Origin of the sequence: Neotabrizicola shimadae, from assembly GCF_019623905.1 — a bacterium.
Taxonomy (GTDB): domain Bacteria; phylum Pseudomonadota; class Alphaproteobacteria; order Rhodobacterales; family Rhodobacteraceae; genus Neotabrizicola; species Neotabrizicola shimadae.
The window spans coordinates 2,125,860-2,238,743 of record NZ_CP069370.1 but is presented as its reverse complement, the minus strand read 5'-3'; the positions used below and the strand labels follow the sequence as shown (position 1 = coordinate 2,238,743).

At 67.4% G+C, this 112,884-nt stretch carries 104 protein-coding genes, 1 tRNA gene and 1 pseudogene (1 of these 106 cut by a window edge); 53 read left to right on the top strand and 53 right to left on the bottom strand.

Annotation, left to right across the window (positions count from 1 at the left end; translation table 11 throughout):
- The 4 genes in view from JO391_RS10790 to JO391_RS10775 are tightly spaced (at most 6 nt apart) and all read left to right on the top strand, a layout consistent with a single transcriptional unit that may run on beyond the window.
- Positions 1-877: the 3' portion of an L-fucose/L-arabinose isomerase family protein gene (locus JO391_RS10790; protein WP_220660499.1), read on the top strand. Its footprint begins 590 nt before the window's first position; the window shows 877 of its 1,467 coding nt (coding positions 591-1,467); its start codon lies beyond the left edge, outside the window; it ends in the stop codon at positions 875-877.
- 6 nt (positions 878-883) lie between these two features.
- A complete protein-coding gene (locus tag JO391_RS10785; protein ID WP_220660498.1) occupies positions 884-1,711 on the top strand; it encodes a transketolase in 828 nt (275 codons plus the stop codon).
- Positions 1,711-2,670, top strand: coding sequence for a transketolase family protein (locus JO391_RS10780; RefSeq protein ID WP_220660497.1), 960 nt, complete (start codon positions 1,711-1,713; stop codon positions 2,668-2,670). The genes JO391_RS10785 and JO391_RS10780 overlap by 1 nt, the downstream gene beginning before the upstream one ends.
- 3 nt (positions 2,671-2,673) lie before the next feature.
- The gene (locus tag JO391_RS10775; protein WP_220660496.1) at positions 2,674-4,110 is read left to right on the top strand and encodes an FGGY-family carbohydrate kinase; all 1,437 of its coding nucleotides are present in this window, start codon (positions 2,674-2,676) and stop codon (positions 4,108-4,110) included.
- A 16-nt stretch (positions 4,111-4,126) separates the two neighbouring features.
- Here JO391_RS10775 and JO391_RS10770 read toward each other — a convergent pair whose 3' ends face one another.
- From JO391_RS10770 to JO391_RS10750, 5 genes are all read right to left on the bottom strand, one after another.
- Positions 4,127-5,107 (bottom strand): ABC transporter ATP-binding protein, encoded by a 981-nt coding sequence (locus tag JO391_RS10770; protein WP_220660495.1) that lies wholly within the window; start codon positions 5,105-5,107, stop codon positions 4,127-4,129.
- A gap of 4 nt (positions 5,108-5,111) precedes the next feature.
- Positions 5,112-5,948, bottom strand: coding sequence for a carbohydrate ABC transporter permease (locus JO391_RS10765; protein WP_259444671.1), 837 nt, complete (start codon positions 5,946-5,948; stop codon positions 5,112-5,114).
- Complete coding sequence (locus JO391_RS10760; RefSeq protein WP_220660494.1) at positions 5,945-6,811, bottom strand: carbohydrate ABC transporter permease; 867 nt, start codon at positions 6,809-6,811, stop codon at positions 5,945-5,947. The genes JO391_RS10765 and JO391_RS10760 overlap by 4 nt, the downstream gene beginning before the upstream one ends.
- Positions 6,812-6,878: 67 nt before the next feature.
- Positions 6,879-8,156, bottom strand: a complete 1,278-nt coding sequence (locus JO391_RS10755) for an ABC transporter substrate-binding protein (protein ID WP_220660493.1) — start codon at positions 8,154-8,156, stop codon at positions 6,879-6,881.
- A 42-nt stretch (positions 8,157-8,198) separates the two neighbouring features.
- Positions 8,199-10,433, bottom strand: a complete 2,235-nt coding sequence (locus JO391_RS10750) for an alpha-L-rhamnosidase (protein WP_259444670.1) — start codon at positions 10,431-10,433, stop codon at positions 8,199-8,201.
- A 200-nt stretch (positions 10,434-10,633) separates the two neighbouring features.
- Here JO391_RS10750 and JO391_RS10745 point away from each other — a divergent pair, with 200 nt between their 5' ends.
- Positions 10,634-11,677, top strand: coding sequence for a LacI family DNA-binding transcriptional regulator (locus tag JO391_RS10745; protein ID WP_220660491.1), 1,044 nt, complete (start codon positions 10,634-10,636; stop codon positions 11,675-11,677).
- A 149-nt stretch (positions 11,678-11,826) separates the two neighbouring features.
- On the opposite strand, the gene JO391_RS10740 is transcribed toward JO391_RS10745, so the two are convergent.
- The 5 genes from JO391_RS10740 to JO391_RS10720 all read right to left on the bottom strand — a co-directional run bounded on the left by JO391_RS10740 (position 11,827) and on the right by JO391_RS10720 (position 16,783).
- Entirely contained in the window at positions 11,827-12,702 is an 876-nt protein-coding gene (locus JO391_RS10740) for a reverse transcriptase family protein (RefSeq protein ID WP_220660490.1), read from the bottom strand.
- 269 nt (positions 12,703-12,971) lie between these two features.
- Positions 12,972-13,700 (bottom strand): hypothetical protein, encoded by a 729-nt coding sequence (locus JO391_RS10735; protein WP_220660489.1) that lies wholly within the window; start codon positions 13,698-13,700, stop codon positions 12,972-12,974.
- On the bottom strand, positions 13,693-14,052 hold the full coding sequence (locus tag JO391_RS10730; protein WP_220660488.1) for a hypothetical protein: 360 nt from the start codon (positions 14,050-14,052) through the stop codon (positions 13,693-13,695). Before JO391_RS10730 ends, JO391_RS10735 begins: the two co-directional genes overlap by 8 nt.
- Positions 14,053-14,504: 452 nt before the next feature.
- Positions 14,505-14,581 (bottom strand) — tRNA-Met (locus JO391_RS10725).
- Positions 14,582-14,770: 189 nt separating this feature from the next.
- Positions 14,771-16,783 (bottom strand): hydantoinase/oxoprolinase N-terminal domain-containing protein, encoded by a 2,013-nt coding sequence (locus tag JO391_RS10720; RefSeq protein WP_220660487.1) that lies wholly within the window; start codon positions 16,781-16,783, stop codon positions 14,771-14,773.
- A gap of 116 nt (positions 16,784-16,899) precedes the next feature.
- Between JO391_RS10720 and JO391_RS21840 the strand changes: the two are divergent.
- Positions 16,900-18,012 (top strand): annotated as a pseudogene (locus tag JO391_RS21840) (slr1591 family oxidoreductase); the annotation flags it as partial.
- 48 nt (positions 18,013-18,060) lie between these two features.
- Complete coding sequence (gene selD / locus JO391_RS21835) at positions 18,061-19,152, top strand: selenide, water dikinase SelD (RefSeq protein WP_445738809.1); 1,092 nt, start codon at positions 18,061-18,063, stop codon at positions 19,150-19,152.
- Positions 19,153-19,427: 275 nt separating this feature from the next.
- On the opposite strand, the gene JO391_RS10710 is transcribed toward selD, so the two are convergent.
- Positions 19,428-20,246, bottom strand: a complete 819-nt coding sequence (locus JO391_RS10710) for a sulfotransferase family protein (protein WP_220660485.1) — start codon at positions 20,244-20,246, stop codon at positions 19,428-19,430.
- A gap of 169 nt (positions 20,247-20,415) precedes the next feature.
- Here JO391_RS10710 and JO391_RS10705 point away from each other — a divergent pair, with 169 nt between their 5' ends.
- From JO391_RS10705 to JO391_RS10695, 3 genes are all read left to right on the top strand, one after another.
- Entirely contained in the window at positions 20,416-21,993 is a 1,578-nt protein-coding gene (locus JO391_RS10705) for a DUF5928 domain-containing protein (RefSeq protein ID WP_220660484.1), read from the top strand.
- Between the two features lie 3 nt (positions 21,994-21,996).
- Positions 21,997-22,383, top strand: a complete 387-nt coding sequence (locus tag JO391_RS10700) for an HIT domain-containing protein (protein ID WP_220660483.1) — start codon at positions 21,997-21,999, stop codon at positions 22,381-22,383.
- Positions 22,384-22,449: 66 nt separating this feature from the next.
- Entirely contained in the window at positions 22,450-22,908 is a 459-nt protein-coding gene (locus JO391_RS10695) for a DUF1203 domain-containing protein (protein WP_220660482.1), read from the top strand.
- 6 nt (positions 22,909-22,914) lie between these two features.
- On the opposite strand, the gene JO391_RS10690 is transcribed toward JO391_RS10695, so the two are convergent.
- Entirely contained in the window at positions 22,915-23,148 is a 234-nt protein-coding gene (locus JO391_RS10690) for a DUF8831 family protein (RefSeq protein ID WP_220660481.1), read from the bottom strand.
- A 170-nt stretch (positions 23,149-23,318) separates the two neighbouring features.
- On the opposite strand from JO391_RS10690, the gene JO391_RS10685 reads away from it, so the two are divergent.
- The 3 genes from JO391_RS10685 to JO391_RS10675 all read left to right on the top strand — a co-directional run bounded on the left by JO391_RS10685 (position 23,319) and on the right by JO391_RS10675 (position 26,134).
- Positions 23,319-24,026 carry a M48 family metallopeptidase gene (locus JO391_RS10685; protein ID WP_220660480.1) on the top strand — a complete coding sequence of 236 codons (708 nt, stop codon included), beginning with the start codon at positions 23,319-23,321 and terminating at the stop codon, positions 24,024-24,026.
- 76 nt (positions 24,027-24,102) lie between these two features.
- Positions 24,103-24,360, top strand: coding sequence for a DUF6455 family protein (locus JO391_RS10680; protein WP_220660479.1), 258 nt, complete (start codon positions 24,103-24,105; stop codon positions 24,358-24,360).
- Positions 24,361-24,499: 139 nt separating this feature from the next.
- On the top strand, positions 24,500-26,134 hold the full coding sequence (locus JO391_RS10675; RefSeq protein ID WP_220660478.1) for an MFS transporter: 1,635 nt from the start codon (positions 24,500-24,502) through the stop codon (positions 26,132-26,134).
- A 44-nt stretch (positions 26,135-26,178) separates the two neighbouring features.
- On the opposite strand, the gene JO391_RS10670 is transcribed toward JO391_RS10675, so the two are convergent.
- The 8 genes from JO391_RS10670 to JO391_RS10635 all read right to left on the bottom strand — a co-directional run bounded on the left by JO391_RS10670 (position 26,179) and on the right by JO391_RS10635 (position 35,517).
- A complete protein-coding gene (locus JO391_RS10670; RefSeq protein WP_220660477.1) occupies positions 26,179-27,612 on the bottom strand; it encodes an FAD/NAD(P)-binding protein in 1,434 nt (477 codons plus the stop codon).
- Between the two features lie 11 nt (positions 27,613-27,623).
- The gene (locus JO391_RS10665) at positions 27,624-27,770 is read right to left on the bottom strand and encodes a hypothetical protein (protein ID WP_220660476.1); all 147 of its coding nucleotides are present in this window, start codon (positions 27,768-27,770) and stop codon (positions 27,624-27,626) included.
- A 133-nt stretch (positions 27,771-27,903) separates the two neighbouring features.
- Positions 27,904-28,974 (bottom strand): ABC transporter ATP-binding protein, encoded by a 1,071-nt coding sequence (locus JO391_RS10660; protein ID WP_220660475.1) that lies wholly within the window; start codon positions 28,972-28,974, stop codon positions 27,904-27,906.
- A gap of 82 nt (positions 28,975-29,056) precedes the next feature.
- Positions 29,057-31,264 (bottom strand): glycoside hydrolase family 2 protein, encoded by a 2,208-nt coding sequence (locus JO391_RS10655; RefSeq protein ID WP_220660474.1) that lies wholly within the window; start codon positions 31,262-31,264, stop codon positions 29,057-29,059.
- 8 nt (positions 31,265-31,272) lie between these two features.
- Positions 31,273-32,088, bottom strand: coding sequence for a carbohydrate ABC transporter permease (locus JO391_RS10650; RefSeq protein WP_220660473.1), 816 nt, complete (start codon positions 32,086-32,088; stop codon positions 31,273-31,275).
- A complete protein-coding gene (locus JO391_RS10645; RefSeq protein WP_220660472.1) occupies positions 32,085-32,984 on the bottom strand; it encodes a carbohydrate ABC transporter permease in 900 nt (299 codons plus the stop codon). Before JO391_RS10645 ends, JO391_RS10650 begins: the two co-directional genes overlap by 4 nt.
- An 86-nt stretch (positions 32,985-33,070) precedes the next feature.
- Positions 33,071-34,345, bottom strand: coding sequence for an ABC transporter substrate-binding protein (locus JO391_RS10640; RefSeq protein WP_220660471.1), 1,275 nt, complete (start codon positions 34,343-34,345; stop codon positions 33,071-33,073).
- Positions 34,346-34,494: 149 nt separating this feature from the next.
- Entirely contained in the window at positions 34,495-35,517 is a 1,023-nt protein-coding gene (locus JO391_RS10635; RefSeq protein WP_220660470.1) for a LacI family DNA-binding transcriptional regulator, read from the bottom strand.
- Positions 35,518-35,628: 111 nt separating this feature from the next.
- Here JO391_RS10635 and JO391_RS10630 point away from each other — a divergent pair, with 111 nt between their 5' ends.
- From JO391_RS10630 to JO391_RS10615, 4 genes are all read left to right on the top strand, one after another.
- Positions 35,629-36,510, top strand: coding sequence for a LysR family transcriptional regulator (locus JO391_RS10630; protein WP_220660469.1), 882 nt, complete (start codon positions 35,629-35,631; stop codon positions 36,508-36,510).
- Between the two features lie 116 nt (positions 36,511-36,626).
- Complete coding sequence (locus tag JO391_RS10625; RefSeq protein WP_220660468.1) at positions 36,627-37,049, top strand: DoxX family protein; 423 nt, start codon at positions 36,627-36,629, stop codon at positions 37,047-37,049.
- 67 nt (positions 37,050-37,116) lie between these two features.
- On the top strand, positions 37,117-37,929 hold the full coding sequence (locus JO391_RS10620; RefSeq protein WP_220660467.1) for a VOC family protein: 813 nt from the start codon (positions 37,117-37,119) through the stop codon (positions 37,927-37,929).
- Between the two features lies 1 nt (position 37,930).
- Entirely contained in the window at positions 37,931-38,893 is a 963-nt protein-coding gene (locus JO391_RS10615) for a glutathione S-transferase family protein (protein ID WP_220660466.1), read from the top strand.
- Positions 38,894-38,902: 9 nt separating this feature from the next.
- Here JO391_RS10615 and JO391_RS10610 read toward each other — a convergent pair whose 3' ends face one another.
- On the bottom strand, positions 38,903-40,501 hold the full coding sequence (locus tag JO391_RS10610) for an AfsR/SARP family transcriptional regulator (protein ID WP_220660465.1): 1,599 nt from the start codon (positions 40,499-40,501) through the stop codon (positions 38,903-38,905).
- A gap of 176 nt (positions 40,502-40,677) precedes the next feature.
- Between JO391_RS10610 and JO391_RS10605 the strand changes: the two genes are divergently transcribed.
- Complete coding sequence (locus JO391_RS10605) at positions 40,678-41,952, top strand: phosphatase PAP2 family protein (protein ID WP_220660464.1); 1,275 nt, start codon at positions 40,678-40,680, stop codon at positions 41,950-41,952.
- A 6-nt stretch (positions 41,953-41,958) separates the two neighbouring features.
- Here JO391_RS10605 and JO391_RS10600 read toward each other — a convergent pair whose 3' ends face one another.
- Entirely contained in the window at positions 41,959-43,953 is a 1,995-nt protein-coding gene (locus JO391_RS10600) for a S8/S53 family peptidase (protein WP_220660463.1), read from the bottom strand.
- A 164-nt stretch (positions 43,954-44,117) separates the two neighbouring features.
- On the opposite strand from JO391_RS10600, the gene JO391_RS10595 reads away from it, so the two are divergent.
- Together JO391_RS10595 and JO391_RS10590 are read left to right on the top strand one after the other, a co-directional pair.
- On the top strand, positions 44,118-45,017 hold the full coding sequence (locus tag JO391_RS10595; RefSeq protein WP_220660462.1) for a sugar kinase: 900 nt from the start codon (positions 44,118-44,120) through the stop codon (positions 45,015-45,017).
- A gap of 9 nt (positions 45,018-45,026) precedes the next feature.
- The gene (locus JO391_RS10590; RefSeq protein ID WP_220660461.1) at positions 45,027-46,169 is read left to right on the top strand and encodes a fumarylacetoacetate hydrolase family protein; all 1,143 of its coding nucleotides are present in this window, start codon (positions 45,027-45,029) and stop codon (positions 46,167-46,169) included.
- Between the two features lie 123 nt (positions 46,170-46,292).
- Here JO391_RS10590 and JO391_RS10585 read toward each other — a convergent pair whose 3' ends face one another.
- The 4 genes from JO391_RS10585 to polA are packed head-to-tail and all read right to left on the bottom strand — an operon-like array spanning position 46,293 to position 50,538.
- The gene (locus JO391_RS10585) at positions 46,293-46,871 is read right to left on the bottom strand and encodes a YdeI/OmpD-associated family protein (protein ID WP_220660460.1); all 579 of its coding nucleotides are present in this window, start codon (positions 46,869-46,871) and stop codon (positions 46,293-46,295) included.
- Positions 46,871-47,359: a GNAT family N-acetyltransferase gene (locus tag JO391_RS10580; RefSeq protein ID WP_220660459.1), complete on the bottom strand. Its 489-nt coding sequence runs from the start codon at positions 47,357-47,359 to the stop codon at positions 46,871-46,873. The genes JO391_RS10585 and JO391_RS10580 overlap by 1 nt, the downstream gene beginning before the upstream one ends.
- The gene (locus JO391_RS10575; RefSeq protein WP_220660458.1) at positions 47,359-47,718 is read right to left on the bottom strand and encodes an MmcQ/YjbR family DNA-binding protein; all 360 of its coding nucleotides are present in this window, start codon (positions 47,716-47,718) and stop codon (positions 47,359-47,361) included. Before JO391_RS10575 ends, JO391_RS10580 begins: the two co-directional genes overlap by 1 nt.
- A gap of 9 nt (positions 47,719-47,727) precedes the next feature.
- Positions 47,728-50,538 (bottom strand): DNA polymerase I, encoded by a 2,811-nt coding sequence (polA, locus tag JO391_RS10570; RefSeq protein WP_220660457.1) that lies wholly within the window; start codon positions 50,536-50,538, stop codon positions 47,728-47,730.
- A 65-nt stretch (positions 50,539-50,603) separates the two neighbouring features.
- On the opposite strand from polA, the gene JO391_RS10565 reads away from it, so the two are divergent.
- Complete coding sequence (locus JO391_RS10565; protein ID WP_220660456.1) at positions 50,604-50,819, top strand: hypothetical protein; 216 nt, start codon at positions 50,604-50,606, stop codon at positions 50,817-50,819.
- Here the strand turns inward: JO391_RS10565 and JO391_RS10560 are convergent.
- The 3 genes from JO391_RS10560 to JO391_RS10550 form a co-directional block, all read right to left on the bottom strand.
- Complete coding sequence (locus JO391_RS10560) at positions 50,813-50,998, bottom strand: zinc-finger domain-containing protein (protein WP_220660455.1); 186 nt, start codon at positions 50,996-50,998, stop codon at positions 50,813-50,815. The genes JO391_RS10565 and JO391_RS10560 overlap by 7 nt on opposite strands.
- Before the next feature lie 85 nt (positions 50,999-51,083).
- Positions 51,084-51,857, bottom strand: a complete 774-nt coding sequence (locus JO391_RS10555) for a hydroxypyruvate isomerase family protein (RefSeq protein WP_220660454.1) — start codon at positions 51,855-51,857, stop codon at positions 51,084-51,086.
- Positions 51,857-52,435, bottom strand: a complete 579-nt coding sequence (locus JO391_RS10550) for a DUF1285 domain-containing protein (protein ID WP_220660453.1) — start codon at positions 52,433-52,435, stop codon at positions 51,857-51,859. The genes JO391_RS10555 and JO391_RS10550 overlap by 1 nt, the downstream gene beginning before the upstream one ends.
- Positions 52,436-52,520: 85 nt before the next feature.
- On the opposite strand from JO391_RS10550, the gene JO391_RS10545 reads away from it, so the two are divergent.
- Genes JO391_RS10545 through JO391_RS10530 form a run of 4 tightly spaced genes read left to right on the top strand, consistent with a single transcriptional unit; the run spans position 52,521 to position 59,246 of the window.
- Positions 52,521-53,537, top strand: a complete 1,017-nt coding sequence (locus tag JO391_RS10545; RefSeq protein WP_220660452.1) for an AAA family ATPase — start codon at positions 52,521-52,523, stop codon at positions 53,535-53,537.
- Positions 53,534-54,403: a DUF58 domain-containing protein gene (locus JO391_RS10540; protein WP_220660451.1), complete on the top strand. Its 870-nt coding sequence runs from the start codon at positions 53,534-53,536 to the stop codon at positions 54,401-54,403. The genes JO391_RS10545 and JO391_RS10540 overlap by 4 nt, the downstream gene beginning before the upstream one ends.
- The gene (locus JO391_RS10535; RefSeq protein ID WP_220660450.1) at positions 54,403-57,165 is read left to right on the top strand and encodes a DUF4159 domain-containing protein; all 2,763 of its coding nucleotides are present in this window, start codon (positions 54,403-54,405) and stop codon (positions 57,163-57,165) included. The genes JO391_RS10540 and JO391_RS10535 overlap by 1 nt, the downstream gene beginning before the upstream one ends.
- Before the next feature lie 5 nt (positions 57,166-57,170).
- The gene (locus tag JO391_RS10530; RefSeq protein ID WP_220660449.1) at positions 57,171-59,246 is read left to right on the top strand and encodes a glutamine amidotransferase; all 2,076 of its coding nucleotides are present in this window, start codon (positions 57,171-57,173) and stop codon (positions 59,244-59,246) included.
- Between the two features lie 7 nt (positions 59,247-59,253).
- On the opposite strand, the gene JO391_RS10525 is transcribed toward JO391_RS10530, so the two are convergent.
- The gene (locus JO391_RS10525) at positions 59,254-59,961 is read right to left on the bottom strand and encodes a DUF599 domain-containing protein (RefSeq protein ID WP_220660448.1); all 708 of its coding nucleotides are present in this window, start codon (positions 59,959-59,961) and stop codon (positions 59,254-59,256) included.
- Positions 59,962-60,047: 86 nt separating this feature from the next.
- On the opposite strand from JO391_RS10525, the gene JO391_RS10520 reads away from it, so the two are divergent.
- The 7 genes from JO391_RS10520 (at position 60,048) to JO391_RS10490 (ending at position 67,576) form a co-directional block, all read left to right on the top strand.
- On the top strand, positions 60,048-61,481 hold the full coding sequence (locus JO391_RS10520) for an FAD-linked oxidase C-terminal domain-containing protein (RefSeq protein ID WP_220660447.1): 1,434 nt from the start codon (positions 60,048-60,050) through the stop codon (positions 61,479-61,481).
- A 69-nt stretch (positions 61,482-61,550) separates the two neighbouring features.
- Complete coding sequence (locus JO391_RS10515) at positions 61,551-62,654, top strand: FAD-binding protein (protein WP_220660446.1); 1,104 nt, start codon at positions 61,551-61,553, stop codon at positions 62,652-62,654.
- Entirely contained in the window at positions 62,654-63,958 is a 1,305-nt protein-coding gene (gene glcF, locus JO391_RS10510; RefSeq protein ID WP_220660445.1) for a glycolate oxidase subunit GlcF, read from the top strand. The genes JO391_RS10515 and glcF overlap by 1 nt, the downstream gene beginning before the upstream one ends.
- Positions 63,959-63,992: 34 nt before the next feature.
- The gene (locus tag JO391_RS10505; RefSeq protein WP_220660444.1) at positions 63,993-64,796 is read left to right on the top strand and encodes a trypsin-like serine peptidase; all 804 of its coding nucleotides are present in this window, start codon (positions 63,993-63,995) and stop codon (positions 64,794-64,796) included.
- Positions 64,793-65,623: a trypsin-like serine peptidase gene (locus JO391_RS10500; RefSeq protein WP_259444669.1), complete on the top strand. Its 831-nt coding sequence runs from the start codon at positions 64,793-64,795 to the stop codon at positions 65,621-65,623. Before JO391_RS10505 ends, JO391_RS10500 begins: the two co-directional genes overlap by 4 nt.
- Positions 65,624-65,755: 132 nt before the next feature.
- Positions 65,756-66,235 (top strand): Hsp20 family protein, encoded by a 480-nt coding sequence (locus JO391_RS10495; RefSeq protein ID WP_220660443.1) that lies wholly within the window; start codon positions 65,756-65,758, stop codon positions 66,233-66,235.
- Between the two features lie 129 nt (positions 66,236-66,364).
- The gene (locus JO391_RS10490; RefSeq protein WP_220660442.1) at positions 66,365-67,576 is read left to right on the top strand and encodes a trans-sulfuration enzyme family protein; all 1,212 of its coding nucleotides are present in this window, start codon (positions 66,365-66,367) and stop codon (positions 67,574-67,576) included.
- 513 nt (positions 67,577-68,089) lie between these two features.
- Here the strand turns inward: JO391_RS10490 and JO391_RS10485 are convergent.
- The 5 genes from JO391_RS10485 to JO391_RS10465 all read right to left on the bottom strand — a co-directional run bounded on the left by JO391_RS10485 (position 68,090) and on the right by JO391_RS10465 (position 74,201).
- Positions 68,090-70,072 (bottom strand): vWA domain-containing protein, encoded by a 1,983-nt coding sequence (locus JO391_RS10485; protein WP_220660441.1) that lies wholly within the window; start codon positions 70,070-70,072, stop codon positions 68,090-68,092.
- Positions 70,069-70,608: an RNA polymerase sigma factor gene (locus JO391_RS10480; protein WP_220660440.1), complete on the bottom strand. Its 540-nt coding sequence runs from the start codon at positions 70,606-70,608 to the stop codon at positions 70,069-70,071. The genes JO391_RS10485 and JO391_RS10480 overlap by 4 nt, the downstream gene beginning before the upstream one ends.
- A gap of 66 nt (positions 70,609-70,674) precedes the next feature.
- Positions 70,675-71,148, bottom strand: a complete 474-nt coding sequence (locus JO391_RS10475; protein ID WP_220660439.1) for a peptidoglycan-binding domain-containing protein — start codon at positions 71,146-71,148, stop codon at positions 70,675-70,677.
- 103 nt (positions 71,149-71,251) lie between these two features.
- Entirely contained in the window at positions 71,252-72,520 is a 1,269-nt protein-coding gene (locus JO391_RS10470) for a hemolysin family protein (protein WP_220660438.1), read from the bottom strand.
- Positions 72,521-72,722: 202 nt separating this feature from the next.
- Positions 72,723-74,201: an NAD-dependent succinate-semialdehyde dehydrogenase gene (locus tag JO391_RS10465; RefSeq protein WP_220660437.1), complete on the bottom strand. Its 1,479-nt coding sequence runs from the start codon at positions 74,199-74,201 to the stop codon at positions 72,723-72,725.
- 107 nt (positions 74,202-74,308) lie between these two features.
- Here JO391_RS10465 and JO391_RS10460 point away from each other — a divergent pair, with 107 nt between their 5' ends.
- From JO391_RS10460 to JO391_RS10420, 9 genes are all read left to right on the top strand, one after another.
- Positions 74,309-75,100, top strand: coding sequence for a hormone-sensitive lipase (locus JO391_RS10460; protein ID WP_220664528.1), 792 nt, complete (start codon positions 74,309-74,311; stop codon positions 75,098-75,100).
- Positions 75,101-75,141: 41 nt separating this feature from the next.
- A complete protein-coding gene (locus JO391_RS10455; protein WP_220660436.1) occupies positions 75,142-76,104 on the top strand; it encodes an aspartate carbamoyltransferase catalytic subunit in 963 nt (320 codons plus the stop codon).
- A gap of 108 nt (positions 76,105-76,212) precedes the next feature.
- Positions 76,213-77,082 carry a transporter gene (locus tag JO391_RS10450; RefSeq protein ID WP_220660435.1) on the top strand — a complete coding sequence of 290 codons (870 nt, stop codon included), beginning with the start codon at positions 76,213-76,215 and terminating at the stop codon, positions 77,080-77,082.
- A 306-nt stretch (positions 77,083-77,388) separates the two neighbouring features.
- A complete protein-coding gene (locus JO391_RS10445; protein ID WP_220660434.1) occupies positions 77,389-77,778 on the top strand; it encodes a hypothetical protein in 390 nt (129 codons plus the stop codon).
- A 78-nt stretch (positions 77,779-77,856) separates the two neighbouring features.
- Positions 77,857-78,381, top strand: coding sequence for a hypothetical protein (locus tag JO391_RS10440; protein WP_220660433.1), 525 nt, complete (start codon positions 77,857-77,859; stop codon positions 78,379-78,381).
- Positions 78,378-79,646 carry a dihydroorotase gene (pyrC, locus tag JO391_RS10435; protein WP_220660432.1) on the top strand — a complete coding sequence of 423 codons (1,269 nt, stop codon included), beginning with the start codon at positions 78,378-78,380 and terminating at the stop codon, positions 79,644-79,646. The genes JO391_RS10440 and pyrC overlap by 4 nt, the downstream gene beginning before the upstream one ends.
- A gap of 4 nt (positions 79,647-79,650) precedes the next feature.
- A complete protein-coding gene (gene plsY, locus JO391_RS10430; protein WP_220660431.1) occupies positions 79,651-80,262 on the top strand; it encodes a glycerol-3-phosphate 1-O-acyltransferase PlsY in 612 nt (203 codons plus the stop codon).
- 4 nt (positions 80,263-80,266) lie between these two features.
- Positions 80,267-80,707: a hypothetical protein gene (locus tag JO391_RS10425; RefSeq protein WP_220660430.1), complete on the top strand. Its 441-nt coding sequence runs from the start codon at positions 80,267-80,269 to the stop codon at positions 80,705-80,707.
- A gap of 84 nt (positions 80,708-80,791) precedes the next feature.
- The gene (locus JO391_RS10420; protein WP_220660429.1) at positions 80,792-81,232 is read left to right on the top strand and encodes a DUF805 domain-containing protein; all 441 of its coding nucleotides are present in this window, start codon (positions 80,792-80,794) and stop codon (positions 81,230-81,232) included.
- Positions 81,233-81,265: 33 nt separating this feature from the next.
- Here the strand turns inward: JO391_RS10420 and JO391_RS10415 are convergent, their stop codons facing one another.
- The 4 genes from JO391_RS10415 to JO391_RS10400 are packed head-to-tail and all read right to left on the bottom strand — an operon-like array spanning position 81,266 to position 84,797.
- A complete protein-coding gene (locus tag JO391_RS10415) occupies positions 81,266-82,612 on the bottom strand; it encodes a glutamate--cysteine ligase (RefSeq protein WP_220660428.1) in 1,347 nt (448 codons plus the stop codon).
- A 42-nt stretch (positions 82,613-82,654) separates the two neighbouring features.
- Complete coding sequence (locus tag JO391_RS10410; protein WP_220660427.1) at positions 82,655-83,242, bottom strand: hypothetical protein; 588 nt, start codon at positions 83,240-83,242, stop codon at positions 82,655-82,657.
- Positions 83,233-84,072 carry a GNAT family N-acetyltransferase gene (locus JO391_RS10405; RefSeq protein ID WP_220660426.1) on the bottom strand — a complete coding sequence of 280 codons (840 nt, stop codon included), beginning with the start codon at positions 84,070-84,072 and terminating at the stop codon, positions 83,233-83,235. The genes JO391_RS10410 and JO391_RS10405 overlap by 10 nt, the downstream gene beginning before the upstream one ends.
- Entirely contained in the window at positions 84,069-84,797 is a 729-nt protein-coding gene (locus tag JO391_RS10400; protein WP_220660425.1) for a 16S rRNA (uracil(1498)-N(3))-methyltransferase, read from the bottom strand. Before JO391_RS10400 ends, JO391_RS10405 begins: the two co-directional genes overlap by 4 nt.
- A 30-nt stretch (positions 84,798-84,827) precedes the next feature.
- Between JO391_RS10400 and ubiA the strand changes: the two genes are divergently transcribed.
- The 5 genes from ubiA to moaB all read left to right on the top strand — a co-directional run bounded on the left by ubiA (position 84,828) and on the right by moaB (position 89,678).
- Complete coding sequence (gene ubiA / locus JO391_RS10395) at positions 84,828-85,787, top strand: 4-hydroxybenzoate octaprenyltransferase (protein ID WP_259444668.1); 960 nt, start codon at positions 84,828-84,830, stop codon at positions 85,785-85,787.
- 93 nt (positions 85,788-85,880) lie between these two features.
- Complete coding sequence (locus tag JO391_RS21720) at positions 85,881-87,836, top strand: OmpA family protein (protein WP_220660423.1); 1,956 nt, start codon at positions 85,881-85,883, stop codon at positions 87,834-87,836.
- 25 nt (positions 87,837-87,861) lie between these two features.
- A complete protein-coding gene (locus tag JO391_RS10385) occupies positions 87,862-88,191 on the top strand; it encodes a hypothetical protein (protein ID WP_220660422.1) in 330 nt (109 codons plus the stop codon).
- Positions 88,192-88,253: 62 nt separating this feature from the next.
- On the top strand, positions 88,254-89,087 hold the full coding sequence (locus tag JO391_RS10380) for a uracil-DNA glycosylase (RefSeq protein ID WP_220660421.1): 834 nt from the start codon (positions 88,254-88,256) through the stop codon (positions 89,085-89,087).
- Positions 89,088-89,138: 51 nt separating this feature from the next.
- Positions 89,139-89,678, top strand: coding sequence for a molybdenum cofactor biosynthesis protein B (gene moaB, locus JO391_RS10375; RefSeq protein WP_259444667.1), 540 nt, complete (start codon positions 89,139-89,141; stop codon positions 89,676-89,678).
- A 12-nt stretch (positions 89,679-89,690) separates the two neighbouring features.
- Here the strand turns inward: moaB and JO391_RS10370 are convergent, their stop codons facing one another.
- Positions 89,691-90,500: a protein-disulfide reductase DsbD domain-containing protein gene (locus JO391_RS10370; RefSeq protein WP_220660419.1), complete on the bottom strand. Its 810-nt coding sequence runs from the start codon at positions 90,498-90,500 to the stop codon at positions 89,691-89,693.
- A gap of 131 nt (positions 90,501-90,631) precedes the next feature.
- Between JO391_RS10370 and JO391_RS10365 the strand changes: the two genes are divergently transcribed.
- Entirely contained in the window at positions 90,632-91,186 is a 555-nt protein-coding gene (locus JO391_RS10365; protein WP_220664527.1) for a YqgE/AlgH family protein, read from the top strand.
- Between the two features lie 17 nt (positions 91,187-91,203).
- Here the strand turns inward: JO391_RS10365 and JO391_RS10360 are convergent, their stop codons facing one another.
- The 10 genes from JO391_RS10360 to JO391_RS10315 all read right to left on the bottom strand — a co-directional run bounded on the left by JO391_RS10360 (position 91,204) and on the right by JO391_RS10315 (position 102,331).
- Positions 91,204-93,555, bottom strand: a complete 2,352-nt coding sequence (locus JO391_RS10360; protein ID WP_220660418.1) for an aldehyde dehydrogenase family protein — start codon at positions 93,553-93,555, stop codon at positions 91,204-91,206.
- A gap of 58 nt (positions 93,556-93,613) precedes the next feature.
- Complete coding sequence (gene deoC, locus JO391_RS10355; protein WP_259444666.1) at positions 93,614-94,624, bottom strand: deoxyribose-phosphate aldolase; 1,011 nt, start codon at positions 94,622-94,624, stop codon at positions 93,614-93,616.
- 103 nt (positions 94,625-94,727) lie between these two features.
- Complete coding sequence (locus tag JO391_RS10350; protein ID WP_220660417.1) at positions 94,728-95,102, bottom strand: Na+/H+ antiporter subunit G; 375 nt, start codon at positions 95,100-95,102, stop codon at positions 94,728-94,730.
- On the bottom strand, positions 95,099-95,368 hold the full coding sequence (locus tag JO391_RS10345) for a K+/H+ antiporter subunit F (protein WP_220664525.1): 270 nt from the start codon (positions 95,366-95,368) through the stop codon (positions 95,099-95,101). The genes JO391_RS10350 and JO391_RS10345 overlap by 4 nt, the downstream gene beginning before the upstream one ends.
- Entirely contained in the window at positions 95,368-95,856 is a 489-nt protein-coding gene (locus JO391_RS10340; RefSeq protein WP_220660416.1) for a Na+/H+ antiporter subunit E, read from the bottom strand. The genes JO391_RS10345 and JO391_RS10340 overlap by 1 nt, the downstream gene beginning before the upstream one ends.
- Positions 95,857-95,859: 3 nt before the next feature.
- The gene (locus JO391_RS10335) at positions 95,860-97,359 is read right to left on the bottom strand and encodes a monovalent cation/H+ antiporter subunit D (RefSeq protein ID WP_220664524.1); all 1,500 of its coding nucleotides are present in this window, start codon (positions 97,357-97,359) and stop codon (positions 95,860-95,862) included.
- A complete protein-coding gene (locus JO391_RS10330; RefSeq protein WP_220660415.1) occupies positions 97,359-97,703 on the bottom strand; it encodes a Na+/H+ antiporter subunit C in 345 nt (114 codons plus the stop codon). Before JO391_RS10330 ends, JO391_RS10335 begins: the two co-directional genes overlap by 1 nt.
- A 1-nt stretch (position 97,704) precedes the next feature.
- Positions 97,705-100,545 (bottom strand): monovalent cation/H+ antiporter subunit A, encoded by a 2,841-nt coding sequence (locus tag JO391_RS10325; RefSeq protein WP_220660414.1) that lies wholly within the window; start codon positions 100,543-100,545, stop codon positions 97,705-97,707.
- Positions 100,546-100,660: 115 nt separating this feature from the next.
- Positions 100,661-101,887: an ROK family transcriptional regulator gene (locus tag JO391_RS10320; RefSeq protein WP_220660413.1), complete on the bottom strand. Its 1,227-nt coding sequence runs from the start codon at positions 101,885-101,887 to the stop codon at positions 100,661-100,663.
- 6 nt (positions 101,888-101,893) lie between these two features.
- Positions 101,894-102,331, bottom strand: a complete 438-nt coding sequence (locus tag JO391_RS10315) for an RbsD/FucU family protein (RefSeq protein ID WP_220660412.1) — start codon at positions 102,329-102,331, stop codon at positions 101,894-101,896.
- A gap of 302 nt (positions 102,332-102,633) precedes the next feature.
- Between JO391_RS10315 and JO391_RS10310 the strand changes: the two genes are divergently transcribed.
- From JO391_RS10310 to JO391_RS10290, 5 genes are all read left to right on the top strand, one after another.
- Entirely contained in the window at positions 102,634-103,656 is a 1,023-nt protein-coding gene (locus tag JO391_RS10310; RefSeq protein WP_220660411.1) for a sugar ABC transporter substrate-binding protein, read from the top strand.
- Between the two features lie 118 nt (positions 103,657-103,774).
- Positions 103,775-104,848, top strand: a complete 1,074-nt coding sequence (locus tag JO391_RS10305) for an ABC transporter permease (RefSeq protein WP_220660410.1) — start codon at positions 103,775-103,777, stop codon at positions 104,846-104,848.
- A gap of 14 nt (positions 104,849-104,862) precedes the next feature.
- Entirely contained in the window at positions 104,863-105,636 is a 774-nt protein-coding gene (locus JO391_RS10300) for an ATP-binding cassette domain-containing protein (RefSeq protein ID WP_220664523.1), read from the top strand.
- The gene (locus tag JO391_RS10295; RefSeq protein ID WP_220660409.1) at positions 105,633-106,244 is read left to right on the top strand and encodes a nucleoside triphosphate hydrolase; all 612 of its coding nucleotides are present in this window, start codon (positions 105,633-105,635) and stop codon (positions 106,242-106,244) included. The genes JO391_RS10300 and JO391_RS10295 overlap by 4 nt, the downstream gene beginning before the upstream one ends.
- Before the next feature lie 195 nt (positions 106,245-106,439).
- Complete coding sequence (locus JO391_RS10290) at positions 106,440-106,721, top strand: hypothetical protein (RefSeq protein ID WP_220660408.1); 282 nt, start codon at positions 106,440-106,442, stop codon at positions 106,719-106,721.
- Between the two features lie 121 nt (positions 106,722-106,842).
- Here JO391_RS10290 and JO391_RS10285 read toward each other — a convergent pair whose 3' ends face one another.
- Positions 106,843-107,133, bottom strand: a complete 291-nt coding sequence (locus JO391_RS10285) for a hypothetical protein (RefSeq protein ID WP_220660407.1) — start codon at positions 107,131-107,133, stop codon at positions 106,843-106,845.
- Positions 107,134-107,278: 145 nt separating this feature from the next.
- Between JO391_RS10285 and JO391_RS10280 the strand changes: the two genes are divergently transcribed.
- Positions 107,279-107,593: a hypothetical protein gene (locus JO391_RS10280; RefSeq protein WP_220660406.1), complete on the top strand. Its 315-nt coding sequence runs from the start codon at positions 107,279-107,281 to the stop codon at positions 107,591-107,593.
- A gap of 75 nt (positions 107,594-107,668) precedes the next feature.
- On the opposite strand, the gene JO391_RS10275 is transcribed toward JO391_RS10280, so the two are convergent.
- Together JO391_RS10275 and carB are read right to left on the bottom strand one after the other, a co-directional pair.
- Positions 107,669-109,339: a hypothetical protein gene (locus JO391_RS10275; protein ID WP_220660405.1), complete on the bottom strand. Its 1,671-nt coding sequence runs from the start codon at positions 109,337-109,339 to the stop codon at positions 107,669-107,671.
- Between the two features lie 135 nt (positions 109,340-109,474).
- Positions 109,475-112,804 (bottom strand): carbamoyl-phosphate synthase large subunit, encoded by a 3,330-nt coding sequence (gene carB, locus JO391_RS10270; RefSeq protein WP_220660404.1) that lies wholly within the window; start codon positions 112,802-112,804, stop codon positions 109,475-109,477.
- Positions 112,805-112,884 lie beyond the last annotated feature (80 nt).

Genomic DNA, 112,884 nt, shown 5'->3' with positions numbered 1-112,884 from the left:
GGAAAAGCTGTTGCAGGCGGCGGGGATCACCGTCGTTACCGTGGACTTGTCCGAGATGATGGGCGCGGCGGGGGCGATCAAGGGCGATGACCCGGCGCTGCTGGCGGTGCTGGAGAAGGTGAAGGGCTATGGCCGTATCCCGGCCCATATCAAGCCGGCGCAGATCGAGAAGCAGGCGCGCTGGACGCTGGCCGTGAACCGCTGGATCGAGGAGAACGGCTGCGACGCCAGTGCCATCCAGTGCTGGCGGTCGTTGCAGGACAATTTCGGCTGCGCCACCTGCCTGACCATGTCGATGATGGGCGAGGATCTGATGCCCTCGGCCTGCGAGGTGGACATCATGGGCGCGCTGTCGATGTATGCGCTGGCGCTGGCCAGTGGCGCGCCGCCGGCGATCCTGGACTGGAACAACAACTACGGGCACGAGCCCGACCTGTGCGTCTGCACCCATTGCGGCAACTATCCGAAGAGCTTCATCGGCGACACGCCGGAAGTGGGCGAGCTGGATGTGCTGGGTGAGACCATCGGGCGCGAGAAGTGCTTTGGCGCGGTGAAGGGCAAGGTGAAGCCCGGGCCGATGACGTTCTTCCGGCTGTCCACCGACGACCGGGCCGGCACGGTGAAATGCTATCTGGGCGAGGGCGAGTTCACGGATCACCCCTTCCCGATGGACGGCGGCATTGCCACTACGCGCGTGAAGGACCTGCGCCGGCTGTTGCGGTTCGTCACGCAGAACGGTTTTGAGCATCACGTTGCCATGGTGCGCGGCCATCACGCCGATGTCGTGAACGAGGCGGTGGTCCGCTATCTGGGCTGGCCGATCTATCACCATGGGCAAGAGCCCGAACCGCAGCTTTTCCACCCCAACCGCTTCTGAGGCCCCATGCTGCCCGCCCTTCAGACCAACGACACGATCCAGGCCATCCGCGACCGCGCGCTGTGGATGCGGCGCACCGCCTTTGGCATGGTGCACAAGGCGCAGCTTGGCCATCCGGGCGGCGACTTTTCGGCGATCGACATCATCGCGACGCTGTATGTGGGCGTTCTGCGGTTCGATCCGGCGCGGCCGGACTGGGCGGACCGCGACCGGTTCGTGATGTCGAAAGGCCATGCCACCGGGGCGCTTTACACGGCTCTGTGCGGGGCGGGGTATTTCCCGGAAGGGTGGCTGGAAACCTACATGCAGCCCCGGTCGATGCTGAACGGGCATCCGAACCGGAACTACCTGCCGGGGGTGGAGACGAATACGGGGCCTCTGGGACATGGGTTCCCGGTGGCCGTGGGCATTGCCATTGCCGGGCAACTGGCAGGGGCGGACTGGCGCAGCTTTGTGCTGACCGGCGATGGCGAGCAGCAGGAGGGGTCGAACTGGGAGGCGGCGATGGTGGCGGGGCACCGCAAGCTGGGCCGCCTGACGCTGATCATCGACCGCAACCGGCTGCAGCAGGGCGCGGGGACGGAAGAGACCTCGGGCCTGGACCCGCTGGATGCAAAGTACCGGGCCTTCGGCTGGGAAGTGGTGGAGGTGGATGGCCATGACCCCGAGGCCTTGCTGGCCGTTCTGGGGGCGACGCCGGGGGACCGGCCGCGCTGCGTGATTGCCAATACCGTGAAGGGCAAGGGTGTGTCCTTCATGGAGAACCAGGCGAAGTGGCACCATGGCGTGCCGAATGACGAACAGTTCGCCCAGGCGATGAGGGAGTTGGTCTGATGGGTCACGCAGCGCCGGTTGCCGAGGGGCTGAAGGATTGCCGCGAGGCCTGGGTTGCCACGCTGGAGGCGCTGGCCGAGGCCGATCCGCGCATCGTGGCGGTGGTGAACGATTCGGTCGGCTCGTCCAAGCTGAACGGTTTTCAGAAGAAGTTCCCCGACCGTCTGGTGAATGTGGGAATCGCCGAGCAGGTGATGGTCGGCGTGGGCGCGGGGCTGGCAAATGGCGGTCGCATTCCCTTTGTCTCGGCTGCGTCGTGCTTCATCACCGGGCGTGCGCTGGAACAGGTGAAGGCCGATGTCGCCTATGCCAATTTCAACGTGAAGCTGGTGGGCCAGTCGTCGGGCATAGCCTATGGCGAATTGGGGGCGACGCACCATTCCATCGAGGATTTCGCCTGGCTGCGGCCCTTGACCAACCTGACGGTGATCGTGCCTGCCGATGCCTGGGAAACCGCCGAGGCGGTGAAATGGGCGGCGGCGCATGAGGGTCCGGTCTATCTGCGCCTGTCGCGGATGCCGGTGCCTGATCTGGAGGTTGCGGGCCGTGTCTTCCGGCCCGGCAAGGCCGAGGTGGTGCGGCAGGGGGGCGATGTGACGATCATCGCCAATGGCACCGTGGTGCATCTGGCCGCTGCGGCCGCCGACCTGCTGGCAGGCGAGGGCATTGCGGCGCGCGTGTTGAACATGGCGACGCTGAACCCGTTGGACGAAGAGGCGGTAGCCGCCGCGGCGGCGACGGGGGCCATCGTGACGGCCGAGGAAGCCCATGTCCGCGGCGGCCTGGGTGGGGCGGTGGCGGAATATGTCACCGCGCATGACCCGGTGCCGGTGGAGCGCTTGGGCTTTCCGGGCTTTCTGCCGACCGGATCGGTGGACTGGCTGTTCGCGGAATATGGCCTGAGCGCCGAGGGGATAGCCGCCGCCGCCCGCCGGGCGCTGGCGCGCAAGAGGGGCTGAGCCATGCGCGTGCTGGCCATCGACCAGGGCACGACCAACACCAAGGCGGTGCTGGTGGACGAGAGCGGTGCCATGCTGGCGCGGGCTTCTGCGGCCCTGACCACGGCCTATCCGCAGCCCGGCTGGGCCGAGCAGTCGGCGGGTGACATCTGGGCCAGTGTGCAGGCGGTGATTGCCCGTGTGGCGGAGGCACACGGTGTGCCCGACGCCATTGCCATCGCGAACCAGCGCGAGACGCTGGTGATCTGGGATGCCGCGACCTCGGCCCCCATCTGCCCCGCGCCGATCTGGCAATGCCGCCGCACGGCGGAGGCCTGTGCCCGGCTGATCGCAGCGGGGCATGATGCGCAGGTGGTGGAGGCCACGGGGCTGGGGATCAACCCGCTTTTCCCGGCCTCGAAGCTTGCCTGGGTGCTGGAGCATGTGGCCGGAGCGCGCGAGTTGTTGGCCGCGAGGCGGCTGCGCGCCGGGACGGTGGATGCCTGGGTCCTGTGGAACCTGACCGGGGGCCGAGCCTTTGCCACCGACCATTCCAACGCCAGCCGGACGCAGTTGTTCGATACGCGGGCGCTTTCGTTCAGTGCAGACCTGGCAGAGTTGTTCGGCGCCGATGTGCGCTGCCTTCCCGAGCCACGCCCCTCGGACAGCCGGTTTGGCGAGACGGCGGCGGGGGCGACGGTGCTGCCGGCGGGGGTGCCGATCCTGGCGATGATGGGCGACAGCCATGCCGCCCTTTATGGCCATGGGGTAAGGGCGCCGGGGCCGGTGAAGGCGACCTATGGCACCGGATCCTCGCTGATGACGCTGACGCCGGGGCGGCGGGCTTCGTCCAACGGTCTTTCGGGCACCATCGCCTGGACCGACCGGAAGGGCACGGCCCATGCGCTGGAGGGCAACATCACCGTTTCGGCGCAGGCGGCGGCCTTCATGGCGCGGCTTCTGGGCGTGACCGATGCGGCGGCGCTGACCGAGCTGGCGCTGACCGTGCCCGACAGCGGCGGGGTGAGCTTTGTGCCGGCGCTGGCGGGGCTTGGCGCGCCACATTGGGACGATGCGGCCACCGGGACGATCACCGGAATGACCCATGGCACGCTGCCCGCCCATCTGGCGCGCGCCGCGCTGGACGGGATTGCCCAGCAGATCGCCGATGTGTTCGAGGCGATGGAGCGGGACGTCGGCCATCCGTTGACCGGGCTGCGGGCGGATGGCGGGGCCTCGGGCAACGCGGTTCTAATGCAGATGCAGGCCGACCTTCTGGGCCGCCCGGTCGAGACGGCGGATGTCGAGGAGATCGGCGCGCTTGGCGTGGCGGCGATGGCCATGGCGGGGCAGGGGGTCGCCATGCGCCTGCCCGAGCCGTCGCGCGCCTTCCGGCCGGGGGCTGCCGACCCCGCGGCCCGCGCAAGATGGGCGGCGGCGCTGCGCCGGACGCGCGCCTGAGGAACCGGGCCTTCGCTCAGGCGAAGCGGTGGTCGCGGCCCGGCATGGGGCTGGCGAACAGCCGGTCGCCGGGGACGTGGGTGATGTCGCCCGTGGTGCGGGCGACGAGGGGGCCCAGACCATCGGCCTGCATATGCACGACGGCATCGGCGCCCAGGTGTTCGACATGGCGCACGGTGCAGGACCACAGCCCCGCTTCGGGCGACAGCGTGACATGTTCAGGGCGGATGCCATAGGTGCCGCAGCCCATCTTGCGCGCCACGTCGCCCTCGAAGAGGTTCATCTTCGGGCTGCCGATGAAGCCCGCCACGAAGGGGGTGGCGGGGCGGTTGTAGAGCTCCATCGGGCTGCCCACCTGTTCGATCCGGCCGCCGTTCAGCACCACGATCTTGTCGGCCATCGTCATCGCCTCGACCTGGTCGTGGGTGACATAGATCATCGTCGCCTTCAGTTTGGCATGAAGCTCGGTCAGTTCCAGCCTCATCTGGGCGCGCAGGGCGGCGTCGAGGTTCGACAGCGGCTCGTCGAAGAGGAACACCTTGGGGTTGCGCACGATGGCGCGGCCGATGGCGACGCGCTGGCGCTGGCCGCCGGAAAGCTCTTTCGGCTTGCGGTCCAGCAGGTGCGACAGTTGCAGGCTGGCGGAGGCGGCTTCGACCCTTTCCCTGATCTCGGCCTTGGGGCGTTTGGCCAGCGACAGGCCGAAGCCGATGTTGTCGCGCACGGTGAGATGGGGGTAAAGCGCATAGGACTGGAACACCATGGCGATGCCGCGTTCCGACGGCTCTGCCCCCGACACGTCGCGCCCGCCGATCATCAGCCTGCCGGAGGTCTGTTCTTCCAGCCCCGAAATGATGCGCAGAAGTGTGGATTTGCCACAGCCCGAGGGGCCGACGAAGACGCAGAACTCGCCCTCGGCGATGCTGAGATCGACGCCCTTTATGACATCGACGGCGCCGAAGCTTTTCGTGATGCGGTCCAGAACGACAGAGGACATGGGGTCAGCCTTTCACCGCGCCCGCCGTCATGCCGGCGACGATCTGGCGGTTGAAGAAGATGAAGACGATGAGGGGCGGGATGGTGACCAGCAGGATGTTCATGAACAGGAGGTTGAACTGCGTCGTGAACTGGCTTTGGAAATTGTAGAGCGTCAGTTGGACGGTCACGTTTTCCTTGCCCGGCAGGTAATAGAGCGGGTTGGTGAAATCGTTGAAGATCGCGATGGACTGCACCACAATCAGCGTCACCGTCACCGGCTTCAGAAGTGGCAGGATGACCTTGAAAAACACCTGCAGCGGCTTGGCGCCGTCGATGATGGCGGCTTCGTCAAGGTCGCGCGGGATGGTGGCGATGAAGCTGCGGTACAGAAGCACCGAGAAGGCCAGGCCATAGGCGATCTGGATCAGGATCATGCCGTGGATCGTCTTGAAGAGGCCAAGGCCCTGCAGCACCCAGATCGTGGGCACCACGGCCGGGGGCACCATGAGGCCCACCAGCACCATGGCGTAGATGACCTTGTTCCAGCCGGTACGGCGGCGCTGAAGCACATAGCCCACCATCGCGCCGAATACGACCAGGGCCGCGACCGCGCCTACCGTGATGACGGTCGAGTTGAAATAGGCGAGCAGGAGCATGTAGTTGCGCGCCTTCAGCACCTCGGTGAAGTTCTGCCAGAGCTGCCATTGTTCAGGCCAGGTGAAGAGGAGCCGCGAGGCGTCCTGCTTGGTCTTGGCCGCGGTCAGGAAGATGAAGGCGAAGGGGACGATGAAGATCACGGTGGCCACGGCCATAGCGATCATGCCGGTGATCCATTGGCGGCGGGCATCGCGGGCGGTCACAGGTCCACCTCCCTTCGGTTGAACCACCAGGTAAGCGGCAGGATGATGAGAGCGATCAGCAGGAACAGGATGACGTTGCCGGCGGTGGACAGGCCATAGAAGCCGGCCTGGTACTGCTTGTAGATGACGCTTGCCAGCACATCGGACGAAAAGCCGGGGCCGCCTCGCGTCATCGCCCAGATGAGATCGAAGCTGCGCAGGCCGCCGATCAGCGACAGGGTGACGACGGTCACGGTGGCGGGTCGGACCAGCGGCACGGTCACGCGCCAGAAGCGTTGCAGCCGGGTGGCGCCGTCGATGCGGGCGGCTTCGTAGTAGTCGGGACTGATTGCGGCAAGGCCCGCGATGTAGATGAGGGTAGCAAGGCCCACGCCCTTCCACAGATCGACGAAGGCGATGGAATAGAGCGCCAGCGACGCCTCGGTCAGCCAGCCCACCCTTGGCAGGCCGATTTCGGCCAGGCCCAGGTTGATGAGGCCCTTGGTCGGGTGCATCAGCACCGAGAAGGTGATGCCGACGCCGATGGTCGAGACCAGAACCGGGAAGAACACGACCGAGCGCAGGAAGCCCTGCCCGCGCAGGCCCGAGGTCAGCAGCACGGCCAGCAAGAGCCCGATCACCGTCTTGGACCCTGATGTCAGCACGGCGTAGATCACCGTGTTGGTCAGGCCCTGGACGAGGAAGGGTTCCTTGAAGAACTGGCGGTAATTGTCCAGGCCGATGAATTCGGTGTTGATCAGGTCCCACCGCGTCAGGCTGAACCAGAACGACGCCACCGTGGGCACAAGGAACAGGACAGTGAAGATCACCGCGGCGGGAAGGACGAACCAGTAGGGATAGGGCGAGGGGCGCCGTGTCGTCATGCCGGTCTCCGGGAAGGTCCCCCGCCCGAGGTCGCGGGCGGGGGCGGCTGTCAAACCGGTCGGGAGGTTACCAGTTCGGCAGGCCGAGCTGCTTGGCCTGCTTTTCGACGTCCTGGTCGTAAAGTGCCGCGGCTTCGGCCGCCGGGCGGATGCCCGAGCCGACCTCGACCGTGATCTGTTCCAGCGCCGGGCCCTTGACCGGCGACAGGAATTCCAGCGCGGGGGCAGTCCGGCCCTCTTCCTGGAAGTAGGGCAGCATGTCGGCCACCGCCGGCGGCACATCGGCCGGAAGTTCGCAGCCCTTGATCAGGTAGGGTCCCGATGCACCGGCGGCGCCGATCATCAGGTTGCAGGCATCCACCGTGGCAACCCAGTCCACGAACTTCCTGGCCTCTTCCAGGTTCGGGCTGGCGGCCGGGACATAAAGGCCGGCCGGCATCCAGACGGTCAGGCCGTTCTTGTCCGCGCTCGCGCCAGGCTGGGCGAAGAAGCCCAGATCACCCAGGTTGTCCGGATAGTTCTGCTTCACGTTGGCGATGGCGAAGGTCAGCATCGGGTAGTGCGCGGCCTCGCCCGAGGAGACCATGCGCATCCCATCGTCGAAAGTCGCGGCGCCGAAGTCCTCGTTCAGGTAACCGGCCGTGAACACCTCTTCCAGGTGATTGAAGCCCTGCATAGCGGCCGGCGTGGTGGCATACTTTGCCTTGTTCTCTGTGTATTCCGCTGCGAAGTCAGGCACTTCGGCCTGGACGTTGAAGTAGTCGGCGAGCACGAACAGCTGGCTGGTCCAGGTGTCCTTGTACGTCTGGGCGACCGGCACCTTGCCGGCTTCCTTGATCTTGGCGTTGTTGGCCATGAACTCTTCCCAGGTCTTGGGAACGGAAAGGCCAAGCTCTTCATAGAGCTTCTTGTTGTAGAAGATGCCGCCGCCCATGGCCGCGCCGAACGGGACACCGCGCACCACGCCATCCGAGGACGTGACGACCGACTTGAAGCTGTCCAGAACGTTGGCCTGGTTCGGCAGGTCCGAAAGATCGGCCAAAGTGGTGGCCGGGTTCAGCGCCTGGAACAGAGAGCCCGAGTTGTAATTGAACACATCGGCCATCTCGCCAGTGGCAAGGCGGGTCTTGACTATGTTGTCGCCCTCGGCGCCGGTCGCACGCTGTTCGATGTCAAAGGTCACATCGGGGTTGGCCGCAGTATAGGCTGCGGTCAGCGATTCGGCGAAGGCGATGGTCTCGGGGTTGTTGTCGATCAGAAGGCTCAGCGTGGTTTCCGCATGGGCCAGACCGCCAACAAGCGCGATGGCCGCGGCGAGCGCTGCGCTGTGGATCGGTTTCGTCATGTCTCTCCTCCCAAAGAGTGCCCTTGTGTCGGGCGGTTGAAGTCAGTCGGTCAGGTCGAAAGTCATCACATGCCGGCCAGCGCCAAGCGTGCCGTCGCCGGACAGGTTGGCGTGGCGCGGGTTCGGGGCCAGGGTTGCCACCACGCCCTCGGGCAAGTTGACGGTGTAGGTCACGCGGTGGCCGTCCAGCACCCATCCCGCCTCGATCCGGCCGTGGCGGGTGTCATGCCAGGCTTCGGCATGTCCAAGCGCCGGCAGGATCAGCGGGTCAAGGCGCAAGCGGGCAAGGCCGGGTCCTTCGGGATCGGGGGTGAGGCCGGCCACGGACTCGAACAGCCACTGGCAGACTGCGCCATAGGCATAGTGGTTGTAGCTGTTCATGTCGGGAGCGTAGATCGTCCCGTCCGGAGCAAGGGCATCCCACCGTTCCCAGATCGTCGTTGCACCCCGGTCCACCTGGTAAAGCCAGCCCGGAACGTCGCGGTTCAGGAACACCTTTTCCGCCAGGTCCCACATGCCCAGCTTGGTCAGCGCCGGCAGCAGGGCCGGGGTGCCGATGAAGCCGGTGCCGATCAGGTAGTCTGCATCCTCGATGATCTTGCGGAAATGCCGCTTCGCGGCTTCGACGTGATGCGCCGGCACCAGGTCGTGCAGGAAGGCCAGCGCGTAGGACGTCTGGTCGTTGTGCGCCAGCCGGCCCGAGGGGGCGATGTATTCGTGCGCAAAGGCGCTGCGGATCGCCTCGGCCCGGTTGTGCAGCGCCTCTGCCTGCGCCCGCTCACCCAGGATACCTGCGATGCGGGCGGCCAGGTCGGTCGAGATGAAGTGGTACAGCGTGGCCGCGCAGTCGTCTGCGATGGTCGGGCGCGGCTTGCGGTTGTCGCCGACGGGCTGCAGCCAGTCGCCGAATGTGAAGCCCCGTGCGCCCCAATGCCCATCGGTTGCCACGATAGGACCGTTTCCAAGCGACCAGAGGTAATCCACCCACTTCAGCATGGCCGGGAAATTCTCGCGCAGGACCGCGACATCCCCGTAGTGCAGGTAGAGTTGCCAGGGGATGACGGTGATCGCGTCGCCCCAACCCGTGGAACCCGCCCAGTCGCCCCGGTTTTCAATCGGGTGCAGTCGGGTCGGATCGGGCGAGAAATGCGGGACGGCCCCATCGGCTCGCTGGTCCGCGCGCACGTCGCGCAGGTATTTCGCCAGGATGCGTTCGCAATCGGCAAGCCAGCAGGCGGTTCCGGCAAAGACCTGGGCATCGCCGGTCCAGCCAAGCCGCTCGTCGCGTTGCGGACAATCGGTCGGCACCTCGATGAAGTTGCCGCGTTGCGACCAGATCGTGTTCAGCACCAGGCGGTTGACCGATGGCTCGCCGCAGGTGAAGCCGCCCGCCAGAACCGGAACCGAACTGATCGGGACCGACTGGACCTGCAGCAGCTTCGCCTCGCCCGTCACCGTGATGCGGGCGTAGCGGAAGCCCATGAAGGTGAAGATCGGCTCGAAGGTCTCTTCCGGGCCACCCTTCAGGACATAGGTCGCTTCGGCCCTGGCCGAGCGATAATTGCGGTTGTCGAAGGCGCGGTTCGGCCCAAGCACTTCGGAATGCTCGACGCGGATCGTGGCGCCAGACGCACCCTGGGCCGTCACGCGGACGAAGCCACCCACGTTCTGGCCAAAGTCGTAAACCGTGGCCGCGCCGTCCGCCCAGGTCTCCTGCGGGTCCAGCGGCGCCATTTCGCGCACTCCAGCCGCCTCATGCGGTACGAGTAGGGCCGTGTCGAAGGCAAGCACTTCGACCCCTGCGGTCTCGGTCGGTGCGATGCGGTCGTCGCGGTCCTCGCCCCAGTAGATGCCGGATTTCACGATGGGCAGAAGACCGGACCGCCAGCTTCCGTCGGTGGACAGCAGAACGATCCCATCCGCCTCAAGGTCCACGATGGCCGCAATTCGGTCGCCCCAGCAGTTGTAGATCGGATTGGCCGCCCACATCATCTGCGACCGCCACCAGCCATCGCCGAGCCAGATCTCGATCCGGTTCGATCCGGCTCGCAGAAGAGGCGTCACGTCGTAGCTCTGATAGGCGATGCGGTCGTCATAGCAGGTCCAGCCGGGCGTGAGCAGGTCTGCACCGACGCGGGTCCCGTTCACAAAGGCCCGGTACAGGCCCTGCGCGGAAACATGCAGGAGGGTGCCGGGAGCAACCCGGTCCAGCGAGAAATCCTTTGCGACAAAGCTTGCCTGCGCGCCCACGCCGGCATCGGCAAGGGGGGCCACCATTCGGCCTGTCCAACCACGACCGACCACCGCGGACGTGCCGCGGCCTGACAAGACAACGTTCATACTACCTCCCGCGATGCGCCAGCGCCTCCTCAAGCGATTCTGGCGTGCACCGTTCTACGTTTATCGTTCTACAACTCTGATTGCGGCGCAACAGTTTTTTGCCTACCTTGCGGAGTGGGACGCAGGACGGCGCGAGCATGAACAAACAGGACAGCCCGGCCGCAGGCCGCCGCGTGACGATCCGGACCGTGGCCGAGGATGCCGGGGTCTCGGTTGCGGCCGTATCGAAGGTGCTGCGCGACGCCTATGGGGTCAGCGAGGCGCTGCGGCAGCGGGTCAATGCCTCGATCGAACGGCTGGGCTACCGGCCCTCGGTGGCGGCACGGGGGATGCGGGGGCGGACCTACACGGTGGGCATCCTGCTGAACGAGATCGCCAACCCCTTCGTGGCCGACATCGTGGACGGGGTGAACCGGGTGCTGGCCCCCTCGCGCTATCAGGCGCTGATGGGCATGGGGCAGGCGCGGCAGCCGCTGGAATCGAGCCTGATCGAGGCGATGATCGACAGCCGGATGGATGGGCTGATCCTGGTGGCTTCGATGATCGAGCGGGAGGTGGTCGAGCGTTACGCCCGGAAGATCCCGATCGTGGCCATCGGGCACCACGATCCGGGCGCACCTCTTTATGACACGGTCAATGCGGACGATGCGGCGGGGGCGGGGATGGCGGTGGCCGCGCTGGTGGAGCGGGGCCACCGGGACGTTGCGCTGGTGACGCCGATGCTGAAGGGCCAGCCGGAGGGCAGCGTGATCCGGACGCGGCTCGCGGGCTATCGGGCGGCGATGGCGCGGCTGTTGCCGGGGGCGGAGCCGCGGGTGCTGGAGGTGCCGGTGCGGACCTCGGAGCCCGAGAACGAGGCGCGGCGGGTCCAGGCGATGCGGGCGCTCCTGTCGGCGCCGGACCGGCCGGCGGCGGTCTTTGTCTGGTCGGACCTCGATGCCGTGCCGCTGATCAACGTGGCCCGGGGCATGGGGCTTTCGGTGCCGGGGGACCTGGCGATCATCGGCTACGATAACTCCTGGGTGGCGGGGTTGCCGCTGGTGGGGCTGGCCTCGGTGGATCAGGCCGGGCACGAGCTGGGGGCCACGGCGGCCGAGCTCTTGCTGTCCCGCATCTCGGGCCGCAGCGAGGCCCGCCACATCCTGCGCCGCCCCGTCGTGGTGACCCGCCCGAGCTTCTGACCAGGACCGGGGCTGGGGCCGCAAGGGCTGCCGCCCGTCCGGGGGCGTCCGAGCTCGGACGCTTTGGTGGACCCTGTAAAATCAAGGGGTTGCGGGCGCGGATTAACTTGGACTTAAGGATTTGGCCCTGACTTCTGAAATCACTGAAATCAGAGCGCCTTGGGCCCCTGTCCTACTTCTTTGGCATTCACTCTATCGATCTGAGCAGAATACCCAAGATGACCGACCGCCTCAGCGAGGCGCTCCGCTGGCACCCTTCCGTGTGCTACCAAATGCGAAATTGCACGAACTCGGTTACGATACCCCTTCGTCAGGCGAAGTCGCTCGCCGTGCACCAGTAATCCGTGGACCTTTAGTCGAGCAGGAGCAACGCTGACTTTGGTCTTTGCCCGGTTTATCCTCCAAGGAGTGCCTTCGAATGCAGCAGAAATGGCCTCAACAAGCCCATCGGGTGGGTCTCCCTTTCCCGAAAACACTATGTCGTCAGCATATCGGGTAAATGTTGCACTCTTTTCGCTGGCTATAGCAGCTAACCGTGCGTCTGTGGCGCTCATGCAAAGGTTGGCGATCAGAGGGCTGGTGGGAGCCCCCTGAGAAAGCCTGCCGTGAAACGAGCAAATGCGCTCAATTGTACTCAGTGCCGCCTCCGACACATAGCCTATCTTCTGTAGACCGGACCGAATAGCAGAGAGGTTGGTGGACGGAAAGAAATCCTCGATATCCATCGACACCACCCACTCGGCATTAAGGTGCTTTTGCGCCGCCGTGATATGGCTTCTTCCAGGTACAAATCCGTGAACAGCGTCCAATGGAAAATGCCTCTCGGAAACATGAATGGACAGCCACTTCTGAATGAACTTAAGTCCAACCCTTGGGGACTCAATTTGCCTCCAGCCGCGCCCCTTCGCGACTCGAAATACCCGATAGTGCTTGTCAGACTGGTGAACGAGAGACCAAATGAAACCGCGATTGTAGCCAGTGAGCACCGCAAGCGCCGCCTCGGAGGTCACAGGAGGAAGTCCCATCTCTACAAGACGCCTGATCTCCCTGCGCTCATCGTCATCGCAAACTCTGCCTAACGCAGCAATCAGGTGCTCTGGATCACCAGCGCACAAAGTCAGGGAACTCAAAAGTTGGTGTGGGAGCCTCATTTAGCAAAGCTCGCTTTCGAAAGCACCGGCCATGTCGTCGGTGGTTCGAAGGACCACCGACGACATGGCCGGTGCCCTTCTGTCGTAGACCTTGGCATACGGGCATGATACACACCCTCGCCCGAGACTCCCACTAAGAAACATTACAGGCGATTGCGATGGAGCGCAAGCGCCCGAGCAACGTCGGGGCTATGCCTGCTTTTTTCGGTTCCCAGGATCGTCAGCCCTTGCAACGAGAGGAAGTACAGGCCGTCCTTGCGACGAACGACATGCCCAGCCTTGCGCAACTTGTCCAATTCATGATTCATCCAAATGCTATTCGGAACATCAAAGCCTTTGCGGGTCAACGCAATAGAAAGCGCACCTATGTCGCACGGCGCAACAATTCTCAATGCCTTCAAAATGGCCACCAAGCTTGGTGTGTTCTCCGTAGCAGTAAATGCAACGCGATGGGTTGATATATCGAGAAGTTGGAGAAACGCCGACACGCTATCCGAAATAGATTTTCGCTGAGTCTGGTCTAGGGATGTCTTTGGTTCAATCCAGACATCCGCGTTCTTCCCGTCGAAACTTGCGAAGGAGTTCCTAACTAGATCACCAAACTTTCCGTGGAGCATAGTCTTTAAACTTCCATCGAGGTCTTCGCGCTCGCCGTCAATTCTCACAAAGGAGATAGTAGTCCCTAGTTTGCGCACCTCTCCCGCCAGCTTATTCAGCAGGAAAGTTGTCGGTGTCCTCTTGCCATCCATGCTAACCGAGGATCGCACAAAAGCAAGGCTATCTCCAGAAGCGGTCACATCAGTTAGTATTGGCCCAACAAGTTCGACGCCATGCTTCTCAACTAAGGCGATCAACTGCTCCGAATTATACATCAATCTGCCTCCAGGCGGTGAGCACTGCGCCGACAAGTGTTTGAATCCTTGATTGCCATCCGTGCGCGCGACTGACGTCAATCTCATTTAGCGAGAACCGTGCATTCGAATCAAACCTGACCAGAACTGTTGGCTCATAGTCGGCGATCACTCGCGTGGCATTTGCTTCTTTGATGATTGTGCAGATTTCAGGTATTGCGCGCAGTGCGGCATCTATGGTCTTGAGAAGGTGGACGTCTCCTGTTCGTTGTGCCCGCACCTTTTCTGTTTTCAATCTGCGGCAGATTTGGCCGGACAGTACTTGAGGATAGCTCTTGTGTGGCAAGCTGGACCAACTGGGGTCCATCTTCATGTATGCCTCACGAAGCAACAAGAAGCAGCCGTAATAATAGCGGTTGTATGCCGATCGAGCAAATAGGTCGCGGTCGAGCCCTGCATGATTGTGTGCAAAAACTTGAAGGTGATGGCCAACTTGTTGCATCGATAGCTATCGCCTTGGGGGTACTTGGATGCAATCCTTGCAGAAACGTCTGAAGATGGGAGTGTACGCAAGCTAACGTTGTTCATTGCGAACTGAATTTAGATGTTTTGTAAGCGTTGGCAAGGTTCTAATCGGTTGCTGGCGCTCTTTGTGTATGGATACATCATTGCGCTTCTGGTCGGTGTAACGCTGTGGCTTGGTCCAGTTGATGGTGTTGCAGAGAGTGCCATTCGATCCCTTGCGCCTCGAGGACTGCTGTAGCAACAGCGATGCCCCCGCAACGCCAGAGGCCCGACCGTTGCCGGTCGGGCCTCTGGGGTAAGTGGTGGCGAGGGGGGGACTCGAACCCCCGACCCCGCGATTATGAGTCGCGTGCTCTAACCAGCTGAGCTACCTAGCCACTGCGGCGGGGGGATAGGGCAGGGCGGCGGGGGCGTCAAGCGGGAAATGGCGGGGTTGCGCGGGGTGGCGAGTGCCCCCCTCCCCATCCCTCCCCACGAGGGGGAGGGAGGCGCGGTGTTCGTGGGTGGGTCGGGGCCCCGGCCTGCGCCGGGGCGTGGGGTTGCCGGGGGCTTTCAGGCCGGGCGGTTCACTCGGCGCGGTCGTGGGCGACGCGGGGGCGGCCGGAGGCGGTGACGGTGACGGTGGCCTCGATGAACATGGAGCGGCCTTCGATCTCGGCCTCGCGCAGGTCGCGGGTGGCGGTGAGGTGCAGGTCCTCGGCGCCGGCGGCGCGGGCGCGGGCGGTGGCTTCCTCGGTGAGCGCGGCTTCGAGGGCGGCGAGCGCGGTGTCGCGGTCGGAGAAGAGGGTGATGCCTTCGGGGCGGTGCAGGGCGAAGCGGCCTTCGGACGGGCTGGTGACGAGGCCGGTGGCGCGCTGGCTGATCTGGCCCACCACGGCGCCGATGGCATTGGCGACACCGGCGTGTTCGGGCAGGATCATCGGGCAGCCGAGCCTTTCGCCCACGGCGCCGTAGTAGGAGGGCGCGGAGGCGCCGAGGCCGATGACCGGCACTGCGAGGCGGGCCTCCAGGGCGAGCAGGCCGCGATGCGGGCCGAGCGCGGCGCGGGTGAGGGGCGCGCGGGCGAGCGCGGCGGGGTCTTCGCCTGCGAAGGCCGGGTCTTCGGCGAAGGCGGTTTCCAAGAGGCAATCGACGGTCTGGGCGGTGAGCTGGTCTATGATGGCCCAGGCGAGGGTGGATTCGTCCGGCGCGAAGCGGTCGCCGCGGCCGGTGCGGCGGCGGGCCATCAGGCGCAGCGCCTTGGCGGCGGCACCGGCGTCCCAGCTGTCGAGCCGGCCGAGGACATGGGAGGCATCGGAGGGCGTGACGCCCGAGAGCATGACGAGGCCGCGGGCGACCAGACGGTCGAGCGCGGCGGCTTCAAGCCGCGAGGTGAGGGCGCGGGCGAGGGGAAGCGGGCGGTCGAGCCGGGCGAGAAGCGTTGCTTCGCGCGGGGCGAGGCCGGCGGTGTTCCGAGACATGGGGATGACGAAGCGGCCGTCGTATTCGCCGGCGGTCTCTGACGCCAGGGCGCGGTCGAGCGCCTCGTGCACCATGTCAGGGTGGTCGGCGGCGAGGAGGGAGACGGGGACGAGGCGGCGGGGGCCGAGGCGGAGGCCGCCGTTCAGGCCTTCGGTGATGAGGTGGGTCTCGCTGTCGCCGCCGAGGCCGGTGGTGCGCATGGCGACGGCTTCGACCATGGTGCGGAAGCCGCCGACCATGGCGCCGGCCGGGTCGATTTCCGGCAGACCCGCCTTCAGCACGGCGACATCGGTGGTGGTGCCGCCGATGTCGGAAACCAGCGCATCGGCGGCGCCGGTCAGCCAGCGGGCGCCGACGATGGAGGCGGCGGGGCCGGAGAGGATCGTCTCGATCGGGCGTTCGCGGACCATGGCGGCGGAGATGAGCGCGCCGTCGCCGCGCACGGCCATGAGGGGGGCTGCGATGCCGATGCGGGCGAGGTGGCTTTCGCAGGCGGTGACGAGGCCGTCGATCATGCCGATGAGGCGGGCGTTCAACACGGCGGTGAGCGCGCGGCGGGGGCCGTTCAACTGGGCGGACAGTTCGTGCGAGCAGGTGACGGGGCGGTGGGTGGCGGCGCGGATGAGATCGCGCGCGGCGATTTCATGCGCGGGGTTGCGGGTTGCGAAGCGGGCGGCCACGGCGAAGCCCACGACCTCGGGGGCGAGACGGCGGGCGGCTTCGTCGAGCGCGGTAAGGTCGAGGGGGGCGAGTTCCTGGCCGGCATGGCCGTGGCCGCCGGAAAGGCGGATCACCGGATCGCCCTTCAGCGCCTCGGCCAGGCCGCCGCGTTCGAGGTCGCCGTCGTCGAAGCCGATGGCGATGAGCGCGGTGCGGCCGCCCTGGCCTTCGACCAGCGCATTGGTGGCGAGCGTGGTGGAGAGGCCGACGAGGGAGATCTGGTTCGGGGTGACGGCGGCGTTGGCGAGGGCCGCATCGACGGCGCGGCCGATGCCGAGCGAGAGGTCGCCGCGGGTGGTCAGCGACTTGGCCCAGCCGAGCACGCGGTCGGTGCCGGCATCGAGGATGACGGCATCGGTATAGGTGCCGCCGGTGTCCACGCCGAGAAAATGGGTCATGTTCGTCTCCTGTCGCGGGGCAGAGGTAGCGGAGCCGGGGGCGGAGGTCACGACTGGCCGCGACCTTTGCGGGTCGCGGGGCGAAGTTTCTGGTGCGGCGCGGCGGATGCGGAGAGATGCCCGGCCCTCGCCTTTTGCGGGGCGCGGGGCTAGGGTCCGGCGCGAAGACCGGAGGGCGGGCGATGCAGGCGGACTGGCCGCTGGTGAGCGATCTGGTGCTGGTGGGCGGCGGCCATGCCCATGCGCTGGTGGCGCGGATGTGGGGCATGGACCCGATGCCGGGGGTGCGGGTGACCATCGTGAACCCGGATCCGGTGGCGCCCTATACGGGGATGCTGCCCGGTCACATTGCCGGGCATTACCCGCGCGAGGCGCTGATGATCGACCTGGTGCGGCTGGCGCGCTTTGCCGGGGCGCGGCTGATCTTGGACCGGGCGGTGGGCATCGACCGCGAGAAGCGGCTGGTGGTGCTGGAGGGGCGGGGGCCGATCCGGTTCGATGTTGCCTCGGTCGATGTGGGGATCGGGTCCGGGCTGCCGGAGCTGCCGGGCTTTGCCGCGCATGGCGTGGCGGCGAAGCCCCTGGGCGATTATGCGCAGCGATGGGAGGCCTTTGTCGCGCGGCGGCTGGTCTGGCCGCGGGTGGTGGTGATCGGGGCAGGGGTGGGGGGCGTGGAACTGGCGCTGGCCTCGATGCACCGGCTGCACCGCGATGGGGCGAGGCCGCAGGTGACGCTGATCGACCGGGCGCCGGGTGTGCTGCCGGGGGTACCTTCGGGGACGCGGGCGCGGCTGATGGCGGAGCTGGAGGCGGCGGAGATTGCCGTGCTGACCGGGGTGGAGCCGGTGGCGGTGGAGCGGGACGCGGTAGTGCTGGCCGACGGGCAACGCATCGGGTCGGATTTCACTCTGTCTGTGGCGGGCGCGCGGGGGCAGGGCTGGCTGGCCGGGACGGGGCTGGAGACGGTGGACGGGCATCTCCTGGTGGGGCCGAGCCTTCAGACTTCGGACCCTGCGATCTTTGCCGCCGGGGATTGCGCGCATCTGGGCCATGCGCCGCGGCCCAAGGCCGGCGTCTATGCGGTGCGGGCGGCGCCGGTGCTGGCGGCGAACCTGAAGGCGGCGCTGGCGGGGGGGCGGATGCGCGCCTTCCATCCGCAGCGCGACTATCTGAAGCTGGTCTCGCTGGGTGACCGGCGGGCACTGGCCGACCGGTCGGGGCTGCGGGCCGGGGGCGGGTGGCTGTGGCGGTGGAAGGACCGGATCGACCGGCGGTTCATGGCGATGTTCGAGGACTATCCCGCCATGCCGGGGCCGGCCCTGCCATCGGCGGTGCCGGCGGCGCTGCGCCGGGCGGCGGCAGAGCGGCCCCTGTGCGCGGGATGCGGTGCGAAGGTGGGGCCGGGGGCGCTTTCGTCGGCGCTGGCGGGGATCGGGGCGCCGGGGCGGGCGGATGTTCTGTCGGGGCCGGGCGACGATGCGGCGGTTCTGGCGGTGGGCGGCGCGGTGCAGGTGGTGACGACCGACCATCTGCGCGCCTTCACACCGGATGCGCGGGCGATGGCGCGGATCGCGGCGGTTCATGCCCTGGGCGATGTCTGGGCGATGGGGGCAGAGCCGCAAGCGGTGCTGGCTCAGGTGATCCTGCCGAGGCTGGGCGAGGCGATGCAGGCCGAGATGCTGGCCGAGATCATGGAAGCCGCGGGGGCGGTGGTGCGGGAGGCAGGTGCCGAACTGGTGGGCGGGCATACCACCGTGGGGGCGGAACTGACGCTTGGCTTCACCGTGACCGGGCTGGCCCGGCGCGTGGTGGCCAAGGGCGGCGCGCGGCCGGGCGATGCGCTGGTGCTGACCAAGGCCATCGGCACTGGGGTGATCCTTGCCGCCGAGATGGGGCTGGCGCGGGTGCCGGAGATGATGCTGGGCGAGGCCTGGGCCGTGGCGATGGCCGCGATGGCGCGGCCTGTCGGGCCGGCGGCGGCTTTGCTGGCGCCCGAGGCCCATGCCATGACGGATGTCACGGGGTTCGGCCTGGCCGGGCATCTGTTGGAGATGCTGGAGGCCTCGGGCTGTTCGGCGGAGCTGGATCTGGAGGTTGTGCCGGTTCTGCCGGGGGCGCTGGAGCTGGCCGAAGCGGGCTGGGAATCGAGCCTCGCCGCGGCGAACCGGGCGGCGGTGGACTGGCGGATGGAGGCGCCTGCGGGGCCGCGGGTGGCGTTGCTGGCCGATCCGCAGACCGGGGGCGGGCTGTTGGCGGCGGTGCCCGCGGAGCGGGCCGGGGCGCTGGTGGACGCGCTGCGCGAGATGGGGGAGCCCGCGGCGGTGATTGGCCGGGTGGGGCCGGGTCCGGTGGCATTGCGGGTGGGGTAGGATGGGCCATAGTGCCCATTCTACGGGACCTAGCTGTTTAGGCGGGGTCGACCGGGGCCGTCGCTTCGGGCTCAGACGGACCGTGATGACAAGATCGCCCGTGCTTCAGACGTCGGGGGATATCTGAAGGCCCCTTGGCGAAATGCCGGCATTTCGCCAACCGTGCTGGACGTCCGTCCATTGGACAGCCGCGTTGTCGGCGCGGAAAGAGGGTGGCCGATGCGGTGCCGGGCGGAACCGAGGCCCCGGCCTTCGCCGGGGCGAGGGGAGGGGCCTCAGTCGCCGAGTTTGGCGTGGACCTCGTCCAGATCGACCTCACCCTTGGGCATCTTGTTGGCCGGATTGTCGAAATCGTAGCGGAACAGCTGGAAGTCCTTGCGGTAGATCTCCCACATCAGATGCATGGAGAGATCGTCGAAATAGTCCTCGACCGGGTGGGCACGTTTTGGCCCGTGGCCTTCGCTTTCGTTGAAGCGGGGGATGGTCTTGAGGTCGACGGGGTGCTTGACGGTGATGTTGTCCAGGACCACCTGCATCCCTTCGTTGAACTTCTCGGTGAAGAAGATGTGGTTGTAGCGGCCGCCGTTGACGATGAAGGTCGAGACATGCCCGGACATGGCTGACCAGTGGATGTCGGGCTCCATCGGTTTTTTCCAGCGGATCGTGTCGCGCACGAACAGGAGGAACCGGCGGAACGAGGCGATCTGGTCGAAGTCCTGCTTGCCATCGTCGCCGCCGACCTCGATCCCGTATTTCTGGATGAGGAGCGGTACGAGGTTGCCGCGGTAGCGCTTGCCGTTGCGCTGGATGCCACAGATCTTGTCGAAGAACGAGGACAGCACGCGCGTGTAGGGGTTGCGCACGCAGGTGAAGGCATAGACTTGATGCGCCTTGACCGCGCGTTCGATGGGGCCTTGGCTCGCCTCTTGCGCCCATTTGTGCAGGCCGGTCGTGGAATCGTGGATGTCGCCATCGAAGAAGCGGCCGTGGTCGGAGTAGAACATGATCTGCCCGATGGTCGAGCAGGCGCATTTCGGAACGACGCGGTAGAGCACGCTTTCGCTTTCGGTCATCCAGGTGCCGGGAAATCCCATTCTCTGCCTCTTGTCTTGCTGCCAAGTGCCCGCCGGCGAGCGGCCGGGCCTGCCCGTTTGTGCAGCCGTGATCCTTTGCAACAGATTGAACAAACTCGCTGCGGCTTTTCAATGACCGATAAATCGTCGTATCGAAACAATAGCCGCTGGTCCCAAGGTTTTCGTCCGCATGGCGCGCATCGCCTATATCCTGTTGTCGCACAAGGATCCTGACGGGATCATCGCCCAGGCCGAGCGGTTGACGCAGGCGGGGGATTACATCGCCATCCATTACGACGCGCGATCGAAGCGCGAGGACTTCGACCGCATCCGCGAGACGCTGAAGGACAACCCTTCGGTGGTTTTCCCGGCGCGGCGGGTGAAATGCGGCTGGGGCGAGTGGAGCCTGGTGGAGGCGACGCTGCTGGCGGTGCGGGCGGCGGTGGAGGCGTTTCCGCGCGCGACGCATTTCTACATGCTGTCGGGCGACTGCATGCCGATCAAGACGGCCGAGTTCGCCCATGCCTTCCTGGACCGCGACGAGGTGGACTATATCGAGAGCTTCGACTTCTTCGCCTCGGACTGGATCAAGACCGGCATCAAGGAAGAGCGGCTGATCTATCGCCACTGGTTCAACGAGCGGGGACGGAAGTGGCTGTTCTACCAGTCGATCGAGTGGCAGAATCGGCTGGGGCTGGCGCGCAAGGTGCCGGCGGATCTGCGGATCATGATCGGCAGCCAGTGGTGGTGCCTGCGCCGCCGCACCATCGAGGCGGTGCTGGAGTTCTGCGACCGGCGGCCGGATGTGATGCGGTTCTTCCGCACCACCTGGATCCCGGACGAGACCTTCTTCCAGACCATCGTGCGCCATCTGGTGCCAGAGGCCGAGATCCGCACGCGGACGCTGACCTTCCTGATGTTCACCGACTACGGGATGCCGGTGACCTTCTACAACGACCATTATGAGCTGCTTCTGAGCCAGGATTTCCTGTTCGCCCGCAAGATCTCGGTCGATGCGAAGGAGCTGAAGGCGCGGCTTGGGGCGCTGTATGTGGCGACCGGGGTCGATTTCCGCATTTCGGGCGAGGGGCAGCGGCTGTTCCGGTTCCTGGTGGAGCGGGGGCGGATCGGCCGGCGGTTCGCGCCGCGGTTCTGGGAGCGGGAATCGAGCATCGGGCGCGAGCGGACGCTGATGATCGTGACCTGCAAGAAATGGCATGTCGCCAAGCGGCTGGCCGACAGGGTGCGGGCGGTGACGGGGATGCCGGCGGTGGATTACCTGTTCAACGAGGCCTCGACACCGCTGCCGGATCTGGGCGGCATCCAGTCCACCCTGGAAAAGCGCACGCGCCACCGGCGGGCGCTGGTGCGGATGCTGTGCGACTACTGGCAGACCGACAAGCTGCTGTTCTGCATCGACCCGGCCAACATCGACCTGATGCAGGATTTCTTCAGCGACAAGGCGCAGGTGCGGCTTCTGGAGATCGAATGCAGCTTCAGCGACGACTATCTGATCGGGCATGCCCGGCGCGTGGGGCTGGCCAGCGAGCAGACCCCGCCGGAAACGATGGCACGGCTTCTGCCGACCATCCGGTATGACGTGACCTTCGAAAGCGACCGGATCCGGGATGCCGGGTTCGAGAACCACTATCGGATGAAGCAGAGTGCCTCGGTCGAGGAAAACACTGGGCCGCTGGCCGAATTCCTTGGTATCGGAGCGGAGCAGGCGCGCGAGATCGCGGCGACTCATTACCTCTTCGTGGATTGACCCATGGCCTATACCTACGACCCGACCAACATCTTCGCCCGCATCCTGCGCGGCGAGATCCCCAACCGGACCGTGCTGCAATCGGAGCATACGCTGGCGTTCCACGACATCGCGCCGCACGCGCCGGTGCATGTGCTGGTGATCCCGAAGGGGCCTTACGTGAACTTCGACCATTTCTCGCTGGAGGCGAGCGAGGAGGAGATCGTCGATTTCCATCGCACCGCGGGCCAGGTGATCGCTTTGCTGGATGTGCAGCCGGGCGAGGGGGGCGAGGGCTATCGCGTGATCGCCAATTCGGGCGCGCACGGGATGCAGGAAGTGCCGCACTACCATATTCACATCCTGGGCGGGCGGGTTCTGGGGCCGCTGCTGATGCGGTCGGATCGCTGAAGGCGCAGGTTCCGGGTCGCCGGGCGGGGTGAGGCTGCGGCATCAGGGGGCACCAGGAGGTGTCCCATGATCCGTTACGTTCCCCTGCCCACCGAAGCCGTCCGCGCCGTGCAGGCCGGTGGACCCGATGCCAATGGCCAGGTGCCCGAGCGCCGCATTTCGGACGGCGGCAATCCCTGCCGGCACTGCCTGAAGGTGATTCCCGAAGGCGCGGAGATGCTGGTGCTGGCCTGGCGGCCGTTTCCGGCGCTGCAACCCTATGCCGAATGCGGGCCGATCTTCCTGTGCGCCGATCCCTGCGAGGCCGGTGGTGGGGAGGACCTGCCCGAGATCCTCGCCTCGCCCGATTACATCGTGCGGGGTTATGGGGCGGATGACCGGATCGTCTATGGCACGGGGGCGGTGGTGCCGACGGCGCAGCTTGGCGAAGAGGCGGCGCTGCGGCTGGAGGATGCGCGGGTGGCCTATGTTCATGTGCGCTCGGCGCGCAACAACTGCTATCAGTTGCGAATCGACCGCGGCTAGGCGGGATTATTCCGGCTTCAGGCGGTAGCTGCCTTCGGGCAGGTTCAGCGCGGCGCGAAGATCGGCAAGCTGGGCCATCGACAGGGTGATGCGCACCACCTCGTCGCTGCGTGGATCGACCTGTTCGAGCGTCACGCAATCGTCGAAGGCCGAGATCGTCACATCGTCCTGAAGGTAATCAGGCCCCTCGTCCACGAGGGTGATCACGGTGGCGTCGAATTCGTGCTCGATGGTGAACATGGGCAGAGATTATGGCGGGGCGCCTGATGGCTCAAGCCCTGGCCTGCGTGCCGCGAGGTCGGCCGCGGCTTTCCCTTTGGCGTGAGACAGCGCGATCTGCCCTTTCGGATGCCCGTGGGCCTGATAGATTGTGTCGAGAGCAGAACCAGAGGATCGGGGAACGATCGACCATGCGGCGCCTGTCGGGCCTGTTGCTTCCTGTGTTGTTGGCCGCCTGCAGCGCCCCTGTCGCGATGCCGCCCCCCGCGGCGCCGGGCGATGTGTTGACCCCGGAACAGGCGGCGCGGAACTTCGTGACGGTCGTGCAACGGGTCGAGCCGGTGGCCGAACAGGTGTGCCGGCAGAAATCCATCGTGGCCAACTGCGATTTTCAGATCGCCATCGACGACCGGCCGGACCAGCAGGCCAATGCCTTCCAGACCGTGGACGATTCGGGGCGGCCCTATCTGGTGTTCACCCTGCCGCTGATCGCGCAGGCGAAGAACCAGGACGAACTTGCCTTCGTTCTGGGCCATGAGGCGAGCCACCATATCGCGGGTCATCTTGCCAGGCAGGACCAAAGCGCGATGACCGGGGCCATGGTTGCGGCGGCCATCGCCTCGGCCGGCGGGGCTGATCCGGAGGCGGTACGGGCCGCGCAGGACTTCGGGGCCGAGATCGGGGCGCGGACTTATTCCAAGGAGTTCGAGCTGGAGGCGGATGCCCTGGGCGCACAGATCGCCTATCGGGCGGGCTATGACCCCGTGGTGGGCATGGCCTTCTTTGACCGGCTGCCCGATCCGGGCGACGAGTTTCTGGGCACGCATCCGGCCATGGCACAGCGCAAGGCCGTCGTGCAGCAGGTGACCGAGCAATTGAAGGCGGGCGCCGGTTCTTGATCTGCGTCAAGGCGCCGCTCCCGCGCTGTGGCAGCATTGCCGCCGCGGAACCGGGCAGAGCGGTCGGGAGGCGGGAATGATCGGATATGTCGAGGCGCCGAGAGCGTGGGGTCTGACGCGTGGCATGGCGCGCGTCCTGGGGCTGAACCTGACGCGGGCCGTTCTGGACGGCTGGGTCACGCGCGAAGAACTTGCCGACCTGGTCGATCGCTGCCAGGCCTGCGGCTGTTCTGGCGATTGCACGGCCTGGCTGGCGCGGATGGTCAGCAGCGAGGCGCTGCCGGGCTATTGCCCGAACAAGCGGTCGCTGGAGGCGATGAGCCCAGGCCCCTGAGAGTTGACGCCTGAGAGTTGGCCCTTGAGCTTCGGGCGCTGAAGCCGGCTCGCATGACGGTTCCGTGCGGGCGCGGGTCGCCACGACTTGACGCCCGGCGCGGGCTGCGGCCAATTGGGCGCAGCCGTCGAGGACTGCCGTGCCGGATCGACCCTCTGCCTTTGCCCCATTCCGTTACCGGACGTTCCTGCTGTTATGGCTGACGAGTCAGGTGTCCAACCTGGGTGGGCTGATCCAGGGGGTCGGGGCCTCGTGGCAGATGACGAGCCTGACCTCATCCAGTGCCATGATTGCCCTGGTCCAGGCCTCGACCTCCTTGCCGATCATGCTGTTTTCCCTGCTGGCCGGAGCCTTGGCAGACAGCCAGGACCGGCGGCGGATACTTCTGGTGGCGCAGGGCCTGATGATGGCGGTTTCGGTCACGCTGACCGTTTTTGCCTTCATGGGTTGGCTGACGCCCTGGGGGCTCTTGACCTTTACCTTCCTGCTGGGGGTTGGCACGGCGTTGAACAACCCGGCCTGGCAGGCTTCGGTCGGGGATATCGTGCCGCGCGAGGCGCTGCCCGAGGCGGTGTCGCTGAACGCGATGGGCTTCAACCTGATGCGCAGTGTGGGCCCGGCGCTTGGCGGGGCGATCGTTGCAGCCTTTGGCGCGGCGCTGGCCTTTGCCATCAACGCCCTGTCCTACCTGCCGCTTCTGGGGATGCTCCTGGGCTGGAAGCCGCCGGCGCGGACAGAAAGCCTGCCGCGCGAGCCTTTTGGCGCGGCGGTCGGGGCGGGGCTGCGCTATGTGGCGATGTCGCCCAACCTGTTGCGCGTGATGCTGCGCAGCGGGCTGTTCGGGCTTGGTGCCGTGGCGATCCTGGCGCTGTTGCCGATCGTGGCGCGCGACCAGCTGAAGGGCGATGCCTTCGTCTATGGCGTCTTGCTGGGGGGATTTGGCCTGGGGGCGATTGGCGGGGGGCTTCTGAACCCGCGGCTGCGCGAGCTCATGTCCAGCGAATGGCTGGTGCGGGGCGGGTTCCTGGGCTTTGCCGCGGGGTTGGCGGCCTTGTCGCAGGCGCCGGGACTTCTGCTGGCCTTGCCCGCCACGCTGGTCAGCGGCGCCTGCTGGGTGTTGGCGCTGTCGCTGTTCAACACGACGGTCCAGCTGTCCTCGCCCCGCTGGGTCGTGGGACGGACGCTGGCGATGTACCAGATGTCAACCTTTGGCGGCATGGCGGCGGGCAGTTGGTTGTGGGGGAGCCTGGCCAGCGGGATGGGGATCGAGGGCGCGCTGCTGGCGGCGGCGGCGGCACTGGTGGCGGGGGCGCTGGTCGGGCTGGTGCTGGCCATGCCGGATCTGGCCAGTTCGGACCTGGACCCCTTGGGCCGGTTTCAGGCGCCAGCGCTGGAACTGGACCTGCGCGGGCGCAGCGGGCCGATCATGGTGATGGTGGAATACCGTATCCGGCAAGAGGATGTGCCCGAGTTCCTGACCGTCATGGCCGAGCGGCGGCGCATAAGGCGGCGCGACGGCGCGCGGCAATGGGTGCTGCTGCGCGATCTGGAACATGCCGAGCAATGGACCGAAAGCTATCACGTTGCCACCTGGGACGACTATCTGCGCCACAACATGCGGCGGACCAAGGCGGATGCCGAGGTGTCGGACAGGCTGCAGGCGCTGCACCAGGGCGACTGGCCGCCGGTGGTGCACCGGATGATTGAGCGGCAGAGCGTCTATTCGCACCAGGACGTTGCGCTGAAGATGTCGCACGATCACCACCACCCCTGAGGGGCCCGCCCGGCCGGGAGGCGGGGCCGGGCGGGGGGCGGGCGTCAGACGGGGGTGCCCGAGAACTCGTGCAGGACCGGGTGGCCGGCATCGGCGCGGCGGGCCAGTTCCGACAGGTCGGCCGACATGCGGGCGGCCTGTTCGCGGATATCCGGGATGGCGGTGATTTCCCAGAAGGCCGCGCGGGTCACCGGGCCGATGGCGCGGATGCGCCAGGAGATCGAGGCGTCTTCGCGCCGGAGCCTGCCGTCGGTATCGGTGTCGAGGCCGAGGCGCAGCGGGTCGATGCGGGCAGAGCCACGGTCCAGCAGGTCGCGGATCACCGGCGACGGCGTGGCGGCGGGGTCGCCCCGGAGACCGCGACAATCGGTGACGCGGGCCACGCGCAGCGCCTGCGGCGCGCGCTGGCGGTGGGGGCGCCAGTAGAGGTCGATCGCGCCGTCCGTCGGACGGGCGGCGACGAAGGCGCCGCGCAGAAGCGTGAGCTGGCCCGAAGCAAGGGCGGCATCGAGGCGTTGGCGCGACTCGGGCGGGATGCGGTGGCGGTGCACATCCCACCAGGGCGCGGCGTGGCGCAGGAAGCGCGCGCGTTCGGCCTGGGGCAGGGCGCGCCACAGGCGGCGGACATGCGGGCGGATGCCGTCCACGGCGTCGCGCCAGGTGCCGCCCGCGGCTTCGGCCTTGCGGGCAAGGCCGCGCATCCAGTGGAGCGTGGCAGAGGCCGTGGCGCCAAGCGGCAGGTCTTCCAGCCGGATCACCAGCGGGTTGGTGTGGGCATGGTCGCGCGGCAGGAGCCCGCGGCGCGAGAGCGCGATGATCGGGCCGCTGTGGCCCGCGTTCAGGAGGGTGAGCACGCTGTCGACCTTGCTGAGGCCGGTGCCGAGGATCGCCACGCGGTCTTCCGGCGCGGGAGCCGGGGCGGGTGCCCAGGGATCCGTGAGCGCGGTGCCCGGCGCAGGGGCCGGCGCGCTGTGGCCGGTGGCGAGCACCGCCAGTTCTCCGATCAGGACGGTGCCGTTGTCGAGATGGGCGATCACGCCGTCCATGTGTTCGCGCAGGCTGGTGAAGGTGGCCTGAACCAGGCGCAGGCGGCGCTTGTCCTCTCCCTTCTGCCAGGGGGCAAGGAGTTCGGCGAGGTAGCGGCCGTAGATCGACCGGCTGACAAAGGCATCCGGGTCGGCAAACAGGCCGTTCCGGGCGAGCCAGGCGAGGAAGTGGCCGGGCTGGTCTGCAAGCGCGCTCATATGCTGGGCGCGGGTGTTCAGGAGGTGGTCGTCGTCCTCGGTCGAATAGGCGAGGCCAAGGCCGACACGAGGGCGCGCCTCGATGATCGAGACGAAGAAGTTGCTGTCCTTGCGCGAGAGGAACTGGACGGCCAGGAGAACGCCGCTGGCGCCACCGCCGATGATGATGACATGCGGGGCGGAACCCGCGGCGCCGCTGAATTCGGGCTCGAAATCGGGGGTGTGGCGGGTCATGTCCGGCCCCGTCACACGAAGGCCGTCAGAAGGGCGAGCACTGCGAAGGGCAGGGCCCCCAGGAACACGGCGATCAGGATGCGGCGCTGGCGCGACGGGTCCTCATCCCCGTTGCGGAAGAGATGTTCGAAGCCAGGGTCGAAACGCCCGTCGAGCATGTGCCTTCTCCCTTGTCCGGTGGCCGGAGAATCGCGGGTCTCACGATCCTTGCGAAATATCTACCACGATTGTCGTGTATTTCGCGTTCCGAATCCGGGGGCTTCGGGAGAAGGATTTTCTCTGAGCGGGGGCTTAGCGCAGGCGCTGGCCGGAGGCGTCGAACAGGAGGGCGCGGGCGGCATCGAACCGAGCGGCAAGGCTTTGGCCGGGTCGGAGGCCGCGCCCTTCCTCGACCGCGAGGGTCAGAACCTGGCCACCCGATCCCTGCCGGGCATAGGCAAAGGTCTCGCCGCCCAGTTGCTCGACGATCTCGATCACCAGGTCCAGCGCATCTGCCCCGCCCCGGCGGAACAGTTCCGGCCGCAGGCCGAGCGTCACCTCGGCGCCGTTGGCCGGCTGTGTGGCGAGAGGGGGAAGGGGAAGGCTTTGACCGGCAAATTCGGGCAGAACAAGGCGGCCATCCTGGATGCGGGCCTTGAGGAAGTTCATCTTGGGCGAGCCGATGAAGCCCGCGACGAAGAGGTTGTCGGGATCGTCGTACAGCGTCAGGGGCGATCCGACCTGTTCGATGCGGCCATCGCGCAGCACCACGATCTTGTCGGCCAGCGTCATGGCCTCGACCTGGTCGTGGGTGACGTAGATGATGGTGGTGGCAAGCTCCTTGTGCAGGCGCGCGATCTCGATGCGCATGTGCACGCGCAATTCGGCATCGAGGTTCGAGAGCGGTTCGTCGAAGAGGAAGACCTGCGGCTGGCGCACGATGGCGCGGCCGATGGCGACGCGCTGGCGCTGGCCGCCCGACAGGTCTTTCGGGCGCCGGTCCATCAGCTTTTCAAGGCCGAGCGTCTTTGCGGCGGCATTGACGCGGGCGTCGATCTTGTCCTTCGGAAGACCCGCGAATCTCAGGGCGAAACCCATGTTCTCGCGCACCGTCATATGCGGGTAGAGCGCATAGGACTGGAACACCATGGCGATGCCACGATGTGCGGCATCGGTGTCGTTCACGCGTTTGCCGCCGATGAAGAGATCACCGCCGGTGATTTCCTCCAGCCCCGCGATCATGCGCAGGAGCGTGGACTTGCCGCAGCCAGAGGGGCCGACGAAGACCACGAATTCCTTGGGCGCGATGTCCAGGTCGACGCCCTTGATCACATCGACAGCGCCATAGGATTTTGCGATGCCGCGAAGCGTGAGGGCGGTCATGGGCGGGCCTCCGGGGCATCAGTGCCACAAATTCCTTTGCAGGAATTTGCAAAATTCTTCGAAGAATTTTGCCGTGCGATCCTCATGCCGATCCCTCCGCGACAAGGTGGACGACCTGTGCCCCCAGACGGTCGGAGGACACGGTGACGGTGATCTCGCCAGGACCGGTCGCCTGGATCCAGAAGCCGGTGGAGCCGGCGCGCAGAGGCACGAAGCCGGGGCCGATGCGGCGGCCGGCGCCGGTGACGGTGATGGACACCGGCTCGGGGAAGAAGGGCAGCTTGTGGCCGACCTGGTCGAGCGCGCGGACCATCACGCGCACTGCATCATGCGGGCCGATGCGCGTGGCGTCGGGCGCGACCTCCAGCCGGGTGGCGACCTGGTCTGACACCATACGGTAGGTCGCCACGGGCTTGCCGTCGATGTAGCCCGTGATCTCGCCGTGTTCCCAGGTCATGCCCCAGAGGCCCAGCTCGTCATTTGTGAAATGCCGGCGGTCCAGGATGACCGGGGCGTGGGGCAGGTGGGGATATTTCTCGCGGTCGGGCGCGACGCGCTTGGGCGGGTGATTGCCGTAGCGCAGCTCGACCTCGTCGCAGTTGGTCAGGATGATCAAGGGCAGCACGCCGCCGATGTTGCGTTCGCCCCGCGCCCAGAAGGTGACGGGCTGCAGGATCACGCCGTCCTTGGGGTCGGACTGGCTGGCATAGGCGTAGGCCGCGAATTTCGGTTCGCGGAACATGTCCATCACGCCGTGGTGGCAAATGCGGTCGCCCGAGCCGAAATCGCGGTGGGTGTTGTAGTCGAAAGCGCACCAGCCGATGCAGCCTGCGATCTGCGGATCGCCGTAGGCGGCGTTCATCACCTCCAGGTGGCGGGTAACATGTTCGGCCTGACGTTGCTCCTGATCCCAGGACTTCGTGGGATACATGTGGCCGCCGTATTCGGTGATCATGTAGGGCACCACCCGGTCGAGCCCCGTCACTTCCTGCTGAGGGCGCAAGGGCGTGCGCGGGCGGTTGCCGCCCCATTCCTCGTTGCCGAGGATGAAGTCGTTCATCGTGTAGACGTCTTCCAGCAACTCGCTGTCGGTGATGTAGCGCACGCCGCCTGTGGGGCGGGTGGTGTCCAGCCGGCGGGCGAGCGCATTGGTGCGAAGGTAGAAGTCGTGGTCGTCCTGGCTTTCGTTGATGCGGACGCCCCAGATCACGATGGAGGGGTGGTTCCAGTCGCGGGTGATCATGCGGCGGACGTTTTCCACCGCCTCGTCCTTCCACTTGGCCTTGCCGATGTGCTGCCAGCCGGGGATTTCCTCGAAGACCAGAAGGCCAAGCTCGTCGCAGCGGTCGAGGAAGTACTTGGATTGCGGGTAGTGCGAGGTGCGCACGATGTTGACGCGCAGTTCGTGCTTCAGGATTTCGGCGTCCTTCACCTGGGCGGCCTTGCCGAGAGCATAGCCGCAATAGGGGAAGGACTGGTGGCGGTTCAGGCCGCGCAGCTTGAGCCGCTTGCCGTTCAGGTGGAAGCCGTCGGTGGTGAAGTCCACCTGGCGGAAGCCGAAGCGGGTGGCCAGGTCGTCCTGGCCGTTCGGCGTGTTGAGCGTGAGGTCCAGCGTATGGAGGGCGGGATCGTCGATGTCCCACAGGCGCAGCGAGGCGGGGCCGGTGAGGGTGAAGGCAAGCTCGGGGCCGGTGACGGGTATTTCGGCCTGGGCGACGACAGTGCCCGCTTCGTCGCGCAGCCGGGCGCTGAGGCTACCCGAGAGGGGCAAGTTGCGCGGGTTGTCGAGCCAGACCTGCACTTCGGCCCGGCGGGCGCCGGCGGTCGTGTCGGGGGTCTCCACCTTGACCTGGGCGATGGAGACCGGCGCCGAGACGATGAGCCAGGCTTCGCGGTAGAGGCCGGCATAGGTGAGATAGTCGATGACGCCGCCGAAGGGCGGGATTTCGGGGTTTTCGGTGCCATCCACCGTGACGGTCACCGTGTTGCGGCCGGGCTTCAGCCTTGTCGTCAGGCGGGCGGTGAAGGGGGTGTAGCCGTCCGGGTGGCGCAGGAGATGGGCGCCGTTCAGGCGGACCTCGGCATTGGCCATCGCGCCGTCGAAGCGCAGCGAAACCTCGCGGCCTTCCCAGGCGGGATCGGCCTCGAAGGTCTTTTCGTAGGTGAAGGGGCGCTGATACGCCTTTTCGTCGAAATAGGAGAACGGCAGATCCACCGCGTTGTGCGGCAGGCGCACGGTATCGCGGCCTTCGAACAGCCAGTCGTCGTTGAAGTCGGAGAGAAAGCGCATGACGGACCTTACTTGACGGACCCCAGCATGCCTTCGACGAAGCGCCGCTGGAGGAAGAAGAAGACGAGGATGGTCGGCAGGGTGGCGAGCACGGTGCCCACCATGACAACGCCGAAATCGGGGGTATAGGCAGAGGCGAGCGAGGAGATCACGAGGGTGATAGTCTTCTTTTCCTCGGTCTGGATCACCAGGAGCGGCCAGAGATAGGCGTTCCAGTTCGCCATGAAGATGATGATCGTGGCGGCGGCATAGGTCGAGCGCATCACCGGGACGTAGATGTAGAAGAAGATCTGCCACTCTTTCAGACCGTCGATCCGGGCCGCGTCCCGAAGCTCGGCCGGGAAGGCCTTTGTGGACTGGCGGAAGTAGAAGATGATGAAGATCGAGGCGACCGAAGGCAGGATGATGGCGGCATAGGTGTTCATCAACCCAAGCCTGGCCATGAGCATGAACAGCGGCACCATCATTGCGGCGAAGGGGATCGACAAGAGCAGCAGCAGCACGGCGAAAATCCGTTCCCGTGTGCGCGAGCGGAAGATTTCGAAACCATAGCCGGCGAGAGAGGAGACGATCAGGGTGAAGACCGTCCCGAGGATCGCCAGCTTTGCGCTGTTGTAGAAGACCAGCGGCACGTCGACCTGGGCGAAGAAGTTCGTCACGTTCTGGGACAGGGAAGAGCCGAAGGTGGCCTTGCCGATGTTGATGTCGTTCGAGGTGTTGGTGGCGCCGACCACCATCCAGTAGAACGGAAAGACCGAGACGAACGCCGCAATGCCCAATGCCAGATAGACAAGCCCGCGGCTGAGAAGGGTGATCGGGTTCATTTCCGGCGCTCCCGTGCGACCCAGAACTGCAAGGCGCTGAGCACCGCAACCAGCACGACGATGACGTAGGATACGGTGGAGGCGTAGCCGAAGTTCGGCATGAACTTGAAGGTCAGGTTGTAGATGTAGAGCGACAGGGTCAGCGTGGCGTCCGAGGGTTGGCCGCCGTTGCCGCCGGAAGCGGTGATGTTGTTCACCTCGTCGAACAGTTGCAGCGTGCCGATGGTCGAGGTGACGGTGGTGAACAGGATCACCGGCTTCAGCATCGGAACGGTCAGGTGGACGAACCGCGCCCAGGCCGGCACGCCGTCGATCCGCGCGGCCTCGTAGATGGAGCGGTCGATGTTCTGAAGGGCGGCCAGGTAGAAGATCATGTTGTACCCGGTCCAGCGCCAGGTGATGGCCATGATGATGACGATCTTGGCCCAGAACGGCTCTGTCAGCCAGGGGATCGGGGTGGAGATGATGTGCATCGCCAGCAGCGCGTCGTTCACCACGCCGTCCCCGGCGAACATGGATTTGAAGAGGATCGAATAGGCGACCAGCGAGGTCACGCAGGGCAGGAAGATGGCGGTGCGCAGGAAGGCGCGGCCCCGCAGCTTTGCGTCGTTCAGCGCCACTGCAAACAGAAGTGCCAGGGTGAGCATGATCGGGACCTGCACCACCAGGAAGGTCAGGGTGTTGGTCAGGGCATGCAGGAAGACCGGGTCCTTGGTCAGCCGGACGATGTTGGCCATGCCGCCGAACTTGAAGTTCATCCCCTTGCCGGTCTGGAAGCTCATCCAGAGCGACCACAGGATCGGGAAGGCCATGAACACGCCCAGAAGCACCATGGCCGGGGCGATGAAGGCCCATCCATTCAGGCTCGCGCTGCGGGTATGACGGGATGCGGACATCGGCGACCTTTCTGGCGGGAACGGGTCGGAGCGGGCGGAAGGGCCTTGGAAGCCCTTCCGCCGTGTCGATCAGAGGACCGCGGAGGTCACTGGATCTGTTGCGACACCTGGGCGTCGATGGCCGCGATGGCCTCGTCGACCGAGCCGCCCTTCGCCAGGGCCGGAAGCTGCGCCGCGATGGCGGCATTCACTTCGTTGACATAGACGCCGTAGTTCACCGACGGGATCGCCTGCAGCCAGGTCGAGAAGTTCGCCCAGACCGGCTGGCCGCCGAAGAAGTCGTCGGAGGCCTTGAACGCCGGGCCTTCGCGGGCCGGCAGGTAGGTGGCGAAGGCGCCCTGGTCGATCAGGATCTTCTGGTAGAAGTCCACGTCCTTGCCCCAGATGGTGGCCAGGAAGTCGGTCGCCGCATCCTTTTCGGCCGAGGAAGACAGCACGTACCAGGACGAGCCGCCCAGGTTCGAGGCATGGGTCGCGCCTTCGACGCCGTCCAGCTTCGGAATGGGCGCGACGCCCCATTTGCCTGCCATGTCCGGCGCGGCCTTGATCGTGCCGGTGATCCAGACGCCGGTGACGACGGATGCCGCTTCACCGGAGGTGAAGGCGGCGGTGAATTCGTTCCAGCCCGAGATCGGCTTCCAGATCTCCGGCGTCATCATGATCTTCTGGTACTGGGTCAGCGCCGCCTTGAATGCTGCGTTGTCCTTGATGTTCAGCGTGCCGTCCTCGTTGAAGTACCAGCTGCCCGCGGACTGCATGAGGATGTTGATGGCACCGGAATCGCTGGTGTCCAGACCTTGCATCACATGGCCGGTCTTTTCCTTCACCGCCTTGGCGATCTCGATGTACTTGTCCCAGGTGATGTCCTGAAGATCGGCTTCCTTGTAGCCGGCCTGCTCCAGCAGGTCGCTGCGGTAGAAGAAGCCGGTCACGCCGGAATCGAAGGGCAGCGAGTAGGTCTTGTCGTCCAGAGTCGCCAGCGCGACCTTGTAGGGCGCGAACTGGCTGTAATCGACCTTGTCGTTCAGCGGCTCGAAAGCGTCGGGGAAGGACTGAAGGTACTTCTGGGCGCCGTAATCCTCGATCAGCACGATGTCGGGCAGACCCTCGGTCGTGCCCGAGGCGAGTTGCGCCTGCAGCTTCTGCTCCACGTCGGCCTTGGCCATGTCAACGATGTTCAGCGTGACATCGGGATGCGCCGTGGCATAGCGGGCGGCGGCTTCCTTCATGGTGGCGCCGTTGAAGTTCATGTCCCAGCACCAGACCGTGATTTCGGTCGCAAGCGCCGTGGTCGAGGTGAGAAGCTGGATACCGGCGGCGGCCCAAAGGCCCGTCCGCCAGGAAATGGCGAATGGCTTCATGTCGTATTCCTCCCAGATGCGGGGCCTTCCTCCTGCCCCGTCACGGAAAGGCTAGCGCAGGTAAAACCATCGCGCAAGTTTTACTTAATTTTTACTTATGGCATTGCAAGTCATTGATTCCATATTGGTAAAATACAAAATCAATGTGATCAGTGGCGGGTTTGCAGGGCGGATGCGCGCCATGCTATCCGCGCCGAAAGCACGCTGCGCTTGGGCGTCCGGCGACCGCCGATTCGTTCGATCAGAAGATCGACAGCCGTCTCGCCGATTTCTTCCGAAGGAAGGTGCACGGTGGTCAGCGGCGGGTTCAGGAACTGCGCGACCGAAATGTCGTTGAACGAGGCGACCGCGATGTCAGACGGGATCGAGAGCCCAAGCTCGTGGATGGCGCGATAGGCGCCGACCGCCATGTTGTCGTTGCCGGTGATCAGGCAATCCGGCCGGTCCGGGCGTGAGAGAACCTGAAGCGTGAGCCGGTAGCCCGATTCCTCGGTGTTGTAGTCGGCAAGACAGATTTCGGGGTCGTAGAGTCCGGCCGCCTGCATCCAGTCGATATAGGCCGCACAGCGCTTTTCGCGCCCGCGCACCGAACCGTCGGGCCGGTGGTCCCACCAGCCGACAAAGCCGATGCGGCGGTAGCCGGCGGCGGTCAGCGACTTCAGGAGCTTGCGCATGGCGCTGGAAAGGTCGTTCTCGACCGCGTCGATCTCGTCATCCTCAGGCACATGGTCGGCAAAGACGAGGTGGCGGGCATGGGCCTTCAGCCAGGCGACGCCTTCCTCCTCCTGCATGCCGATGGCGATGACGCCCGAAGCGGCATTGAGGAGCTTCGGGTCGGGAAGCGAGGCGCTGTGGTAGAGTTTCATCGTTTCCGCCTGGACGGCGGCGCAGCGTGTCTCGATGCCCAGACGGAGGCCGACGTAATAGGGATCGGCCAGCTCCTGTTCGGGACGAAGGAAATGGACAAGCGCAAGTTTGAGCGGCCCCGGCGTTGCCTTGGCCTTCGCCTTCTGACGGGCGCGCGGCGTGGCGTAGTTCAGCGCCTCTGCGGTTTCGATGATCGACTGGCGGGTCTGGGGCGACACGGAAAGCGTCGCATCGAAGTTCAGCACACGACTGACCGTGGCCTGCGACACGCCGACCTTCGCCGCGATCTGTTTCAGCGTAACCATGCCGGCCCCTTCGTTCGGGTTTGCATGGCACGAAGTCGGGCCGGGGCGCAAGGACCGGGCTGTGGACGCGCGCGTCTGGACAGGCGCGGCGGGCCGCCGCAAGCTGCCGGGATGGAAAGACTTCCGGCCGAGCGCATGTTCATGAAGGTGGTGGAGACGGGCAGTTTTGCCGAAGCCGCCCGGCGCCTGCGCACCTCGTCGGGGCAGGCCTCGAAGCTGGTGGCACGGTTGGAGGCAGACCTGGGCGTGAAGCTGTTGCACCGCACGACACGGGCGCTGTCCCTGACCGAGGCGGGGCAGGAGTATGCTGACCGGCTGCGCGGGCTGATCGAGGGCTTCGACGAGCTGGAGGCCGAGATGCGTCAGGCCGCAGTGGTGCCGCGCGGCAGGCTGCGTCTGACCGCACCATTGAGCTTTGGCACCCTGCGCCTGGCGCCAATGCTGGCGCGGTTCGCCGTCGCCTGGCCCGAGATCGCGCTTGATGTGCAATTCACCGACCGTTTCGTGAATCTTGTCGACGAGGGGTTCGACGCGGCCGTGCGGGTCGGGACGCCGTCTGATGCCACTCTGACCGGCCGGCGCCTGGGACGGGCCGAGATGGTGGTGCTGGCGGCCACCGCCTACCTCGCTTCGCGCGGCGAACCGGTCGAGCCGGGCGATCTGGCAAAGCACGACTGCATCCAGGACACCAATATGCGCGATCCGATGCACTGGAGCTTTGCCGGCGGGCGGCGTGTTGCCGTGACGGGGCGACTGTCGCTGTCGAATGCCTCGGCCTGCCTTGCGGCGGCTGAAGCCGGCCTGGGAATCGCCTATGTGCCGGATTTCGTCTGCGCCGACAGCCTGACGCAGGGCCGGGTCCGCCCGATCCTTACAGGCGATCTGCCGCCGCCCATGGCCATTCACCTGCTATGGCCAAGCGGTCGGCATGTCCCGCCGAAACTGCGCGCCCTGATCGACGCCTTGGTGAAAGAGTTTCGGGCCGAGGCTTGATTGCTTCCATTTCGGAAGGGCTGATCTGCCGTGCGTGTGGATTATCATAGAGGCAGGAAGGGTCCATCTTGCGCCCATCGCCCGAACGACGGGCCAACTGCAAGAAAGGACCAGTCATGGCCACCGCTTCCACCTCGCTGTCTGCATCGACCTCTGCGTCGGACTATGCCGCCGCCCTGCTGCGCGTGACCACCGGCGCGCTGTTCGTCGCCCATGCCGCGATGAAGATCGTCGTCTTCACCCCTGCCGGCACCGCGGGCTATTTCGAATCCATCGGCCTTCCGGCCTTTCTCGCCTATGTCACTATCGCAGCCGAGCTTCTGGGCGGCCTGGCACTGATCGCCGGATTCAAGACCCGCATTGTTTCGCTGGCCCTGGTGCCGGTGCTTATGGGAGCGGCCTGGTTTGGCCACGGCGCAGCGGGGTTCTTCTTCTCGAATCCCGGCGGTGGCTGGGAATACCCGGCGTTCTGGGTCATCGTGATGGTGGTGCAGGCGCTGCTTGGCGCCGGGGCCTGGGCGCTGGACGACCGCGGCTGAGCCCGTCTGCCTGACCCGAACCATACGGGGCGGCCCGTGCGGCCGCCCTTGTCCTGGAGGAACATCCATGTCCACCGCATCTGCTCCTGTCGAGATCGGCCGTGTGGCCTTGACCGTGAACGACATCGAGGCCGTTGCCCGGTTCTACGAAACCGCGCTTGGCCTGCGCCGCCTGTCATCGGACGGCAGCGCCGTCCTGATGGGCGCAGGGGACCGGGTGCTGCTGGAGTTGCGCGGCGACAGGGCCGCGCGGCGGGCCAGCCCGCGCGAGGCGGGGCTGTTTCACACCGCCTTCCTTCTTCCGTCGCGGGCAGCACTTGGGGCATGGGTTCGCCATGCGGCCGAGACCCGGGTGCCGGTGCAGGGCGCCTCGGACCACCTGGTCAGCGAGGCGATCTACCTGGCCGACCCCGAAGGCAACGGGATCGAGATCTATGCCGACCGTCCGCGGCTTGCCTGGCACGATGCCGACGGCCGCCTGAAGATGGCGACCGAGCCGCTGGACCTGCCCGACCTGGCCGGTGCGGCCATCGCGCCCTGGGCCGGCGCGCCCGAGGGCACGGTGGTGGGCCATGTCCACCTGCAGGTGGGCCGGGTCGATGCGGCCGAGGAATTCTGGACCGGCATGGCCGGCATGCAGGTGATGGCGCATTACCCCGGCGCGGCCTTCCTGTCCTCGGGCGGCTATCACCACCATATCGGCGCGAACATCTGGAACAGCCGCAACGCCGGACCGCGCGACCTGCCGGCGACCGGTTTGGCCGAGTTGGAGTTGCTGGCGACCCCCGAGGAATACGCCGCGATCACTGCGCGGGCGGGCAGCGCCGCGCCGTCTGATCCCTGGGGCACGCCCATCCGCCTGACGCGGAAGGCGGCCTGAGATGCTGGTCGATGGCAAGTGGCAGGGCGACTGGCAACCCGTTCAGGCGGTGGATGCCAAGGGCGGCTTCGTGCGCCAGATCTCGACCTTTCGCAACTGGGTGACTGCGGACGGCGCTCCGGGTCCAACCGGCCAGGGCGGCTTCAGAGCCGAGGCGGGGCGGTATCACCTGTATGTCGCGCTGATCTGCCCCTGGGCCAGCCGAACGCTGATTGCGCGCAAACTGAAGGGGCTGGATCAGCTTGTCGGGGTTTCGGTCGTGGAACCGGTGCTGGGGGCCGAGGGTTGGCACTTCGCGCAAGGTGCGGATGCCACGCCGGGGGCGACGGTGGACCCGGTGAACGGCGCAACATGGATGCACGAGATCTATGTGAAGGCCGATCCGCATGTGAACGGCCGCGCCACGGTGCCGGTGTTGTGGGACAAGGCGACCGGAACCATCGTGTCGAACGAATCCGCCGATATCGTCGCGATGTTCGACCGGGGCTTTGGCGCGCTCGCCTCTGGCCCGTCGCTGCGCCCCGCGGGGCTGGAAGCCGAAATCGACGCGCTAAACGACTGGGTCTATCCGCGTCTGAACAACGGCGTCTACCGCGCCGGCTTTGCCACCACACAGGCCGCCTATGACGAAGCGGTGGTGCTGGTGTTCGAGGCGCTGGACGCGCTGGAGGCGCGGCTGGCCGACGGTCGGACCTATCTGCACGGCACCGCCTTCACCGAGACCGACATTCGGGTCTTCGTGACCCTTGTGCGGTTCGACGCGGCCTACCACGGCATCTTCAAATGCAACCTGCGAAGGCTGGCGGATTATCCGGGCCTGTCCGACTATCTGCTTCGGGTCCTGGCCATTCCGGGTGTGCGCGAGACAGTGAGCCTGGATCACATCAAGCGCGGTTACTACTCGATCAAGTCGCTGAATCCGAACGGGATCGTGCCCATGGGGCCGGCGCTGGACTGGGCCTGACGGCCGCCGTCACATCATCGACAGTGCCTTCAGCAGCAAAGGCCCGCTGCGCAGGGTGGCGGCAGGATAGCTGCGGTCTTCGCGCACACGGGCCAGAGTGAAATCGGGCTCGATCCTGCGCAGGGCGGCCATCAGCTGTTCGGCCTTCTCCGTCCGTCCTGCGACCATGTTCAGCACGATCAGGTGGCGCAGCGGTGCGCGGAAGTTGGGTGCGCGGATATGGGCGGCCTGGTAATGCGCCGCCGCCTCGTCCAGCCGGCCAAGCTGCATGGCCGACAATCCGGCCAGCGCCTCCCACCAGAAGGCAAAGGCAGAGCGGCCGGCGACGGCCGAGCCTTGCCGTGCCGCGGCAAGTGCCTCTTCGGCACGACCCGCGCGCAACAGCGCGCCGGACATGGCCGCATGGCCGAAGGCGTTGAACGGGCTTTGCAGCAAGGCTTCGCGAGCCATGGCCGACCCGGCGTCGTGATCGGAATCGAGCATCGCCCGGACCTGCGAGCCAAGCGCCAGGATCAGCGGGCTGGCCCCCGGCACTTCCAGCGAGCGGCGCGAAAACTCGTCGGCTTCCAGCCGCAGACGTCCCCAGTCGGGTTCGGTCCGCTCCACCGCCATGATCTGGCGCAGGTAAGCGCGCCAGGCCCAGGCGCGGGGCAGGCCGGTGGCCGATGTCACCTCTGCCAGCTTGCGGTCGGCCCGGCGCAGGCGCTCGGCCTCGAAGCTGAACATGTCGCGCACGGCCTGTCCGATGGCCGCATCGACCAGCACCTCTTCGTTGCCGCGCCGCGGCAGAGCGGCAATCGCCGAAAACACCGCCTCTGCCGCCTGGTAGACGATCTGCGGAAAGTCCCCCGCCTGCGCCAGATCGGCCGCTTCCAGCGGCAGGACGGCGCGGCGCGACCACAGAATCTGGCGGGCCGGGCGCACGGCCAGTGTCACCAATACCTGCAGCGCGCCCCCCAGAAGCGCGCCCTGCACCGTCAGCATCAGGCCGCGCGTCGGAAGCGACAGTTCGGTCACGCCATCGGGGCCATCGGTGTAGATCTCGACCTCGGCAAATTCGGTGACCAGCTGGCCAATGGCATCGGCCAGCGCCAGCGCCACGAAGCCCGCCGCCCCCGCAGGCAGGTCGCGCGCCGATACGAGAAGCGGCGTCGGGGCCAGGGAAAAGCCGCCAGCCGCGCTGCGTTCGGTGCTGCCGGCCAGCCGCTGCCGTTCGGTGCGCAACCAGTCCTCGAACTCGTCGTCAGCGACATCCAGCCCTTCCAGGAACTCGCGTCCCTGCGCCAAGGCGCGTGCGGCGGCGGTCGGGTCCTCGTCCAGGTCGGTACGAAGGGCCGGGAAGGACACGGATTCGCGGTCCGTGGACAAGAGATCGGCTTCCGGTCCAAGCGCGCGGCGGATCTCCATCAGCGCCTGGCGCAGCGACCCGCTGGCCTGTTCGGCCCCGCGGTCTGACCAGAGGCGGCTTTCCAGCCAGCGCCGGGTTCTTCGCCGTTCAGGAACGCGAGCCAGAAGTGCGAGAATCGCACGCGCCTTGGCCGAGCGGGGAGTGCAATCCCGCCCGGCGGAGTCACGGAGTTCCGTGGTTCCGATCAGTTGCAGCCGCATTCATTCCGCCGCGATTGACGCGGGGGAATGTTAACAGCACGACACAGCAGGTTCCAACTGACATTCGCGCGTGAAGCAACCGTGAAAACCGCGCGAAACATGAAGGATGCAATTCTGGGCACTTGCAAGATGCGCCACAGCCTTCATCCTGACCCAGGGTCAACGCGGGAGGGATCATGTCAGTCGCGGGTGTGCACGGTGTACATGGAGTCCACGGGGTTCACGGAGTGCATGGGGTTCACGGTGTGCATGGGGTTCACGGTGTGCACGGCGTGCATGGTGTCCACGGGGTGCATGGCGTGCACGGTGTGGCCGGTGTCCACCTGGGCGGGGCGACCTCGGGCACCTTGTCCGCCGCCCTTGCTGTCACGGCAGAGGCGCTTGGCGGCTACTGGGATGGCACCCCGGCACCCGGCTGGACGGGGCCCACGACCTTTGGCCCATCGGCCAGCGCAGCCGAGGAGCTGGCGCGGCTGAAGCGGCTGGACGCCGCGCCGCGCAACGTGGTGCTGGGACGAGAGGCGCTGTCGCTGTTCCAGCTCGCCCCTGAAGGCGATGCGGTGGCGGTCTCCGTGGGCGGCTCCACGCTCGTCGCCCTGACCCCGCCGCGATACGAAGACATTGCCCGCGAGCTGCCTATCCTGCGCGCCGCAGCCGACTTGCGCGATGACCGCATGGCGGAAATCCTGGCGCAGCAGGGGGACCTGATGTCGTTCTTTGGGGCGCAGCAGTGGCTGAGCGGCACCCGCAGGCAATGGACGTTGTTGTTCCTGGGGGCCGTCTATGCGGCGGTTTCGGCGGTCGAGATGGGGGTCAAGCATCTTTGCACCGTGCCCAGGGCCATCGACCTTTCGCCCCTGATCCAGCCGGTGATCCAGACGCCGGGCCATTCCAGCTATCCCTCTGGCCATTCGACGGAAGCCCATGCCTTCGCGACGGCCCTTGCCTGCCTGCGGCTCGCGGCGGCGGAAGCCGATGCATCCGGGGCGACCACAGCGGGCTCGGGGATTGCCGCACTGATGGATTGGCTGCCCCTGGCCGAGGGTACGCCGGTGCCCGAGGGGCCGCCGGATTTCCTGACGCTTCTCTTCCGCCTCGCGGCGCGCATCGCCGACAACCGCACCGTCGCCGGCGTGCATTTCCCGGTGGACAGCGCGCATGGCGGGCTTCTGGGCCTGTCCACAACGCTGGCCATCATCGCTCATGCTGCTGGTGGCGGGACGGTGCCGGTGTTCCGCGCCCGCGGCCAGGATTGGGCACGCCCGGGCGAGGGCGGCACGGTCGGGCCGCGCGACTTCACGCTGCGCGAACTGCGGGCTGCGATGGCGCAAACCGGAGCCGGGGCCTGGCACGGCGCCGACACCGTCACGCTGCCTGCCCCCGCCGCCTGGCACAGCCTGCCCGTGGTCTGGCAGGCCGCCGTGGCCGAATGGCGCCAGAGCGGCGTTTAGGGCCCGCTATTCCCCTGAAGCCGACCAGGCGCGCTGGCCTTCCAGTGCGCCGTAGCCCCGGCGAGAATCTGGCGCAGGGCCCGGGGCCTGCCCGATAAGGTCGCCAAGCTCGATCCCCTGACCGGTCAGCAGCCGCTCGATCATCCGGCGCACCACGGCAGGCGCCGCGACCGAGGTGCCCGACAGCCGGGCGGAAGAGCCTGACAGCACGCCCGCGGTCAACCGTCCGCCAAGGATCGCACCGTCATCCGCGATCGCGGAAAGCGAAGGCCCCGCGCTGCCGGGTGTGCCGCCCTCGGCAGTGTAGGTCGATGGCCTGACCGGCGCGCCCTGGCGCAGCGCCCCCACGGTCAGCGCACCCGGACGGTCGATCCCGGCATGGGCCGCCGCCGAAGCCTTGCGTGTGACGGGCCCCGCGCCGGGATCGAGGTAGCCCCGCATCTCGCCGTCCCAGGTCCAGCCGGCCGGATGGTCCAGCCAGGGCTGGCGGCCAAGCAGACGGTATCCCGCGGGCGTATCGTCGCGTTGGACCTGCGCTTTCACGCTGACCTCCGTGCCCGGCGCTGCCGTCACCTCGATCTGCCAGCCCCCGGCCGGGGCGACCTCGCCGCCACCGGGTCGCTCGGTCGGCGCCAGCGCCAGCAAGAGGGCGGTCGGTGTCTCTGCCAGGGGAAGCACCGCAGCGCGGGGCTTGCCCGAAGGGCCGTTGCAGCGCCAGCCCTGTGCCGCCTGATCCCAGGCCAAAGACAGCGGAGGTACGCGCGCATCCGGCGCCGTGACGCTCACCCGCAAGCCTGCCGTATCACCCGCGGCCCGCAGTTCCAGGAACGACGCGGAATGGTCGTCGGGCTGCAGTCGCCATGTCAGCTTCAACGGCTGATCCGGGCGCACCACGGCCTTGGCCACCAGCCTGTCGCGCCAGGAATTGCCGTAGGGCAGCACCACGCGCAGGCCGGGGTCGTCGGGGCCGGCGCCCGACAGCTTGCGATAGCGGTCCATCTCGTGCGCGATCCAGTCCGCGAGGAAGGCGCTGGCTGTGCCGGGGCCGCCAAGCGAGCCCATGCTGATGTTCACGATCAGCGGCACCGGCCCGCCCCTCGCCCGGCACAGGCGCAACGCCTCGGTCACCATCCAGCGCAGGCCCATCACCACATAGGGGTCAAGCCGCCGCCCCGATGTATCGGCGACCGCCGCAGGAGGCAGCTGCACCGCGAGGATGTCGACATCGCGCAACCCGGCATCGGTGGCGGCAAAGGGATCCGCCCCGCCCGCGCTGTCCAGCACCTGCGCGCCATGGCTGAGCAGGTGGTTCGTGGAGGCGCGCTGCGTGACCGGCAGAAGCGAGCGGTTCATGCGCCGGTAGATGTCCGCCTCGGTCTCGCCCGAGGCGAGCATGGTTTCGATGTCCCCCCGGTCCAGTTGCCGGCCGATCCGGACAAGGCCCGCGCCAAAGGCCGCGGGCACGCGGGCGTCGGCCTGAAGCCAGATGGCCGCAATCCGGCTGGCTGCGGCGCCGCGCCGTGTGCGGGCATGGAGGAACGGAATACCGTCGTCGATCACCCCAAGGATCGGCGTCGAGGCCGGGGCCGCGCCATCCAGCTGCAGGTTCTCGCCCGGCTGGCTCATTTCGGTGAGCGGAACCAATGGGAGAGCCACCGGTGGACCGACATGCAGCACCGCGCCCAGTTGCGCCAGTTCGTCCAGCTTCGGCCGCGGCAGGTGGATCACAAGGCGCAGTTCGGCCACGCTCTCGCCAGGCGGAGGCAGGGCGCTGGCCAGCCTGTCGGCTTCGGGCCGCGTGAGCCGCCCGCCCAACTGGCCGATCTGGGACAAAAGGGCCAGCATCGCCGCCGCGTCGAGCCCGCCAGTGGGCGCCACCTTCAGGAAGGCCGGTACGATGCGCGACATGCCATCCGGCCCCGGCGAAGCGACGCCCTGCATCGCCTCCCAATCGGCCTGGCCCCAGCGGGGCACCTGGGCACATTGCTTCCAGCCGGTCATGCGCGCCTCCAATCCTGTCCGTACCGCAGCTTGCCATGAAAGCCGGGCCCTGCCACCGCTTCTTGCGGGCTTTCGCGCGGAATTCACGCGAAACAGGGGCTTGCGCCCGTGGCGTTGCCGCCGCACGTTGCCGCCCGCATTGGCCGCGCAGAGGAGGCGACCCCATGCCGCAATGGCAGCCCGACATCCTTTGCATCGGCGAGTGCATGGTGGAAATGGCGCCGCAACCCGATGGGCTTTACGCCATGGGCTTCGCGGGCGACACGTTCAATACGGCCTGGCACCTGCGTCATCAGCTTTCGCCGGAGGGCCGGGTTTCCTATTTCTCGGCCGTCGGGCAAGAAAGTCTGTCTGATCGGATGCTGGCCTTCATGGGCGAAGCCGGGATCGACACCGCGCAGGTGCAGCGCCGGGCCGATCGGACGGTAGGGCTGTATCTGATCGAACTCACCCAGGGCGAGCGCAGCTTTTCCTACTGGCGCGACCGCTCTGCCGCCCGGCTTCTGGCCGAAGACGCAGCGGCTCTGGCCGCCGCGCTGGCAGGGCGCGATCTGGTCTATCTGTCTGGCATCACCCTCGCCATCCTTGAGCCCGAGGCTCGCGCAGTCCTGCTGTCTGCCCTTGCGGCGGCGCAGGCGGCGGGGGCCCGCGTGGCCTTCGACCCGAACCTGCGCCCACGCCTGTGGCCCTCACGCGAAGCGATGTGCGCCGCGGTGACCGAAATGGCCAGGCAGACCGACATCCTTCTTCCCTCCTTCGATGATGAGGCCGCAGCCTTCGGCGACGCCACGCCCGAAGCCACGCTGGACCGCTATGCCACGGTGGGCTGCGTGGCGGTGAAGAACGGCGCGGCCGAGGTGCTGGCTCGGGCCGCCGGGGCGCAGGTGCGCGTTCAGCCACCCCATGTGGCCAAGATGGTGGACAGCACCGGGGCCGGCGACAGCTTCAACGCGGGCTTTCTTGCGGCCTGGCTGGCCGGGCAGGACCTGGGCTCGGCCGTGGCAGCTGGCGCGCAGTTGGCGTCGAGGGTGGTTCAGGGGCGCGGCGCGCTCGTGGCAGGGTAGGGGGCCGGAATGGCACAGGGAACCGGATTGCCGGGTGAGGGCAGCTTCGTGGGGCGGGTCTGGCGCGAGGGCATCGGACCCTCGGTCGTGGAGGCGCGGGGCGGGCGGGTCTTCGACGTGACCTGCCCGGCCGCGCCCACCATGCGGGACCTTCTGGAACAGCCCGATCCGGCCGGCTTCGTCGCCGGGATCGCGGGTGAGGACCTGGGGCCGCTCGCCGCGCTGGAGGCCGCGTCGGAGCGGGGCGAGGGCACCCGTCTTCTGGCCCCCTGCGACCTGGCCGCGGTGAAGGCCTGCGGCGTGACCTTTGCCCGGTCCATGATCGAGCGGGTCATCGAGGAGCGGGCCGGGGGCGATCCGGCGCGGGCCGAGGCGTTGCGCGCCCGGATCGCGGGCCAGGTGGGCGCCTCGCTTCGGAACCTGGTGCCGGGGTCTGACGAGGCGGGCGAGGTCAAGCGGCTGTTGCAGGCCGAGGGGCTGTGGAGCCAGTACCTGGAGGTCGGCATCGGCCCGGATGCCGAGGTCTTCACCAAGGCCCAGCCGATGAGCGCGGTGGGCTGGGGCGCCACGGTCGGGCTGCACCCGGTCAGCCGCTGGAACAATCCCGAGCCCGAGGTGGTGCTGGCGGTGGACTCCGCCGGCCGCATCAAGGGCGCGACCCTTGGCAACGACGTGAACCTGAGGGATGTGGAGGGGCGGTCGGCGCTGCTTCTGGGCAAGGCCAAGGACAACAACGCCTCGGCCTCGGTGGGGCCGTTCATCCGGCTGTTCGACGGGGGCTTCGGGCTGGACGAGGTCCGGCGGCTGGAGCTTTCCCTGAGGGTCGAGGGGGAGGACGGGTTCCGGCTGGAGGGCCGCTCCTCGATGGCCGAGATCAGCCGCGATCCCGCCGACCTGGTGGCCCAGACGCGGGGGCGGCACCACCAGTACCCGGATGGCTTCGTCCTCTACCTCGGGACCATGTTCGCCCCGGTCCAGGACCGCGACGGGCCGGGGCAGGGCTTCACCCACCACCTGGGGGACCTAGTCACGGTGGCGACACCGGCGCTTGGCCGGCTGGTCAACCGGGTTGGGTTGGCGACCGAGGCCCCGGAATGGACCTTCGGCACGGCGGCCCTGATGCGGAACCTGGCCGGGCGCGGCCTGATCTGAGGCGTCCGAGCTCGGACGCTTTGCCAGGCCAAGCAATGTCAATGGGTTGCTTGGTCACCTTAACTTGGACTTAACTTTTGTCCGAGGTGTGGGCGGGCCGGGAACGCGAAAATCGCGTCCGGCTCACCGCCGGAACGGGCTGGGGCGCTGGCCCTGTGCCGCGCTGGCGGTCACGTCGGCGATGCGGGCGGTGCGGGTTTTGTCCGTCTTCGCGGTCTTGATCCATTCCAGCGCGGCCCGCTTGACCGAACGCGGCCAGCTGTCCCAGACCGGATGGAGTGGCCCGAGGGCGGCGGCGAGGTCGGGTGGGACCTCCAGCCGTTCGACATCGTCGAGGAAGCTCCAGCTGCCATCGGCCTGGGCGGCTGCGATCTTCGCCTCGCCAGCGGGGGTCATGGCGCCGCTGGCGCGGGCCTGGTCCACCAGCCGTTTGTTCACGGCCGACCAGGCCGAACCGGGCTTGCGCGGTGAAATGAGGATCATGGAGCGGTCGGCATCCAGCGCGCGGGGGATCGAGTTGATCCAGCCCCAGCACAGCAGTTCCTCGGTCGCCGGTTCGGCGCCGAGGAAATCGGGGTGATGGGGGCGGTGGCAGGCAAGCCAGGCCGGGCCCTTTTCGCCGTGGTGGTCGGCCAGCCAGGCGCGCAGTTCGGAGCGGGAGCGGACGGTGACGATCGGGGCGGTGTCGAGGGCGTTGGCCATCAGGCGGGTTCTCCTGCCGTGCGGATCATCCACATCAGCGGGTTATCCGGGTCGGCCATGTGGTCATGGACCAGCGGCCGGAAGCCTTGGGACAGGTAGAATCGGCGGGTCGCGGCATAGCCGGGATCGTCGCTTTCCTCGGAGAGTGTCATCAGCACCATGTCGCGGAAACCTTGCCGCCGCGCGTGGTCCAGGGCGGCGCGGACAAGGGCCTTGCCGATGCTCTGGCGGTGGCGGGCCGGATCGACGCCCATCCACCAGATTTCCAGCGTGGTGCCGTAATGCGGGCGGAGCGCGATGAGGCCGAGGCACTGGTTGTCGCCGAAGGCGCCGAGGCAGAGGCATTCGGCCACGCCGTTGACATAGGCGGCGTTGGATTCGGGCAGGCCGAACCAGTCGGGCAAAAGGCCGATGATGCGCGCGCAGGCGGCGGTGGCTTCGTCCCGGGCGAGGGGGCGGATCATGGGGCTGGCAACACCGCGGGCCATCAGGCGGTGCCTTGCGCCTGATCCCAGGCCTTGAGCCAGCGCTTCGGCGCCAGGTCGCGCCAGTGGGCGATGAGCCGGGCGCGCGCCCAGCCTTCGTCGATCCGGCCGGGGCGGACGAGGATCAGGTTGTGCGGGGCGTAGTGCGGATGCAGGAAGAAGGTCTGGGGGTCGGCGGCCAGCAGGATTTCGCGTTCCTCCTTGTCGGCGCGGAACACGGCGCCGTCGGCCATCATGCCCCAGTAGCACCAGAGCTTGCCGTGGGCCTTCAGTACCTCGTGCCCCCAGGGATGGGCCAGTGTCACCTCTGGCAGGTCAAGCGAGAGTGCGAGTGCCTTCAGACCTTGCCAGTCGGTGATCATCGCGCCCTCCTAATGTGCCGCCGCCCAGTTCGGCCCCTTGCCGGAGTCTACCGTCAGGGGGACCTTCAGGTGGACGGCGGGGTGGGCGGCGCCTTCCATCACCTCTTTCGCGCGTTGGGCGAGCGTGTCGGCGGCGGATTCCTCGACCTCGAACAGCAGTTCGTCATGCACCTGCAAGAGCATGGTGGCGGGCAGGTCGGCGATGGCCTTGGGCATCCGGATCATGGCGCGGCGGATCACGTCGGCCGCGGTGCCCTGGATGGGCGCGTTGATCGCGGCGCGGCGGGCAAAGCCGGCTCCGGGGCCTTTGGCGTTGATTTCCGGCGTATGGATTTTCCGACCGAACAGGGTTTGGACATAGCCCTTTTCCTGAGCGAACTTGACGGTTTCGGACATGTATTCCTTGATGCCGGGGAAGCGTTCGAAGTAGCGGTCGATGAAGCCCTGTGCCTCGGCCTTGGGGATGCGCAGGTTGCGCGACAGGCCGAAGCCCGAGATGCCGTAGATGACGCCGAAGTTGATCGCCTTGGCGCGGCGGCGGATTTCGCTGGTCATCTGGTCGAGGGGGACGTTGAACATTTCCGACGCGGTCATGGCGTGGATGTCCAGCCCGTCGCGGAACGCCTTTTGCAGGGCGGGGATGTCGGCGATATGGGCAAGGATGCGCAGTTCGATCTGGGAATAATCGAGGCTGACCAGCACTTTGCCGGGTGGGGCGACGAAAGCCTCGCGGATGCGGCGGCCTTCCTCGGTGCGGACGGGGATGTTCTGGAGGTTGGGGTCCGACGAGGCAAGGCGGCCGGTGACGGCGCCGGTGATGGAGTAGGAGGTGTGGACGCGCCCGGTTTCGGGGTTGATCGCCTCTTGCAGCGTGTCGGTGTAGGTGGATTTCAGCTTGGCGATCTGGCGCCAGTCCAGAACGCGGGCGGGAAGGGCATGGCCCTCGGCGGCGAGGTCTTCCAGAACGTCGGCGCCGGTGCCATAGGCGCCGGTCTTGCCCTTTTCGCCGCCGGGAAGCTGCATCTTGTCGAAGAGGATTTCGCCAAGCTGCTTGGGGCTGCCCACGTTGAAGGGCTGGCCGGCGAGGCCCTGGATCTCTTCTTCCAGCGCCGCCATCTTCTGCGCGAAGGCGCCGGACATGCGGCTGAGGACCTGGCGGTCCACGGTGATGCCGGCCATTTCCATGTCGGCCAGCACGGGGACCAGCGGGCGTTCCAGCGTTTCGTAGACGGTGGTGACATGCCTGGAGGGCAGTTGCGGCTTGAACGCCTGCCAGAGGCGGAGGGTCACGTCCGCATCCTCGGCGGCATAGCGGGTGGCGGTGTCGATGGCGACGCGATCGAAGGTGATTGCACTTTTCCCGCTTCCGATGAGGTCCTTGATGGGGATCGGGCGGTGGGAAAGGTACTTTTCGGACAATTCGTCCATGCCGTGCCCGTTCAGCCCGGCCTGCATGGCAGAGGACATCAGCATCGTGTCGTCGAAGGGCGTGATGCGCAGCCCGTGGCGGGCGAAGATCTTCCAGTCGTATTTCATGTTCTGGCCGATCTTCAGGATGGCCGGATCGGTCAGAACGGGGCGCAGCGCGTCCAGCGCCTCGGCCAGCGGGATCTGGCCTTCCAGCAGGGCGTTGCCGCCGAAAAGGTCGCCGCCCTGGCGGTGGCCCAGGGGGATATAGGCGGCGTGGCCGGGATCGACGGACAGCGAGATGCCGACCAGTTCGGCGCGCATCTCGTCGAGCGAGGTGGTTTCGGTATCGACGGCGACATAGCCACGCTCGCGGATGCGGTCGGTCCAGACCTGGAGCCGGGCGAGATCGCGGATGCATTCGTAGGCCGCGTGGTCGAAGGGCAGGGCCTGGGTCTCCAGCGCCTTTTCCTCATGTGCGCCGGCGACTTCGTAGCCTTTTGATTCGGCGATGACGGGGGCCGCAACCTTCAGCTTGTCGGCCACGCGCTTGGACAGCGTGCGGAATTCCATGTCGGTCAGGAATTGCAGGAGCTTCTCCGGTTCGGGCTGGCGGACTTCCAGCTCGTCCAGGGTGAAGGGCAGCGGCGCGTCGGTCTTGAGCGTGACGAGGTCGCGCGACAGGCGGATCTGGTCGGCGTTGTCCACCAGTGTCTCGCGCCGCTTGGGCTGCTTGATCTCGCCCGCGCGGGCGAGGAGCGTGTCGAGATCGCCGTATTCCTGGATCAGCAGGGCGGCGGTCTTGAGGCCGATGCCGGGGGCGCCGGGGACGTTGTCGACGGAATCGCCGGCAAGGGATTGGACATCCACAACTTTCTCGGGCGGGACGCCGAACTTCTCGAACACCTCGTCAGGGCCGATGTGGCGGTCTTTCATCGGGTCGTGCATGTCGATGCCGCCGCCCACCAACTGCATCAGGTCCTTGTCGGAGGAGATGATGGTGCAGGTGCCCCCGGCCTGAACCGCCATGCGGGCGAGGGTGGCCATGATGTCGTCGGCCTCGTAGTTCGGCAGTTCGAGGCAGGCGACGTTGAAGGCGCGGGTGGCGTCGCGGGTCAGCGGGAATTGCGGGCGCAGATCCTCGGGCGGCTCGGGGCGGTTGGCCTTGTAGAGGGGATAAAGCTCGGTGCGGAAGGTCCTGGCCGAATGGTCGAAGACCACGGCGATATGGGTGGCGGTGCCCTTGCCTTTGCCCTGGGTGAGTTCGTTCCACAGGATGTTGCAGAAGCCCGCCACCGCGCCGACCGGCAGGCCATCGGACTTGCGCGTGAGCGGCGGCAGGGCGTGATAGGCGCGGAAGATGTAGGCCGAGCCGTCGATGAGATGCAGGTGGCAGCCCTTGCCGAATGCCATGGTCGTTGTCCTTTCGCGCCTTTGGGCGGACTATAGACGCGAAGGACGGCCAGCGGGAGGGGCGGATGAAGGTGGCGTTCTGGGCGCTTGCAGGGCTGGTGACCGGGGCGGCGCTGGTGATCCTGGTGGCCGGGGTGATCGTGCCCTCGGTCTGGACGGTGTCGCAGGCCGAAGGTGCCTATGCCATGGGGGTGATCTTCTTCATGGCGCCGGCGGGGGCGCTGGCGGGTGCGGTGATCGGCCTGATTGTCGGGCTGGCGCGGCGCGGGCCGCCTCAGTGATCGGAATGGGCGTGGTCGCGGTCGATGACGAAGCGCTTGTCGCAGTAGCCGCATTCGACCCAGCCGGTGTCTTCGGGGATGGTCAGCCAGACGCGGGGATGGCCAAGCGCGCCTTCGCCGCCGTCGCAGGCGACTTTCCAGGAGGTGACGACCTGGGTTTCCGGGGCTTCGGTGGCCATGCCTGGGGGTCCTTCGGTGTTTGCGGTTGCGGCATTGTAGTGGGGGCAGGCCGGGGAGGGAAGGGGGCGGCGATGATGCGCGGCCCTAGCCGATGGCGCGGTCGCGGGCCTTGAGGGCGGCAAGCCAGCCGAGGCCCTTCACCGTGGCGGCGGCGGGGCGGTATTCGGCACCGACCCAGAGGCCCTTGTCCAGTGCATCGACCTCGCGGCACAGCCGTGTGAGATCGACCCCGCCGCCGCCGGGTTCGGCGCGGGTGGGGAAGCCTGCGACTTGCACATGCGCCACGCGGTCCTTGTGGCGGTCCCAGACCGTTTCGGCGCGGCCATGGATGCGGGCAGCGTGCCAGAGGTCGAACTGCAGCCCGATACGGGGCAGGCCCACGTCATCGAGGATGCGCGCAGCCTGGTCGAAATCGGCCAGGAAATAGCCCGGCATGTCTTCGTGGTTCAGGGGCTCGATCGTCAGGGTCAGGTCGGGCGCGGTGGCGGCGGCCCAGGCGAGGTTTTCGCGGTACACCTGTTCCGCCTCTGGCCCGCGGGCGACGCCGGCCATCACGTGCAGCCGCGGCACGTCCAGCGCGTTGGCCAGATCGGCCGAGCGCAGGAAGCTGTCGCGGAAGGCGGGCACGGCTTCGGGCACGGCGGCAAAGCCGCGTTCGCCCGCCGACCAGTCGCCGGGATGGGTGTTCATCAGCACCACCGGCAGGCCGAGAAGCGCGCGCTTCCAGTCGGCGGCGGGAATGTCATGGGGGAAAAGCACCTCGACACCGTCAAAGCCCGCTTCCTGCGCCAGGCCGGGGCGCGAGAGCATGGGCACTTCGGTGAAGAGCATGGTGATATTGGCGGCGAAACGGGTCATCAGGCGGCAAGGTCCGCAGAGGGAATGACCGGGAAGAACATGCCGCCGGACCACAGGCCGAACCAGTCGCGGCCGTCGTGCACCTCGTGCGTGCAGAGGTCCACGAGGCGGTAGAAGCTTTTCCGGTCGATCAGGGCTTCGAGCCCGGCGCGGATGTGGATGTAGGGCGAAGGCTCGCCCGTGGCCGCATCGCGCGTGACGCGCAGTGCATGGTCGGGGCCGAGTGTGGCGGTGTCTTCTGTCTTTGTCGTGAAGGTCACGGTCTGGTCGCGGCCCTGACCCGCAACCTCGAAATCCACGGCGAAGAGGGGGGCGTCATCGACGCGGATGCCCACCTTTTCCACCGGCGTGACCAGGAAATAGCGGTCGCCCTCGCGTTTCAGAATGGAGGAGAAGAGCTTGACCAGCGGTGCCCGGCCGATGGGCGTGCCCAGGTAGAACCAGGTGCCGTCCCGGGCAATGCGGATGTCGAGATCGCCGCAGAAGGGCGGATTCCACAGGTGAACCGGCGGCGGTCCCTTGCGGGTTGCCGCCTGTGCAGACGCCGCGAGCCCCTCGGCCGAGGGCTTCACGATCATTTGCGCGTCCGCGTCTTTTGCCATTTGTGCCCGCCGGGATAGTTCGGTCTAATACCTGCATATAGTGCGCCAAGGAGAGCATGTCATGGCCGAACCCAACCTTGCCGACGGCGCCCTTGTGGACGAGATCGAGCGTCTGGGCGGCCGGCTGGCCGAAGCGCGCGGCTCGGTTGCGCGGCGGTTCATCGGGCAGGAACGGGTGGTGGACCTTGTTCTCTCGTCGATCCTGTGCGGCGGCCATGCGCTGCTGGTGGGTCTGCCGGGCCTGGGCAAGACGCGGCTGGTGGACACGCTGTCCACGGTGATGGGGCTGAAGGGCAACCGCATCCAGTTCACGCCGGACCTGATGCCTGCGGATATCATCGGGTCGGAAGTGCTGGAGACGGCCGCGGATGGCAGCCGCGCCTTCCGGTTCATCGAGGGGCCGGTGTTCTGCCAGCTTCTTCTGGCGGACGAGATCAACCGTGCCTCGCCGCGCACCCAATCGGCGCTGTTGCAGGCGATGCAGGAGCGCGAAGTGACGGTGGCGGGCGTGCACCGGCGCCTTGGCCCGCCCTTCCACGTGCTGGCGACGCAGAACCCGATCGAACAGGAAGGCACCTATCCGCTGCCCGAGGCGCAGCTGGACCGGTTCCTTGTGCAGGTGGACGTGGATTATCCCGACCGTGCGGCCGAGCGCGAGATCCTGATCGCCACGACCGGGGCGGAAGAGGCGCAGTCCCATGCCGTGTTCACCGCCGAGGAACTGATCGGCGCACAGAAGGTGCTGCGGCGGATGCCGGTGGGCGAGAAGGTGGTTGACGCGATCCTGGATCTGGTGCGGGCCTGCCGTCCGGGCGAGCCCGAGGGCCGTGATCTGGCCGAGCTTCTGGCCTGGGGGCCGGGGCCGCGGGCGGCGCAGGCGCTGATGCTGACGGTGCGGGCGCGGGCGCTGATGGAGGGGCGGCTTGCGCCCTCGGTCGCCGATGTGGCGGCGCTGGCGCGGCCGGTGCTGGTGCACCGCATGGCACTGACCTTTGCGGCGCGGGCGCGCGGCGAGAGCCTGGGCGGAATCATCGACCGGGTGACGGGGCGTGTGCTGGGTCTTGAGGCCGCGGCGTGAGCGACAGCGCCCTTCGCGCGCGGGCCGAGACGCTTGGCCAGGCGCTGCCGCCCTTGCTGGCGGAAGCGGACCATCTGGCCGCCGGTATCATGCTGGGTGAGCACGGGCGGCGGCGCGCGGGACTGGGCGACGAGTTCTGGCAGTTTCGCCCGGCCCATGCGGGGGATCCGGCGCGGCTGATCGACTGGCGGCGGTCGGCCAAGTCGGATTCGCACTTCGTGGGCGAGAAGGAATGGCAGGCGGCGCAGGCGGTGACGCTATGGGTCGATGGCGCACGGTCGATGGCGTTTTCCGGCGCGAAGGACCGGGCGAGCAAGGCCGACCGGGCGCGGCTTCTGGCGCTGGCGCTGGCGGTGCTGTTGCTGCGGGGCGGCGAGCGGGTGGGGCTGGCGGGTGGCGATCTGCCGCCGCGGTCGGGCCGGGCGCAGGTGATGCGGATTGCGGCGCGGCTGACCGAGGAGGCGCAAGGCGACTACGGTGTGCCACAGGCGATGGGGCTGGTAAGCCACGGGCGGGCGGTGTTCCTGTCGGACTTCTTCGGCGATCCGGCGGCGGTCGAGGCGGCGCTGGCGCGGGCGGCCGACATGGGGGTGCGCGGTGCGCTGGTGCAGGTGCTGGACCCGGCGGAAGAGGAATTTCCCTTCGACGGGCGCACGATCTTTGAATCGATGGGCGGCACGCTGAGCCACGAGACGCTGCGCGCGGGCGATCTGCGGGCGCGCTATCTGGCGCGGCTGGAAGAGCGCAAGGCGCGGCTTCAGGATCTGGCCCGGCGGGTGGGCTGGCTGTACCTGTGCCACCATACCGGCGAGCCGCCGCTTTCGGCGCTGTTGTGGCTGTACCGGGCGCTGGAGGGCGGGCGCTGATGTGGGTGCTGGGACCCGTCGGATTTGCGGCGCCCTGGCTTCTGCTGGGCCTTATTGCGCTGCCGATCCTGTGGCTTTTGTTGCGCGCGGTGCCGCCGGCGCCGATCCGGCGGCGGTTTCCCGGCGTGGCGCTGCTACTGGGGCTGAAGGATGACGAGGCCGAGACCGACCGCACGCCCTGGTGGTTGTTGCTGTTGCGGATGCTGGCGGTGGGGGCGGCGATCGTGGGCTTTGCCGGGCCTGTGCTGAACCCCGAACAGCGTGCGCCGGGCAGCGGGCCGCTGTTGATCCTGATGGATGGGGGCTGGGCGGATGCGCGCGACTGGCCGCGGCGGCTGGAGCGCGCGGGCGCGCTGGTCGAGGAAGCGGGGCGTGCCGGGCGGCCGGTGGCGGTGGCGCGGTTGACCGATGCGCCGGAGGCGCCGCTGTTCCAGACCGCGGCGGACTGGGAGGGTCGCGTGGCGGCGCTGTCGCCGTCGCCCTGGTTGCCGGATCTGCGGGGATGGGTGGACCGACTGCCCGAGGGCGGGTTCGAGACATGGTGGCTTTCGGACGGGCTGGACCATCCGGGCCGGACGGAGCTGGCCGAGGCGCTGGCCGCACGGGGTGAGCTGACTGTGTATGAAAGCGCGCGGCCCCTGGTGGCGCTGCGCCCGGCAGAGTTTGCCGAGGGCAAGGTGAAGCTGAGCGGCATCCGCCTGCCGGCCGGGGCGCCGGTCGAGGTGGAGGTGTCGGCGCGTGGTCCGGACCCTGCGGGGGTTGAACGCGAGTTGGCGCGGGCCACGATGTCCTTTGCCCTGGGGCAGGCAGGGGCCACGGCTGAGTTGAGCCTGCCGCCGGAACTGCGCAACCGCATCACCCGGTTCGAGGTGGCGGGGCAGCGGCAGGCGGGGGCGGTCAGCCTGACGGATGACAGCCTGAAGCGGCGCAAGGTGGCGATTGTCGCAACGGGCGCGGACCGCGAGGGGCTGGAGCTTTTGTCGCCCACGCATTACCTGGACCAGGCGCTGGAGCCCACGGCCGAGGTGATGCACGGCGCGCTGGCCGACCTCTTGCCGGCCAGTCCCGACGTGGTGATCCTGGCCGATGTGGCGCGGCTGTCGGCGACCGAGACGCAGGAGCTTTCGGATTGGGTCGACAAGGGCGGGCTGCTGGTGCGCTTTGCCGGGCCGCGGATGGCGGTGAGCGATCTGACCCGCGTCGAGGAGGACCCGCTGTTGCCGGTGCGCCTGCGCGAGGGCGGGCGGGCCGTGGGCGGCGCGATGAGTTGGGGCGAGCCGCGCACGCTGGCGCCCTTTGCCGAGGGCTCGCCCTTCTTCGGTCTGGCGGTGCCGGCGGATGTGTCGGTACGCGAGCAGGTGCTGGCGCAGCCCGGCCCGGATCTGGCCGAACGCACCATCGCCGCGCTGGACGACGGCACGCCGCTGGTGACACGCCGGGAGATGGGGGCGGGGCAGATCGTGCTGTTCCACGTCACCGCCAACGCGGAATGGTCGAACCTGCCGCTGTCGGGGCTGTTCGTGGACATGCTGGAGCGGCTGGCGGTTTCGACCCGGCCCGAGACGGCGGGCGAATCCGAACTGGTGGGCCAGGTCTGGGTGCCGCAGGTGGTGTTGGATGCCTGGGGACAGGCGCAGGATGCGGGCCAGGTCGCGGGGGTGGAGGGCGAGGCGCTGGCGGGGGCCATGTCCGCCGGGCCCGATGCCGCGCATCCGCCGGGGCTTTACGCCAGCGGCGAGCGGCGCGTGGCGCTGAATGCGGTGGGTTCCGATACCGAACTTGCGCCGGCGGCCTGGGCGGCGGGCACTGTGATCGAGGGGATCGAGGCGGTGAGATCGCAATCGCTGAAGGGCGCTCTGCTGACGGCGGCTACGGTGCTGTTGCTGCTGGACATCCTGGCGGCGCTGGTCCTGTCGGGGCGGATGCCGGGGCTGCGGCGGGCGGCATCGGTGCTGGCGCTGGTGCTGGTTCCGCTGGCCATGCCCGGCACGGGCCGGGCGGCCGAGACCGACGATCCGCTGGCGCTGGAGGCCACGACGGCGGTGGTTCTGGGCTATGTCGAGACCGGGGATGCGCAGGTGGATGCGGTGTCGAAGGCCGGGTTGCAGGGCCTGAGCGATGTGCTGTGGCAGCGCACTTCGGTCGAGCCTGAGGCGCCGATCGGCGTGGACATCGAAACGGATGAACTGGCCTTCTTCCCCTTCCTGTACTGGCCGGTGACGGCGGGACAGCGCCTGCCTTCGGCCACGGCCTATGCCAAGCTGAACGACTACCTGCGGTCGGGCGGCATGATACTGTTCGACACCCGCGATGGCGACCTGTCGCCCGGCACATCGCCCGAGGCGCAGCAGTTGCAGCGCATTGCTGCGGGTCTGGACATTCCGCCGCTGGAGACGGTGCCGGCCGACCATGTGCTGACCCGGACCTTCTACCTGGTTCAGGATTTCCCTGGCCGTTTCCAGGGCACGCCTGTCTGGGTGGAGGCCGCGCCGCCGGATGCAGAGCAGGCCGAGGGGATGCCGTTCCGCAACCTGAACGACGGCGTGACGCCGGTGGTGATCGGGGGCAACGACTGGGCCTCGTCCTGGGCCGTGGATGACAATGGCATGTGGATGTTCCCGGTGGGCCGCGGCTTTGCCGGCGAACGCCAGCGCGAGATGGCCTATCGGTTCGGCGTGAACCTCGTGATGCATGTGCTGACCGGAAACTACAAATCCGACCAGGTCCATGTGCCCGCGCTTCTGGAAAGGCTGGGCCAGTGAACGGCATGTCGCAAAGCCTGGTGTTCGATCCGCTGGTGGCCTGGCCGCTGATCTGGGCGCTGACCGGTCTGGCGGTGGTGCTGGTGGCGGTGGCGCTGTGGCGCGGCCTGCCGGGATGGGCGCTGCGCGGCGTGGCGCTGGCGCTGGTGATCGCGGCCCTGGCCGGGCCGGTGCTGCAAGAGGAAGAGCAGGCGCCGCTGTCGGACATCGTTATCCTGGTGGTGGATGAAAGCGCCAGCCAGAAACTGGGCGACCGGCCCGACCAGACCGCCCGCGCGGTGGCGCGGATCGAGGCCGAGGTCGCGGCCCTGCCCGATACCGAGTTGCGCGTGGTGACGGTGGGCGATGGGCCGGACAATGCCGGAACGCTGGCCATGACGGCGCTGGCCGAGGCGATGGCGGCCGAACCGCGCGCGCGTCTGGCCGGGGCCATTCTGGTGACGGATGGGCAGGTGCATGACATGGCGCTGACGCCGGACCTTCCGGCGCCCCTGCATGTGCTGTTGACCGGGCGGTCGTCGGACTGGGACCGGCGGCTGACGATCAAGGACGCGCCGGCCTTTGCCATTTTGGGCGAGGAGGTGCGGCTGAAGCTGCGCGTCGATGACGAGGGCGCGGTGCCGCCGGGCTTTGGCCAGGAGGCCGAGGTCGAGATTGCGGTGGACGATGCACCGCCCCAGACCTACCTGGTGCCGGTGGGCAGCGATCTGGACGTTCCGGTGATGTTGCAGCACGGCGGCATGAACGTGCTGCGCTTTTCCGTGGCGCCGGCTGACGGAGAGATCACCGACCGCAACAACAGCGCCATCGTGCAGATCAACGGCGTGCGCGACCGCCTGCGGGTGCTGCTGGTTTCGGGCGAGCCCCATGCGGGCGAGCGGGTCTGGCGCAACCTGTTGAAGTCCGATGCCTCGGTGGATCTGGTGCATTTCACCATTTTGCGTCCGCCGGAAAAGCAGGACGGCATCCCGGTGGACGAGCTGTCGCTGATCGCCTTTCCGACGCGGGAATTGTTCGTCGAGAAGATCAAGGAGTTCGACCTGATCATCTTCGACCGCTATCGGATGCGGGGCATCCTGCCGATGTCCTATCTGCAGAACGTGGCGGATTACGTGAAGGAAGGCGGCACGGTTCTTGTGGCATCGGGCCCCGAGTTCGGCGCGGTGGATTCGCTCTGGCGCTCGCCGCTGGCCGAGGTTTTGCCGGTGGAGCCGACGGCGCGGGTGATCGAAGAGGGCTTCCGGCCTGCCGTGACCGACCTTGGCCATCGTCATCCGGTGACCGAGGGGCTGGAGGATCTGGCGCCGGAAGGGGGCTGGGGCCGCTGGTTCCGCATGGTCGAGGTCAACCCGCTGGAGGGCGAGGTGCTGATGACCGGCCCGGACGAGCGCCCGCTTCTGGTGGTGAACCGGGTGGGCGAGGGGCGGGTGGCGGTGCTCGCCTCGGACCATGCCTGGCTGTGGGGCCGCGGGTACGAGGGCGGCGGGCCGCAGCTGGAACTCTTGCGGCGGCTGGCGCACTGGATGCTGAAGGAGCCCGAGCTTGAGGAAGAGGCGCTGACTGCCACGGCGAATGGTCAGGTGCTGACCATCACGCGGCGCACCATCGAGGAAGAGCCGCCGGGGCCCGTGACGGTGACCGGGCCGGACGGTGCCATTGTGTCGCTGGACATGGCGGCCGAGACGCCGGGGCGGTATTCGGTGGACTGGCAGGCGCCGCAGATCGGGCTGTACCGGCTGGAACAGGGCGATCTGACGCGGGTGGTAGCCGTCGGGCCTGCCGCGCCCAAGGAGTTCGAGCAGGCCCTGGCTTCGCCCGACCTGGTGGCCCCGGCGGTCGAGGCGCGGCGTGGTGGCGTGCTGTCCATCGAGGATGGCTTGCCCGATGTGCGGCAGGTTGGCGAGGGCCGTGCCGCCGCGGGGCGCGGCTGGATCGGCGTGACGCCGCGCGGCGCGGCGCTGACCGAGGATCTGAGCGTGGCACCGCTGTTGCCGGCCTGGGTCTGGCTGGTGCTGGCCGCGCTGTTCGCCGTGGCGGCCTGGCTGGTCGAGGGCCGGCGCGGCACACCGCGCCGCGCCTGAGCGGTGGTCAGACGGGCCCGCGGTCGAGGATGGCGCGGCGGGAATGCGAGAAGAACTCGCGCCGGAGCTGCACGCCGGTGACGAATACCGTGGCGGTGATCAGCGCCAGCGGCCCGATGAGCCAGGCCAGTGTGCCAAGCGCGAAGTAGATGGAGCGCAGGCCGCTGTTGAAGCCCTTGGCGGCCTGGATGTTGACCTCGGCCGCCTGGGCCGCGCGGTGCTGGGCCACCGGATCGGCGGGATCGTTCGGCACGGCGGCCATCAGGATGGCGCAATAGCCGAAGACACGGTGCGACCAGATGAATTTCAACAGCGCCTCGGCCAGGAAGAACAGGACGACGATGACCTTGATCTTGATCAGCGCCTGATCGGCCACGAGGGGCAGGGCGGTTTCGGCGTTGATGTCCGAGGCGAGGTTGGCCAGCGGCGTGGGGTCTCCGATCAGCGCCACGCCGCCGCCGATGGCGATGAGGCAGGTCGAGACGAAGAAGGCGGTGCCCTGGCGGAGCGAATCGATGATAGAGGCGTCGAAGATGCGCGGCTGGCGGGTCACGAACTGCTCCATCCAGTCGCGCCGGTACTGCGCCATCAGCACGGTGACCGAAGGCCGCCCGGCTGGCGGATGAACCGAGAGCCAGCCGGTGAGGAACCAGGCGAGGACAAGGACCGCGAGGGCCAGGAAATCGAGCGGGGACAAGGGGCCAAGCATGTGCATGGCGCGATGCTAGCCGGGGCAGCGCCGTCTTGCCAGCGCCGCCGGGGGGCGCATAGTGGGCATGAGGAAGCGGAGGAGGCCACCCGATGCAGATGCCAGAGCCGGATGCCGGGGTGATCGCGCGGAAGGCGGAAATCGTCGCCGGGCTGCGGCGCCTGCTGCCGGCGGATGCGGTGATCGACAATCCGGCCGAGACGCGGGTGTACGAATGCGACGGGCTGACCGCCTATCGCTGCCCGCCGCTGGCGGCGGTGCTGCCGCGGACGACCGAGGAAGTGGCGGCGGTCCTGCGCTTTTGCCAGGGGGCGGGCGTGCCGGTGGTGCCGCGCGGGTCGGGCACCTCGCTGGCGGGCGGGGCGATGCCCACGGCGGACGCGCTGATTCTGGGGCTGGCGCGGATGAATGCCGTGCTGGAGACGGATTACGAGAACCGCTTCATCCGGGTGCAGACCGGCCGCACCAACCTGTCGGTGACCGGCGCGGTGGAGGCGGACGGGTTCTTCTATGCGCCCGACCCCTCCAGCCAGCTGGCCTGCGCCATTGCCGGCAACATCGGCATGAACTCGGGCGGGGCGCATTGCCTGAAATATGGCGTCACGACGAACAACCTTCTGGGCGTCACGCTGGTGACCATGGCGGGCGAAGTCGTCACCATCGGCGGCCCCTGGTCCGATGCCGGGGGGCTGGATCTTCTGGGGGTGATCTGCGGGTCGGAAGGGCAGTTGGGCGTGGTGACCGAGGCATGGCTGCGCATCCTGCCCAAGCCCGAGGGCGCGCGGCCGGTGTTGATGGGCTTTGGCTCCAGCGAGGATGCCGGGGCCTGCGTGGCGGCGATCATCAAGTCGGGGATCCTGCCGGTGGCCATCGAGTTCATGGACCGGCCCTGCATCCGCGCGACCGAGGATTTCTGCAAGGCGGGCTACCCCGATTGCGAGGCGCTCCTGATCGTGGAGGTGGAGGGATCGCCGGCCGAGATCGACGAGCAACTGGTCCGCATCAAGGACATCGCCGCCGCACATGAGCCGGTGGCGATCCGCGAGGCGGCGGACGAGGACGAGGCGAAGCGCATCTGGCTGGGCCGGAAATCCGCCTTCGGGGCGATGGGGCAGATGGGCGATTACATGTGCCTGGACGGCACGATCCCGGTTTCGGAACTGCCGCGCGTGCTGAACCGCATCGGCGAGATGAGCCGCGAGACCGGGCTGATGGTCGCCAACGTGTTCCATGCGGGCGACGGCAACATGCATCCCTTGATCCTGTTCGATGCCAACCGGCCGGGCGATCTGGAGCGGGTCGAGGAGTTGGGGGCCGACATCCTGAAGTTGTGCGTCGAGGTGGGCGGATGCCTGACCGGCGAGCATGGCGTGGGGATCGAGAAGCGCGATCTGATGCCGGTGCAGTTCGGCCCGGCAGATCTGGAGGCGCAGATGCGGGTGAAGGATGTCTTCGATCCGCGCTGGCTGATGAACCCGGCGAAGGTCTTTCCGTTGGAGGCTTCGGCCGGACGGCGCGCGGGGTGATGGGCGGGTCTGGGGGCTGTCTGCCTCCCGTCTCGACGTTGAGTCTTTCAGGCAGAAGATGGATCGGCAATGCGTCCTGCGGACGAGATGGAACTGGCAGAGGCGGTGCGGGGGGCTGCGGCGCCCTTCGTCATTCGCGGCGGCGGGACGCGAGGCATCGGGCGACCGGCGCCGGGCGAAGTGCTGGAGACCGGGGGGCTGTCTGGCGTGGAGCTCTACGAGCCCGGCGCACTGACACTGGTGGCACGGGCGGGCACGCCCCTGGCCGAGGTGCAGGCGGTTCTGGCGGGTGAGCGCCAGCGGCTTTCCTTCGAGCCGCCCGACCTGCGCGGCCTTCTGGGGCGGACCGGTGAGGCGACGCTTGGCGGGGTGGCGGCGTCCAATGCCAGCGGCCCGCGGAGGGTACAGTCGGGCGCGGCGCGCGACAGCCTGATCGGGGTGCGCTTTGTCGATGGCACCGGGGCGGTGGTGAAGAACGGCGGTCGCGTGATGAAGAACGTCACCGGCTATGACCTGGTGAAGCTGATGGCGGGGAGCCACGGTACGCTTGGCGTGCTGACCGAGGTGGCCTTCCGGGTGCAGGCGATCCCTGAGGCCGAGGCCACGCTGGTGGGCGAGGGCCTGGGCGCCGAGGCCGCGCTGGCCGCGCTGCGCCGGGCGCTTGGCTCGCCTTTCGATGTGTCGGGCGCGGCCTTTGCCGGGGGCCGGGCGCTCGTGCGGGTGGAGGGCATGGCCGGCTCGGTCGCCTATCGCGCCGGGCAGTTGCGCGCGCTTCTGGGCGGTTGGGCGATTGCCGAGGGCGCGGCCTCGGCCGCGCTGTGGCAGGCTGTGCGGGACGTGACCGCGCTGGCCGGGCGGCCCGGCGCGCTGTGGCGGCTGTCGGTGGTGCCGACCGAGGCTCTGCGCGTGCCCCGGGCGCTGGAGGCGACGGGCATCGCGCATGAGGCGGCCTGGGATTGGGGCGGGGGGCTTCTTTGGCTTCTGGTGCCCGAGGGGGGCGCCGAGGTGGTGCGTGCCGCCGTGAAGGGCATCGGCCATGCCACGCTGGTGCGGGGCGATCTGCCCGGCGTGCCGGTCTTTCCGCCCGAGCCGCAGGAGGTGGCGGCGCTGACCGCGGGCTTGCGCGCGAAGTTCGATCCGAAGGCATTGTTCAACCGGGGGCTCATGGGCTGATGCAGACGAATTTCACGCCCGAACAGTTGAAGGACCCCGGCCTTGCCATGGCCAACGATGTGCTGCGGGCCTGTGTGCATTGCGGCTTCTGCACGGCGACCTGTCCGACCTATCAGGTGCTGGGGGATGAACTCGATTCCCCCCGGGGCCGCATCTACCTGATCAAGGAGATGCTGGAGACCGGGCGCGATGCCGATGCGCACACGGTGAAGCACCTGGACCGCTGCCTGTCCTGCCTCGCCTGCATGACCACCTGCCCTTCGGGTGTGCATTACATGCACCTGGTGGACCATGCCCGCGCGCATGTGGAAAAGACCTACCGCAGGCCCGTGACCGACCGGGCGCTGCGGCGGGTACTGGCGGGCGTGATCCCTTATCCGATGCGGTTCCGGCTGGCGTTGCTGGCGGCCAAGGTCGCGCGGCCCTTCCGGGGGCTGGTGCCCGATGCCCGGCTGCGGGCGATGCTGGACATGGTGCCGAAGCGGATCCCGCCGGTCAGCCGCAACGACGATCCGCAGGTCTTCGCCCCGACCGGTGAGCGCAAGGCACGGGTGGCCCTGCTGACCGGCTGCGCGCAGCGCGCGCTGGATACCGACATCAACGATGCCACGATCCGCCTCTTGACCCGCCTGGGCGTCGAGGTGGTGGTGCCCGAGGGCATGGGCTGCTGCGGGGCGCTGACGCATCACATGGGGATGGAGGACCGCTCCCACGCCGCCGCGAAACAGGTGATCCGGGCGGTGATGGAAGAAAAACGGGCGCGCGGGCTGGATGCGCTGGTCATCAACACCAGCGGATGCGGCACCACGGTGAAGGATTACGGGCACATGTTCCGCACCACACCCATGGCCGCCGAGGCGGCAGAAGTTGCGGGGATGGCCCGCGACATCAGCGAGCTTCTGGCCCGGCTGACCCTGCCGCAACAGGGGCCGAAGGGCATTCGCGTCGCCTATCACGCCGCCTGTTCGTTGCAGCATGGCCAGCAGGTGAAGGCGGCGCCGAAGGACCTGTTGAAGCGGGCAGGGTTCGAGGTGGTGGAGCCGGCCGACAGCCATCTGTGCTGCGGGTCCGCCGGGACCTACAACCTGTTGCAGCCTCAGATTTCGCAGGAGCTGAAGGCGCGCAAGGTCAGGACGCTGGAGGCCAAGGCGCCGCAGGTGATCGCGGCGGGCAACATCGGCTGCATGATGCAGATCGGCTCGGGCACGGCGGTGCCGGTGGTGCATACGGTGGAGCTTCTGGATTGGGCGACCGGGGGGCCGCGGCCCCGGAAACTGGCGGATGCCGCCTTCAATCTGCCCTGATCGGCGGGCAGCTTGGACCCAAGCCGGAGGATTCATGCTGCGCCCGACCCATGCCGCCCTTGTTTGCCTGTTCCTCGCCGCCGCGGGGGGCGTGGTTGCTCAGGAAAGCCCGCTGACCGAGATGCAGACCGGCGACGATTCGCGGGGCTGGGAGGCGGTGGGGCGGCTGAACTTCGGCGACCGCGGCTTCTGCACCGGCGCGATGATCGCACCCGATCTGGTGCTGACCGCAGGGCATTGCCTGTTCGACAAGGAAACCGGGGCGCGGTTCCAGCCGGGGCAGATTCGGTTCCTTGCCGGCTGGCGCAATGGCCGCGCCATCGCCTATCGCGGCGTGAAGCGCGCCATCGCGCACCCCGAATTCGTCTATGGCGGGCATGACGATCTGGAGCGCGTGCCCTATGATCTGGCACTGGTGCAGCTGGACCAGCCGATCCGCCTGCCTTCGGTCTCACCCTACCGCACGGGGCCGATGCCGGTGGATGGCGAGGCGGTCGGCGTCGTCTCTTATGCGCAGGACCGGTCCGAAGCGCCCTCGATCCAGAAGGTCTGTCACGTTCTGGGCCAGCAGGATGCCGCGCTGATCCTGACCTGCGACGTGGATTTCGGCTCTTCGGGTTCTCCCATCTTCGAGATCAGCGGCGGCATGGCGCGCATCGTCTCGGTCATCTCGGCCAAGGCTGAGATGGACGGGCGCAAGGTTTCGCTTGGCACATCGCTGACCGGGCCCTTGCCCGAACTGCTGGATGAATTGCAGCGCGAAGAGGGCAGCCGCCCCGAGGCGGTGACGGTGCTGTCGGGCGGCGCCCCCGGCGGCGCCAAGTTCGTCAAACCATGAGCGGCCGGACACGGATCGCCCTGCTTCTGGCGCTGTGGGCCGGGCCGGCGCTGGCGCAATCGACCGGGCTGGATGCCCTGGACCGGCGCGAGCAGATCCTCGGATGGGAGGCGGTGGGCAAGGTCGAACGGCAAGACGGCTTCTGCACCGGTGCATTGATCGCGACCGATCTGGTGCTGACGGCGGCGCATTGCCTGTACCAGCCAGACGGCCAGCCGGTTGATCCGGCAGGACTGCGGTTCCGGGCGGGGTATGTCGATGGCACCTCCGTGGACGAGGTGGCCGTGGCCCGTGCCGTGCCGCTGGACGGCTATGTACCGGGCGGGGCGATCACCGAGGATCAGTTGCGCCATGACGTTGCGCTTCTGGTGCTGGCACGGCCAATCCCGGCCGCCGTGGCCGCGCCCTTCGCGGTGGCAAGCCCCGGCGACGGGGCGGCGGTCAGCGTGGTGTCTTATGCGCTTGGCCGGGAAGAGGTGCCCTCCTGGCAGCGCCGCTGCTCGGTCCTGGGCCGCGCGCGCGGACTGGTGGCTTTCGATTGCGACGTGACCTTCGGCGCTTCTGGTGCGCCGGTGTTCGAACTGGGCGCGGGTCGGGCGCGGATTGTCTCGATCGTCTCGTCGGGCCGGGGCGGTGCCGATGCCATGGCCTTCGGCATGGACCTGCCCGAGGCCGTGTCCGCGCTGAAGGCGCAGCTTCGGTCAGGCCGGGGCGTGATGGGCGGTGCCGAGGCTCCTGCGGCCACGGTCCGCCGCATCGGCCAGGGTGACGGCAACCGTTCGGGCAGCGGTGCCCGCTTTGTGAAGCCACCCGCTCCGGGCGGTTGAGCGGGGCTTGAAACCGCCCGGGCCAAGCCCCAGATCAACGCTGTCCGGGGCGCCATGACGGGTTCCGGGCATCACCCCGCCCGCCCGAAAGGGGGGCTTACATCGTTATCGCTTCCCAATGGAGGATGACCCATGCGCAGCTTTGATCTTGCGCCGCTGTACCGCGCCACCGTCGGTTTCGACCGTATCGCCGACCTGATGGACCGCGTGATCACGAATGACGTGACCAGCCAGACCTACCCGCCCTATAACATCGAAAAGACCGCCGACGATGCCTATCGCATCTCGGTCGCGGTTGCCGGCTTCGCCGCCGAAGAGCTTTCGGTCGAGGTGAAGGACGGCACGCTGGTCGTGTCGGCCCGCAAGGAGCCGGAAGAAGGCACCCGCACCTTCCTGCACCGCGGCATCGCGACCCGCGCCTTCGAGCGCCGCTTTGCTCTGGCCGATCATGTGCGCGTCACCGGCGCGACCCATGACCTGGGGATGCTGCACGTCGATCTCGTCCGCGAAACGCCCGAGGCCCTGAAGCCCCGCCGCATCGAGATCGCCCGGTCGGGCGATCTGGAAGGCCGCGCGCTGGAGGCCCGGACGGTCGAGGCGCCGTCCCACTGACACGGTGATCCCTGGAGGATCGAAATGGCCCGGCAGGGAAACCTGCCGGGCCTGTTCGTTTTGGGCTCACGCTTGCCGTGGCGTCCGGTTTGGGGCAGAGGGCGCAAGGCAGCGCGGGAGGGTCGGGGCATGGCAGGTCAGGGCGAGGGGCAGCGGCCGGCGACGCGGGCACTGGATGGCGGGCTGCGGCCCGACCCGGTGACCGGGGCCATCGCGCCCGGCATCTCGATGTCGGTCAACAACCTCTTCGTGCCGGGGGAGGCGGGGTTTTCGGCCGAGGGCGCGGACCTGACCCAGCAGCCCTTCCTGTACGCCCGCTGGACCAACCCCACCGTCCGTGACCTTGAACGCCGGCTTGCGGCGCTGGAGGGGGCGGAGGATGCGATGGCGGCGGCCACCGGGGTGGGCGCCATCGCGGCGGTGTTCCTGGGGCTCTTGAAGGCCGGGGATCACCTGATCGTGTCGGATGTCTGCTATGCCGGGGCCTTTGAGCTGGCCACGCGGGTCCTGACGGACCTGGGGATAGCGGTGACGCCGGTGAACCTGTCGGACCTGGCGGCGGCCGAGGCGGCGATCCGGCCCGAGACGCGGCTGATCCACGCCGAGACGCCCTGCAACCCGATCCTGCGGCTGACCGACCTGGCGGCGCTGTCGGCGCTGGCCCATGCGCGGGGGGTGCTGGTCTCGGTCGACTCGACCCTGGCCACGCCGGTTATCACCCGGCCGCTGGAGCATGGGGTGGACCTGGTGATCCATTCCCTGACCAAGTTCATGAACGGCCACGGCGATGCCCTGGGCGGCGCGGTGATCGGGCGGCGGGAGCTGGTGTCGGCCATCCGGTCGCGGGCCGGGGTTTACCTGGGCGCCACGCTGTCGGCCCAGAATGCCTGGCTGATCCTGCGGGGGCTGGACACCCTGTTCCCCCGCATCCGGACCGCCTGCGCCACGGCGGGGGTGCTGGCCCGGCACCTGCAGGGGCATCCGGGGGTCAGCGCCGTGTGCTGGCCGGGGCTGGAGAGCCACCCGCAGCGGGCGCTGGTGGTCCGGCAGATGGACCTGCCCGGCGCCATGGTCACCTTCCAGTGCCCCGACGCCCCGGTGGTGGCCCGGCGGATGGCCGAGAGGTTCCGGACGATCCACTATGCCTTCTCCCTGGGCCACCAGAGGAGCCTTTGCGTCCTGATCGGGACCGAGGAGATCCAGGCCTCGACCTACCGGATGGAGGGGGCGGCGCTGGCGGACTGGCGGGCCTGGGCCGGGGAGGGGGTCTTCCGCCTCTCGGTGGGCCTGGAGGACCCCGAGGACCTGATCGAGGACCTGGACCGGGCCCTGGCTCCCTGACGGGCGTCCGAGCTCGGACGCCTGGGTGGTGTGAAGGATATCAATGGGTTATCGGCGCGGATTAACTTGGACTTAAGGATTGGGGTCGTCATCCTTGCGCATGCCGGGCGGGCGTGATGCTTGGAATGGGGGGTGGTTGGTGCGCAATGAATGCGCACCCTACGGGGCGTAACTCTCGCGTGTCCTGAGCCTCGAAACCGCCTCCAAGCCCGAGGTTATCGCTTCGGGCATCGCGAACGGGGTCAGCAGGCGCGGCCCGTGCATCAGGTGTCCGGGGATAGCTGCCAGCCCCTTGGCGATTTGCTGGCGTTTCGCCGACCGGCGCGGGAAGGGGGGCGGGGTTGCGCATGGAGGGACTGAGGCCCCGGCTTTCGCCGGGGCGGGGGCGGGGGGAGTGGTGCGTGCGAGCACGCACCCTACCGGTGCGGGGCGTGGCGGGGTGAACCCCGCCACGCGGGGGGCTGAGCTCGACTTTGGCAGGGAAGGGTGCGCAATGAATGCGCACCCTACGGGTCACCGTTCCAGCGCCTGGGCCATGCGCATGAGGTTGACGGCCTCGGTGCGGTAGCCCCAGGGGTCTTCGCCCTTGGCGCCCTCGGCCAGCGCGATGGCCTGGTCCCAGCCCCAGTTGCCCAGGTAGGTGCCGCCGGTCAGCAGTTGGCCCATGCCGGCGATGGCGGCGGCGAAGCGGGCGTCTTCTGACGGTGGGGTGTCGGTGGGCAGGATGGGTTGTTCGATGAGCTGGCTTTCGGTTGCGCCTGGGGCTTTCCAGCGCAGGCGGAGGAAGCCGAGTTCATCGGTGGTCATGGGCACCGGCTCTGTGCCGTAGCGCAGGGGATCGGTCTTGAGGCCGGGGCTGCCGGGGGCGGCGATCTCGTAGAGTGCGGTGACTTGCAGGCCCGCGCCGATTTCGCCGGCATCCACCTTGTCGTTGTTGAAGTCCTCGCGGTTGAGCGCGCGGGTCTCGTAGCCGATCAGGCGGTATTCGGCGACCTGGGCGGGGTTCCATTCGACCTGGAATTTCACGTCGTCGGCGATGGGGAAAAGCGCGCCGGTGAGCTGGTCGACCAGTACCTTCCGCGCCTCGTTCGCGGTGTCGATATAGGCGGCGGTGCCGTTGCCGGTTTGGGCGAGGGCCTGCATCGTGGCGTCGTCGAGGTTGCCGCGGCCGAAGCCGAGGACCGACAGGTAAGTGCCGCTGTCACGCTCCTTGGCGATGAAATCCTTGAGTGCGTCAGGGTCGCTGATACCGACGTTGAAATCGCCGTCGGTGGCAAGGATCACGCGGCTGACCTCGCCGGGGGCGGCCATCCTTGTGGCCTCCTGGTAGGCCAGCGCCAGCCCTTCGGCCCCGGCGGTGGCGCCGCCGGCGGAGAGGCGGTCGAGTGCGGCAGAGATGGTGGCGCGGTCGCTGGCCGGGGTGGGGGGCAGCACGGTGCCGGCCGAGCCGGCATAGGCGACGATGGCGATCTGGTCTTCCGGGCGCAGGCCGGGGAGCATGAGGCGGAGGGACTGCTTGAGGAGCGGCAATTTCGACGGTTCGTCCATCGAGCCGGAGGTGTCGATGAGGAACACGAGGTTCAGCGGCGGACGGTCGGCGATGGCGGGCATCGCGCCTTGCAGGCCGATGACGACAAGGCGGGTGTCCGCGTTCCAGGGCGTCGGCATGACCGTGACCGAGGGGCGGAAGGGTGCGGCGCCCGGTTCCGGCGCGGGGTAGGCATAGGGGAAGTAGTTCACCATCTCTTCGATGCGCACGGCCTCGGGCGGCGGGAGTTGCCCGGCGTTGAGGGACGAGCGGAGGATCGACCACGAGGCGGTATCGACATCGGCCGAGAAGGTGGAAACCGGCTGTTCGGCGGTGATCTTCACCGGGTTGGGGTCGAAATCGGCGAAGGTTTCGGTGTTGGGCTCGGGCGCGGGCGCGATCATGTCTGAGGGGGAGATCACGCCATTGCGCATTTCCCCCGTGGGTGTGATCCCGCCCTGACTGGCCGGCGCGGCCTCGGGGGCCGCGGGTGGCGGAGCGGCGGCAACGGTGCCCGCTGCGGTATCGGCCAGCGGCTCTGGGGCTGGCGCGTCGGCTTCGGCCATGGCCGGTGCGACACTCTTGGCGCGGGCGTCGGCAGGGGATTCCGTGGCTGCGCGGGTCGCGGGTCTGGCAGGCGCGGCTTCGGTCTGCGTCGCGGGCGGCAGGGCGGGTCCGGGCGGGGCCTGCATCTGCGGCAGGATCACGACAAGGCCAAGGCCCAGAGCGGCCGCCGAGGTGGTGGCGGCAAGGAGCGGGCGGGTGGCGAGGGATTTCAGCATGGCGAGCACTCCGGTCAGGAACCCCGCCTTATGCGGGGGATCGAGACTGGGACGTGCCCCGGCCGCCGAAGCTTGGAGCCGGTCGTAGTTTTCCATGGCCAGCCGAAGCGCGGCCTCTTTCGCCCCCGGTTCGGGCGGAGGGGCAGATTTCAGCGCGGCGGTGAGGCGGTCGAAATCGTCGGTCATGTCATCCCCTCCGCCTTCGCCATCGCCTTCAGGCGCTTCTTCACCTCCGACATGCGCCAGGCGACGGTGCCTTCGGAGAGGCCCAGGATCTCGGCCGCCTCGCCCTGGGTGAGGCCCTCGCCAAGCGTCAGAGCCACGGTGTCGCGCAGGTCGGGCGAGAGGCTGGACATGGCGGTGGCGAGCCAGTCCTGCGCTTCGCGTTCCACGGCGATCTCGTCCTGGCGGGCAAGCTCCCAGTCGCCCCAGCCGAGCGCGGCTTTCGCGCGGGTGGCCTGGCGGCGGCGCAGGTCATGGGCGGCGTTGACGGCGATGCGGTAGAGCCAGGTGGTGAAGCGCGCCTCGCCCCGCCAGCCTTGCAGCTTGGCAGGCAGCGCGGCGCAGATGTCTTGCGTCAGGTCTTCCGCCTCGGTCCGGCTGCCGGTGAGGCGCCAGCAGAAGCCGTGCAGGCGGTCGTAATGCCGGGCCAGCAGCGTGGCAAAGGCCGCGCGGTCGCCTTGCGCCGCCGCGCGGGCCAGCATTTCGTCGGGCGTGTCCATCAGCATCACGCTAGTTGGACGCGGTGGGGGCGTCCATCCTTGGGGGCCGCGGGAAATTTTTGCGGCTCAGAACAGCAGGCCGTCCAGGAGCGCATAGGCGCCGGCGGTGGTGGAGAGTCGCTGCGATTCATTGCCGTCGCGGGCATAGGCGGCGATGGCGGAATAGGTGCCGGGGCCGAAGGCGGCATCGACGCCGCCGGCATAGTAGCCCCAGCCCTTCAGGCGGCTCTGGATGCGCTGGCGTTCGCCGTAGCTGTAGCTGTTGAAGGCCGAGGCGACCGGGGTGGCATAGATCGAGCTGCCCGAGGAAGAGACGGTCGGGCGGAAGGGCGCGGGGGCATAGGCGGGGGCGTAGACGGGCGCGGGGGCGGGGGCGACGCGGGCTTGCTGGCTTTTCCAGTAGAGCGCGCCGATGGTGCCGAGTGCCGCGAGGCCGAGGAGCGCGTTCTGTTCCTTCTCGCCCCAGGCATGGGCGGGGGCGAGGGGGGCGGCGGCGAGCGCGGCGGCGAGGGTCAGGGTCAGCGAGAGCTTGCGGGTCATCGTCATGTCCTTTCGCGGTTGCAAGGCGTTGGGCCTGCCGAGGACATGGGGCAAAGCGGGGCCGACAGGCAAAATCGCCGGCCTGTTATGGGATATCAGGGCCTCAGGGACGGGTGACGAGCACCTTGTCGATGCGGCGGTCGTCGAGATCGACCACCTCGATACGCCAGCCCGCGGCTTCCAGATGTTCGCCCAGGCGGGGCAGGCGGCCCAACTGGTTCAGCACGAGGCCCGCCACGGTTTCGTAGCCGCCGGCAAGGTCGCGCGGGATCGAAAGCCGGTCGCAGAATTCGTCGGCCGGCATCCAGCCCGAGACCAGCCAGCCGCCATCGGCGCGTTCGACCATGGCGGGTTCGTTCTCGTGCGATTCGAGGAAGGAGCCGGTGATGGCTTCGAGGATGTCGCCGGTGGTGATGATGCCCTCGAACGTCCCGTATTCGTCGTAGACCAGCGCAATGTGGTTGGACGAGCCGCGCAGGATTTCGATCACGTCCAGCGCATCGGCCTGGTCCGAGACCACGGGCACCTCGCGCATCAGGGCCTGGGGATCGAGCGGCTTGTTGGTGGTGAGCGCCTCAAACACGTCGGTGAGGTAGAGGACGCCCAGCACCTCGTCGCCGCGGCGGACGGGGATGCGCGGGCGGGCGATGCGGCGGAAGGCGGCGCGGACCTCGGCGGGGGTGGCGTCGGCCTCGATCATCTCGACATCGCGGCGCGGGGTCATCAGGGCGCGGGCCGAGCGGTCGGCCAGGCGCATGACGCCGGTGAGCATCTCCTGCTCCTCGTCCTCGATCACGCCTTCGAAGCGGGCCTCGGCGAGGATGGTGCGCACCTCTTCCTCGGTGACGCGGGACTTGCTTTCGCCGGACTGGCCGAGAAGGCGCAGGAGAAGCCGTCCCGAGGTGTCCAGCAGCCAGACCACCGGGCTTGCCGCCTTCGACAGCAGCACCATGGCCGGGGCCACGCGGACGGCGATGGCCTCGGGGTTCTTCAAGGCGACCTGCTTGGGCACCAGTTCGCCCACGATCAGCGAAAGGTAGGTCAGCGCCACGACCACGGCGGCCACGCCGATGCGGTCGGCGTTCTGCGGCGAGACGCCCATGTCGGACAGCACCGAGGCGAGGCGCGGGCCGAGCGTGGCGCCGGAGAAAGCGCCCGACAGCACGCCCACGGCGGTGATGCCGATCTGAACGGTCGAAAGGAACCGGCCGGGGTCTTCCGCAAGCTTCAGCGCCGAGGCTGCGCCGGAGCGGCCCGCGTCGATCATCGGTTTCAGCCGCGCCGGGCGGGACGAGACCACCGCGAGTTCGGACATGGCGAGCGCCCCGTTCAGAAGGATCAGGGCAAAGATGATGGAAAGTTCGACGAACATGGGGGCAAGGATTAGGGAGGATGGCCCCGACCTAGGGCAATCGCACCGCAGGGGCAAGACGGTGATCTTGCCGCGCGCGGGCCATGGGCCCGCGGAAGCGATGCTCTCCACCGCGCGGCGGAGCCTTCGCGGCCCTTCAGCCGCAAAGGTGACTGGAAAGGCTTGCCGCCGCTCTTCGCGGCGGCACAACCCTGCAACCGGATCAGACCGAGAGGCAGATGTATTTCATTTCGAGGTAGTCCTCGATGCCGTGGTGGCTGCCCTCGCGGCCGAGGCCGGATTGCTTGACCCCGCCGAAAGGCGCGACCTCGGTGGAGATCAGGCCAGTGTTGACGCCGACCATGCCATATTCCAGCGCCTCCTGGACGCGGGTGATGCGGCCGATGTCGCGGGCGTAGAAGTAGGAGGCGAGGCCGAAGATCGTGTTGTTGGCATGGGCGATCACCTCTTCTTCCGTCTCGAACCGGAAGAGGGGGGCGACCGGGCCGAAGGTTTCCTCGGTTGCCACCTTCATGTCGTCGGTCACGCCGGTCAGAACGGTGGGCTCGTAGAAAGTGCCGCCGAGCTCGTGGCGCTTGCCGCCGGTCACGATCTTGCCGCCGCCGGCCAGCACATCGGCGATGTGTTCCTCGACCTTGGCGACCGCATCCTCGTTGATCAGCGGGCCGGCTTCGGTGCCGGCCACGAGGCCATCGCCGACCTTCAGCTTCTTCACCGCGACCGCCAGCTTTTCAGCGAAGGCGTCATAGACGCCGGCCTGGACATAGATGCGGTTGGCGCAGACGCAGGTCTGGCCGTTGTTGCGGAACTTGGACACCATCGCGCCGGCCACGGCGGCATCGAGGTCGGCGTCGTCGAACACGATGAAGGGCGCGTTGCCGCCCAGTTCCATGGAGCATTTCAGCACGTTGTCGGCCGCCTGGCGCAAGAGGATGCGACCGACCTCGGTGGAGCCGGTGAAGGTGAGTTTCCGCACGCGGCGGTTTTCGCAGAATTCCTTGCCGATCTCGGAGGCGCGCTTCGAGGTGATGACCGAGAAGACGCCGGCAGGCAGGCCCGCGCGTTCGGCGAGCACCGCCACGGCCACGGCCGAGAGCGGCGTTTCCGCCGCGGGGCGGGCGACGAAACCGCAGCCCGCGGCCAGCGCCGGGGCCATCTTGCGGGTCATCATCGCGTTCGGGAAGTTCCAGGGCGTGATCGAGCAGGCGACGCCGACCGGCTGCTTGATGACGGTGATGCGCTTGTCGCGCAGGTGGCCGGGGATGGTTTCGCCGTAGATGCGCTTGGCTTCCTCGGCGAACCATTCGACATAGGCCGCGCCATAGGCGATTTCGCCCTTGGCCTCGGCCAGCGGCTTGCCCATTTCGGCTGTCAGGATGGCGGCGAGGTCGTCCTGGTTGGCCATCATCAGGTCAAAGAGCTTGCGCAGCACCGCGGCGCGTTCCTTGCCGGTGCGGGCCGCCCATTCGTGGCGGGCGCGGTCGGCCACTTCGATGGCGCGGGCGGCATCGGTGCGGCTGAGGTCAGGCACATGGGCGATGACATCGCCGCGCGCCGGGTTGGTCACGGCGAAGGTCTTGCCGCCCTCTGCCTCGATCCATTCGCCACCGACATAAGCCTTGGTGGGCAGGAGCGATGGGTCCTTGAGGATGGAGCGCAGATCGGTCACGGAATCGAGCATGTGGGCCTCCCAGTTCTCGGTTGATCCTGCAATGCCTTCGGGCGCGGGTCTTGTCCAGTTCCGGGCTATGGTTTGGCTGAAAATTTGATCAAAAGAGGCGATGAGTGATGGATTGGCGCGACGATTGGGACCGGGCCTATGCCAATGGGGCCTTCATTGCCGGGGCCGATGCCTTTCCGGCGCGGTGGGAACAGGCGGCGGCGGCGTTCCGTGACGGTGCGCGCATGGCTGTGCTGCGGCATGGGCCCGGCGCGCGGGAGGAGACTGACCTGTTCCTGCCAGAGGGCACGCCGCGCGGGCTGATGGTCTTTGTGCATGGCGGCTATTGGCTGGCCTTCGGGCGGCGGGACTGGTCGCATCTGGCGGCGGGGGCGCTGGCGCGGGGCTGGGCGGTGGCGATGCCGTCCTATCCGCTGGCGCCCGAGGTGCGGATTTCGGCGATGACCCTGTCGGTCGCGGCGGCGGTGCGGGTGGCGATGGCCGAGGTGGCGGGGCCGGTGGTGGTGACCGGCCATTCCGCGGGCGGACATCTTTCGGCGCGGATGGGCAACCCCGATTGCGCGCCGGACGTGGCGGCACGTGTGGTGCGTGTGGTGCCGATCTCGCCCCTGGCCGATCTGGGGCCGATCATGCGGACCGGGATGAACGAGAAGCTGCGGCTGGATGCGGCGGAATGTGCGGCGGAAAGCCCGGCGCGGCATGGGCTGCGGGCCGGGTGCGAAGCGCATGTCTGGGTGGGGGCAGAGGAGCGGCCATCCTTCCTGTGGCAGGCGCGGGTCTTGAGCGAGGAATGGGGCTGCCCCTGGACGGCCGATCCGGGACGGCACCATTTCGACGTGGTCGACCCGCTGGCCGATCCGGCGAGCCCGCTGGTGACGGCGCTGCTGGACGGGCTGTGACAGGCTTGGCATAAGCGGCCCATTCCCGGCAGGAGACGCCCATGACCTTCCGCGCCCGCCACCTTCTTGGCATCGAACACCTGGCCCCCGACGAGATTCGCACCGTGCTGGATCTGGCCGACCGCTATGTCGACCTGAACCGGCGCACGGTGAAGCAATCCGACGTGCTGGCGGGGCTGACGCAGATCAACATGTTCTTCGAGAACTCGACGCGCACGCAGGCCAGTTTCGAACTGGCCGGCAAGCGTTTGGGCGCCGATGTGATGAACATGTCGGTGGCGTCTTCCAGCGTGAAGAAGGGCGAGACGCTGATCGACACGGCGATGACGCTGAACGCGATGCACCCCGACCTTCTGGTAGTGCGCCATCCCTCCAGCGGCGCGGTGAACCTTCTGGCGCAGAAGGTGGATTGCGCGGTGCTGAATGCGGGCGACGGGCGGCACGAGCATCCGACGCAGGCGCTGCTTGATGCGCTGACCATCCGGCGGGCCAAGGGGCGCATCCAGCGGCTGACCGTGGCGATCTGCGGTGACATCGCGCACAGCCGGGTGGCACGGTCGAACCTGATCCTGCTGGGCAAGATGGAGAATCGCATCCGCCTGGTGGCGCCGCCCACGCTGATGCCCGCGGGGGTGCAGGATTTCGGCTGCGAGTTGTACGACGACATGGCGGCGGGGCTGAAGGATGCCGACGTGGTGATGATGCTGCGGCTTCAGCGCGAACGGATGGACGGCGGGTTCATTCCGTCGGAGCGGGAATATTACCACCGCTTCGGGCTGGACGCCGACAAGCTGGCCCATGCCAAGCCCGATGCCATCGTCATGCATCCGGGGCCCATGAACCGCGGCGTCGAGATCGACGGCACGCTGGCGGACGACATCAACCGGAGCGTGATCCAGGAACAGGTCGAGATGGGCGTGGCGGTGCGCATGGCCTGCATGGACCTGCTGGCGCGGAACTTGCGGGCGGCGCGGGGGGCGAAGGCCCTGGGTGTGATGGCCTGAGGGGCAAGGGCCGGCTCGCGCAAAGTTCTTCCTGCGGATTGGCACTTGCGGCGCAAACTGGCCGGTGGGCCCATGCTACTTTCGCCCCGAAGAAGGCGGGCGAGGGTCATGAGACAGCTTCTGGTTGCGGTTGTTGCGGTTGTGCTGGCGGGACAGGCGGGGGCGCAGGCGGTGCCTGACGAGACGGTCTGGCCCAAGCCGAGATTGAGCTATTCGTCGGCGGGGACCCCGGCGGGCGGGGACAGCGAGCAATCGCTGGCGACGCAGTTGTCGAACCCGGTGGCCGACCTGATCTCGGTGCCGTTTCAGTTGAACTGGAACCAGGGCATCGGGGATGGCAACGGAACCCAGACCTACATGAACATCCAGCCGGTGATCCCGATCTCGATCTCGGAGGACTGGAACCTGATCTCGCGGACCATCCTGCCGCTGGTTTCGTTCAGCGACCTGACGCCGGATTTCGGGACGGTGAACGGGCTGGGGAACACGACGCAGAGCTTCTTCTTTTCGCCAAAGGCGCCCACGAAGGGCGGGCTGATCTGGGGTGTGGGGCCGGTGTTCAACGTGCCGACCGCCACCAACGGGATTGCGCCGAACCAGTGGGGGGCGGGGATCACCGGGGTGGTGTTGACGCAGAAGCATGGCTGGACGCTTGGGATGCTGGCCAACCAGATCTGGTCGGTGAACAAGGAGGAGCAGTTCGGCGAGAGCTCGAACATGTTCCTGCAGCCGTTCATCAGCTATTCCACCAAGAAGGCGACCTCGATCACGCTGAACACCGAATCCACCTACAATTGGGTGGATGAGACCTGGTCTGTGCCGATCAACTTTACCGTGGGCCAGATCATCAAGCTGGGTGGCAAGCCCGTGCAGATCACCGGGGGCGTGCGGTACTGGGCGGAGAGCCCGGATGAGGCGGCAGAGGGATGGGGGGCGCGGCTGGTGGTGACCTATCTGTTCCCCAAGGGCAAGGGCTGAGGCGTCCGAGCTTGGACGCTTGATTGGGTCCAAGGATATCAATGGCTTGCTTGGCCGTCTTAACCATTTGTCAAGATGTGCGCGGCCGGAGGGCCGCGCGCGCCCTTGCGCTCTGCCGCCTGCGAAGGGCACGCGTCAGAGCAGGGGGGGGCGCCCCCGTCGCCGCGCAAGCGCGGCGCCCCCCTTGGGAGTAGTTCTGCAAGGGGGATGCTGGTCCGGGGGCAAGCCATCTGCGGAACGGATCGTTTGACGGCGGGGGCGTTCCGTGGAGTCGTGGCGCGGGATGCCGGACCGGGAGGGGTGAGGATGGCGGATGTGGAGTTTCGTCCCGATGCCGGGCGCTATTGGCTGAACCATCTGGCGATGGCGGTGGTTCTGGGTGCGGCGGCGGGGATCGCGCTGGTCGTGATGGGCAATCCCTATCCCTGGACAGGGCCGGTGGCGGCGGCGTTGGCGCTTGGATTGCGGGGGCTTTACCTGCGGTCGGAGGCGATGGCCGATGTCTGGCGGCTGACCGACAATGCGCTGGTCGGGCCTGGGGCGCGGCGGGTGGCGCTGGTCGACATCACGCTGGTGCGCAAGCTGATGGGCCATGTTCAGGTGGTGACGAAGCAGGGCGACAAGATCCTGATCCGCTATCTGGCGGATGCGCCATCGGCGGTGGCGGCGATCGAGGCGGCGCGGAAGCGGGCGTGAGGCCGCCGGTGCCAGTTCCTTGAAACGCGGCGGAAAGCGCCCGACTGTGGGCTGGCAGCCAGCAGGGAGATCGACGGGATGAGCGAATCGAATCGGGTGCCTCCGGGCGAGACGGGCAAACTGCGGATCATCGCCCCCGGCAAGGTGGCTGTGGCGGGCGGCCCGCCGGCCGCGGCTGCAGCGCGGCTTCTGGGCCTGCCGGGCCTGGAAGCGGGGCAGGTGGAGCGGCTGAGCCTGGCCGATCTGGCAGGACTTGGGCTGTCTGGCTATCTGGCCGAGGGTTGGGATGTGCCGGCAGAAGCGATGGCGCCGGACCGGGGGCGGCTGGATGCCCTGCAGGGTGTGGTCTTCCTGGTGCTGTCGCGCGCGTTCGGCGGGCGGGAGACGGAGTTGGCGCCCCTGCCGGGTGTGGAGGTCTTTGGCCCCTATGCCGAGGGCCGGGGCCTGAGTGCCCTGCCGATGCCGCCCGCGCCCGAGGAACCGGTTGTGCTGGCGCCACCGCCGCAGCCCGTGCCGCCGCCCGCGGCGGTGCGGCTGCCCCTTGCCCTTGTCGCGCTTGTCGGCCTACCAGTCCTCATCATCCTGTTCTGGTGGTTGAAATGACCCTGCACCTCGCCAATGCCCGCCTGATCGACCCGGAAACCGGCGAGGACCGGACCGGATCGCTGGTGCTGGATGGCGGGGTGATCGTGGCGCGGGACGTGGCGGCGCCGGCGGGGGCGGAAGAGATCGATTGCGACGGGCTTTGCCTGGCGCCGGGAATCGTGGACTGGGGTGTGAAGATCGGCGAGCCGGGCGAGCGGCACCGCGAGAGCTTTGGCAGCGCGGGGCTGGCGGCGGCGGCGGGGGGGGTCACGACCATCGTGGCGCGACCCGACACGGCGCCGGCCATCGACACGCCCGAGACGCTGGAATTCGTCACCCGGCGCGCGGCGGAAAGCCTGGTGAACATCCGCCACATGGCGGCGCTGACCAAGGGGCGGGCGGGCCGCGAGATGACCGAGATCGGCTTTCTGAAGGATGCCGGGGCCATCGCCTTTACCGATTTCGACCATGTGGGGACGGATACCAAGGTCTTGTCTCGCGCGCTGGTCTATGCGCGGTCGCTTGGCGTTCTGGTGGTGGGGCATCCGCAGGAGCCGGGGCTTTCGGCGGGGGCGGCGGCGACGAGCGGCAAGTTCGCCTCGCTGAAGGGCCTGCCGGCGGTGCATCCGATGGCCGAGCGCATGGGGCTGGACCGCGACCTGGCGCTGGTGGAGATGACCGGTGTGCGCTGGCATGTGGACCAGATCACCACCGCGCGGGCGCTGCCGGCGCTGGAGCGGGCCAGGAAGAACGGGCTGGACGTGACGGCGGGGATTTCCGTCCACCACCTGACTCTGAACGAATTCGACGTGGGCGAGTACCGCACCTTCTTTCGCCTGACGCCACCGCTGCGGTCGGAGGATGACCGCATGGCGATGGTGGAGGCGCTGGCCTTGGGCCTGATCGACGTGGTGGGGTCGTTCCATACGCCGGCGGATGAGGAAAGCAAGCGCCTGCCCTTCGAGGAGGCAGCGAGCGGGGCGGTGGGGCTGGAGACCCTGCTGCCGGCGGCGTTGCGGCTGGTGCATGGCGGGCACATCGACCTGCCCACCCTGTTCCGGGCGTTGTCGCTGAATCCGGCGCGGCGCATGGGGCTGGACTGCGGCCGGCTGGCGGTGGGGGCGCCGGCGGATCTGGTGCTGTTCGACCCGGAAGCGCCGTTCGTGCTGGACCGCTTCACCCTGCGGTCGAAGTCGAAGAACACGCCGTTTGACGGGGCGCGGCTGCAGGGTAAGGTGCGCGCGACCTTCGTGGGTGGCACGCCGGTTTTCGAGGGACGCTGAGACCATGCCCGAGATCCTGTCTGCCCCCCTGGCGCTGGCCCTGACCGCGGTGCTGTCCTACCTGTTGGGCTCGATCCCCTTTGGCGTGCTGGTCACGCGGGCGATGGGCCTGGGCGATTTGCGGGCCATCGGGTCGGGCAACATTGGCGCCACAAACGTTCTGCGCACCGGCAACAAGGCGGCGGCGGCGGCGACGCTGGTGCTGGACGGCGCCAAGGGTGCCGTGGCGGTGCTGGTGGCGCGGGCGATGCTGGGCGAGGATGCGGCGCAGGTGGCGGCGCTGTTTTCCTTCCTGGGCCACCTGTTCCCGGTCTGGCTGGGGTTCCGGGGTGGCAAGGGCGTGGCGACCTTCCTCGGCACGATGATCGCGCTGGACTGGCGGATCGGCCTGGCCTGCTGCGCGACCTGGCTGGTGGTGGCGCTGGTGGGGCGAATCTCCTCGCTTTCGGCGCTGGTGGCGACGGCTTCGGCCTCGCTTTGGCTTTTCATTTTCGGACAGGGGCAGCTGTTCGTCTTGGTCGTTGTGCTGACGGTCCTTGTCTATGTCCGGCATTGGCCGAACATTCAGCGGCTGAAGGCCGGGACCGAGCCCAAGATCGGCGCGAAGAAGGGGTGAGGCGATGCGGAACCTGATGATCCTGCTGGCGCTGATGGCGCCGGGTGCGGCCTTGGCGGGGCCGGCCGAGGATGTGCTGGTGCGGGCGGCCGCCGATTGCGCGGCCTTCGAGAACGGGGTCTTCACGGCGGCCGAGGATGCGGTTCAGGCGGTGGATCTGACCGGCGATGGGGTGCCCGAGACGGTGGTGGATGCGGGGAAGTTCCAGTGTTCCTCTGCCGCGAGCCTTTATGGCGGATCGGGCGGCACCTGGCTGACCGTGGTGGTGGACGGCAAGGCGCAGGATTTCCTGGCGCAGGCCTGGACGGTGACGGATTTCGCCGGGGCGAAGGTCCTGCTGCTGTATCACAACGGCGTGGACTGCGGCGGCATCGGCGTGGACCCTTGCGTCGAGGCGCTGGTCTGGGGCGACGGGCGGTTCATGTCGGTGCGGCCGGGCGGTTGAGGCGTTTTTTTGCCGCGCGACCGCAAGATGTGGTAGGCTGAACCCAGGCCGGCGCCATGACCGGCGTTTCAGGAGGGACCGGCAATGGGGTTTGGCGAGGCCGTCAGGACCTGTTTCAACAAGTATGTGACCTTTTCGGGCCGCGCACGGCGGTCGGAATACTGGTGGTGGATCCTGTTCATCATCATCGCCCAGGCGGTATTGGGCGTTGTTGACCGGATGCTGTTCGGTGCGCAGGTGGTGCAGATGGGCGACATGATGGTCGAGGCGCAGACCGGGCCGATTGGCGGCGTGTTCTCGCTTGTGACCTTGCTGCCGGGCCTGTCGGTCATGGTGCGGCGGCTGCATGACACCGGCCATTCGGGCTGGTGGTTCTGGATCATCCTGATCCCGATCGTGGGCTGGATCATCCTGCTTTACTGGATGATCAAGGCCGGCGATGCGGGGGACAATGCCTTTGGGTCGGACCCGCTGGCCGGTGGCGCGGGTTATGGCGCCTCTTCGGTGCCGCGCGTGCCGCGTTAGTGGGCGGCTGGCCCCCGCGCGTAAGGGCGGGGGTCAAAGGCTGGTGGCGGCGTAGATCGGTTCGAGGCTCCGCTGCCAGTCGCCGTTGTAGAGGGTGAGCAGGCGGTTGGCCTGGACCTGGCCAGTGGCGAGGCTTTGCATGAGGGGGGCGAGGTGGATTTCCTCGCCGAGGCCGCGTGCCGCGAGGCCGGCGTGGGACAGGCCCACGGCGGCGCGGGCAAGGTCGATGAGCTTCACGCCTTCGGCCTCTCCGCCGAGTGCGGAGACCGAGGCGGCGACGCGCAGGCCCTGGCGGGTGGTGTCGTCGAAGCCCTTGACCAGATCCCAGGCGGCGTCGAGCGCGGTCTGGTCGTACATCAGGCCGACCCAGAATGCGGGGAGCGCAACGAGATGGGGCAGGTCGCCGGCGTCGGCGCCGCGCATCTCGATGTAACGCTTGACCCGGGCCTCGGGGAACACGGTCGTCATGTGGTCGGCCCAGTCCGAGAGCGTGGGCTTTTCGCCGGGCAGTGCGGGCAGTTCGCCCTTGAGGAAGGCGCGGAAGCTTTGGCCGAGGGCGTTGATGTACTGGCCGTTGCGGTAGACGAAGTACATGGGCACGTCGAGCACCCAGTCCACATAGCGCTGGAAGCCCATGCCATCTTCGAAGGCGAAAGGCAGCATCCCGGTGCGGCTGTCGTCGAGGCCGCGCCAGATGCGGCTGCGCCAGCTCATGTGGCCGTTGGGCTTGCCGTCGAAGAACGGAGAGGAGGCGAAGAGGGCGGTGGCGACGGGCTGGAGCGCGAGGGCCACGCGCAGCTTTTTCACCATGTCGGCTTCGGAGGCGTAGTCCAGGTTCACCTGCACCGTAGAGGTGCGGTACATCATCTGCGTCCCGTGGGTGCCGACGCGGCCCATGTAATCGGTCATCAGCCGGTAGCGGCCCTTGGGCATGACCGGCATCTGGTCATGTGTCCATTCCGGCGCGGCGCCGAGGCTCATGAAGCGGATTCCCAGGGGGCCGGCGATGCCGTTCACCTCGGCCAGGTGGTTTTCCAGCTCGGCGCGGGTGTCGTGGAGCGAGGCAAGCGGGGCGCCCGAAAGCTCGAACTGGCCGCCGGGTTCCAGGCTGATGTTGGCCATGCCGCGGGTGAGGCCGATGATGTTTTCGCCCTCGCGGACCGCTGTCCAGCCGTGTTGGGCGATCAGCGCGTCGAACAGCGCGGAGATCGAGCGCGGGCCGGCATAGGGCAGGGGAAGGCGGGTGTCGGTGAGCCAGCCGAACTTTTCATGCTCGGTGCCGATTAGCCAGCTGTCGCGCGGCTTGCAGCCGGCTTCCATGTATTCGGCAAGCTGGCCGAAGTGTTCGATCGGCCCGCCGCCGGACTGGGGAATGGACATTCTGGGTCTCCGGTTCGGGTCGGCACGTGCCTGGTCAGGGCGCTACAGGTGTCTTGACCGCGCGGCCAAGTCAAGGCCACCCCGGCCGCCTCTTCGGTCGGCGCGTCGCCAGATCACGGCGCCGATGCTTTCGGCCGGGGCGGGCAGGTTGCCTTCGCCGGCGGGGACGGGGTCTTCCAAAGCAGCGACCAGCGCCTGGGTGTCCATGCCGGGAAGTGCCGCGAAGGCATCGAACAGGCGATGAGATCCCGCTGCATCGACCGGCACAAGAAGGGCCTGGCCGTCGGATTGCTTGAGCCGCCAGAAGCGGTTGCCGCGCAGGCGCACCATGCGCAGTTCGACCAGTTCATCGAGCGAGACATATCCGCCGAGGTCGGGCGCGTAATAGCCGACCTGGGCTTCGTCCACTTCGACCACGCCGGGGGTCTTGGCAGGCTGACGGAAGCGCACCCTTCGCAAGGCCTGCACGGCCCAGGCGAGGCCCATCACCGCGAGGAAACCGCCTAGCGGCCAGAGGAGCCAGCCGCCAAGCGTCATCAGCCAGATGCCGAAGGCGGTGACGGCGGCGGCGGTCAGAGGCTCGCTGAAGCGGCGGAGGGTCGCGGCGGCGGCGGGACGGATCAGGGGCATGGCTGCACCGTTTCGGCCTTGGGGAACAGGATCAGGGCAAATCGCCCGGCGGGTTGGAAGCCGAGCGCACGATAGGCGCGTTCAGCCGGTTCGGAGGCTGCGAAGAGCACGGCACGTGTGACGCCTTCATCGCGCGCCTGAAGAAGGTGGAGGCCCACAACGCGGCGGGCAAGACCCTGCCGGCGCAATTCGGGGGGAACATAGACGCCGCCGATCTGGGCGATGTGCGGCAGGCGGGCGTTGAACCCGGACAGGGCCACGGGCTGACCGTCACGCCAGAGCAGGCGGTGGCTGCCGGCGTCGCGCCATCTGGCAAAGGCGCTGCGGGCGTTGGCGGCCGCTTCTTCAACCGGGGTGGCGAAGGTTTCCACCTCGTAGGCGGTGCGCCAGGCGAGGATGATGACCTCGTCTGCATCGGTCAGGGGGGCGAGGGTGAGGCCAGTGCAATCGGGCAGGGTCAGGTTCGCGAGGTCGAGCGCGTAGCCGGGTTCGTCGCTGTCGAAGCGGGCGGGAATCGTGTCGAGCCCGAGGGCGACGCGGAGGGCGCGGACCTGATCTGGGCGTCCGGCAAAGCCGGCGACGGCACGCCCCGCCAGAATGGCGCGGGCGCCAGACCAGTCGGTGCCGGGGCCGTGCGGCAGGATCATCTGGCCCGACCTCGTGAGGCCCAGCACGGCAGAGACGGGGTCGCCCGAGACCCAGAAATCGGTTTCGACGCCAACCCCGGCCAGGTTGCCCTGCGGGAACATGGTGCCGGCCGGATCGGTGTTGAGGAGCGCGACCACGGTGGCATGGTCTTTCCGTGCCATCGGGCGGAAGGCAGGGGTCATGCCCAGTCGCCGTAGCGGAGTTGCCAGAGCGTGAGCGCGGCGACGGCGGCGGTGTCGGCGCGCAGGATGCGGGGGCCAAGGCTGACGGGCACGATCTGCGGCAGGGCGCGGAGGCGGGTCTTTTCCGTTTCGGCGAAGCCGCCTTCGGGGCCGATGAGGATGGCCCAGGGCTGCCCCCGCGGCAGGTCGGGCAGGCTCGCGGTCTGACCGGCCAGACCTTCGTCGCCCCACATCAAGCGGCGGTCGGCGGGCCAGGTGGCAAGCAGGCGGTCGAGTTGCTGGAGGTCGGTGACTTCGGGAACGAAGGTCGCGCCGCATTGTTCGGCGGCCTCGATGGCATGGGCATGGAGCTTGTCTTGCCGGAGGCGTTCGGCGTTCGTGAAGCGGGTCTGCACGGGCAGGATGCGGGCGGCGCCCATCTCGACCGCCTTTTCCACGATGAAATCGGTGCGGGCCTTCTTGATGGGCGCGAAGAGAAGCCAGAGGTCGGGCGGGGGTTGCAGGGGTGCTGTCTGGGCAAGGCAGGCGAGCGTGCCGCCGCGCTTGGCCGAGGCAGCGACCTCGGCCCGCCATTCGCCATCGCGGCCGTTGAACAGAAGGACAAGGTCGCCGGCGCCAAGGCGCATGACGGCAAAGAGGTAATGCGCCTGGTCGGCGGTCAGCGCCACCGCTTGCCCCGCGCCGAGGGGCTGATCTACATAGAGCCTGACCTTCGCATCCGACATGACGGGGAGCCTATGACCGGGACAGCGGGAATGCCAGAGCCGCCGGTGGCCCCCGGAGGGGTGGTGCATGACGCCGTGCCGGGCAACTGGGTGGACCTTTATGCGCCGGCGGGCTTGAGGCCCTATTTGCGCCTGTCGCGGGCGGACCGGCCCATTGGCACCTGGCTTTTGTACATCCCGTGCCTGTGGGGCATCGCCTTGGCGGCGGGGGTGGACAGCTACCGCTTGTGGGATCTGTGGCTGGCCCTGTCCTGCGGAGCGGGGGCGTTCCTGATGCGCGGTGCCGGCTGCACCTGGAACGACATCACCGACCGCGATTTCGACGCGCAGGTGGCGCGCACCCGGTCGCGCCCCCTGCCTTCGGGGCAGGTCACGCTGCGGCAGGCCGGGGTATGGATGGTGGGGCAGGCGCTGGTGGCAGCGGCGATCCTGTTTTCCTACAACTGGGTGGCGGTGGGTCTGGGCATCGGCTCGCTGGCGCTGGTGGCGGTCTATCCCTTTGCCAAGCGGTTCACCTGGTGGCCCCAGGTGTTCCTGGGGCTGGCGTTCAACTGGGGTGCGCTGCTGGCCTATGCCGCCCATGCCGAAACGGTGAGCTGGGGGGCGGTGCTTCTGTACCTGTCGGGGCTGGTCTGGACGTTGTTCTACGACACGATCTACGCCCATCAGGACAAGGAGGACGATGCGCTGATCGGCGTGAAGTCCACCGCGCGGCTGTTCGGCACGGCGACGAAGGCCTGGCTGCGCGCGTTCATGCTGATCTCGGTCGCGCTGATGGGGTTGGCGGTTCTGGTGACCTGGGCGCCGCAGGACCGGCCGCTGGCATTGGTTCTGGCGCTTGGCGGCGTCTGGGGCTTTGGATGGCATCTGGCCTGGCAGATGCGCCGGCTGGACATCGACGACCCGGACACCTGCATGATCCTGTTCCGGTCGAACCGCGATGCCGGGCTGATTGCTGCGCTGTTTCTTGCCGTGGCGGCTCTGGTCTGATTGAACCTGCGCCGCCCGCGGCCTAGGACTGGCCCGGTTCCGGCGCCCGAGTCTGCGGTGCCGCGCGTTTCCGAAACGACCATCCCGGACCCCATGCCACGCCTGACCCCGTTCCTTGCCTCTCTTGCCGCCTTCTCCGCTGCCGCCCTGGTGGCGGCGGGCGCCGCAACGGTGGCGGCCACGTCGATCGAGGACCGCACGCGCAGTTCGATCGAGGCACGGCTGGCCGAGGCGGGCGTCAGCTGGGTCACGGTAGAGACCGACGGGCTGCAGGTTCGGCTGAGCGGGACCGCGCCGGACGAGGCGGCGCGGTTCCGCGCGGTGAACCTGGCGGGGGCCGAGATCGAGCCGAGCCGGATTCGCGATGACCTGGAGGTGGCGGCGGCCAAGGCCATCGAGGCGCCGACGTTTTCGGTGGAGATCCTGCGCAACGACAGCGAGATTCAGCTGATCGGGCTGATCCCGGCGGCGACCGACCGTGAGGCTCTGGCGGCCAATGTCACGGCGATTGCGGGCACGGGCATGGTCACGGATATGCTGGAGACGGCGGATTTTCCCGAGCCCGAGGGCTGGGACGCGGCGCTGGATTTTGCGCTGGCCGCGCTGAAGGACTTGCCGCGTTCGAAGATCTCGGTGGCGCCGCAGCATGTGGAGGTGACGGCGATTGCCGACAGCGAGGCGCAGAAGACCGCGCTGGAGACGCGAATCGGGGGGGCGGTGCCCGAGGGGCTGACGACCGAGGTGGCGATCTCGGCGCCGCGGCCGGTGCTTACGCCGTTCACGTTGCGATTTGTGATCGACGGGGCCGGGGCGCGGTTCGACGCCTGTTCGGCCGATACCGATGAGGCGCGCGCGCGCATCCTGGCGGCGGCAGCGGCGGCGGGCATGACCGGGCCGGGAACCTGCGACATCGGCCTCGGCACGCCCTCGACGAAGTGGGCGGCGGCGGCAGAGGCGGGGATCGCGGCGCTGGCCCGATTGGGGCAGGGGGCGCTGACCTTTTCGGATGCCGATGTGACACTGGTGGCGGCCGAGGGAACGGATCAGGCGCTGTATGATCGGGTGATCGGCGAGTTGGAGGCCGCGCTGCCGGACGCGTTTTCGCTGAAGGCGGAACTACCCAAGGCCGAGGCGGCGGTGCCGGCAGGTCCGGCCGAGGTGACGGCGACGCTGGCGGCCGAGACGCACAAGCTGGAGATTCGCGGGAGGCTGAACGACGAGCTTCTGCGTGGGGCGGTGAACAGCTATGCCCGCGCCGAGTTCGGCATCGGCAACGTCTACCTGGCCACGCGGATCGACCCGGACCTGCCGAAGGGCTGGCCGGTTCGCGTTTTGGCCGGGCTGAAGGCGCTGGCGCAGCTCGACCACGGCACGCTGATGGTGCGGCCGGATACGGTGATCGTCACCGGCGTTTCGGGGTCGCAGATGGCCAAGGCGCGGATTGCGCAGATTCTGTCTTCGAGCCTGGGGCAGGGGCAGACCTTCACGGTGAACGTCACCTATGACGAGGAACTGGACCCGCTGGCGGCCCTGCCCACGCCCGAGGAATGTGCCCAGGACATCCATGCGGCACTGGAGCGGCAGAAGATCACCTTCGAGCCCGGCTCGGCCGAGATCGCCGGGGCTGCGGCGCCGCTGATGGACGAGTTGGCCAAGATCATGAAAGACTGCCCCGGCGTCCGCATGGAAGTGGCGGGACATACCGATGCGCAGGGCAGCGAGAGCGGCAACCTGGCCCTGAGCCAGGCGCGAGCCGAGGCCGTGGTGGTGGCGCTGCAGGGCCGGCAGGTGAATGTCTCGGGCTTGAAGGCCGTGGGCTATGGCGAAAGCCGCCCGATCGCGGACAACATGGCCGAAGAGGGTCGCGAGGCCAATCGCCGCATCGAATTCACGCTGATCTTGGATGCGCCGGCGACTGCCACTGCGTCAGCTGGCGGGGCGGGTGCAGAAGGCGTTGACGGCCCCGATTTCTCGGGCGACATGAGCCCATCGGTCGCGCCGACCGAAAAGACCCGGCGGCCAAAGTCGCGGCCCGGCGATTTCCAGTAGGGCGCGGCGGCGTCAAGGAAGAGTCATGGATCGGACCCTGTTCATCCTCGTCACCTCGGTGATCCTGATGGTGGCATTCACGCTTGGCTGGCTGTCGCACTGGCTGCTGCACCGCTTTGCGCGCGTGCCGGGCGGGCACATGGACGAGATGGACCATCTGGCGCAATCGCTGCACGAGGCCGAAGAGGCGCGCGACCAGGCGATCCTCTATCTTGAACACCGAGAGGCCGAGCTGGAAAGCCAGCTTTCGCAGATGGAGGCGGAGTTGCGCGCCACCATGGAGGGCCTGCGCGTGGCCCGCAGCGAGAACGAGGAAATGCGCGCCTGGATCGAAAAGACCAGCAACGCGTCGTGATGGATCGGGCCGGTTTGCGGCGGCGGGTTTCCCCGGCGCGCGTTCCGGCCTAGCCTTTGCCGATGGGAATCGCCGAGGACATTCTGGGACCGGGCGGCTGGCAGGCGGCGCTGGAGGCGCTGGCCTGGCAGGCGGAGCTTGGCGTGACCGAGGTGGTGGGCGACAGCCCGCTGGACGCCTTTGCCCTGCCGCAGGAGGCGCCGGCGATGGCGCCCAAGGCGACGGCTCCGGCCCCGCGCCCGGCGCGTGTGGCGACCGAACCCGCGGCGCCCCTGCCGACCGGGCCTGACCCTGTGGAATCAGCGCGGACGCTGGCACAGGCTGCCCAGGACCTGGAGGCGCTGCGCACGGCGATTTCCGGCTATGACCTGTGCGAGTTGAAGCGCGGCGCGCGCAATACGGTGTTCGCCGATGGGCGGGCCGGGGCGCGGGTGCTTATCCTTGGTGAGGCACCAGGGCGCGAGGAAGATATGGAAGGCCGCCCCTTCGTGGGCCGTGCGGGCCAGCTTCTGGACCGGATGTTCGCGGCCATCGGCCTGTCGCGCAGCGCGCCCGACCTGGAGCACGCGCTCTACATCACCAATGTGCTGCCCTGGCGCCCGCCGCAGAACCGCGACCCGACACCGGAAGAGATTGCGATGATGCGGCCCTTTGTGGAGCGGCATATCGAACTGGCTGCACCCGAGGTGGTGGTGGTGATGGGCAATACGCCGCTGGCGGCGCTGTTGAACCAGCGCGGCATCACCCGCGCCCGTGGCCAATGGAGCCGCGCGCTGGACCTGCCCGTGCTGCCGATGTGTCACCCGGCCTATCTGCTGCGCAACCCTCATGCCAAGCGCGATGCCTGGGCGGACCTGCTTGCACTGGAGGACAGGCTGGCAGGGGGTGGGGCATGACGCTCAAGGCGCCGGAGGTCGTGACTGAACCTGCATCCGATGGGGACTGATGTGCCGATTGATCCGAACAAGCCCTTCCTGCCCCTGCGCATTGCGGTCCTGACCGTGAGCGACACGCGCACGCTGGCCGACGATCGGTCGGGCGATACGCTGGTGGAACGGTTGTCCGGGGCGGGGCATGTGCTGGCAGACCGGGCCATTGTGACCGATGACCGGGCGCTGATTGCCGGGCGCTTGCGGGGCTGGATCAGCGATCCGGAGGTGGACGTGGTTCTTTCCACCGGCGGCACCGGGCTGACCGGGCGAGACGTGACGGTGGAAGCGCACCGGGACGTCTATGAGAAGGAGATCGAGGCCTTCGGGACGGTGTTCACCATCGTGTCGATGGGAAAGATCGGCACGTCGGCAGTGCAGAGCCGGGCTTGCGGTGGGGTGGCGGGGGGCACCTATCTGTTTGCCCTGCCCGGCAGTCCGGGCGCCTGCCGCGATGCCTGGGACGAGATCCTTGTCCACCAGTTCGACTATCGCCACCGGCCCTGCAACTTTGCCGAGATCCTGCCGAGGCTGGAGGAACACCTGCGGCGCAAGTGATCTGCCGGGCGATCAGTTGCCGGGGCAGCCGGTGATTTCCACGCTGCGCCCCTTGGACAATACTGTCACTGTCAGGGACGAGCGGTCGAGAGCGAAGGGCTGGCCGGACGAGGCGCCCATCTCGCTGACTGCGATCAGTCGGCCATCGTCGCGGGTTATGTCCGCGGCGGATGACCAGATGCCGGGACGGCCCGGTTCGAAGACCACGGTTTCATCCTTGCTTTGGGCTGGCATCACGATGCGGGCCGTGACACGAAGCCCGTCTGCCGTGGGTTCGACGAGACAGTCGATGTCAGTCAACCCTGCCTCGCGCGGGGTTTTCGGCTGGTGGGCAAGCGCGGCGGCGATGGCCCGGTCCGGCGCGCCGGGGCCGGAAAGGCTTGCGTCGAGCGTGATCGACGCCGGCATGCAGATTTCGTTGCAGACGCCGAGGTCGACGCGGGCATGAAGCTCGACCGGGCGCGAGGGGTCCTCGGGCACAACTTCCAGCGGCAGCACCAGCTCCTCGCGGTAGCCGATGGTCTGCAGTCCGTTGAGGTGGAACACTTCCGGCACCGGCCAATGGATATGCACGGCCTTCAGGTTCTTCGACCCCGACCAGTCGAATTCGGGCGGTATGCCGGCGTCGCCCGGGCTGCGCCAGTAGGTCTTCCAGTGCGGCGCAAGGTCGAGCCGGAGGGCGGACATGCGGGCGCCGGATTCGGTCTGCCAGCCGGGCAGCAGGGCGGCGGTCAGGACCTGGTCCTGCGACAGCGCCTCGGCAGAGACGGCGGCAGGGGAGAACGTGGCCAGAGCGGCAAGGAGGGCAAGGCGGATCGGCATGGCCCGGACCATAGGCATCGGCGGAAAGATGGGAAGTCACATTCAGGCGATGCCGATGTGAGCCGGGGCCTCTTGAGGCCGTCTCGCATCACCGCCATCTTCAGACCATGGGACGGGGTAACGACTCTACGCTGGATCTGGGCGGCAAGGTTCTGGTGGCGATGCCGGGCATGGGCGATGCGCGCTTTGCGCGGTCGGTCATTCTGATTTGCGCCCATTCCGACGAGGGCGCGATGGGCCTGATCATCAACCATCCGGCGCGGGACGTGGATTTTCGCGGGCTGCTGGAGCACCTGGACATCGCGACAGCACCCGAAGGCCGCAGCATCCGCGTGCATTTCGGCGGGCCGGTAGAGCGGGGTCGGGGCTTCGTGCTGCACAGCACGGATTACTCGGGCGGCAGCGCAACGCTGAACATTCCGGGCGGGCTGGCGATGACGGCAACGCTGGACGTGCTGGAGGCACTGGCCAAGGGTGAAGGGCCGGCACGTGCGCTGCTGGCGCTTGGCTATTCGGGCTGGGGGCCGGGGCAGCTGGAGGGCGAGATCCGGCGCAACGACTGGATCGTGGCCGATGCTCCGGCGGACCTGCTGTTTTCGCTCGACGACGGGGGCAAATGGGCGGCGGTGCTGCGTGGGGCGGGCATTGACCCGGTCAGCCTGTCAGGTACGGCCGGGCGCGCCTGAGGCGCCCGGCGCCCAGGTCATTCGCCGTAGGGCACCCAGATCGTCTTGACCTCGGTTGCGGCGCGCAGGAAGGCGCGGCCCTCGGCAGAGGGCGAGAACCAGTCGGGGTTGCGGCCGTTGTTCACCCAGGTGCGTTTCAGGTTCGCGGCAGATTCCTTTTCGACCAGCGCCGAAAGGGGGGTGGAAGAGAAGGTCCAGACGGCATCCACGTCCATATGACCGGCAAGCGGCTTGGCGAGTTCGCTGTGCGATCCGGTGACGATGTTCACCACGCCGCCGGGCAGGTCCGAGGTGTCGAGCACCTGATAAAGGTCGGTCGCCGCGAGCGGGAAGGTTTCGGAGGGAACCAGCACCACGGCGTTGCCCATGGCGATGGCAGGGGCCATCAGGCTGACCAGACCCAGAAGCGGGGCCTCGTCTGGGCAGAGTGCGCCGATGACGCCCACGGGTTCGTTCATGGCCAGCGCCACGCCGCGCATGGGCACCGATTTGGCGGCGCCGTCGAACTTGTCGGCCCAGGCGGCATAGGTGAAGAGCCGGTTGACCGCGGCGTCCACCTCTGCCTCGCCCGGTTTGCCGGTCAGGTCACGCAGGCGGGCGGCAAACTCGGGCCCGCGGGCGGCGAGGTTCTCGGCGATGTAGTAGATCACCTGGGCGCGGTTGTGGCCGGTGGCCTTGCCCCAGCCCCTGGCGGCATGGGCGGCTTCGACCGCGTTGCGGATGTCCTTGCGGTTGCCCAGGCCGACATGGCCCAGAAGCTTGCCCTTGGGCGACCAGATGGCCTGGGAATAGCCGCCATCGGGTCGGGCCTGCTTGCCGCCGACATAGAGCTTGGCGGTGCGGTCGATGCCGGTGACTTCGGGGTCCGCGGGCGCGGCCATGGCTGGCGTAGTCTTCACCGGTTTTGTGAGCAGCGGCGCCTTGAGGTAGGCGAGCAAGCCTTCCCATCCACCTTCGCGACCGAAGCCGGATTCGCGGATGCCGCCAAAGCCTGCCGCGGCGTCGAACAGATTGGTGGCGTTGACCCAGACCACGCCGGCCTTGAGCTTCGGCGCCATGTCGAGGGCGAGGTTGACGTTCTCGGTCCAGACGGTCGCGGCAAGGCCGTAGCGGGTGTTGTTGGCGAGTTCCACTGCTTCGGACGGCGTGCGGAAGGTCATGGAGACAAGGACAGGGCCGAAGATTTCCTCCTGCATCAGGCGGTCGGCGGTGCCGAGGCCGGTGATGAGGGTGGGCGGATAGAAGCAGCCCTGGGGCACGGGCGTGTTGGCGCGGTAGGTTTCGCCGGCGGTGTTGCTGTCCACCATCTGCGTGATGGTCGCCAGTTGCACCGGGTCCACCACCGCGCCCACGTCGATGCATTTGTCCAGCGGATCGCCGATGCGCAGCCCGTCCATCCGGCGCTTCAGTTTTTCGTGGAAGCGGTCCGCCACGCTTTCCTGCACCAGAAGCCGGGAGCCTGCGCAGCAGACCTGGCCCTGGTTGAACCAGATCGCATCCACCAGCCCCTCGACGGCGCTGTCCAGGTCGGCGTCGTCGAAGACGATGTAGGGCGACTTGCCGCCCAGTTCGAGCGTGAGCGCCTTGCCAGAGCCTGCCGTCGCCTCGCGGATCCTGCGGCCGACCGAGGTGGAGCCGGTGAAGGCCACCTTGTCTACGCCCGGATGAGCCACCAGCGTGGCGCCGGTCTCGCCGTCGCCGGTGACGATGTTCAGGACGCCCTTTGGCAGTCCCGCCTCGCGGCTGATTTCCGCAAAGAGAAGGGCGGTGAGCGGCGTGTATTCGGCGGGCTTCAGCACCACGGTGTTGCCGGCGGCCAGCGCCGGGGCGACCTTCCATGCAAGCATGAGGAGCGGGAAGTTCCACGGGATGACCTGGCCGCAGACGCCAAGCGCCTTGTGCCCCGGCAGTTCGCTGTCCAGAAGCTGGGCGAGGCCAGCGTGATAGTAGAAATGCCGGGCGACCAGCGGCACGTCGATGTCGCGGCTTTCGCGGATGGGCTTGCCGTTGTCGATCGTTTCCAGCACGGCGAAGAGGCGCGCGTGTTTCTGCACCAGCCGGGCCAGAGCGTAGAGCACGCGCGCGCGGCCCGGCCCGCCAAGGGCGGCCCATTTGGCCTGCACCTTGCGCGCGGCGGTCACTGCACGGTCGATGTCATCGGCGGTGCCCTGCGTGATCTGGGCAAGCTCCGCGCCTGTCGCCGGGTTCTTCGTGGCGAAGGTCGTGCCCGGCTTCGTGAACTTGCCGTCGATCCAGTGTCCGAAGCGGCCGCCGTGCTTGCCGATCCATGCCAGAGCTTCGGCATGGCCCTCGGGTGCAGGGCCATAGGCCATGGAGTCGAAGATCTCGCGGATGGTCGGCGTCGTCATGGGCTTGGCCCCCTGCTTGTTCTTCGGTCACTTCAAACGGTCGACGGGGTGCGTTCGGTCAGCCCATCGCGTGGCGGTTGGCGGCGGAGTAGCGCCCGGTCAGGTGGTGCTCCAGCTGCCTCTCGATGTCGCCAAGGAGTGACGAGGCGCCGAAACGGAAGAGGTCGGGCTGGAGCCAGGGCCAGCCCAGTTCGTCCTTCATCAGCGCCAGATACAGCAGCGCATCCTTGGCCTTGGAAATGCCGCCGGCCGGCTTGTAACCGACCTTGATGCCGGAGCGCGCCTCATAGTCGCGGATGGCGCGGATCATCACGAGGCTTACGGGAAGCGTGGCGTTGACGCCTTCCTTGCCGGTCGAGGTCTTGATGAAATCGGCCCCCGCCATCATGCAGACCAGCGACGCCTTCGCGACGTTGCGCAGCGTGCCGAGCTCGCCCGTAGCGAGGATCGCCTTCACATGGGCCTCGCCGCAAGCAGCGCGCATTTCGGCCATCTCGTCATAAAGCGCCTGCCAGTTGCCGGTCAGCACATGACGGCGCGAGATCACGATGTCGATTTCCCGGGCTCCGGCTGCGACGCTTTCGCCGATTTCCATGATGCGGGTCTTCCAGGGCGAGAGGCCGGCCGGGAAGCCGGTGGAGACGGCGGCGACCGGGATACCGCTGCCCTCCAGGGCGCGGACCGCAGTTTCCACCATGTCGTGATAGACGCAGACCGCGCCGACCTTCAGGCCGGGCATCCCGAGCGCCTCCAGCATGTCGGCGCGCACCGGCTGGCGGGCCTTGGCGCAAAGACGCTTCACGCGGCCCTCGCTGTCGTCGCCCGACAGGGTGGTCAGGTCGATCAGCGTGATTGCTTTCAGCAGCCAGGCGGCCTGCCATTCCTTCTTGACGCTGCGGCGACCGCCGATCGTGGCGGCGCGACGTTCGATGGCCGAGGTGTTGGCCTGGGCGGCCATGACCCAATCGAGGTCCAGTGCCATGCCGGGGTTGCGGACATGGGCCAGCTGCGGCAGCTGGTCATGCGCGGTTGCGGCCGCCACGAGTGGGCTGAGGGTTTCGGTGCTCAAGGGCGGCCTCCCGCTTCACCTGGATCGACGGTCAGGTTTGCACCCCGGCGCCCGTGCTGGCAAGGCCGGAGGGCAGGGTATGCGCGATTTCTTGACCGAAAGGTCAGGAATGGGAGGCGGGATCGTCCGGCGTGAAGGTCGCCCAGTCCTGGCCAGTGCCGGTGGGCGGCAGGTCGGCCTTGGGCACGGTGCGGATCAGATGCGCCTTGGACAGGAAATAGGCGGTCATCGGCGCCGTCACGATGATGAAGATGGTGATCAGGAGTTCGTGCCAGGTGAGCATTCCGTGCATGAACCAGAAATAGAAGGCCGAGGCGGCCAGCACGCCGGCAAGCCCAACGGTGGCGGCCTTGGTCGGCGCGTGCAGGCGCTGCATCGGGTCGCGCAGTTTCACCAGCCCGAATGATCCGATCAGGCCGAACACGCCGCCGATGACCAGAAGCGCCGCAACAAGGATTTCCGCGAAAAGGCCGGTCATTCGATGATGTCCCCGCGCAGGAGAAACTTGGAAAACGCCACGGTTGAAACGAAGCCGGTCAGTGCGAACAGCATCGCGGCCTCGAAGTAGAGTTCGGTGGCGGTGTCGATGCCATAAAGCAGGATCAGCGCGATCATGTTGATGACCAGAGTGTCCACGGCCAGGAGCCGATCCACGAAATCGGGGCCACGGACAAGGCGGATCAGGTTGAACACCAACCCGATCGCGAAACAGGCGTAGGCAAAGGTCAGGGCAAGGGACAGGATCATTCGAATATCCTTTTCAGCCGGGCCTCGTAACGGGACTTGATCTGATCGCGCACGGCATCGGGGTCAGGTGCGTGCAGGGAATGGACCAGAAGCGCATGGCCGTCGGGCGACATGTCGGCAGTGACCGTGCCGGGGGTCATGGTGATGGTGCCGGCCAGAAGGGCCACGGCCTCGGGATGCTTCAGGTCGATGGGGACGGTGATCCAGGCCGACTTGATTTCTCGGTCGGGCTTGAAGAGGACGATCATCGCGACCTCGATGTTCGCGACGACGATGTCCCAAAGCACAAGAAGAAGGTAGGCGACAAAGGCCGGGACATTGCGGATGCGCGGCCGGTCGGGCCACCAGGCGGCTGTGATGGCGGGGATAACCAGCGCCAGGATCGCGGCCAGAACCAGGGTGTTCAGGCTGAAATCGTTGGCGAGCAGGACCCAGAGCAGGGCGATGGCGAAGCTGAGCATGGGATGAGGGAGGAGCCGGCGCATGGGTCAGTCCTCTCCCGTTGGGCCGGGAAGGGCGTGCAGGCCGATGGTCTGGGCCGGGTCGATCAGCAGCGCTGCGGCAGGTTCCAGCCAGGCGGTCAGGGGGCCGGCAAAGACCGTCAGCGCCACCGAGACGGCGGCAAGCGCCAGGGTCGCGGCCAGGGCAGCACGGTCCGGGGCGGGGGCAGGAGGGGCCTTGCTGCGCTCGGCCGCCCAGAAGAGCACCGAACCGGCGCGGGCGAAGCCGACGATCATCACGAAGGACCCGCCCAGGATCACCGCCCAGGTCAAGGCAGAGCCGCTGCTGGCCTGCAGCACCAGAAGCTTGCCGATGAAGCCCGACAGGGGCGGCAGGCCGGCAGACGCGATGCCGGACAGGAAGAAAAGGCTGGCGAGGAGCCCCGCCTGCGCGATCGCCGGGCGTGCGCGCAACTCGCCCGTGCCGCGGCGGCGCAGGACAAGGTCGGCCACCAGGAACATCAGCGCCCCGGCGACAGTGGAATGGACGAGGTAGTAGAGCGCGGCCACCAGCCCTTCGCCCGTGAAGCTGGACACGGCGGTGAAGACAAGGCCCATTGAGGCGATGCCGGCAAAGGCCACCATGCGGAAGAGGCTCGATGCGCCAAGGACGCCGAAGGCCCCGATGGCAAGTGTGACAAGAGCGGCGGGCAACAGCAGGTCGGCGTACAGCGAGCCGGTGGCCGGGCTGCCGGGCGGGAATATCGGTGTGAAGACACGGATCACGGCATAGGCGCCGACCTTGGTCATCACCGCGAACAGCGCGGCAATGGGGCCGGGCGCGTTGGCATAGGTGCCCGGCAGCCAGAGCTGGAAGGGGACCAACGCGCCCTTTACCGCGAAGACGATGAGCAGCATGACACCCGCCACCCGAAGAAGCGCCGTATCGTCTTCGGGCATCAGCGGCACCTTCACCGCGAGGTCTGCCATGTTCAGCGTGCCGGTCGTGGCATAGATCAGGCCAAGCGCGAACAGGAACAGGGTGGAGCCGATCAGGTTGAAGCCCACATATTGCACCCCGGCCTGCAGGCGTTCTTTCCCGCCGCCGTGGACCATGAGGCCGTAGGAGGCAATCAGCAGCACCTCGAAGAAAACGAAGAGGTTGAAGATGTCGCCCGTCAGGAAGGCTCCGTTCAGGCCCATCAGCTGGAACTGGAAGAGCGCGTGGAAGTGGCGGCCCTTCCTGTCCCAATCGGAGCCAAGGACATAGCCCATCACAAAGGCCGACAGACCCGCGGTCAGCACAAGCATCAGGGCCGAGAGCCTGTCGAGCACCAGCACGATGCCGAAGGGCGCGGGCCAGTCGCCCAGCAGATAAACCTGCGGCCCCGAGACCGTGGCCGATACGGCAAGTGCCGGTGCCAGAACCAGCCCTGCGATCACGGCGACGACCGACAGGCGGCGCTGCGCGGCCTCGCTTGACGTCATGACGAGGAACGCCCCGGCGATGGCAGGCAACAGCACGGGGGCAATGATCCAGTTGCCCATCATGGCCGGTCCTCCCCGCGGTCGGGCCGGTCAAGGTCGATCCGGTCATGCCCGCCCGAGAAGAAGGCGCCAAGCGCCATCAGCACGATGACGGCGGTCATGCCGAACGAGATCACGATCGCGGTCAGCACCAGCGCCTGCGGCAGGGGATCGGTCGGCGCCTCGCTTGCGCCAACGATGGGCAGCGCGCCGATTGCCAGCCGCCCCGAGGCGAAGAGAAAGAAGTTGACCGCATAGGACAGGAAGGACAGGCCGACGATCACCGGGAAGCTGCGGCGCTGAAGGATCAGCCAGACGCCGGCTGCGGTCAGAAGGCCCGTGGCCGAGGCGAACAGGAATTCCAACTCAGTTCTCCTTCCGGCCCGGGTCGACGTCGAAGGGACGCAGGTTCACCGTCTCGCCCGCCCGGATGGCGATGCGGCTGAGCGAGGACAGCGCCAGCATCACGGCCCCAAGCACGCAAAGGAAGACGCCAAGGTCGAAGGCGGCTGCCGAGGCGAGTTCGAACTTCTCCAGCAGGGGCAGTTTCACATAGCCATGGGTCGAGGTCAGGAAGGGCTTGTCGAACAGGAAGGCCGCGGCGCCGGTGGCGGTCGCGACCAGCACGCCCGCGCCGATCAGGGCCAGATAGCTGAGCCGCATCCGCGCCTCGGCCCATGCGAAGCCTGACGCGATGTATTGCAGCACCAGCGCGATTGACACGACCAGGCCTGCGACGAAACCGCCGCCCGGCAGGTTGTGGCCACGCAGGTAGAGATAGACGCCCACGGTGATTGCCAGCGGCAGGATCAGACGGGTGGCCACGGCCAGCATCAGGGGGTGGCGGTCGCCGGCATCGCGGCCCTGGATCCAAGTCTTCAGGCGGTCGTTGGCCGGGCCCGGCCGAAGCACGGCTGCCACGATGGCGTTGATGACCAGAGCGGCGATGCCAAGGACGGTGATCTCGCCGAAGGTGTCGTAGCCGCGGAAGTCCACGATGATGACGTTCACCGCATTGGTTCCGCCACCGCCGGGCTTGGATTCCGCAAGGTGGAATTCGGAAATCAGGGGAAAGGCCGATCCGGTCATCAGCATGGTCCAGGTCAGCCAGGCCACGCCCAGCCCGGCCAGACCGGCGATGGCGAAGGCCGCCACGCGCTGCGCCGAGGGAAGCTCGTCCGGGGTGCTGCGCGGCAGGTAGTTCAGCGCCAGAAGCAGCAGGATGATCGTCACCACTTCAACCGTGACCTGGGTGAGCGCGAGATCCGGGGCCGACAGGTAGGCAAAGCTGACCGAGACGGTCAGTCCGACGATGCCAAGGATCATCAGGGCAAAGAGCCGCTGGCGGTGCAGTGCCGCCACGGCCACGGTTGCTGCGCAAAGCATGGCCCAGCACAGCACCACCACAGGATTCACCGGCGTCATGTCCCGCGTCAGGGGGCCCGCCGCGCCCGTGGTCCAGGCCAGTGCCGATGCCCCGGCCATGCCCACCACGCCGATGCCGGCCATGCGGGCGAAACTGCCGTTGTGCAGACCATCGGTCAGGCTGGAGCCGACCCGCACCAGCCCGCCGATGCCCGCATCGAACATGCGCTTGGCGTCGGGTTTGGGCACGCGCGTCCAAAACTCGATGAGAGGGCGTGCCAGCCCCAGGATCACCAGCCCGCCACCGATGGCCAGCAGCGAAAGCCACATCGCCGCCGATTGCAGGCCGTGCCAGTGCTTTGCGTAAAGCTCGACCGGCGCGGCTGTGACCGCCTCGGACGCCACGTCCACCAGCCAGCCGGCCAGGGTCATCGGCATCAGGCCGATGGCCACCACGAGAGAGGCCAGAACGGCTGGCGAGAACCAGAGACCGGGGCCGGGGTCATGCGGCTGGTGGGGGTAGTCGATGCGCTCGGGCCCAAGGAAGGTACCGGACAGAAAGCGGAACGAATAGGCGACCGAAAACAGCGCGGCCACGACCACCAGGGCTGGAAGCAGCCAGTCGCTGCCCATCCAATGCGTGTGCACCGCTTCCTCCAGCATCATTTCCTTGGACAAGAAACCGTTGAAGGGCGGGATGCCCGCCATCGACAGGCTGGCAATCCCGGCGATGGTGAAGGTGATCGGCATCAGATGGCGCAGGCCGCCAAGCCGCTTCAGGCTGCGGGTATGCGCTTCGTGGTCCACGATGCCGGCGGAAAGGAACAGCGCGGCCTTGAAGCTCGCGTGGTTGAGGATGTGGAACATCGCCACCACTGCGGCGGGCTCGGTGCCGAAGCCCAGAAGCATGCAGATAAGTCCAAGCTGGCTGACCGTCGAATAGGCAAGCAGGGCTTTCAGGTCGTCCTGGTAGAAGGCGATCTTGGCGCCGACCAGCATTGTGACAAGACCGGTGGTTGTGACGATGGCAAACCACTCGGGCGTCCCCGACAGCACGGGCCAAAGCCGCGCCAGAAGGAAAAGCCCCGCCTTCACCATCGTTGCCGAATGCAGATAGGCTGAAACCGGCGTGGGCGCGGCCATGGCGCGCGGCAACCAGAAGTGGAATGGAAACTGCGCCGATTTGGTGAAGGCGCCCAGCAGGATCAGCAACAGCGCGGGAAGGTACAGGTCCGAGGACCGGATCGCCTCGCCTTCGGACAGGATCACCGACAGATCATAGCTGCCGGCGATCTGGCCCAGGATCAGCAGGCCCGCGAACATGGAAAGCCCGCCCGCGCCCGTCACCGCCAGCGCCATCCGCGCGCCCTGTCGCGCCTCTGGCAGGTGCTTCCAGAAGCCGATCAGCAGGAAGGAGGACAGCGAGGTCAGCTCCCAGAACACCAGAAGCATCAGGATGTTGTCTGACAGCACGATGCCCGTCATCGCCCCCTGGAACAGCATCAGGTAGGTGAAGAACGGACCTGCAGGGTCAGTCTTGGACAGGTAGTTCGCCGCATAGATCACGATCAGGAGGCCGATGCCCAGGATCAGCAGGGCGAAGAAGAATCCCAGCCCGTCCAGGAACAGCGCGGCGTTCAGGCCAAGTGCCGGCACCCAGGGGGCCGAGGCCGTCACCACCGTGCCGGAAAGGACCTGCGGCAGGTTCGACAACAGCAGTGCCAGCGCGAGCGCGGTGGCGCTGCCGGCCGCAATGGCGGCCGCCCGGCGAGAGATGCGGCTTGCCAGAGCCGCAGCCAACGCGCCCAGGAAGGGAAGCGCGGCGATCAGGGCAAGGGTCATGCGGGGCTCTTCCCTGGTTGTCGTGTTCCCGGGGCGCGGGGAGCGAGCCCGGCCGGTTTCTTCAATCCCAAATGTTTCCCGAAAGCCGCGATGTCAAGCGCGGTGGCCGTCTTCGTCAGCCCTCGCGTCCGACCGTGCCGGAATCGATAAGGTAGCGCTGCGACAGAGGGATCGCTGCGGCGCCCAGGGCGCGCGCGTGCGGCCCCACGGTGCCTTCCCGGATGGCGGGCGGCGTGACCCCCGCGAGGTCCAACCGCGACAGCGCCGCTTCGGTGCGGCGCACGATTTCGGCGCGTATAGCCGCAGGCATCCAGCCGTCGATCAGCACGGCTTCCAGTTCGAGGAGCGTCGCGGCCGACAGTGTGGCCGAGGCCAGCCCCTCCGCCGCGCCGTCCAGCCAGGCATCGAGGATCCGCTCAGACACATGCCAGGCATCCGGCGCGCCCCAAAGGTGATCAGAGGACTCGCCCGCCGCCTCCATCGCCTCGGCCAGAACCGACATTGACGCGGCGTCGAACAGCCGGCGCATCCGGCCGTCGGGGCCGGGTACTGGCATCGGCCCGACGCCCGCCGCGTTGCCGGTGCGTCCGGTGAAGAGCCGGCCCGACAGAACAAGCCCGCCGCCGATGAAGGTGCCGAAGTAGAAGTACAGGAAATCCGTGGGCCGTTCGCCCGTGCCGAAGATCAGTTCGGCGCCGCAGGCGGCACTGGCGTCGTTGCGAAGAAAGACCGGCATCCCGGTCAGCGCGGCCAGTTCTGTCTGGATGTCGCGGGTCTGCCACTGGTCCATCTCGTCCTGTGGCGCATGGATCACCTGGACCCAGTTCCACAGCTGGAAGGGCATCGCCACACCCAGCCCGCCGATCCGGTTGCGCAGGGGCGCCGGCAGGTCGCGCAGAATGTCGGGCAGGGCCTCGGCGACGAAGGCGACAACCGCGCCAGGGGTGGGATAGCGGTAGACGCGCCGGCGCATCGTCCGCGCGTTGCCGGTAAAATCAACCAGAACAAGGTCTGCCGACCGCCGCCCGATCTTCAGCCCCAGGAACAGCGCGCCTTCCGGGTTCAGCGACATCGGCACCGATGGCTGACCGACCCGGCCACGGACCGGCTCGCCCCGGATCAGCAGGCCATCGTCCTCCAGGTGGCGCATGATCACGCTGACCGTCTGCGCCGACAGGCCCGTCACGCGCGCGATGTCCGATTTCGCCAAAGCCCCGTTCTGACGCACCAGCGACAGCACAACGCGCTCGTTTCTGTCGCGCATCCCCGACTGGTTCGATCCCCGGAACCCGACATCCTCGGGAAGGGGTCTGTCGAACGTTTGCTCGGGGTCCTGCTTCATCGCGCCTCAGCCTGCATCCGGCAGGATCACACCCTTGCGGAGGATGACGTTCGCATAGGGCTGCGGTTCAGAGGTTGCAACCACCGTGTGGGCCGAGCGAATGCGCGGATAGAGATCATCACCCGCCATCGCCTTGACGGGAAAGCCAGGATGGCGCCGTGCCACGACCGCCTCGATCTCGGCATGAATCGGCGCCTTCTGCGCCGGGTTGTTGTTCAGGCTGGCCCGCATCACTGCATGTGGCACATGCGTGTCCAGCGGAAGGAAGCGCAGCACCGCATCCAGCAGGGGCACCAACGCGTGTCCGTCCGCCCGCACCAGCCGGCGGGCATGTTCCTGCGCAGGGTAGTTGCCATCCACCAGAACGATCTCGTCGCCGTGCCCCATCGCGCGCAGCGCATACAGAAGCTCGGGCCCAAGGATCGACGGCACTCCAATCAGCATCTTGTCACCCAGTCATTCGGCCTGAGCCCTCATCCTTCGCTCGCCCGTCAAGGCGATGCGAAACGGGCTGCTCAGGCCATCCTCCCATCCGATTCGTTCTGCCCGAAAGCGGGCGGCCGAATTCGCTTATGCCCGCAGGTTGGGCAGAGTGCGAACGTCTGTCAATATTAAATCAGACTGATTTATTTATGTTGACGCAGGTGGGCGAATCGGCTTTTCTAAGGACATCGCAGCGGGAGGATCGGCTGCGGACAGCTTTTCAACCGGGGGAACGAACCCCCTGATTCCGTGGGAGGAACACGATGAAGCTTTCGACCAAGGCCCTTCTGGGCTCTGCCGCGCTTGCGCTGATCTCGGCTGTGCCGAGCTTCGCGCAGGATGTGACGGCCTGCCTCATCACCAAGACCGACACCAACCCCTTCTTCGTGAAGATGAAGGAAGGCGCGACGGCCAAGGCCGGCGAGCTGGGGATCAACCTCAAGACCTATGCCGGCAAGATCGACGGTGACCATGAATCTCAGGTCGCGGCCATCGAGGCCTGTGTGGCCGATGGCGCGAAGGGCATCCTGCTCACCGCTTCGGACACCAAGGCCATCGTCGACTCGGTCAAGGCCGCCCGTGACGCAGGTGTCCTGGTGATCGCCCTCGATACGCCTCTGGACCCGATCGACGCTGCGGACGCGACCTTCGCGACCGACAACTTTGCCGCCGGCCTGCTGATCGGCCAGTGGGCCAAGGCGACGATGGGTGATGCCGCGGCCAACGCCAAGATCGCGATGCTGGACCTTGCCATCTCTCAGCCCTCGGTGGACGTGCTGCGCGACCAGGGCTTCCTGACGGGCTTCGGCATCGACACCAAGGACATCAACAAGTGGGGCGACGAAGAAGACGCCCGCATCATCGGCAACGAAGTCACCGCCGGCAACGAAGAGGGCGGCCTGAAGGCGATGGAAACGCTCCTCGCCAAGGACCCGGAAATCAACGTCGTCTACACGATCAACGAACCCTCGGCCGCTGGCGCCTACGAGGCGCTCAAGGCCGTGGGTCGTGAAAAGGACGTGCTGATCGTCTCGGTCGACGGCGGCTGCCCCGGCGTGCAGAACGTCAAGGACGGCGTCATCGGCGCCACCTCGCAGCAATACCCGCTGCTGATGGCCTCGCTTGGCATCGAAGCGATTGCGGCCTTCGCCAAGGATGGCACGAAGCCGGCCCCGACCGAAGGCAAGGCCTTCTTCGACACGGGCGTCGCGCTCATCACCGACAAGCCGGTCGAAGGCGTGCCCTCGATCGACACCGCCAAGGGCATGGAGCTGTGCTGGGGCTGATCCCTCGCCAGCGTTGATTTGGCGGGTCGCTTGACCCAACATGACCCGGCAGGGGCGGCCTTTGCGCCGCCCTTGTCATAACTGCCGCCCGGGAAGGGCGCGAAACGGGAGGGGAAGCATGGCTGCCGATCCGAAGGCAGCGACCTCGTTCGAAGAGGGCCTGAAAGGCGCATCCGAAAAGGTCGCGGAATTCCACGAAGAGCGAACCGCGCTCAAGTCCATCCAGCACTGGCTGCACCAGACACCTTCGGCCGTGCCGCTGATCGTTCTGATCGTCGCTCTGGTGATATTCGGCTTCCTTTCGCCGAACTTCTTCAAGGCGGTGACGCTGTCCACCATCCTGCAGCAGATCGCTATCGTCGGCATCATCGGCTGCGCGCAGACCATCGTCATCCTTACGGCGGGCATCGACCTGTCGGTCGGTGCCATCGCGGTATTTTCGTCGGTGCTGATGGGGCAGTTCACCTTCCGCTACGGCCTGCCGGCCGAGGTCTCCATCGTCCTCGGTCTTGCCTTCGGCACGCTGATGGGGGGCATCAACGGCTGGCTGGTCGCCAAGATGAAACTGCCGCCGTTCATCGTGACGCTTGGCACCTGGCAGATCATCCTGTCGTCAAACTACATCTTCTCGGCCAACGAGACGATCCGCTCGGCCGACATCGAAAAGGTCGCCCCCGCGCTGCAGTTCTGGGGACAGTCGATCCAGCCCGGCGGGGTGAAGGTGCTGTATGCCGTGTTCCTCCTGATCGTTCTGGTGGCGATCATGGCCTACGTGCTGCGTCAGACCGCATGGGGCCGCCATGTCTATGCCGTGGGCGACGACCCCGAGGCGGCGCAGCTGGCCGGTGTGCAGCGTGACAAAGTGTTGATCCAGGTCTATGCGCTGGCCGGCTTCTTCTGCGCCATCGCCGGCTGGGTGATGATCGGCCGCTTCGGTTCGGTCTCGCCGTCTGCCTCGACCGGGGTTCTGGGCAACATCCAGTCCATCACAGCCGTGGTGATCGGGGGCATCTCATTGTTCGGCGGTCGGGGGTCGATTGTCGGCATGTTCTTCGGGGCGCTGATCGTCGGCGTCTTCGAAATGGGCCTCAAGATGGTCGGGACCGATCCGCAATGGACCTTCTTCCTGATCGGCGTGCTCATCATCTTCGCGGTCGCCGTTGACCAGTGGATCAGAAAGGTTTCGGGATGAACGCTCAAGTGTCAGTGGAACCCATCCTCAAGGGCCGGGGCCTGTACAAGCGCTACGGAAAGGTCACCGCGCTGGACAACTGCGATTTCGACCTGATGCCGGGGGAAATCCTCGCGGTGATCGGCGACAACGGCGCGGGCAAGTCGACCCTCATCAAGGCGATCTCGGGGGCGGTTGTGCCCGACGAGGGGCAAATCTGGCTGGACGGTAAGGAGATAGCCTTCAGGACCCCGCTAGAAGCCCGTGGCGCGGGCATCGAGACGGTGTACCAGACCCTTGCCATGTCGCCCGCGCTGTCGATTGCAGACAACATGTTCATGGGGCGCGAGTTGCGGAAGCCGGGCCTCATGGGCCAGCTGTTCCGGCAACTTGACCGGCCGGCGATGGAAAAGTTCGCGCGGGCCAAGCTGAACGAACTGGGGCTGATGACGATCCAGAACATCAACCAGGCGGTGGAGACCCTTTCGGGCGGCCAGCGCCAGGGGGTGGCGGTGGCGCGGGCGGCGGCGTTCGGGTCGAAGGTCGTGATCCTGGACGAGCCCACAGCGGCGCTTGGCGTCAAGGAAAGCCGCCGGGTGCTGGAGCTGATCCGCGACGTCCGCTCGCGCGGGATCCCGATCATCCTGATCAGCCACAATATGCCTCACGTCTTCGAGGTGGCTGACCGAATCCACATCCACCGGCTGGGCCGCCGGCTCTGCGTGATCAAGCCGCAGGACTATACCATGTCCGACGCGGTGGCCTTCATGACGGGGGCCAAGGCGCCGGAAGGGGTCGAGGCGGCATGAGCCCCGGCGATCTGGCCGCGATGATCAAGGCCCGGGCAGCAGAGCTGCCCGGGCGTTTCCTTGTGGGGCTGGCCGGCCCGCCTGGCGCGGGGAAGTCCACGCTGGCGGCGGCTGTGGTAGCCGAGCTGGGGCCGGGGGCGCGGGTGGTGCCGATGGACGGGTTCCACTACGACGATATCGTCCTGAATGCCCGGGGGCTCAGGCACCGGAAGGGGGCGCCGGAGACCTTTGACGTGGCGGGGTTCCTGCATCTGTTGGACCGGCTGCGGGACGAGGAGGAGGTGGCGATCCCGATCTTCGACCGGAGCATCGAGATTTCCCGGGCGGCGGCGGATGTGGTGATGCCTTCGGACCGGATCCTGGTGGTCGAGGGGAACTGGCTGCTTCTGGACGAGGGGCGGTGGGCCGAGGCTGCGGGGCGGTTCGACCTGACGGTGATGCTGGAGGTGCCCGAGGCCGAGCTGGTGCGCCGGCTGATGGAGCGGTGGGCGACCCATGGCAAGACGCCGGCGGCGGCGCGGGCCTGGATCGAGGGCAACGACCTGCCCAATATCCGGCGGGTGATCGAGGGGTCGCGCCCGGCCGAGGCCGTGATCCGCTGGAGCTGAGCGTCCGAGCTCGGACGCTTGGCTCGGACAAGCAGTATCAATGGGTTGCGCGCGCGTCTTAACTTGGACTTAAGAATTGTCCGAGCCTCGGGCTTCCGTAGCACATTTCGCGTTCCGGATAGCGGACCCGCATCGGCACTGGCAGACTCACCGTCGACCCCGCGGAACCTGCGAGGGCGGAAGGGAAACACGACGATGAAAAAGCTGGTTGTCGCCCTGTTGGCACTGACTGCCCTTGGGGCCTGTGTGGATGATACCGGGGTGGCCGCGCCGGGGCCGGCAGAGCAGGCCTGTCTGGCGGCGGTGTCGGCGACGACGAACAACGGCGATGTTGCCCTGCTGTCGTCCACCTTCTCGCAGGCTGGAACCGAGGTGATCGTGGGCGTCGGACCCGACCGTGCGCAATGGCGCTGCATCGCCTATTCCGACGGCTCGACCGATGGGATCATGTCGCTGACCGACGAGGGCCGTCTCTAGCCCTGACCCGGCTTTCGGGCCCGATGGAACCCCCAGCGGATGCAGTGCGGCGCATCCGTTCCAGCGGGAGGCGGCAGGACACTCGGCTCCTGCCGCCTTTCGCCATTCCGGCGCGGCTGATTCATCCGGGCAATTGCGGTGCTGCCGCATCCCAGGCCTCGCCCATGGCAAGGATGCAGGCCTGACCGTTGGCGTTAGACTGCACGAGTGTCCAGTCGCCTCGCGGCGAGGCCCAGACCTCCACCACCGTATCGGTGTCGCGCAGGCCGGAAGCGGCAGGTTGCGGGCCGTAAAGCCGGCTGAGCCGCGCCACCATCTGCGCGCGCGGGGCGCAGATCACCTCGGCAATCGGGCTTTCCGCCTGAACGGGCAGGGGCAGAAGTGCCAGGCAAAGGGTGAGTCGGGTCCACATGCATGGAAGTGTAACACGGGTATGACAATGGGCCGAGTGCCTGGCCCGCGCCGGGGCGGGGCGCTGCAGCAGTTGCGGAGCCACTGCGCCGGTGCCACGCTGGACATGGCCGGAGCTGACCGGCCGGGACGGCGGGGGGGCTTTGATGCGGTCGTGGATTTGGACAATGGCAGGCGCGGCGGCCCTGGGCGGCTGCGTTCCGGCGGCAACGGCGGATCAGGCGGGGCCGGGGCAGGGTCAGCCGCCGGTGACATCATTCGCTGGGGCAGGGCAGGCCGAAGGCGAGGCCGCCTGCAAGGCCGCGGTCGCGCAGGCGACGGGCAGCGCCGAAGTGATGGTGCTGTCGTCGCAGCTGACTCATGTGGGGCGGCAGGTCACGCTTTCCGCAGGGGGAGAGCGGTGGAGCTGTGTCGCCGGGGCGGACGGATCGGTGTTCGATGTGATCAAGGTGGGCGGGTGAGGGGGGATAGTCGGGGTGAACTTCGACTTGCGCTCTCATGCCGCCTCATGTGTAACAGCTTGTGCTGACAACCCGTTATTGGTGTGACATTCCCTCAATTATCGCCCGCAGGGCTTGATATGTGTCCGAAGACGACGTCCTGTTGTCCCGGTGCGGAAACACGCGCGCATAGTCAAAACGCAGCTTCGCCAAGGCATCAAGCCAGAATCCAGTTTCAGCCTCTCCCTGGAGGACCATATCCATTGCGATCCTTTCGCGCGCTGCGCTTGCATACGCAAATGCCTCCGCGAAGATCTCAGGATCCGATCGCATTTTGGCCAGCTGGATAAGCGCCCCGATCCTCTCGCTCAAGGGCCATTCGTCTCGAATTGACCGCGCCGTGGCCAACGCTGCAGCCCAATCACCCGATCGCGCTTGTGCGGCTGAAATAAGCCGATAAGCTTTCGGGCGTTCATCCCAAGCCGGTACAGCTACCGAGTTGCGAGGATCGATCCCTGTGTCTTGCACAGTCGAGATCAATTGCAGAGCCGAATCGATATGACCGGCTTCGGCCTGAACCATTGCGAGCCTCGACAGCACCACAGGACGATACCAGTCCTCTATCATGTTCGCGGTCGTCATCGCCTCATCAAACGCTCCGCTTCCTGCCTGCGCTACAGCCGCCGCCCCGAGCGCCTGGACCCTTGCAGAAGCGTCCGGAATGGATGCAATAGTCTCAAACGCATTCGCGACCTGACCTGCTTCGATTTGTGACGCAACTATTCGTTCAACTACTTCAGCCTTGCTCACGCTATGGTCATGTGTTTCGAACGAGTCCGGGACTGGGGCAATCAGATCCGATGCGGCTTTCCAGTTCCCATCCTCAATTATCAGTATTGAAATCTCGAGTGTCGCTCTATTTCGCAGAAAGCTGTCATGGATCGTTTGCAGTATCTGAACTGCGTCGTCATATCGACTGCTGCGTGCCATGGCCACGGCGATCGCTGCTTTTGCGGCCAGTTCAGGAACGTCAGACGGAAAGGAGTCCTTGTTCGGAAAGAGCATATGCTGGCTTCTCGCGAGGTCCAATGTCGACAACGCTTCGTCGATTTGACCGATCTCGGCTTGTGCCGCTGCAATGTCGCATAGAACCGCGCCGCGGAATGCCTGATTGTCAAGAGAATCAAGAGCTGAGTACGACAAATCGGGAAACCCTGCCTTCGCCGCGCCCAACGCAAATTGTCTCAACGCCCGATCATGATCATCGGACGCATCAAGGACGCCATGAATTCCGAGCGCGATGGAATACGCCTCGGTGACCAAATTGACATCCCTGAAGTATTCTGCCACGGTCAATAGGGCCAGAAATCTATCGTAGTCATTGCGGATGCTTCTCGCTTCCGCCGCCAACAGCAGGGACTGACAGGATTGGCACTCCCCGATTTCTGATGAAGCCTCGTGCAGGCCGTCACTGACATCCTGGATCGATGGCCCACCAGATGCGCGGCCGTTTCTGAGGTCGACCGCGAGGCTCGAATCCGGGTAACTGGACTGGATCAATCGGAGCCTGTCATTCGCAAGCGCAAGCGCTTCCCAGCGCCTTACGATTGATTGTGGGTCATCTGCTTCAGCTGCCTGCGTCGCGTCCCATGCAACCTTTGCCTCATGGAAAAGAGCCTCGGGCCCCTCTTCCGTTCGGCAGGATGTCGCAGCGAGCAGCATCAGGAACACGATCCGCGACAACGCGGACGAGCAGCATTTGCCCATGGCGTCACCTCTTCCGTCTACAGGGAGGAAGACCAAACCAATTGCCTATGACCCGCAATGACCTAGATCAGAGACTGGCATCAGCCTCGGCCGCCGGATGCGGCGCTGCGTCGGTCGATCAGGTGGTCGGTCGCATCACCCCTGCAGCGTCCTTACGCCATAGCCCTCGCCCCGTGCCTTCATCGCGGCCACGGCGGCGATGCTGGCGGCGGCGGTGGTGAAGTAGGGGATCTTGTCCATCAGCGCGACGCGGCGGATGTCGCGGCTGTCACTGATGGCCTGGGCGCCTTCGGTGGTGTTCATCACCAGGGCGACGTCGCCGTTCTTCAGCCGGTCCACGATGTTGGGGCGGCCTTCATAGACCTTGGCCACGCCTTCGGAGGCCACGCCGTGCTGGGTTAGCCAGGTGGCGGTGCCGCGGGTGGCGACGATCTGGAAGCCCATGGCGGCAAGGTCGCGCGCGGCATCGGCCAGGGCCTGCGACTTGTCGCTGTCCTTGACCGACAGGAACACGCGGCCTTCTTCGGGCAGGGACATACCGGCGCCCATCTGCGCTTTGAGGAAGGCGAGGGGGAAGGTGCGGTCCCAGCCCATGACCTCTCCGGTGGAGCGCATTTCCGGCCCGAGCAGGGGGTCGACGCCGGGGAAGCGGGCGAAGGGCATGACCGCCTCTTTCACCGAGAACCAGGGGGTGTTCGGGTTGGCGAGCGTCAGCGGATCGGCCAGAGGCAGCGGGCTGTCGGGGCCGACATTGGCAGGGTAGGGCGGGCGTTCGGGGAAGGCGGAGAGCTTTTCGCCCGCCATGAGCCGCGCGGCGATGGAGGCGATGGCCGAGTCGGTTGCCTTGGCGACGAAGGGCACGGTGCGGGACGCGCGGGGGTTCACTTCCAGGACGTAGATCACGCCGTCCTTGATGGCGAACTGCACGTTCATCAGGCCCACGACATGCAGGGCGCGGGCCATCTGCACGGTCTGGCGCTTCAGCTCTTCCACCGTCTCGGACGAAAGCTGGTGGGGCGGCAGGCAGCAGGCAGAGTCGCCGGAATGGACGCCGGCTTCCTCGATATGTTCCATGATGCCCGCGACATGGACGTTTTCGCCGTCGGAGAGGGCATCCACGTCCACCTCGACCGCGCCGGAGAGGTAGCTGTCGAGGAGCACGGGGCTGGTGCCCGAGACCTGCACGGCGGTGGCGATGTAGCGGTCGAGCTGGGCATCGTCGCGCACGATTTCCATGGCGCGGCCGCCAAGGACATAGGAGGGGCGGATCACCAGCGGGTAGCCCACGCGGGCGGCGATGGCGAAGGCCTGATCGCGGCTGGTGGCGATGCCGTTGACCGGCTGTTTCAGGCCAAGGTCGTTCAGGAGCTTCTGGAAGCGTTCGCGGTCTTCGGCCAGGTCGATGGCATCGGGGGTGGTGCCGAGGATCGGGATGCCTTCATGCGCCAGGGCCTGGGCGAGTTTCAGCGGCGTCTGGCCGCCGAACTGGACGATGACGCCGTGCAGCGTGCCGTTCTCCTGCTCGACCCGCAGGATTTCCAGGACATGTTCCAGGGTCAGCGGTTCGAAATAGAGCCGGTCCGAGGTGTCGTAGTCGGTGGAGACCGTCTCGGGGTTGCAGTTGACCATGATGGTCTCGTAGCCGGCTTCGGTCAGCGCAAAGCAGGCGTGGCAGCAGCAGTAGTCGAACTCGATGCCCTGGCCGATGCGGTTGGGGCCGCCGCCGAGGATGACGACCTTCTTCGCCTTGCTGGGGCGGGATTCGCATTCGACGTCACCCATCGCGGGGGCTTCGTAGGTGGAATACATGTAAGGTGTCTGCGCCTCGAACTCGGCGGCGCAGGTGTCGATGCGCTTGAAGACGGCGGTGACGCCAAGGTTGCGGCGGGCGCGGCGGACCTGGGCTTCGTCGCGGCCGGTTAGCTTTGCCAGGCGGGCGTCGGTGAAGCCCATCATCTTGAGCTTGCGCAGGCCCTTTTCATCGAGCGGCAGGCCGTCGTGGCGGATTTCGGCCTCGGCATCGACGATCTCGCGGATGCGGGCGAGGAACCAGGGGTCGAACGCGGTGATGTGCTGGATGTCGTCGTTCGTCAGCCCGTGGCGCATGGCCTGGGCGATGGTGCGCAGGCGGTCAGGCGTGGCGAGGGAGAGGGCCTTGGAGATGGCAGCCTTGTCGGGGGCGCCGGGGATGGCGATCTCGTCAAAGCCGGTGAGGCCGGTTTCCAGGGAGGCGAGCGCCTTTTGCAGCGATTCGTGGATCGTGCGGCCGATGGCCATGGCCTCGCCCACGGATTTCATCGCGGTGGTGAGGAAGGGTTCGCTTCCTGGGAACTTCTCGAAGGCGAAGCGGGGGATCTTGGTCACGACATAGTCGATGGACGGCTCGAAGCTGGCGGGGGTGACCTTGGTGATGTCGTTGTCGAGTTCGTCCAGCGTGTAGCCGATGGCGAGCTTCGCGGCGATCTTGGCGATGGGGAAGCCGGTGGCCTTGGAGGCCAGCGCCGAGGAGCGGCTGACGCGGGGGTTCATCTCGATGACGACCATGCGACCGTCCTTCGGGTTGATCGCCCATTGCACGTTGGAGCCGCCGGTTTCCACCCCGATCTCGCGCAGCACGGCGATCGAGCCGTTGCGCATGATCTGGTATTCCTTGTCGGTCAGCGTCAGCGCGGGGGCGACGGTGATGGAATCGCCGGTGTGCACGCCCATCGGATCGACGTTCTCGATCGAGCAGACGATGATCGCGTTGTCGGCCTTGTCGCGCACCACCTCCATCTCGAATTCCTTCCAGCCGAGGAGGGATTCGTCGACGAGGACCTGGGCCACGGGAGAAGCCTCGAGGCCGGATTTCACGATGGCCTCGTAGTCGTCGCGGTTGTAGGCCACCCCGCCGCCGGTGCCGCCCAGCGTGAAGGCGGGGCGGATGATGGCGGGCAGGCCGACCTCGGGCAGGACGCGCAGGGCCTCGGCGAGGCCGGCGGCGATGTCGTACTTGCCGGTGGCGAGCTTGGGCGCGGCGACGATGGCGGCCTTGGGGTTTTCCAGGCCGATGCGGTCCATCGCCTCGCGGAAGAGCTTGCGATCTTCTGCCATTTCGATGGCTTCGCGCTTGGCGCCGATCAGCTCGACGTTGAACTTTTCCAACACTCCGAGGTCGGCCAGCGCGAGCGCGGTGTTCAGCCCGGTCTGGCCGCCCATGGTGGGCAGGAGAGCGTCGGGGCGTTCCTTTTCGATGATCTTGGCGACCACTTCGGGCGTGATCGGTTCGATATAGGTGGCATCGGCCAGGCCCGGATCGGTCATGATCGTGGCCGGGTTCGAGTTCACCAGAACGACGCGGTAGCCTTCCTCGCGCAGCGCCTTGCAGGCCTGCGCGCCGGAATAGTCGAACTCGCAGGCCTGTCCGATGACGATGGGACCCGCCCCGATGATCATGATGGAGGAGATGTCGGTTCTCTTCGGCATGGTCGGTCCCTCGGCGCAAATTGACCGCGCTTATAGTCATGGAAGGGCGGGGCGCAAGGGTGGAAGCGTCGGGCCGGGCG

Coding starts and splice junctions, on each gene's coding strand:
- JO391_RS10455 (WP_220660436.1), top strand. CDS start 75,142: ATGACCTTCCGCGCCCGCCACCTTCTTGGCATCGAACACCTGGCCCCC.
- JO391_RS10325 (WP_220660414.1), bottom strand. CDS start 100,545: ATGACCCTTGCCCTGATCGCCGCGCTTCCCTTCCTGGGCGCGTTGGCT.
- JO391_RS10500 (WP_259444669.1), top strand. CDS start 64,793: ATGAGCGGCCGGACACGGATCGCCCTGCTTCTGGCGCTGTGGGCCGGG.
- glcF (WP_220660445.1), top strand. CDS start 62,654: ATGCAGACGAATTTCACGCCCGAACAGTTGAAGGACCCCGGCCTTGCC.
- JO391_RS10735 (WP_220660489.1), bottom strand. CDS start 13,700: ATGTATAATTCGGAGCAGTTGATCGCCTTAGTTGAGAAGCATGGCGTC.
- JO391_RS10445 (WP_220660434.1), top strand. CDS start 77,389: ATGGCGGATGTGGAGTTTCGTCCCGATGCCGGGCGCTATTGGCTGAAC.
- ubiA (WP_259444668.1), top strand. CDS start 84,828: ATGCCAGAGCCGCCGGTGGCCCCCGGAGGGGTGGTGCATGACGCCGTG.
- JO391_RS10530 (WP_220660449.1), top strand. CDS start 57,171: ATGTCGCAAAGCCTGGTGTTCGATCCGCTGGTGGCCTGGCCGCTGATC.
- JO391_RS10640 (WP_220660471.1), bottom strand. CDS start 34,345: ATGAAGCCATTCGCCATTTCCTGGCGGACGGGCCTTTGGGCCGCCGCC.
- JO391_RS10670 (WP_220660477.1), bottom strand. CDS start 27,612: ATGACCCGCCACACCCCCGATTTCGAGCCCGAATTCAGCGGCGCCGCG.
- JO391_RS10485 (WP_220660441.1), bottom strand. CDS start 70,072: ATGACCGACGATTTCGACCGCCTCACCGCCGCGCTGAAATCTGCCCCT.
- JO391_RS10555 (WP_220660454.1), bottom strand. CDS start 51,857: ATGACCCGTTTCGCCGCCAATATCACCATGCTCTTCACCGAAGTGCCC.
- JO391_RS10525 (WP_220660448.1), bottom strand. CDS start 59,961: ATGCACATGCTTGGCCCCTTGTCCCCGCTCGATTTCCTGGCCCTCGCG.
- JO391_RS10720 (WP_220660487.1), bottom strand. CDS start 16,783: ATGACCCATTTTCTCGGCGTGGACACCGGCGGCACCTATACCGATGCC.
- JO391_RS10680 (WP_220660479.1), top strand. CDS start 24,103: ATGATCGGATATGTCGAGGCGCCGAGAGCGTGGGGTCTGACGCGTGGC.
- JO391_RS10690 (WP_220660481.1), bottom strand. CDS start 23,148: ATGTTCACCATCGAGCACGAATTCGACGCCACCGTGATCACCCTCGTG.
- JO391_RS10320 (WP_220660413.1), bottom strand. CDS start 101,887: ATGAAGCAGGACCCCGAGCAAACGTTCGACAGACCCCTTCCCGAGGAT.
- JO391_RS10710 (WP_220660485.1), bottom strand. CDS start 20,246: ATGGGATTTCCCGGCACCTGGATGACCGAAAGCGAAAGCGTGCTCTAC.
- JO391_RS10695 (WP_220660482.1), top strand. CDS start 22,450: ATGATCCGTTACGTTCCCCTGCCCACCGAAGCCGTCCGCGCCGTGCAG.
- JO391_RS10770 (WP_220660495.1), bottom strand. CDS start 5,107: ATGTCCTCTGTCGTTCTGGACCGCATCACGAAAAGCTTCGGCGCCGTC.
- JO391_RS10490 (WP_220660442.1), top strand. CDS start 66,365: ATGGCAGGTCAGGGCGAGGGGCAGCGGCCGGCGACGCGGGCACTGGAT.
- JO391_RS10285 (WP_220660407.1), bottom strand. CDS start 107,133: ATGTGGACCCGACTCACCCTTTGCCTGGCACTTCTGCCCCTGCCCGTT.
- JO391_RS10415 (WP_220660428.1), bottom strand. CDS start 82,612: ATGTCCATTCCCCAGTCCGGCGGCGGGCCGATCGAACACTTCGGCCAG.
- JO391_RS10780 (WP_220660497.1), top strand. CDS start 1,711: ATGGGTCACGCAGCGCCGGTTGCCGAGGGGCTGAAGGATTGCCGCGAG.
- JO391_RS10470 (WP_220660438.1), bottom strand. CDS start 72,520: ATGTTCGTCGAACTTTCCATCATCTTTGCCCTGATCCTTCTGAACGGG.
- JO391_RS10335 (WP_220664524.1), bottom strand. CDS start 97,359: ATGGGCAACTGGATCATTGCCCCCGTGCTGTTGCCTGCCATCGCCGGG.
- JO391_RS10730 (WP_220660488.1), bottom strand. CDS start 14,052: ATGAAGATGGACCCCAGTTGGTCCAGCTTGCCACACAAGAGCTATCCT.
- JO391_RS10350 (WP_220660417.1), bottom strand. CDS start 95,102: ATGACCGGCCTTTTCGCGGAAATCCTTGTTGCGGCGCTTCTGGTCATC.
- JO391_RS10315 (WP_220660412.1), bottom strand. CDS start 102,331: ATGCTGATTGGAGTGCCGTCGATCCTTGGGCCCGAGCTTCTGTATGCG.
- polA (WP_220660457.1), bottom strand. CDS start 50,538: ATGGCATTCGGCAAGGGCTGCCACCTGCATCTCATCGACGGCTCGGCC.
- JO391_RS10480 (WP_220660440.1), bottom strand. CDS start 70,608: ATGGACACGCCCGACGAAATGCTGGCCCGCGCGGCGGCGCAAGGCGAC.
- JO391_RS10575 (WP_220660458.1), bottom strand. CDS start 47,718: ATGATCACCGACTGGCAAGGTCTGAAGGCACTCGCACTCTCGCTTGAC.
- JO391_RS10590 (WP_220660461.1), top strand. CDS start 45,027: ATGGCACAGGGAACCGGATTGCCGGGTGAGGGCAGCTTCGTGGGGCGG.
- JO391_RS10495 (WP_220660443.1), top strand. CDS start 65,756: ATGCGCAGCTTTGATCTTGCGCCGCTGTACCGCGCCACCGTCGGTTTC.
- JO391_RS10370 (WP_220660419.1), bottom strand. CDS start 90,500: ATGCCGATCCGCCTTGCCCTCCTTGCCGCTCTGGCCACGTTCTCCCCT.
- JO391_RS10645 (WP_220660472.1), bottom strand. CDS start 32,984: ATGTCCGCATCCCGTCATACCCGCAGCGCGAGCCTGAATGGATGGGCC.
- JO391_RS10290 (WP_220660408.1), top strand. CDS start 106,440: ATGAAAAAGCTGGTTGTCGCCCTGTTGGCACTGACTGCCCTTGGGGCC.
- JO391_RS10560 (WP_220660455.1), bottom strand. CDS start 50,998: ATGGCCACCGAAGCCCCGGAAACCCAGGTCGTCACCTCCTGGAAAGTC.
- selD (WP_445738809.1), top strand. CDS start 18,061: ATGGCGATGTTCGAGGACTATCCCGCCATGCCGGGGCCGGCCCTGCCA.
- JO391_RS10505 (WP_220660444.1), top strand. CDS start 63,993: ATGCTGCGCCCGACCCATGCCGCCCTTGTTTGCCTGTTCCTCGCCGCC.
- JO391_RS10580 (WP_220660459.1), bottom strand. CDS start 47,359: ATGGCCCGCGGTGTTGCCAGCCCCATGATCCGCCCCCTCGCCCGGGAC.
- JO391_RS10745 (WP_220660491.1), top strand. CDS start 10,634: ATGAACAAACAGGACAGCCCGGCCGCAGGCCGCCGCGTGACGATCCGG.
- JO391_RS10635 (WP_220660470.1), bottom strand. CDS start 35,517: ATGGTTACGCTGAAACAGATCGCGGCGAAGGTCGGCGTGTCGCAGGCC.
- JO391_RS10700 (WP_220660483.1), top strand. CDS start 21,997: ATGGCCTATACCTACGACCCGACCAACATCTTCGCCCGCATCCTGCGC.
- JO391_RS10585 (WP_220660460.1), bottom strand. CDS start 46,871: ATGGCCAACGCCCTCGACACCGCCCCGATCGTCACCGTCCGCTCCCGC.
- JO391_RS10620 (WP_220660467.1), top strand. CDS start 37,117: ATGTCCACCGCATCTGCTCCTGTCGAGATCGGCCGTGTGGCCTTGACC.
- JO391_RS10660 (WP_220660475.1), bottom strand. CDS start 28,974: ATGACCGCCCTCACGCTTCGCGGCATCGCAAAATCCTATGGCGCTGTC.
- JO391_RS10295 (WP_220660409.1), top strand. CDS start 105,633: ATGAGCCCCGGCGATCTGGCCGCGATGATCAAGGCCCGGGCAGCAGAG.
- JO391_RS10515 (WP_220660446.1), top strand. CDS start 61,551: ATGCGTCCTGCGGACGAGATGGAACTGGCAGAGGCGGTGCGGGGGGCT.
- JO391_RS10755 (WP_220660493.1), bottom strand. CDS start 8,156: ATGACGAAACCGATCCACAGCGCAGCGCTCGCCGCGGCCATCGCGCTT.
- JO391_RS10410 (WP_220660427.1), bottom strand. CDS start 83,242: ATGCCCCTGATCCGTCCCGCCGCCGCCGCGACCCTCCGCCGCTTCAGC.
- JO391_RS10605 (WP_220660464.1), top strand. CDS start 40,678: ATGTCAGTCGCGGGTGTGCACGGTGTACATGGAGTCCACGGGGTTCAC.
- JO391_RS10310 (WP_220660411.1), top strand. CDS start 102,634: ATGAAGCTTTCGACCAAGGCCCTTCTGGGCTCTGCCGCGCTTGCGCTG.
- JO391_RS10305 (WP_220660410.1), top strand. CDS start 103,775: ATGGCTGCCGATCCGAAGGCAGCGACCTCGTTCGAAGAGGGCCTGAAA.
- JO391_RS10280 (WP_220660406.1), top strand. CDS start 107,279: ATGCGGTCGTGGATTTGGACAATGGCAGGCGCGGCGGCCCTGGGCGGC.
- JO391_RS10740 (WP_220660490.1), bottom strand. CDS start 12,702: ATGGGACTTCCTCCTGTGACCTCCGAGGCGGCGCTTGCGGTGCTCACT.
- JO391_RS10610 (WP_220660465.1), bottom strand. CDS start 40,501: ATGCGGCTGCAACTGATCGGAACCACGGAACTCCGTGACTCCGCCGGG.
- JO391_RS10650 (WP_220660473.1), bottom strand. CDS start 32,088: ATGAACCCGATCACCCTTCTCAGCCGCGGGCTTGTCTATCTGGCATTG.
- JO391_RS10380 (WP_220660421.1), top strand. CDS start 88,254: ATGGGAATCGCCGAGGACATTCTGGGACCGGGCGGCTGGCAGGCGGCG.
- JO391_RS10655 (WP_220660474.1), bottom strand. CDS start 31,264: ATGCGCTTTCTCTCCGACTTCAACGACGACTGGCTGTTCGAAGGCCGC.
- JO391_RS21720 (WP_220660423.1), top strand. CDS start 85,881: ATGCCACGCCTGACCCCGTTCCTTGCCTCTCTTGCCGCCTTCTCCGCT.
- JO391_RS10360 (WP_220660418.1), bottom strand. CDS start 93,555: ATGACGACGCCGACCATCCGCGAGATCTTCGACTCCATGGCCTATGGC.
- JO391_RS10420 (WP_220660429.1), top strand. CDS start 80,792: ATGGGGTTTGGCGAGGCCGTCAGGACCTGTTTCAACAAGTATGTGACC.
- JO391_RS10440 (WP_220660433.1), top strand. CDS start 77,857: ATGAGCGAATCGAATCGGGTGCCTCCGGGCGAGACGGGCAAACTGCGG.
- JO391_RS10340 (WP_220660416.1), bottom strand. CDS start 95,856: ATGCGCCGGCTCCTCCCTCATCCCATGCTCAGCTTCGCCATCGCCCTG.
- carB (WP_220660404.1), bottom strand. CDS start 112,804: ATGCCGAAGAGAACCGACATCTCCTCCATCATGATCATCGGGGCGGGT.
- JO391_RS10465 (WP_220660437.1), bottom strand. CDS start 74,201: ATGCTCGATTCCGTGACCGATCTGCGCTCCATCCTCAAGGACCCATCG.
- JO391_RS10565 (WP_220660456.1), top strand. CDS start 50,604: ATGAAGGTGGCGTTCTGGGCGCTTGCAGGGCTGGTGACCGGGGCGGCG.
- JO391_RS10450 (WP_220660435.1), top strand. CDS start 76,213: ATGAGACAGCTTCTGGTTGCGGTTGTTGCGGTTGTGCTGGCGGGACAG.
- JO391_RS10405 (WP_220660426.1), bottom strand. CDS start 84,072: ATGACCCCTGCCTTCCGCCCGATGGCACGGAAAGACCATGCCACCGTG.
- JO391_RS10385 (WP_220660422.1), top strand. CDS start 87,862: ATGGATCGGACCCTGTTCATCCTCGTCACCTCGGTGATCCTGATGGTG.
- JO391_RS10595 (WP_220660462.1), top strand. CDS start 44,118: ATGCCGCAATGGCAGCCCGACATCCTTTGCATCGGCGAGTGCATGGTG.
- plsY (WP_220660431.1), top strand. CDS start 79,651: ATGCCCGAGATCCTGTCTGCCCCCCTGGCGCTGGCCCTGACCGCGGTG.
- JO391_RS10535 (WP_220660450.1), top strand. CDS start 54,403: ATGTGGGTGCTGGGACCCGTCGGATTTGCGGCGCCCTGGCTTCTGCTG.
- JO391_RS10545 (WP_220660452.1), top strand. CDS start 52,521: ATGGCCGAACCCAACCTTGCCGACGGCGCCCTTGTGGACGAGATCGAG.
- JO391_RS10550 (WP_220660453.1), bottom strand. CDS start 52,435: ATGATCGTGAAGCCCTCGGCCGAGGGGCTCGCGGCGTCTGCACAGGCG.
- JO391_RS10460 (WP_220664528.1), top strand. CDS start 74,309: ATGGATTGGCGCGACGATTGGGACCGGGCCTATGCCAATGGGGCCTTC.
- JO391_RS10685 (WP_220660480.1), top strand. CDS start 23,319: ATGCGGCGCCTGTCGGGCCTGTTGCTTCCTGTGTTGTTGGCCGCCTGC.
- JO391_RS10625 (WP_220660468.1), top strand. CDS start 36,627: ATGGCCACCGCTTCCACCTCGCTGTCTGCATCGACCTCTGCGTCGGAC.
- JO391_RS10400 (WP_220660425.1), bottom strand. CDS start 84,797: ATGTCGGATGCGAAGGTCAGGCTCTATGTAGATCAGCCCCTCGGCGCG.
- JO391_RS10785 (WP_220660498.1), top strand. CDS start 884: ATGCTGCCCGCCCTTCAGACCAACGACACGATCCAGGCCATCCGCGAC.
- JO391_RS10630 (WP_220660469.1), top strand. CDS start 35,629: ATGGAAAGACTTCCGGCCGAGCGCATGTTCATGAAGGTGGTGGAGACG.
- JO391_RS10665 (WP_220660476.1), bottom strand. CDS start 27,770: ATGCTCGACGGGCGTTTCGACCCTGGCTTCGAACATCTCTTCCGCAAC.
- JO391_RS10475 (WP_220660439.1), bottom strand. CDS start 71,148: ATGACCCGCAAGCTCTCGCTGACCCTGACCCTCGCCGCCGCGCTCGCC.
- JO391_RS10775 (WP_220660496.1), top strand. CDS start 2,674: ATGCGCGTGCTGGCCATCGACCAGGGCACGACCAACACCAAGGCGGTG.
- JO391_RS10705 (WP_220660484.1), top strand. CDS start 20,416: ATGGCGCGCATCGCCTATATCCTGTTGTCGCACAAGGATCCTGACGGG.
- pyrC (WP_220660432.1), top strand. CDS start 78,378: ATGACCCTGCACCTCGCCAATGCCCGCCTGATCGACCCGGAAACCGGC.
- JO391_RS10520 (WP_220660447.1), top strand. CDS start 60,048: ATGCAGATGCCAGAGCCGGATGCCGGGGTGATCGCGCGGAAGGCGGAA.
- JO391_RS10275 (WP_220660405.1), bottom strand. CDS start 109,339: ATGGGCAAATGCTGCTCGTCCGCGTTGTCGCGGATCGTGTTCCTGATG.
- JO391_RS10750 (WP_259444670.1), bottom strand. CDS start 10,433: ATGGTGGCCCCCCTTGCCGATGCCGGCGTGGGCGCGCAGGCAAGCTTT.
- JO391_RS10760 (WP_220660494.1), bottom strand. CDS start 6,811: ATGACGACACGGCGCCCCTCGCCCTATCCCTACTGGTTCGTCCTTCCC.
- JO391_RS10615 (WP_220660466.1), top strand. CDS start 37,931: ATGCTGGTCGATGGCAAGTGGCAGGGCGACTGGCAACCCGTTCAGGCG.
- JO391_RS10600 (WP_220660463.1), bottom strand. CDS start 43,953: ATGACCGGCTGGAAGCAATGTGCCCAGGTGCCCCGCTGGGGCCAGGCC.
- JO391_RS10425 (WP_220660430.1), top strand. CDS start 80,267: ATGCGGAACCTGATGATCCTGCTGGCGCTGATGGCGCCGGGTGCGGCC.